The following is a 91,930-nucleotide window of genomic DNA, read 5'->3' as shown; positions in this document are numbered from 1 at the left end:
CTCAAGGCCTTGCGCGCGGCCGTCAGGCTCGCCCCTGGGCGGGCCGCTCACCCAAAAAGGTCGTCGAAGAAGGACTTGTTCCGACGGTGCCCGCGGTGGCGACGGTGACCGTGGTGGCCGTACGCGCCGTGGGACCCGTGGGTCCCGTACCCCGGCGCGTGCGAGCTGTGGGTCGGGTACGCCTGCTGGCCGTACGCGGGCTGGCCGTAGCCGGGCTGCCCGTACGCGGGCTGCCCGTGCGACGACGGGTACCCCGGCGCGGGCGGCGGCGCGCTGGGCGCCCCGTGGGACCCGTGCGACCCGCGGCGGTACTTGTCTTCCGCGTCGACCAGCCGCTCCAGCTCACCGCGGTCGAGGAAGATCCCTCGGCACTCGCTGCACTGGTCGATGGTGACGCCGGCTCGTTCGTACTGTCGCATCGGTGCCTGGCACTTCGGACAGATCATGGTCACCGGGTGACCTCCTCGTCGTGTGGCTGGCGTCGTGCTCGTCCCGTCAACGGTCGGTGACCGTCCACAGGTTCCACTTAGCGATTCTGCCCCGTACGCGCATCCCCGGGGGCCAGCGGCCCGGCCGAGCCGCGATGGATCGCGATCGCTCGCCGCAGCGCGGCCCGGGCCCGACGCCGATCGCCGGCGTCGTCGTAGGCCAGGCTGAGACGGAACCAGCGCCGCCAGTCGTCCGGGTCCTCCTCCAGCTCGACCTGACGGAGCGTGAACCTCTCGTCGGCCGCCTCCCGCACGGGACGTCCGGACGGCCGTCGGGGAAGGTCGTCGAGCGGGAGCCCGCCCTCGTCCGCGAGCTGGTCGGCCAGTCGCTGGGCTGCGCGGCCGAACTTGATCTCTTGCCAGACCAGCCAGGCACCGAGCAGCGGCAGGATCAGCATCCCGATGCTCAGGCCGACCAGGACCAGGTCACCGGTCTGGAACAGGATGAGCGCCCGGTCCACCGCCAAGCCCAGGTAGACGGCGAGGACCGCGACCAGGACGGCCACGATCAGCTTCGGCTTGGCCGCCTGCCACGGCGTCCGGGGCGGCAGTTCGCCCTCGTCGTGCGGTGCCGGAGGCATCTCAGGCGTCCAGCAGCGGATCGAGTCCGACGGTCAACCCCGGCCGGTCGGCCACGCGTCGCACCGCCAGCAGTAGACCCGGCATGAACGACACCCGGTCGAACGAGTCGTGCCGGATCGTGAGCGTCTCCCCCGCCCCGCCGAACAGCACCTCCTGGTGCGCGACCAGGCCCCGGGCCCGGACCGCGTGCACCGGGATGCCGTCGATCGTGGCGCCTCGGGCCCCCTGCACCTCATCGGTCGTGGCGTCGGGAAGGTCACCGAGACCAGCGGAAGCCCGCGCGGCGGCGATCCGCTCGGCGGTCAGCCGGGCGGTGCCGCTCGGCGCGTCCACCTTCTGCGGGTGGTGCAGCTCGACGATCTCGACCGACTCGAACCAGCGAGCCGCCAGCTCCGCGAACCGCATCATCAGCACCGCACCGAGCGCGAAGTTCGGTACCACCGCCACCCCGACCCCGGGTGCCGCCGCCAGCCAGCCCCGGACGACGTCCAGGCGCTCCGGCGTGAACCCCGTCGTACCCGTGACGACGTGCAGCCCGCGCTCCACGCACCACCGCACGTTCTCCAGGACCGCGTCCGGGCGGGTGAACTCGACGACCACCTGGGCACCGGCGTCGGTCAGCACGCTGAGCGGATCAGCGGAGCCGACCTCGGCCGCCAGCTCCAGATCGTCGGCGGCGGTGATCGCCCGGACCGCCTGGACGCCCATCCGCCCGCGCGCCCCGATCACGCCGACCCGCGTCGTTCCCACGTCTACGCCCGTCCTTCCGTGGTGGTGGTGCTCGGCCGTCGGGCCGCGGCCCGGGAACTCCCGGAGCTGCCGCCCAGATCGAACCCGTCGAAGTCGGTCTCCGCGAACGGCCCGACGACGCCCAGCGAGAGCGGCCCGGTGAACAGGTCGGCGGCGAGCGCCCGCACGTCCTCCGGCGTCACCGCGTCGATGCGGGCCAGCACCTCGTCGATCGAGAGGATGTTGCCGTACAGCAGCTCGGCCTTGCCGATCCGGCTCATTCGGGAGCCGGTGTCCTCCAGGCCGAGCACGGTCGCACCGCGCAGCATGCCCTTGCCCCGCCCGACCTCCTCGTCGGTGAGGCCGGACGTCGCGACCCGGTCGAGCTCGGACCGCATCAGGTCCAGCACGTCAGCGGCCCGGCGCGGGGCACAGCCCGCGTAGATGCCGAACAGCCCCGCATCGGCGTACTGGGTGTCGTACGAGTAGACCGAGTAGGCCAGGCCGCGCTGCTCCCGGATCTCCTGGAACAGCCGGCTGCTCATCCCGCCGCCGAACGCCTGGTCGAGGACGCCGAGCGCGAACCGCCGCTCGTCGTGCCGGTCCAGCGCCGGCACGCCAAGCACCAGGTGCGCCTGCTCGGTCTCCTTCGCGCGCACCGCCAGCGTCGGTCGCTCCGGGCGCACCACGGGCCCCCGACGCGGCGCGACCGGTTCGCCCCCGGGCAGCTCCCTGCTCGCCGCGTCGAACGCCGCCGCGACCAGCCGCACGGTCTCGTCGTGGTCGAGGTTGCCCGCGGCGGAGACCACCAGCTGCGGCGGCGTGTACCGGCGCCGGTAGAACCCGGCGACCTGGGCGCGGTTCATCGCGGTGATCGACTCGGTGGTGCCGATCACCGGACGGCCGAGCGGGTGGTCACCGTAGAGCGCGGTGGTGAACAGGTCGTGCACCACGTCGCTGGGCTCGTCGTCGTGCATCGCGATCTCCTCCAGGATCACCTGGCGTTCGACCTCGAGGTCGGACGCGGTGACCAGGGAGGAGGTCAGCATGTCGCAGACGACGTCGACCGCGAGCGGGAGGTCGCTGTCGAGCACCCGCGCGTAGTAGCAGGTGTACTCCTTCGCGGTGAACGCGTTGGTGTCACCGCCGACGGCCTCGATCTGCGCGGAGATGTCCCAGGCGCTGCGCCGACGCGTGCCCTTGAACAGCAGGTGCTCGAGGAAGTGCGACGCACCGGCGAGGCGCGGGGTCTCGTCCCGGGATCCGATGCCGACCCAGATGCCGAACGAGACGCTGCGGACCGTCGGCATCGTCTCGGTCACGATGCGCAGTCCGTTCGGAAGGACCGTGCGGCGCACGGTGCCGCCGTACTGAACGTCGACAGGGCCCACGGGGGCCCCGGCGCTGGCCGGGGCCCCCGTGGGGTTGTTCTGAGCCGCCCTGCGGGCGGACTGCCCGCGAGACGTCACTGGCGGGACGTCACGACGTCGCGGCCGGGGTGGCGTCGGCGTCCGCGGGCGCGTCGGCCGGGGCGGCCGCCGCAGGGGCGTCCTCCCGCACCGGCACCAGGCTGATCTTGCCCCGGGCGTCGATGTCGGTGATCTCGACCTGGATCTTGTCGCCGACCTTGACGACGTCCTCGACCTTGTTGATCCGCTTGCCGTTGCCCAGCTTCGAGATGTGGACCAGGCCGTCCTTGCCGGGGACCAGCGAGACGAACGCACCGAACGCCGCGGTCTTGACGACCGTGCCGAGGTACCGCTCGCCGATCTTCGGCATGGTCGGGTTCGCGATCGCGTTGATCCGGTCGACCGCCGCCTGCGCCGACGGGCCGTCCGAGGCGCCGACGTAGATCGTGCCGTCGTCCTCGATCGTGATGTCGGCGCCGGTGTCGTCCTGGATCGAGTTGATCATCTGGCCCTTGGGGCCGATGACCGCGCCGATCTTGTCGACCGGGATCGTCACGGTGGTGACGCGCGGCGCGAACGGGCTCATCTCGTCCGGGCCGTCGATCGCCTCCATCATCACCTCGAGGATGGTGAGGCGGGCGTCCTTGGCCTGGGTGAGCGCACCCGCGAGCACCTCGGAGGGGATGCCGTCGAGCTTGGTGTCGAGCTGGAGCGCGGTGACGAACTCCTTGGTGCCGGCGACCTTGAAGTCCATGTCGCCGTAGGCGTCCTCGGCACCGAGGATGTCGGTCAGCGCGACGTACTCGGTCTTCCCGTCGACGGTGTCGCTGATCAGGCCCATCGCGATGCCCGCGACCGGCGCCTTCAGCGGCACACCGGCGTTGAGCAGCGACATCGTGGAGGCGCAGACCGACCCCATCGACGTCGAGCCGTTCGAGCCGAGCGCCTCGGAGACCTGCCGGATCGCGTAGGGGAACTCCTCGCGGCTCGGCAGCACCGGCACCAGCGCCCGCTCGGCCAGCGCACCGTGACCGATCTCGCGGCGCTTCGGCGAGCCCACCCGGCCGGTCTCACCGGTCGAGTACGGCGGGAAGTTGTAGTTGTGCATGTACCGCTTGCGCGTCTCGGGCGCGAGCGTGTCCAGCTGCTGCTCCATCCGAAGCATGTTCAGCGTGGTGACGCCGAGGATCTGGGTCTCGCCGCGCTCGAACAGCGCCGACCCGTGCACCCGCGGGAGCACCTCGACCTCGGCCGAGAGGGTCCGGATGTCGGTGAGCCCACGGCCGTCGATGCGGACCTTGTCGCGCAGCACCCGCTGGCGGATGAGCTTCTTGGTCAGCGCCTTGAGCGCGCCGCCGACCTCCTTCTCGCGGCCCTCGAACTGACCGCCGACCCGCTCGACCGCGAGCAGCTTGACCCGATCCAGCTCGGCCTCGCGCTCCTGCTTGCCTGCGATCCGCAGCGCGGCGTCCAGCTCGGTGGTGACGGCCGCGGAGACGGCCTCGAACACGTCGTCCTGGTAGTCCAGGAAGACCGGGAACTCGGCGGTCGGCTTGGCGGCCTTGGCGGCCACCTCGGCCTGCGCCTCGACCAGGCGGCGGATGGCCGGCTTGGCGGCCTCCAGACCGGCGGCGACGACCTCCTCGGTCGGCGCGGGCGCGCCACCGGCGATCAGCGCGACGGTGCCCTCGGTGGCCTCGGCCTCGACCATCATGATCGCGACCTCGCCCGCCTCGGTGACGCGGCCGGCGACGACCATGTCGAACGTGGCGGTCGCGAGCTCGGTGTGGGTCGGGAACGCGATCCAGTCGCCGTTGACGAACGCCATCCGGGTCGCGCCGATCGGGCCGTTGAACGGCAGGCCCGCGAGCTGGGTGGAGAGCGACGCGGCGTTGATCGCGACGACGTCGTAGAGCGTGTCGGGGTCGAGCGACATGACCGTCACGACGACCTGGACCTCGTTGCGCAGGCCCTTGACGAACGTCGGGCGCAGCGGGCGGTCGATCAGCCGGCAGGTGAGGATCGCGTCCTCGCTGGGCCGGCCCTCACGGCGGAAGAACGAGCCGGGGATGCGGCCCGCGGCGTACATCCGCTCCTCGACGTCGACGGTGAGCGGGAAGAAGTCGAAGTGCTCCTTCGGGCTCTTCGACGCGGTGGTCGCGGAGAGCACCATGGTGTCGCCCAGCTGGGCGGTCACCGAGCCGGCGGCCTGGCGGGCGAGCCGACCGGTGGTGAACCGGATCTCCCGGGACGGGTGCGAGCCGTTGTCGATGGTCGCGACGACTTCGGTCACGGGGTGTTCTGACATGTAGCTTGATCCTCCTGGTTCGGTACTGCTTCATCAGCACCGGTGCGATACGGAGGACCCGAGCGGCATTTCATGCCGGTCTTCGATCGAGCCAACTTGTGGCGGGGCGCGGTGCGTCCAGGTTCTGACAGCAACCGTTGAGGCCAAAAACGGGCCGCCAGGCCACAAGTGAGCACTACCGAGGACCGGCCATTCGCGCGCGGGATCCCGCGTCTCGTCCGGTACTCCGGATACTGCTTCACGGTACTGCGTTCGGGGCCGGACGACCCCTCATGCGGAACGGGGAGCGACCCGTAGGTCGCTCCCCGTCGACGTCAGCGGCGCAGGCCGAGTCGCTCGATGAGCGACCGGTAGCGGTTGATGTCGGTCTTGGCGAGGTAGTTGAGCAGCCGACGACGACGGCCGACCAGCAGCAGCAGCCCACGGCGGCTGTGGTGGTCGTGCTTGTGCGCCTTCATGTGCTCGGTGAGGTCACTGATCCGCCGAGTCAGCAGAGCGACCTGCACCTCCGGTGAGCCGGTGTCGTTCTCCACCGTCGAGTACTCGGCGATGATCTGCTGCTTGACGTCCTGAGCGAGCGCCACTAGCTCTCCTGATCTCTTCGGTGTGGCCCCCGGTCGTGGTCACGAGGGCAGCCTGCACACCGCCGGGGTCAACCCGGCGTTGGCCCCACGCTACCAGCCCCGATACCCAACGACGAATCCAGCGCGCGGGCTGACGGGTCACGCAGTGCCCCGGTCGCGCCGACCGACGTCAGCCGCCGAGCAGCAGTTCCCGCACCCGGGCGGCGTCGGCGTTCATCTGGGTGATCAGCGCGTCCACGGACGAGAACGCAATCGTGGGACGGAGCCGGGTGGCGAAGTCCACCGCGACCCGCTCGTCGTAGATGTCGGCGTCGAAGTCGAGGATGTACGCCTCGACCCGGCGGGCCCGCTCCCCGGCGAACGTCGGGTTCGTCCCGATGCTGATCGCGGCCGGCAGCGGCGTCTCCTGCTCGCCGGCCCGCCGGGCCGGGTCGCGGATCAGCCAGCCCGCGTAGACGCCGTCGTCGGGCACGGACGTGTACTGCGGCGACGACAAGTTCGCGGTGGGGAAGCCCAGCTCACGGCCGCGCTGGTCGCCACGGACGACGATGCCCTCCACCCGGTGCGGCCGCCCCAGCGCCGCCGCGGCGCGCTCCACCTCGCCCTCGGTGACGTCGGTCCGAATCCGGGTGCTGGAGACCGTCCCGTCGGCGTCGGCGAGCAACGGCACCGTGCGTACCTCGAAGTCGTGCTCGGCGCCGAGCGTCCGGAGCAGCGCGACGTCGCCCGCCGCGCGGTAGCCGAACCGGAACCCCTCGCCGACGACGCCCGCCGCCGCGTGCAGGTGGTCGACGAGCACTGAACGGACGAACTCCTCCGGGGCGAGCCGGGACAGCTCCTGGGTGAACGGCAGCGTGCACAGGCCGTCCACGGTGAGACCGTCGGCGGCCAGGCCCTCGATCAGCACCGCGCGGTGGTCGAGCGTCGTCAGCCGGTCCGGCACGGCGTCGGGGCGGAGGACCGCGGCCGGGTGCGGGTCGAACGTCACGACGACCACCGGCGGAACCTCCGGCGGTTCAGCCCCGGACGGCCTCGGCACCGGCAGCAGCGCCGCCGCCTCCCGCACGGTCGCGTCGATCAGTGCCCGATGGCCCCGGTGGACGCCGTCGAAGACGCCGATCGTGACCACGGTCCGGTTCCAGTCCGGCGCGCTCTCCGCCAGCCCGCGCCACCGCAGCACGCCCGCCTGCCTCTCGTCGCCAGCCGCTAACGGCTTCAGCCTAGTTCGTCCGCCGCGCGGCCCTTCACGTGCGGTCGCTCATCCGGAGGGCCGGAGCACGACCTCCGGCCTGGCCGCACCGTCCCGCTCCAGCACCAGCGCGATCACCCGGCCATCGGGGCCGAAGACGCCGTACGGGCCGGTCAGACCCGTCGTCGGCAGCCGCCCGCCATGACCGAGAACGGTCGCCGCGGCTCCGTCGACGTCGCGCCGCGGAAACGCTGCGTTCACCGCGTCGTCGAGGCCGAGTGTGACCGGATCCTCTCCGGCGTCCGCGGCGGCGGCCAGCTCGTCGAGCGTCCGGGCGTCCTGATCGGTGAACGGACCCACCCGGGTCCGCCGCAGCGCGGTGAGGTGGCCGCCGGTCCCGAGCGCTCGGCCGAGGTCACGGGCGAGCGCGCGGATGTAGGTGCCGGACGAGCACTCGACGATCACGTCCAGGTCGAGCAGGTCCGGCTCCGGACGGCGGTCGGCCAGCAGGTCGAACCGGGACACGGTCACCCGGCGGGCCGCCAGCTCGACCTCCTCGCCGGACCGCACCCGGTCGTAGGCCCGCCGCCCGGCCACCTTGACCGCGGAGACCGCGGACGGCACCTGGTCGATGGATCCGGTCAGCGCCGCGATCCCGGTACGGACGTCGTCCAGCGGCACGTCGGCGGCGCTGGCGCCGTCCAGCCGCGAGCCCTCCGCGTCGTCGGTGACCGTCGCGTACCCGAGGCGGATCGTCGCGACGTAGGTCTTCGCGGTGAGCGTCAGGTGGCCGAGCAGCTTCGTCGCCCGCTCGACGCCGAGCACCAGCACGCCGGTCGCCATCGGATCCAGCGTTCCGGCGTGCCCGATCTTGCGGGTTCCGGCGATCCGCCGCATGCGGCCGACGACGTCGTGCGAGGTCATACCGGCAGGCTTGTCGACGACGACCAGGCCGCTGGTCGCGGGACGCCGGTCCGTTCGGGCGCTCAGCTCGTCACCGGTACCGCGTCGAGGGCCGCGCGCAGGGCGTCCACCACGTTCTCGAGAGGGCCACGCCCGGTGAACCCGGCCGCGAGCCGGTGGCCACCCCCGCCGAGCCGCACCGACAGCGCTCCGACATCGACCGAGCCGCGTGAACGCAGCGAGATCGACCACTCGCCGGGGCCGGTCTGCTTGGCGACCATCGCAACCGTGCTCTCCTCGGCGCCGCGGATCATGTCCACCACGCCCTCCACCCACTCCATGCCCAACCCGTGCTTGGACAGGTCGTCCTGGGTGACGTAGGACCAGCTCAGACCGGCTCCACCGGCGATTCCCGGCTCCAGCACCACCCGGCCGAGGACGTCGGCGAGCAGGTGCAGCGACCGCACCGGGCGGGCGTCGTAGAGGCGGCGGCTGATCTCGTCCGGCCGGATGCCGGTCGCGAGCAGCCGCGCCGCCAGCTCGTGCGTCGACGGGGAGGTCGCGGCACCGCGGAACGAGGCGGTATCGGTGGAGAGTCCGACGTAGAGGCACTCGGCGATCGCCGCGTCCAGCTCGACGCCCAGCCGGGACAGCAGCTCGTCGACGACGACGGCCGTCGCGGCCGCCTGCGGATCGATCAGGTTGTGGGTGCCGAACCCGCCGTTGGTCACGTGATGGTCGACGACGATGACGTCGCCGGCGGCGGCCACCAGCGGCGCGAGGTCACCGAGCCGGTCGACGCTGCCGGTGTCGAACGTCATCAGGACGTCCGGCTGCGCGACGACCTCCTCCGGGGGGACCAGCAGCTCGCGGCCGGCCAGCTGGGTCAGCGCCTGCGGCAGCCGGAACGGGTTGCTGAACGAGGCCTGCACGGGAATTCCGAGCTGACGCAGGCCGAGCCCGGTGGCGAGCATGCTGCCGAGCGCGTCGCCGTCCGGGTTGAGATGGCAGGCGAGCACGATGCCGCCCGACTGCTCCCCGGCCGCACGCAGCAGCGTGAGCGCACGCAGCCAGGCGTCCTCGGAGATCGCGCCGGTCACCTCTCGGCCGGACCCGCCCGGCGCCACGGCCGGGTCAGAGCCGTTGACCTGCGATCCGTAACCGTTCGCCGCACTCCGGTCGGCTTGCACGTCCGGACCGTACACCGCACGTGTGGTGGCCGTCCGGCGGTGGGCCCGACCCGACCGCAGGACGGTCCCGCCCGTTCCGGACGGATTCACGCGCGGCCCCCGCCCGGAACGTCGATCGGGGCGTCGGCCGGTGCGGCCGGCGTCTCCTCGTCCGCGTCCTCGTCTTCGTGGCGGTAGGGGTCGGGCTCGCCCGCGTAGCTCGCGCTCGCCGCCTTCCGCTGCACCTCGGCGTCCGCGGCGCGGGCCTCGGCCAGCAGGTCGTCGATGTGCTTGGCGGTGTTCGGCACCTCGTCGAGGCTGAACGCCAGCGTCGGCGTGAACCGCACCCCGGTCTGACGCCCGACCGCGCTACGCAGGACGCCCCGCGCGCTCTCCAGCGCCGCAGCGGTCGCGGCGCGCTCCGTCTCGTCGCCGTAGACGGTGTAGTAGACCGTCGCGTCGTGCAGGTCAGCGGTGACCTTCGCGTCGGTCACCGTGATCATGCCGAGGCGCGGGTCCTTGACCTGCGTCCGGAGGGTCTCCGCGACGATCTCCCGGATCCGGACGGCGAGCTTCCTCGCCCGTGCTGCGTCAGCCATCGTGTCTCACTCCTCACCGGGCGGCCGCGCGGGCGGCCCGGCAGTACGCAGGGCTCAGTCGTCGTCGCTGGAGTGCAGCCGACGACGTACCGAGAGCAGTTCCAGTTCCGGACGCCCGGCGACCAGCCGCTCGCACGCGTCGAGTACCTCGCCGACGTGGCTCGCCGTGCTGGAGACCGTGGCTACCCCGATCGCCACCCGTCCGTGCAGGTCCTGGAGACCCACCTCGGCGGCGGACACTTCGAGGCGACGGAGTGCGGCGACCACCGGCCGGACGTACGCCCGCTTGGCCTTGAGGCTGCGGCTGTCCGGCGGCAGCACCACGTCGAATTCCAACGTGCCGGTGAACACTCGAATCCTCCCGAGAGCAGGCGGTCGGCCGGGGTACTACCCGGCCGACCGCCCGCACCCACTTACGCTCGGGGCTTCTCCCGCATCTCGAAGGTCTCGATGACGTCGTCGACCTTGATGTCGTTGAAGGAGCCGAGACCGATACCGGCCTCGTAGCCCTCGCGGACCTCGGTGACGTCGTCCTTGAACCTCTTGAGCGATCCGATCGTGAGGTTGTCGGCCACCACGGCCCCGTCCCGGATGAGGCGGGCCTTGGTGTTCCGGCGGATGTCGCCGCTACGGACGAGTACACCGGCGATGTTGCCGAACTTGCTGGAGCGGAAGACCTCACGGATCTCCGCGGTACCCAGCTGCACCTCTTCGTACTCGGGCTTGAGCATGCCCTTGAGGGCATTCTCGATGTCCTCGATCGCCGCGTAGATGACCGAGTAGTAGCGGATGTCGACGCCTTCGCGGTCGGCCAGCTCGCTCGCCTTGCCCTGGGGCCGGACGTTGAAGCCGATGATGACCGCGTCGGAGGCCGACGCCAGCATGACGTTGGTCTCGGTGATCGCACCGACACCGCGGTCGATGATCCGCAGGCTGACCTCGTCGGCGATCTCGAGCTTCGCCAGCGCGTCCTCGAGGGCCTCGACCGCACCCGAACCGTCGCCCTTGAGGATGAGGTTGAGCTGGGTCTTCTCGCCTTCCTTCATCCGCTCGAGCAGCGTCTCCAGCGTCGGACGCCCACGGGTCGCCGCGAGCTGGGCATTGCGCTCGCGCGCCTGCCGCTGCTCGGCGATCTGCCGGGCCACCCGGTCCTCGGAGACCTCCAGGAACGTGTCGCCGGCACCGGGCACGGCGGTGAAGCCGAGCACCTGCACCGCGCTGGACGGACCCGCCTCGGCGACCTGGGAACCGCTGTCGTCGAGCATCGCCCGGACGCGACCGTGCGCCTCACCGGCGACGATCGAGTCGCCGACGCGGAGCGTGCCGCGCTGGACCAGGACGGTCGCGATCGGACCACGGCCACGGTCGAGGTGACCCTCGATCGCGACACCCTGGGCCGGCACGTCGACCGGAGCCCGGAGGTCCAGCGACGCGTCCGCGGTGAGGCAGACCGCCTCGAGCAGCCCGTCGATGTTGATCCGGGACTTCGCCGAGATGTCGACGAACATCGTGTCGCCGCCGTACTCCTCGGCGACCAGCCCGTACTCGGTGAGCTGCTGCCGCACCTTCGCCGGGTTCGCGCCGTCCTTGTCGATCTTGTTCACCGCGACCACGATCGGCACCTCGGCCGCCTGGGCGTGGTTGAGCGCCTCGATCGTCTGCGGCTTCACACCGTCGTCGGCCGCGACCACGAGGATTGCGATGTCCGTCGACTTCGCCCCACGAGCACGCATGGCGGTGAACGCCTCGTGACCCGGGGTGTCGATGAACGTGATCGAACGGTCTTCGCCGTTGACGTGCGCGTCGACCTGGTAGGCACCGATGTGCTGGGTGATGCCGCCGGCCTCACCCTCGGCCACCTTCGTGTGCCGGATCGCGTCGAGGAGCTTCGTCTTACCGTGGTCGACGTGGCCCATGACGGTGACCACCGGCGGCCGCGTGACCAGCTTCTCGTCGTCGTACTCCTGGTCGAGGTCGATGTCGAACCGCGCAAGCAGCGCACGGTCCTCGTCCTCGGGGCTGACGATCTGCACCTCGTAGCCGAGGTGGACACCGAGCAGCTGCAGCGTCTCGTCGGTGCACGACTGGGTCGCGGTCACCATCTCGCCGAGACCGAACGCCTCCTGGACCAGCGAACCGGGGTTCGCGTTGATCCGGTCGGCGAAGTCGGAGAGCGACGCGCCACGCGGGAGCCGGATGAGCTCGCCGTTACCGCGCGGGGCACCCGAGCCCATCGTCGGCGCGGAGAGGTTGTCGAACTCCTGACGCCTCTGCTTCTTGGACTTCCGTCCACGAACCGGGCCACGACCGCCGGGACGGCCGAACGCACCCGCGGCACCGCCGCGGCCACGACCGCCACCACCGGGACGGCCACCGCCGCCACCGCCACCGGGACGGAAACCGCCACCGGGCGCACCGGTACCGCCGCCGCCACCGCCGCCGGGGCGGAAACCGCCACCGCCACCGGGACGACCGCCGCCGCCACCGCCGCCACCGGGACGGAAGCCACCGCCACCACCGGGACGGCCACCGCCGCCACCGCCACCGGGACGGAAACCGCCACCGGGCGCACCGGTACCGCCGCCGCCACCGCCGCCGGGGCGGAAACCGCCACCGCCACCGGGACGACCGCCGCCGCCACCGCCGCCACCGGGACGGAAGCCACCGCCACCACCGGGACGGCCAGCGCCGCCGCCACCCGGACCGGCCGGACGGCCACCGGGGCCACCACGACCAGGGCCACCGGCCGGACGACCGGGCATCATGCCCGGGTTCGGCCGCGGCGGCATCATGCCGGGGTTCGGACGCGGGCCGCCGGGACCACCGGACGAACCGCCAGGACGCGGACCGCCGGGACCACCGGACTGACCGCCCGGACGCGGGCCACCGGGGCCCGGACGCCGGTCGCCGGGGCCACCCTGACGCGGGCCGCCGGGACGGTCACCACCCTGCTGAGGGCTGGGACGCGGACCCGGACGCGGGCCGGCCTGGCCCGGACGCGGACCGCCGGCGGTCGGGCCGGCCGGAGCCTGCCCACCCTGCGCCGCCGGTGCCGGCCGAGGGCCGGGACGCGGGGGCTGCGTGGGGGTGCCGGGGCCGACACCGAACGGGTTGTTGCCCGGACGCGCCGGACGCTGGCCGGGGCCGGCCGGACGCGGGCCGGGACGGGGACCGCCCTGGACCGGACCGGCGGGCGGAGCCGTCGGCGGGGGCGTCGGAGCCGACACCTCCGGGGTCGGGGCCGGACGCGGGCCCGGACGGGGTCCGGGCGCTGCGGGCCGACGCTCGGCCGGCGCCTCGGCCGCCGCACGTGCGGCGGCCTCCTGGGCCGCCTTCAGCTCGGCAGCCCGAGCCTGCTCGGCCTTGACTTCGATGTCCTGGGCGCTGGCCGTGCCCTGCGGGCGGGCCATCGACGCCGGGGATGGGATGTTTCGGGGCGGCCGGGGACCACTCGGGGGTCCCGGCTTGCGCCCTCCGTTACCGCCGGAGGACGGCGACGTGTACGCCTCCCGCAACCGACGCGCCACCGGCGCTTCGATCGTGGACGACGCGGATTTCACGAACTCCCCGAGCTCTTTCAGCTTGTTCAGCACATCTTTGCTGGGGACGCCGAGTTCCTTGGCGAGTTCGTGTACGCGGGCCTTGCCTGCCACTGCACTCCTCTTCCGAGGCCGGGCGGCATACCCGCTCGACCTTCTAGTTACTCACGAAGCTTGCTCATCGCAGAGACTTCATCGCACGCTCATACCGGGAGACCTACTTTTCGTCCGTGGGTCCGGGCGGGTTGCCCAGTCCTTCGGGTACTTCCGATCGTGCGGGTCCGAGCTGGGTCAAATACTCGCGGACGGCTCCGGCGTCAGGGACACCGGGGACCCGTAGCGCACGCCCGAAGGCGCGACGCCGTTCCGCCAGTACGAAACACGCTGGGTCGGGATGCAGCCAAGCGCCCCGCCCCGGTCGCCGACGCGCCGGATCGGGGACGGTAACGCGGGAATCCCCACGCTCGACCGCGACGACGCGCAGCAGCTCGGTGGCTGCCGCTCGCTGTCGACATCCCACACAAGTCCGCGTTGGAGAGCGGCCATGCGGGGACGGCGCCGGACGGATGCGGCGAACCACAGGCCAGTCTACCCCGCGCTGCCTGGGACCGAAGCGTCCGGTTCCCCCACGGTTGCCGCACTGGCCCCTTCCGGCTCATTTGCCTCCGGTGCAGCGGTCTGCTCGGCGTCGCTGTGGATGTCGATCCGCCAGCCGGTCAGCCGCGCCGCGAGGCGGGCGTTCTGGCCTTCCTTGCCGATCGCCAGCGACAGCTGGAAGTCCGGCACGGTCACCCGCGCCGACCGGGCGTCGGCGTCGACGACCTCGACCGCCCGCACCTGAGCCGGCGAGAGCGCGTTCGCGACGAACCGGGCCGGGTCCTCCGCCCAGTCGACGATGTCGATCTTCTCACCGTGCAGCTCGCTCATGACGGCGCGGACCCGGGCCCCGAGCGGACCGATGCACGCGCCCTTCGGGTTGACGCCCGCCACGGTGGCGCGGACCGCGATCTTCGAACGGTGCCCGGCTTCACGGGCGACGGCCGCGATCTCCACGGTGCCGTCCGCGATCTCCGGGACCTCCAGCGCGAACAGCTTCCGCACCAGGTTCGGGTGGGTCCGCGAGAGCGTCACCTGCGGGCCACGCATGCCCTTCGCCACGTGGACGACGAGCGCCTTGATCCGTGCGCCGTGCTGGTAGGTCTCCCCCGGCACCTGCTCGGCCGGCGGCAGCGTGGCCTCGATCTTGCCCAGGCTGACCGAGACGATGCCGCGCTCGGTCCGGGACTCGTGCGCCTGGATGACACCGGCGACGACCTCGCCCTCGCGGCTGGCGAACTCCCCGAACGTCATCTCGTCCTGGGCGTCCCGGAGCCGCTGCAGGATGACCTGCTTGGCGGTCATCGTGGCGATCCGACCGAAGTCGTCCGGGGTGTCGTCGAACTCCCGGAGGACGGTGCCGTCCTCGTCGCGCTCGGCGGCCCACACGGTGGCGGCGCCGGTCTTCCGGTTCACCTCGACCCGGGCGTCCGGGTGCGCGTGGCCGGTGTGTTTGTACGCGGTCAGCAGCGCGGTCTCGATCGCCTCGATGATCGTGTCGAAGGAGATCTCCCGCTCCCGCTCGACCGCGCGCAGCGCCGCGATGTCGATGTTCACCGGTCTCCTCCTTCTTCTGTTTCGTCGGTGCCGGCCTCCGCCTTGGCGGTCGGCCGAGCGAACTCCACCTGCACCTTGCCCGGACCCAGTTCGGCGAACGTGGCCGTACGGACTCCCCGGTCGTCGGTGAGGTGCACGCCCTGGTCGTCGACCTCGGTGATGCGGGCGGTCACGCTCTTGTCACCAATACGGACGGTGACGAGGCGGCCCACCTTCCGGCGCCAGTGGCGGGGCTCGGTCAGCGGCCGATCGACGCCGGGCGAGGTGACCTCCAGCGTGTACGGGCCGGTCCCGAAGGCCGAACCACCGGCAGCGTCGGTTTCGTCCAGCGCGGCGGACACGTCGCGTGAAACGGCGGCGATGTCGTCCAGCGTGATCCCACCGTCGGTGTCGACCACGACGCGGACCACGGTCCGGCGGCCGGCCGACGAGACTGCAACTTCTTCCAGGTCGTAGCCGGCGGCCTTGACCACGGGTTCGACCAACGCGACGATCCGGGAGCGCATCGCCTGCGGGGCTGGCATCCGACACCTCCGAACGGTGGTCACTGTGCAGTTGTGGGGGCACTCTGCGGGTACGCGCCGACGAGCGCCGGCGACCTGGTCACAGCCTAACGGTTCGTGACGAGCGGCCCTCCATCCGGCACGCGTCCGGCCGACTGGGAAACTATCGGGGTGCCCACCGCTGCGCGCCGCATCCGCCTCGGGCGGCTCCCGTCGTCCCCCGCCGGCCCCTCGCACGATCTTCCCGCACGCAGACGTGGCCTCAGCCGGCGTTCGGTGCTGGGTGGACTGCTGGGCGCCGGCGCGGCCGGTGCGGTGGCCGGCTGCGGGCTGATCGAGCCGGAGCCGGCGGTGCCCGCCGTCGCCACCGACCCATTGGAGACGCTGGTCGCCGAGAAACAGACGCTGCTGGATCTCTACGAGGCGACGATCGCCGCGCACGGCGACCTGGCCGCCCGGCTGACCCCGCTCCGGGACGCCCACCGGGAGCACCGGGACGCCCTGCTGGAGCTGCTGGACGCCCGGCGCCGGGCCGCGCTGGCGCGGGCCACCCCGCCGGTTCCCGGACCCTCACCGGCGACGTCCGCCCCCGCAGTCAGCACCGACGGTGCCGCCGCGCTGGTCGCACTCCGGGCGGCCGAACGCACCGCCTCGGCGCGGTCCCGCTCGGCCTGCCTCGCGGTGACCGCCGGAAGCGGCACCGGCGACGCCGCCAGTGCCTCGGAACGGATCGTCGTGCTCGGCAGCATCAGTGCGGCGGAGGCGTCGCACGAGGTGGCGCTCGCGTGAGCCGCTCCACCGACCGGCTCCATCTCGCGCTCGCCGCCGAGCACGCCGCCGTCTTCGCCTACGGGGTGATCGGCGCTCACCTGACCGGCGACGAGCTGGCCTGGGCCCGCGCCGCGGACCTCGCGCACCGCCAGCAGCGGGACGCGGTCGCCGACCTGATCACGACCGCCGGTGCGACGCCCGCCCCGGCCGCGCCCGCCTACCAGCTGCCCTCACCGGTGACCGACCGGGCGGGTGCGTTGGCGCTCGGCGTCCAGGTCGAGACCCGCGCCGCGGCGGTGTGGCGCTCGGCGCTCGGCGAGCTGTCCGGCACGGCGCGCGAGGTCGCGCTGGACGCCCTGGTCGGCTCCGCGGTGCGCGGTGCGCAGTGGCGCTCGGTGTCGGAGCCGGGTAAGGCCCCGACAGTGGCGTGGCCCGGCTCTTAGTGGGCGGCCCGCCCAGGGGAGCCTGACAGGCGAGCGCGAGGACTTGAGACACCAAGGCCAAGGTCGCGGCGTCCTCGCGCTCGACTGCCAGCCTCGTCCTGGGCGGGCTCCGCGCACACAGGCCAGTCAGAACACGGGTCACGCCCACCACTGCCAGCCGCCAGCCCACCATCGAACGAGCCGACAACACCAGCCTCACAGTCAGAGCACGCGCCTGGCGGCGCTTACTGACACCAGGCGTCGACGACTGGGAGTAGGTCGGTGAGTCGCTGGATCACCGCGTCCGGCGCACCGACGGTGTGCCCGACCTGGCTCGGTGGCACCGCGCTGTGCGGGACGTGCACCGCCCGCATGCCGGCCGCCTGCGCGCCGTAGATGTCGTCGAACAGCCGGTCGCCTACGAACACGCAGGCGGACGGGTCGTCGACCCCCACCGCGTCCATCGCCGCGCGGAACGCCTCCGGATGCGGCTTCGTCCACGGGATCTCGCTGGTGTACACCGCACCGTCGAACAGGTCGAGGACGCCGTCGCGCTGGAGGATCCGCTCGTGGTGCTCCCGGTTCCACACCGTGTTCGAGAGCAGCCCGACCTTGAGGCCCCGCGACCGCAGCTCGGCGAGCACCGCGGCGGCGTCCGGATCGGTGTACGTGTGCGGCTCCCAGTGCCGCTCGTGGGCGGCCAGCAGGTCCGCGGTGAGCGCGATGCCCGCCGCCGCGCAGACGTCGGCCATGGTGGCGGACGTGTGCTCGTCGCGAGAACGGGCCCAGGCCGCGTCCTCGGCGGCCAGCAGCGCGTCGACCAGTTGCTCGACGGTCGCCAGAGGCGCCTCGTCGGCGACCGGACGGTCCGGCGCCGCACTCGTCTCCGTCCCGCCGTTGGCCGGGAGCAGATTGCATTCCGTGGCGATCGTCCGCCAGAGCGCCTTCGCGTCGACCGTGTGCCAAGGGGTGAGCGTGCCGCCCCAGTCGAAGAGAATCGCCTTCACCATGGAGGCCACTTTCCCACGCCGGTACGACACTTTTCCGGGCCGCCGGTCAGGGGCGCGGAGAGCCGGCGATGCCCGTCACGCGCTCCCGATCGCCCGGAGCGATCGTGTGGTCGTGGCCGCCGCGACCAGCACCAGCACCCCGCCGGTCAGGTAGCCGGCGCCGTCCGACCCGACCGCCACCGCGACGAGGCTCAGCAGCAGCACGCCGACGCCCTCGAGGAACACGTTGGACGCGATCATCGTGGCCTCCACCTGTCCCATCCGCCCGGCCGGAGCGAGCCGGGCGAACGTGGCCTGGGCACCGACGGTCCAGCCGGTCGCCGCGCCGATCACGGTGTTCACCAGCGCCAGCAACAACGGGTGTTGCCCGGAGAACAGCACCAGTGCACCGGCTACCAGCGCGGCCCCCAGCACCGCGGCGGTGCGGGCCTGGTTCAGTGGCCGCTCCAAGAATCGACGCCGGCCCATCACTGCGGCGAAGAGCGCGCCACCCAGCGCGGACGACACCATCACCGCCGGTATCCAGCCGGTGGGTGCGTTCGTCGCGACGGTCTCCGGGAGCACGCTGCACACCAGCGTCGCCCAGGTCAGCAGCGCCAGCGCCCGCAGCGTCGGCTGCCGCCAGATCAGCACGAACCCGGCGCCCGGCGGCAGCCGGTGACGTCGTTCCCGTCGCGCACCGACCGGCAACCGCGCCAGCATCACGGCGGCGACCAGGAACGAGAGCAGGTCGACGAGCAACGCCACCCGCGGCCCCAGCGTCACGGCCAGGCCGGAGCCCACCGCGATCCCACCGACCTGAACCAGCGAGTTGATCGTCGCGGCCATGCCGAAGTACGGCAGCTGGATCGCCCGGTCCACCGACTCGGCGACCACCGCCGTCGTCACGGCCACGTACGCCGCGCGCACCGCGCCCAGGATCGCCGACGCCACCAGCGCCGTCGCGGCGGCCGGGAACACGATCGGGAACAGGAGCGCGGCCGCGCCACCGAGCGCGAGCAGGCTCAGCGTGCGACGACGCGGCGTGACGTCCAGCCAGCCGCCGAGGAGCGTCGCCACCAGGATCGCCGGCAGCGCCCGCGCGGTGTAGACGGCGGCCGCGCCCAGCAGTGACCCGGTCAGCTGGTATCCGAGCAGCAGCAACGCGGCGAGACCGATGAAGTCGCCGAGCTCGGAGACCGACCTGACGGCGACGAGCCTCCCGGCGACCGGGTGCCGGAGCACCGCCCGGTAGCCGGGTGGCACCGACCGAACCGCCTCGGCCGCTCCTTCGGTGGTGGACTCCATCGCCTCAGCAGCTCGCTGAAGCGAGGATCGAGACAGCCGGCGCCGCCCCGGAACCGGTCATGGTCGCCTTCGGCTTCCTTCGCACGAGTCGGCCCACCCGCTGCCGAGTGGTCGTTTTCGTCCACATATATTGCGCACATTCAATCGCAATCTCAAGCGGAACGTGAAAGTGCCTCCGATATCACCCGCAACACGGACACCGGGAGAGTAGCGCCCGGCGAGACCCACGTATGCCCATCGGCACGCACGGCAGGATGGCCGGGTGCCCCCTCCCTCGGCGACCGCCGCTGCCCGCGACCACCTCGCAGCCGATCTCGCGCGACGAATTCGCCGGCGCTGGCGGGCCGAGGTCGCCGCGATCGGCGGGACCGGTGCGCTCGCCCACGACGACGACCGGGACGGCACGGCGGTGTCGCTGGTCGTGGTCACGTACCGGCCGGGCGGCGGTCCGCGCTCCACGCGTCGGCGCCTCGGCGGGCAGCTGGTCGACCTCACGGTGGCTGCCCAGCAGGACCTGCTGGCCCGGGCGCGCACCCTCACCACCGACTGGCCCCTGCAAGCCGACCGGTACCTGCACGTCCGCCCGCTCGACGACGACGGCAACTGGCTCGCCGGACTGCGCGACGCCCACCTCGCGCGCCTGGCCGAGGCCACTCCGCGGGAGTTCAGCGCGCTGGCGCGGGAGGCGTGGTGTGCGGCGTGGGAGCTACTGACCGACGCCGTCCACGCCGGACAGTGGCACGACGAGGACGGCGCACTGCTACTCCTCGCCGAAGCCCGGATCGCGACCGCGATCACCGAGGGCCTGCTGGCCCGCACCTACTTCCGCGGCCGCGCCGACGCCGCCCGCCGTACCGGCGTCGCCGGGCTCGACCTCGTCGAGCTGCGGGACCGCCTCGAGCAACAGGCCACCGAGCTCAGCCGACGCGGTTGCCCCACCGACGCCGATCCGCTCTGACGCGGCGTCTCAGGCCACCGTGGCACCGATCAGACGACCGATGAGATATGTCACGCCGGCTGCCGCGGCGCCCAGAACCAGCTGACGAAGTCCGCCCGCCCACCACCGCCCCGCGGTCGCGCGGGTGGCCAGCGCACCGGCGACGAACAGCCCCACCCCGCCGATCGCCAGCGCGAGCCACAACTCGTCCGAGCCCAGCAGGAACGACACCAGCGGCACCAGCGCGCCGACCGCGAAGCAGACGAACGAGGACGCAGCCGCTGTCCACGGCGACGGCTTCTCCTCCGGGACGACGCCCAGCTCGGTGAGCGCGTGCAGCCGGAGCTCCAGGTCGGGCTTGCCGGCCGCCTCGGCGGTGATCCGCTGGGCCAGGTCCCTGGAGAGGCCGGCGCGCTGCAGCAGCAGCACCAACTCCCGCCGCTCGGCGGCACCGTGCAGGCGTAGCTCCCGGCGCTCCTTCGCCACCTCGGCGTCGAGCTGCTCGTTCTGCGTCCGCACCGACGTGTACTCGCCGAGCGCCATCGAGACCGCGCCGGCGACCAGTCCGGCGACGCCGGTGAGCACGATCGCGCCCCGGTCGACGCCGCCACCGCCGACGCCCGCGATCAGCGAGATGTTGGTGACCAGCCCGTCCATCGCGCCGAACACCGCAGCGCGCAGCCACCCGCCGGCGACGTCTCCGTGGTGCGGCGTCAGCAACGCGTCGTCCTCAGGCACCGCACCGCCCGTCACCACCGCACTCCCGGGAGGCGCCGCGTCCTCGGTCGGGGCCGCCGCCGCAGTGGGTGGCGTCTCGTCCATGATCGTTCTCCTTCTCCCCCGGCCGACTCGGTCCCGGGGCCTCCACCGTCCAGCCCTACGCCACCCACCCTCCAGCCCTACGCCCCCCACCCGCCCGCTCTTAGTCGGAAGGAGGTCCGTGTGTAAGTCTCGCCGCATGGCACGCGTCGCCCGGGAGAAGGCTCCCCTCACCCTGCTGCTTCCGCCGTCGGAGACGAAGCGGCCGGGCGGCGACGGGCCGGCGCTGGACCTGAGCGCGCTGGCGTTCCCGGCGCTCCGGCCGGTGCGGGAACGCCTGCTCACGGCGTTGACCGCGCTGGCGGCGGAGGCCGTGGCCGGCGACCCGGCGCCCGCGCTGGCGGCGCTGGGCCTCTCCGCCGGGCAGCGCGACCAACTGGAGCTCGACGCGGTGCTCGCCACGGCGCCGACCAGCCCGGCCCTTTTCCGCTACACCGGCGTGCTCTACGACGCCTTCGACCCGGCCGGGCTGACCCCGGCGCAGCGTAAACGGGCCGCCGACCGGGTGGTCGTCGCGTCCGCGTTGTTCGGTGCGGTGCGGGGCGGCGATCCGATCCCGGCGTACCGGTTCTCCGCCGGGTCGCGGCTGCCGGGCGTCGGAACGCTCGGCGCGCTGTGGAAGCCGGTGCTCGGACCGGTGCTCGCCGACCTTCCCGGGCTCGTCGTCGACCTCCGGTCCGGGGCGTACGCCGCGCTCGCACCGGCGCGCGGTGCGGTGAACGTCCGGGTGCTCTACGTCGCGCCGGACGGCGGCCGGTCGGTGGTGAGCCACTTCAACAAGCACGCGAAGGGCCTGCTCGCCCGGGCGCTGGCGACCACCACCGCCACCGTGGCGTCCGCCGACGACGTGGTGCGGGTGGCCACCAAGGCCGGTCTCGCCGCCGAGCGCCACGGCCCGCACGGCGTCGACGTACTGCTCTACGAGCCTCCCGCAGGCACCCCAGCCGCCAAGCGCGCCGCCGCAGCCGCCGCCGTCCGCGAATGATCACGGATCGGGCGGGTTCCCACCCGCCCGATCCGTGATCGTTCCGGCGGTCGTGCGGGTTGTCCCCAGCCAGGCGGACGCCCGTCGCGCCGAGCGGCGCGGGGCTCCACAGTGGGGCGGTGCACAGCCGAACCGGTTCGGCCGACCTGGTGGAACTGCAGAGTGGACTGGTACTGCGAAGCCAGGCGCTGGCCTGCGGGCTTTCCCGCGACGCGATCGCGTGGCAGCTGCAGCGCGGCTCCTGGCAGCGGGTACTCACCGGCCTGTACGCCACGTTCACCGGAACCTTGTCGGAGCACCAGCGGCTCCAGGCTGCCGCGCTCTACGGCGGACCCGGTGCCCAGATCACGGGCGCAGCAGCGCTGCGCAAACGTCGCCTCCGGTACGCACCCAGCGATCCGCGGGTCCAGATCCTCGTACCGCCGCCCGCACGGCGAACCTCGCGAGGCTTCGTGCTGGTAACGAGCACGAAGCGACCGGATCTGCATCCCCGGCTCCATCCCGCTATGGAGATCTGCTCGGTCGCCCGCGCCGGAGCCGACGCGGCGAGATCGGGCTACGCGCTCCGGGACGTACGCGCTTTCCTGACCGAGATGGTGCAGCGGCGGATGACGACCGTCGCGGCGCTCACCGAGGAAGCGCTGCGAGGCCCCAAGGCACACAGCGGCACGCTCCGACGAGTGGTCGCCGAACTGCGAGCCGGCGTCCGCTCGGCACCGGAGGCCGAGCTCCGCGAGGTGGTACGACGCAGCCGGATGCTTCCGCTGGTGCGGTGGAATCCCACGTTGACCGCTTCGGACGGCACTCGCCTGCCCTCGCCCGATGGGTGGATCCAAGACGCCGGTCTCGCGCTCGAATCGAACTCGTACGAGTTCCACGCGTCGCCGCAGGATTGGCGTCGCACCTACGAACGGCACAACCGGCTGGCCGCGCACGGCGTGCAGACGCTGCACTTCACCCCGCGTGACGTGCGGGAAGACCCCGAGTACGTGCTCGCGACGATCGAGAAGGCGTACCTGGAGCGACAGCGGGGCTTCACCGCCGTCACTGCGGAGTGATCACGGATCGAACGGGTTCCCACCCGCCCGATCCGTGATCGTTCCGGTCAGGGCAGGGTGAGGATCTCGCTGCCGGAGTCGGTGACGACCAGGGTGTGCTCGAACTGGGCGGTCCACTTGCGGTCCTTGGTCAGGACCGTCCAGCGGTCGGGCCACATGTCCCACTGGTACGTGCCGAGCGTGATCATCGGTTCGATCGTGAACGTCATCCCGGGCACCAGCTCGACCTGCAGATCCGGGTCGTCGTAGTGCGGCACGTGCAGGCCGGAGTGGAACGTCTCCCCGATGCCGTGCCCGGTGAAGTCCCGCACCACGCCGTACCCGAACCGCTTCGCGTACGACTCGATGACCCGCCCGACGACGTTGAGCTGACGCCCGGGCTTCACCGCGTTGATCGCCCGCCTGGTCGCCTCCTCGGTGCGCTCGACCAGCAGCCGGACCTCCTCGGACACGTCGCCGGCGAGGAACGTCGCGTTGCAGTCACCGTGCACACCGTCGAGGAACGCGGTGACGTCGATGTTGACGATGTCGCCGTCCTCGATCACGGTGCTGTCCGGGATGCCGTGGCAGATCACCTCGTTGAGCGAGGTGCAGCACGACTTCGGGAAACCCCGGTAGCCGAGCGTCGACGGGTAGGCGTCGTGGTCGATCAGGAACTCGTGAACGACCCGGTCGATCTCGTCGGTGGTGACGCCCGGCGCGACGTGTTTCCCGCCGAGTTGCAGAGCTTGGGCCGCGATGCGCCCGGCGACCCGCATCTTCTCGATCGTCTCCGGGGTCTGCACGTCCGAGCCGGTCCAGCGCTGAGGGGCGGGACGCCCGACGTACTCCGGACGCGGGATATGGGCCGGGACGTCACGCCGAGGTGACTGCCGGCCGGGGACCAGGGGTGCGCGCATGCCTTCCAGGTTAGGTCAGCGCGCGCAGGGTCGGCAGCGGGCGGTGACGCCGGTCTCCGCCCCAGCGTCAGCGCGCCGACACAGGGGCGTCGGGCACCTCGTCGGCGGGGTGGGTGTGCGGCTCCTGGAGCTGGCCCACCTTGTTCTCCCGACCCGGCCACGGCGAGCGGTACTGGCAGGTGTCGCAGTTCATCAGCACGCTGCCGCCGACCGCCTCGGCGTACCGGGCCAGGACCAGCCTGGCCACCGACTCGTGCGCGCCGAGCACCTCTGCGGTTCGCGCACCGGCGGCTCGCGCGTCCCGCTGGACGCCGCCCGGCAGCTTGCCCGGCGCGAGGAAGTACGGCACGACCAGTACGTCGTCGTGACCGAGGCGGTGCAGCCGCTGCACGCTTTCGGTGACCGTCGGCGTGGTCGCGCTCGCGTAGGCGACCTCCACCGGAGCACCGCCGCCGCGGTACTCCCAGAACAGCCGGGCCGCCCGCCAGATCTCGGCGTTCGCGTCCGGATCGGCGGCACCGGCCGAGGCCAGCACGATCGCGGTGTCCGGACCGGCGCCGGCCTCCGCGGCCCGATCGTTCAGCGCCGCCAGCAGCAGCGGATCCGGCCCCAGCGGCCGCCCGTAGGTCACCACCGAGCCGGGCCGCTCGTGGCGCACCAGCCGCACGGTGCCCGCGATGTCACCCTTGCTGTGCGACGCCGCGGTGAGCAGCAGCGGCAGCGTCGCCACCGGTACGTCAGCGGCGGCGAAGGCGGACAGCGCACCACGCACCGACGGCGGCTCGTGGTCGACGAACGCCAACTCGACCCGGAGGCCGGGCGCGAGCTCGCGGACCCGCTCCAGCAACGCGTGCAGCGTCGCGATGCCGGGGGCGTACGACGTGCCGTGCGCCACCGCGAGCAGGACCGGGTCACCCATCGTCACACCGCGGGTGGTTGCTCGACCATGCCGGCGGCGACGGTGGCACCGGTGGCCTCGTCGATCAGCAGGAACGAGCCGGTGCCCCTGGACAGGGCGTACGGGTCGACCGCGACCGGTTCGGCCAGCCGCAGCATCACGTCGCCGATGTCGTTGAGCTCCAGGGCATCGGCGTCCTCGCGCTTGAGCGTGGTGACGTCGAGCCGGTCGGCGATCGAGCCGACGATCGCCTTCACCTCGCGGGTGCCCGCGCGCAGGCGGAACCGGTCGCCGGCCCGCACCTGACGCTCGGCCAGGACACAGACCCGGCCGGTGAGCTGCCGCACCGGCTCCGGAGCGTCCGGTGCCGCGGCGAGCAGGTCACCGCGGGCCACGTCGACGTCGTCTTCCAGCCGCACCGCCACCGAACGGCCCGTCGCCGCCTCGTCCAGCGAACCGTCGTGGGTGTCGATGCCGGCGACCCGGGTCCTCCGGCCCGAGGGCAGCACGACCACCTCGTCGCCGACCCGAAGGGTGCCGGCGGCGACCCGCCCGGCGTACGCCCGGTAGTCGGGGTGCTCGGCCGAGCGGGGCCGGATGACCAGCTGTACCGGGAGCCGCGCACCGACCTCGCCGCCGCGCGACGGCACCGGAACGGTCTCCAGGTGGTCGAGCAGCGTCTGCCCCGCGTACCAGCCGAGCTTCTGACTCGGCTCCACGACGTTGTCGCCGTGCAGCGCCGAGACCGGGATCGCGGTGACCGACCGGATGCCCAGTTCGGCGGCGAGCACGTCGAAGTCGGCGACGATCCGGTCGTAGACCTCTTCGGAGAAGTCGACCAGGTCCATCTTGTTCACGGCGAGCACGATGTGTCCGACGCCGAGCAGCGCGGCCACCGCGGCGTGGCGGTGCGACTGCTCGACCAGTCCGTGCCTGGCGTCGACGAGGACGACGGCCACGTCGGCGGTGGACGCTCCGGTGACCATGTTCCGGGTGTACTGGACGTGACCCGGGGTGTCGGCGAGCACGAACGTGCGGCGCGGCGTCGCGAAGTAGCGGTACGCCACGTCGATCGTGATGCCCTGCTCCCGCTCGGCGCGCAGGCCGTCGGTGAGCAGCGCCAGGTCGGCGGCGTCCAGGCCGCGTCGACGAGACGCTGCCTCCACCGCGTCGAACTGGTCGGCGAAGACGTTCTTCGAGTCGTGGAGCAGGCGTCCGATCAGCGTGCTCTTGCCGTCGTCCACCGAGCCCGCGGTGGCGACGCGTAGGAGATCAGACACGTTTAAAAGTATCCTTCGCGCTTGCGGTCTTCCATCGCGGCTTCGCTCGCGCGGTCGTCGGCACGGGTCGCTCCCCGCTCGGTGAGACGGCTGGTCGCGGTCTCGGCGATCACCTCGTCCACGGTGCGCGCGGTCGACCGCACGGCGCCGGTGCAGGTGGCGTCGCCGACCGTGCGGTACCGGACGGTCTCGACGCGGACCTGCTCGCCGTCGCGGGGCGGGGTGAACGGCGTCACCGCGAGCACCATCCCGTCGCGGTCGAACACCTCGCGCTCGTGGGCGTAGTAGATGCTCGGCACCTCGATGCCGTCCCGGGCGATGTAGCGCCAGATGTCCAGCTCGGTCCAGTTCGACAGCGGGAAGATGCGGACGTGCTCGCCCGGCGCGATCCGACCGTTGTAGAGGTCCCAGAGCTCCGGACGCTGGTTGCGCGGGTCCCACTGACCGAACTCGTCGCGGATGGAGAACACCCGCTCCTTCGCCCGGGCCTTCTCCTCGTCCCGCCGGGCGCCGCCGAGCACCGCGTCGAACCGGTTGTCGGTGATCGCGTCCAGCAGCGGGACGGTCTGCAGCGGGTTGCGGGACTGGCCAGGCCGCTCGGTGATCCGGCCGCGGTCGATCGCGTCCTGCACCGACGCGACGACGAGGTCGAGGCCCAGCTCGGCGGCGCGCCGGTCGCGGAACTCGATGACCTCGGGGAAGTTGTGTCCGGTGTCGACGTGCATGACCGGGAACGGGATGCGGCCCGGGGAGAACGCCTTCTCGGCCAGGCGCAGCATGACGATCGAGTCCTTGCCGCCGGAGAACAGCAGCACCGGACGCTCGAAGCTGCCGACCACCTCGCGCAGGATGTGGATCGACTCGTCCTCGAGGGCGGTGAGCGCCGCATCGCGCGCGTCGGTCAGGTGCTCGAGGTGAAGGTCGGAGATGGTCGTCACAGCAGACCCCTTTCGGACAACGCGGCGAGCACCGCGTCCACGGACGCGTCGAGGGTGGAGTTATCGGTGCGGAGCACGAGCTCAGGGGTTCCCGGCGCTTCGTAGACGTCGTCGACGCCGGTCAGGCCGGCGATCTGGCCGGAGCGCTGCTTGGCGTAGAGGCCCTTGACGTCCCGGACGCTGCAGACCTCGACCGGCGTGGCGACGTGGACTTCGAGGAACGGCGTGCCGCTCGCCACGTGCCGAGCGCGGACGGCGTCCCGGGCGGCGGCGTACGGCGAGATGACGGCGGCGAGCACGAGCACGCCGTTGCGGGCCAGCAGCTCGGCGACGAAGCCGATCCGCGCGACGTTGGTGTCCCGGTCAGCGCGGCTGAAGCCGAGGCCGGCGGAGAGGTGCTCGCGCACCGCGTCCCCGTCGAGGACCTCGACCCGGCGGCCGGTGCCGCGCAGACGCTCGGCGACCGCCGTCGCCACCGTGGTCTTCCCAGCGCTCGGAAGGCCGGTGAGCCAGACCGTCCCGCCGGTCGTGGACGCCGCCGGAAGGGCCGGGGCGACCGTGGCCGTGGTTTCCGCCACTACTGTGGGATCCACCACAGCCAACGTGTTGGCCGGACCACTCTCCGTGCGTCCGGTGGGCGGGGCAGTCGATGCGGTCGGCATCGCGCGATTCTCCTGACCTCAGGGGAGGAATTCCGGCCCGAAGGGCATAAGTCCACGTATCGGACATCGCCATTTCCTCGCCGGATATTCCGCGACGGGGCACGACGGGAGGTCAGGACCCCTACCAGGAGCCCTTCAACACGTCGAACCAAGGGGAAACGATCCGTCTGCGCGAGCCGGACGTGGCCGGACCAGGGGCCGACCGAAGGCCAGGAACGGGGGAAACCGCCGTCAATCGCCTTCGCGGAACGCCAAAAGCCGCGCTCAGCTAGGGCGACACACTGCGCTGGAGACGCGCAGGAAGTCGACGTGCCGACGCGTGGTCAGCAACGCCGAAGCAAGGCGAGTACGGCCGGTCATGGTTGCCGATGATGACACAGCAACACAGCGCCGCCAACCGATAGCAGAATGCCTACCATTCCACTAGGTGAGCACGGTTTCCCGACATCTGGCTACTGTCGGCGCGCTGTGCCATGCTTCTTGACGTGACGACGCGAGGCACCCTCTTGGTCGCCCGCCTGCATGTCGACCTGCAGCGGGTGATCAGCGCGGCGTGTCTGGGCTGACAGCTCAGTCGGCCTGACCGTTCCGCCGCCCCTCGTCCGTCCTCCGACCGCTTTCGGCCCCTCCGCCCCCGATATCGACGGGGTGAGCGCTGCGGGCGCGGTCCGACCCCTGTGAGGTACTCAGTTATGGCCGTGCCGACCAGCACGCCGGACAGTCCCCGGCCCGCGCGCGCCGCCCGTCCCGCCCGTGCCGGCCGCCCCCGCGGACAGGGTCAGTGGGCCCTGGGTTACCGGGAACCGCTGAACAAGAACGAGCAGATGAAGAAGGACGCGGACGGTCTCACCGTGCGCGACCGGATCGTGAACGTCTACGCGCACGGCGGCTTCGACTCGATCGACCCGCAGGACCTGCGCGGCCGGATGCGGTGGTACGGCCTCTACACCCAGCGCGCGCCCGGTATCCCCGGCGGCAAGACCGCGATCCTGGAGCCCGAGGAGCTGGACGACCGCTACTTCATGCTCCGCGTCCGGATCGACGGTGGCCGGGTCACGTCCGAGCAGCTGCGGGTGATCGCCGGCATCTCGACCGAGTTCGGCCGCGACGTCGCGGACGTCACCGACCGGCAGAACGTCCAGCTGCACTGGATCCGGATCGAGGACGTGCCGGAGATCTGGCGACGCCTGGAGGGCGTCGGCCTCTCCACCACCGAAGCCTGCGGCGACACCCCCCGGGTGATCCTCGGCTGCCCGCTCGCCGGCGAGCTGGAGACCGAGGTGCTGGACGCGACCGAGCCGCTGCGCGCTGTCGTCGACCGGTACGTCGGCGACCCGGCGTTCTCGAACCTGCCGCGCAAGTTCAAGAGCTCGATCTCGGGCTGCGCCGAGCACTGCACCAACCACGAGATCAACGACGTCGCGTTCGTCGGCGTCGTCAACGCGGACGGTGAGCGCGGCTACGACCTGTGGGTCGGCGGCGGACTCTCCACCAACCCGCGCTTCGCCGAGCGGCTCGGCGTCTTCGTCCGGCCGGATCAGGTCGGTGAGGTCTGGGCCGGCGTCACCAGTATCTTCCGGGACTACGGCTACCGCCGGTCGCGCAACCACGCCCGGCTGAAGTTCCTGCTCGCCGACTGGGGACCGGAGAAGTTCCGGGAGGTGCTCGAGACCGAGTACCTCACGGAGAAGCTGCCCGACGGCCCGCCGCCGGCCACTCCGATCCAGGACCAGCGCGACCACGTCGGCGTCACGCCGATGCGCGACGGGACGTTCGCGCTCGGCTTCGCGCCCCGGGCCGGTCGGCTCTCCGGCACGACGCTGACCGCGGTCGCCGAACTGGCCGACCGTCTCGGCGACGGCCGGATCGCAGCCACCGCACAGCAGAAGCTGGTGCTGCTCGGCGTCGCGGCCGACGACGTCGACGCGACCATCGACGAGCTGGCCACCCACGACCTGCTGGTCAAGCCGAGCGCGTTCCGACGCGGGACGATGGCCTGCACCGGGCTCGAGTTCTGCAAGCTGGCGATCGTCGAGACCAAGGCCCGCGCCGACACGCTCTACCGCGAGCTGGAGAAGCGACTCCCGGAGTTCGAGGAGCCGCTCACGATCAACATCAACGGCTGCCCGAACTCGTGCGCCCGGTTCCAGACCGCCGACATCGGCTTCAAGGGCTCGATGGTCCGCGACGACGACGGGAATCAGGTCGAGGGCTTCCAGGTTCACCTGGGTGGCCACTTCGGTGCCGACGCCGCGTTCGGCCGAAAGTTCCGCGGTCTGAAGGTCACCGCCGACGGGATGCCCGACTACGTCGAGCGGATCCTCCGGGGCTACCTCGAGCGGCGGGAGCCGAACGAGCGCTTCGCCGGCTACGTCGCTCGCGCCGAGGAAGCCTGGCTCCAGTGACCGAGCGGGCCGCGCCCTTCTTCTGCCCCTACTGCGGCGAGGAGGACATCCGTCCCGAGGGTGAGCACCACGGCCAGTGGCGCTGCGATGCGTGCCTGCGCGTCTGGACGTTGAAGTACGTCGGTCTGAGCCGCAGCGACGCGGCTGTCGACCCGAGCCGCACGACGGCGGCGACCACCGAATTAGACGACGACTCGGCCGGCCCCAGCGGCCCGACCGAAACGGCTGCGCGTGTACGCGCCGCCGCGGACTCCAGGGAGGTGCGCGATGACCGACATGCTCGCTAGGCCGGACGTCGAGACCAAGGATCTGTCGGACCTCCGAGCGCTGGCCGACGAGGCGTCGGCCGCGCTGGAAGGTGCTCACCCGGTGGAGGTGCTCCGCTGGGCAGGCGACACGTTCGGCGATCGGCTCTGCCTCACCTCCTCGATGGGCGACGCCGTCCTCGCGACGCTCGCCGCCGAGGCCGTGCCGGGGATCGACGTCGTGTTCCTGGACACCGGCTACCACTTCCCCGAGACGCTGCAGACGCGCGACCGCGTGGCGGCCGAGCTGGACGTCACGGTCGTCACGATGAAGCCGGAGCTGACCGTCGCCCAGCAGAACATCAAGTTCGGGCAGAGCCTGTACGCCCGGGACTCGGACGCCTGCTGCGCGATCCGCAAGGTCGAACCGCTCGACCGTGGGCTGGCACCGTACGACGCCTGGGCGTCCGGTATCCGGCGCGACGAGTCGTACGCCCGCCGGCACACGCCGGTGATCGGCGTCGACACCCGGCGCAACAAGATCAAGGTGAACCCGCTCGCCTGCTGGACGCAGGGGGACGTCGACCGGTTCGTCGCCGAGCGGAACGTGATCGTCAACCCGCTGGTGGACCGGGGCTTCCTGTCGATCGGATGCGCCCCGTGCACCCGGCCGGTGCAGCTGGGCGAGGACCGGCGCGCCGGTCGGTGGTCCGACTCCGAGAAGACGGAGTGCGGTATCCACGTCTGACGCCGTACCGCGCACCGAAGCCGTCTCTCCGCTCGGGGAGGCGGCTTCGCTGTGTCAGGAGCCATGGCGTCGTACGCTGGAGCGTTGACCTCGGCGAATGCGCTGAGTAATGCACACAGAGCGCTCAGGATAGGCACAGCAAGCACACAGCTTGCGGAGCGACCGTTCTAGTCATGGACGAATCGCACCGCTCCTCCGCAGCCGGCACCGGCGGTGACCAGGTCGGCATCACGCCGACCGATCCCTCTCCCGTGCATTCCTCGGGCCCCACCGGGACCGAGCCCTCGAGCCCGCACGCCCAGAACGCGTCCTCCCCCTGGGCGGTGCCGCAGGCTCCCACTACTCCCCACTCCGACCCCACGCCCCGCGCCGCCGAGTCCGCCGGACGCTACGCGGTGCCGCACCAGGCTGCTCCGCACCCGGCCGGACCGCACCACGCGGTCCCCCACCAGGCGGGGCCGAACCCGACCGGGCCTCAGCAGGCCGGGCCGCAGCAGGCCGGGCCGCACCAGACCGGGCCGCACCAGACCGGGCCGTTCCCGTCGTGGACGGCCGGCGGCGCTACCCACCCGACCACGCCGCTCGGGACCCTCAGCGCACCCGCCCCCGGGCGACGCCGCGGTCCGCTCGCGGCCGCGATCGCCGGCGGCGCGCTCGTCCTCGCACTGGTCGCCGGTGGCACCGGTGCGGCGGTGGGCATCGCGGTCAGCGACTCCGCCAGCGGTACCGGTGTGACGATCAACCAGGAGTCGTCGACGGCCGCGACCAAGACCAGCAGCTCCGGCACGGTCGAGAGCGCCGCCGCCACCGCGCTGAAGAGCGTCGTGACGATCGCAGTCACCGCGGGCTCCGGAGCCGGCACCGGTTCCGGCATCGTGGCTGACCGCAGCGGTCACATCATCACGAACAACCACGTGGTCGAGGCGGCCGCGGACGGCGGCACGATCACCGTGACGCTGGCGAACGGCGAGACCCGCACCGCGACGATCGTCGGCCGCGACCCGTCGTCGGACATCGCGGTGATCAAGGTCGACGACGCCAGCGGGCTCACCCCGGCCACGTTCGCCGCGTCCTCCACCGTCAAGACCGGTCAGACCGTGCTCGCCGTCGGCGCACCGCTCGGCCTGTCGAACACCGTCACCGAGGGCATCGTCAGCGCCCTCAACCGGCCGGTCCGTACCGGCTCGACGGCCGACCAGAACACGGTCCTCGACGCGGTGCAGACCGACGCCGCGATCAACCCCGGCAACTCCGGGGGCGCGCTGGTCGACCTCTCCGGCCGCGTGATCGGGGTCAACTCGGCGATCGCCACGGTCGGCGGCTCCGGCCAGCAGGAGTCCCAGTCCGGCAACATCGGCGTCGGCTTCGCGATCCCGTCGGACACCGCGCTGGACGTCGCGAAGCAGCTGATCGAGGACGGCACCGCCGAACACGCGACGCTCGGCGTCAGCGCGCAGGACACCCAGACCGGCACCGGCGCCCAGCTCGCCCAGGTGACCAGTGGCTCGGCCGCCGACAAGGCCGGGCTGCGGGCCGGGGACGTCGTCACCGCGATCGGCGACCGCCGGGTGACCGATACCGACGGGCTCGTCGCGGCCGTCCGGTCGCACGAGCCGGGGGAGTCGGTGGAGGTGACCTACCAGCGCGGCGGGGACACCACCACGACCACGGCCACGCTCAACAGCAGCTCCGCCTAATCCGGACCCCCGGAGCTGCTGTGCGCCCGGGTCGGCGTCCCCTTCCGCCGGCCCCGCACCGACCGCCGCACCACGCCCCTGCGTGGTGCGGCGGTTCGGTCGACGACTACACCCGGCTCAGTGCGCCCCCCGGCCCGCGGCGCGGACCAAGGCCCAGCCGAGCGCCAGCGCCACCAACCCGCTCCACGCGGTGACCGGCACCCCGACCAGCTGCGTGGTCCGCTCGGCGAGCAACCCGTTCAGCCCGGTGACCGCGACCGCGAGCATCCCGAACGTGGCCAGCGCGATGCCCACCCCGGCCGCCACGCCGTCCAGCGGGCCTCGGCTCCGCTCCCGCCGCTGCCCGAGAGGCCGGGCGACCGGCCGCTCGAACCGCCGCACCGCCAGCACCAGCGGCAGCGCGATCGCGGCGAGCACCGCCACCCAAACCGGCCGGGTGAGCCACCACGCCGCTCCGCCCGGCGTCGGCGTCGGAAGCCCGGCCACCACGCCGGCCGCGAGGACGAACAGCGCCGTGAGATGCCAGAGGAACACCGTCATCACCACGCCGTTCGCCGCCACGACGGGCGTCCACACCCGGGGCCGGGAAAGCCAGCGGGTGACCGGACCCCGTGCCAGCACCACCAGGCCGGTCAGCCAGGCGCCGTGCGCGACCAGCGCGAGCGTCGGCGGGTTCATGTTCGAGACCGGCGCGCCGGGAAGTCCGACCATCGACACCGGATACCAGTCCAGTACGAGCGTGAGCAGCGTCGTCGCGGCCAGCCCACCGCCGACCAGCAGTGCCCCGACCCGCCGGGTCAGCATCCCGTCGGCGTAGAGGTACCCGACCTGGTGCGCCGCGAGCCAGACCAGCGCGACGTTCAGCGCGCCGATCGCCTCGACACCACCGAGCAGCCGGGCCGCGTCCACCCCCGCCGCCGCCACCACCAGCGCGACCGGCACCACCGCACCCCAGCGCCGGTGCGCGGCGTACATCAGCGGGGCCAGCCCCACGACGCCGAGGTAGACCCCCAGGAACCACAGCGGCTGCACGACCGTCCGGGTAGCGGTCCGGGTCAGCTCGGCGACGGTGCCGTCCCCGGCCTGGACGCCGGTCACCTCGGTCGCCACCGCGATCACGGTCCAGATACCCAGGAAGACCGCGGTCGGCGCCAGCAGCCGCCGCAACCGGGCGACGAGGAACTCCGGGTAGGTACCGCCCCGCCGGTGGTGCGAGCGCAGCGCCGCCGCGTGGGCCGCGCCGCCGACCAGGAAGAACAGCGGCATCACCTGGAACGCCCAGGTCAGGAGTTGGGCCGCCGGTAACTCGGCCAGCACGTTGCCGGCGCGCAGACGCCCGTCGTCCACCCGCAGTGTGAGCATCAGCCAGTGACCGAGGACCACCACGCCGATCGAGACGATCCGCAACAGGTCGACGTACCGGTCGCGATCGGCGGGGGTGGCCGCGGCGAGCGCGGCCGCCGAGCGGGGTTCGTCCGCGGACACGGCCGGCGCGGACGGCGTCGGCCAGGTCTTGCGCACCAGGGAGGAAGTCATGCGTCCACGGTGCCGACCGTGGCGTCCGACGCGGAGAGCAGTTCTACTCGGCCGCCCGGTGCAGTTCGACCGGGCGGGTCGGCGACGCGCCGAGCAGAATCGGTCGCGCACCGCTCGGCGCGGTCGGCCAAGATGAGCGCCATGAGCTCCACACCGGCCGCCTCCGATACCCCGCCCGGCTCCGACCCCACGCTGCACCCGAACGTGGCCACGGTGAACGCCATCCTCGAAGCGTTCGGCTCGCAGAACCGCGTCCGGCTGCTCCCCGATGCCGCCCGGACCGCCGCGCAGGCGGCGGAAGCGCTCGGGGTGACCGTCGGACAGATCGCGAACTCGCTGGTGTTCGATGCGGACGGCGAGCCGCTGCTGGTGCTCGCGTCCGGTGCGCACCGGGTCGACACCACGATGGTGGCCGCGCTGGTCGAGGTCTCCTCGGTGCGCCGGGCCACGCCGGAATTCGTCCGGGACGTCACCGGTCAGGCCATCGGCGGCGTCGCGCCGGTCGGGCACCCGGCCCGGCTCCGGACGCTGGTGGACGTCGCCCTCGCCGCGTACGACACGGTGTGGGCCGCGGGCGGCATTCCCCATGCGGTGTTTCCCACCACCTACGACGAATTGCTGCGGATCACCGGCGGTGTGGCGGCCGAGGTGGCGTGAGGGCTCCCGCTGCCGTCTCCGCCTCTCCCCCTTAGGCTGGCTCCATGTCAGCCGCGCCGGAGTCCGGGCACGTAGCCCCGGGGACCCCGGCTACCGCACCGAGCGTGGTCACCGTCCACGTGTGGCGCGTCCCGAACCGCAAGGTGCCCGCGGCGCTGACCCGGATGGCCACCGACCGCGTCCGGCTCCGCTCGACCGCCGGTCTGCAGTTCGCGCGTCTGCTCGGCACCGGCCGGGGCACCACGTTCGCGATCCGCGACGCCGACCTCCAGCGCTGGGCGCTGCTCGCGTCCTGGGACACCGAGGCGGACGCGGCGGCGTTCGAACGCTCGACGATCGTGCGGGGCTGGGGACGGCTGGCCGAAGAGCGGTGGCGGCTGGAGCTGGTCCCGCTGAGCGCGCACGGCCGCTGGGCCGGGCAAGAGCCGTTCGGCACGCCGGTGCCGCGCCGGTGGGACGGACCGGTCGCGGCGGTCACCAGGGCCCGGCTGTCCGCGCGCAAGGCCGTCACGTTCTGGCAGGCGGTGCCGCCGGTGGCGTCCGCACTGCAGCAGCACCGGGCGGAGGGCGGCTTGCTGGCCGCCTTCGGCGTCGGCGAGGCCCCGGCCGGGTGGCAGGGGACGCTGAGCGTCTGGCGGAGCGCGGACGACCTCCGCGCGTTCGCCTACCAGGGAGCCGCGCACGTCGCGGCGATCCGTAGAACGAAGGAGACCGGGTGGTACGCCGAGGAACTCTTCGCCCGTTTCGGCGTGGCGCGGGCGGACGGCTCGCTGGACGGCAGAGATCCGCTGACGTGACGCCACTGACCCCGGCGCGCTGGTCCGCCCGCGACGTCGTCGCCCACCTCGACGAGGTGCTCGGCGTCTACGGCTCCGCGATGAATTACTCACCGGCGCTGGTCGAGGGGCGCCGGGGCATCCTGGTCGCGCACACCCGGCGGCCGGAGTTCCGCGCCGTCGGCACGCTCGACGCGGACGGCCGGGTCGTCGGTTTCGGCTACGGGTACCGCGGCGAGCCCGGCCAGTGGTGGCACGAGCACGTCCGCTCCCGGCTCGACCCGGCCGGGTACCGCGCCTGGCTGTCGGACTGCTTCGAGGTCGTCGAACTGCACGTCGCGCCGGGGGTCCAGGGGAAGGGCATCGGCGAGCAGCAGATCCGGCTGCTCCTGGACGGGGTGAACCGTCGCACCACCGCACTCTCCACGCCGGAGGGTGGCGAGTCGCGGGCCTGGCGGCTCTACCGCCGGCTCGGCTTCCTCGACGTGTTGCGCGACGTCGTGTTCCCCGGTGACGACCGGCCGTTCGCGGTCCTCGGACGGGGTCTCCCGCTCGAGGACCCGACGCCTTGACGAAGCGGTCCTGACGATGCGCCGGGTGCCGATCGTGCTGGTAGCGCTGACCGTGCTGGCGCAGATCAGCTATCCGCTGGTCGGCGGATCCGCGCGGAACGGCCTGACGATCGCCACGGTCGTGCTCGGGTTCGCCGCCGCCGTGGTGCACGCGCTGCTGACGCGGGGGACGCGGACCGCCGCCGTCCTGGTCGTGGTGACCACCGGCGGCGGCCTGGCCGTCGAGGCGGTCGGCACGGCGACCGGTTTTCCGTTCGGTGCGTACGAGTACGCCGAGACGCTCGGCCCGGCCGTGCTCGGCGTGCCCTGGGTGATCCCGCTCGCGTGGACGATGATGGCGTGGCCCGCCTGGCTGGTGGCCGGACGGCTGGTGACGGGGTGGCTCCGGGTACTCGTCGGCGGGTGGGCGCTGGCGTCGTGGGACCTGTTCCTCGATCCGCAGATGGTCGATGCCGGGCACTGGACGTGGGATTCGGACGGCGTCGCCCTGCCGGGCGTCCCGGGGATCCCGGTGACGAACTACGTCGGGTGGGTGCTGGTGGCGGTGGTGATGTGCGGCGTCCTGCACTTCTTTGCGGACGCCGGGCAGCCGACGCCGTCCGACGCCCCCATGCTCGCGTTCTACCTCTGGACCTACGCGTCCTCGGTGCTGGCACACGCCGCGTTCTTCGGCCTGCCCGCGTCGGCCGTCTGGGGCGGGCTCGGTATGGGGCTGGTGGCGGTACCGCTCGCGGTGCGGCTCTACCAGGCCGGGCGGATGGCGCGGCCGGTTCCACTCGCGAGCACCCGGTGAGCCGAGCCGGGCGCCCGGCTGGGGCCCGCGGCCGAGGCCGGGTTCGGAGGCTCGCCGATCCGGTGTTGTGGGGCACCGTCGGGGCGGTCGCACTCACGGCGCACACGATCGGAAACGCGCGACGGCTCCGGCGGCCGCCGACCCACCCTCCGGAGTCACCGGTTCGCGTCTCGGTGCTGCTCCCGCTGCGCGACGAGGAGCACCGGGTGGAGCCGTGCCTCCGCGCTCTGTTGGGCCAGCGTGGCGTCCCGGGCTACGAGATCGTGGTGCTGGACGACGGCAGCACCGACCGCACCGCGGACGTCGTCCGGCGCGTCGCGGGCGGTGACCCCCGCGTCCGGCTGCTCACCGGGGCGCCGCTCCCCCCGGGCTGGCTGGGCAAGCCGCACGCGTGCCAGCAGCTCGCCGACGCCGCTGCCCCGGCGTCCGACGTGTTGATCTTCGTCGACGCGGACGTGGTGCTCGCGCCGGACGCGGTCGCCGCGGCCCTCGCCGTCCTGGACGAGTCCGGATTGGACCTGATCTCGCCGTACCCCCGGCAGATCGCGCTCGGCGCGGCCGAGCGCCTCGTCCAGCCGCTGCTGCAGTGGTCGTGGCTGACGACGCTGCCGCTCGGCGTGGCCGAACGGTCGCCGAAGCCGTCGCTGACCGCGGCCAACGGACAGTTCCTGGTGGTCAAGCGGGCCCGCTACCGGGCCGCCGGCGGGCACTCCGCGGTGCGGACGGACGTGCTGGAGGACATCGGGCTGCTGCGGGCCGTCAAGCGGGCCGGGGGCCGGGGGATCGTCGCCGACGGTTCGACGATCGCCGAGTGCCGGATGTACGAGTCCTGGCCGGAGCTGCGCGACGGCTACTCGAAGTCCCTCTGGGCGGCGTTCGGCTCCCCGGCCGGAGCGGTGGCGACCGTGGGCTTCCTGAGCCTGCTCTACGTGGTTCCCGCGGTCGCGGCGCTGCGCGGTAGCCGCCTCGGCCTGCTCGGGTACGCGGCCGGGGTCGCCGGTCGGGTCGTCACGGCCCGGACCAGCGGAGGCCGGGCCTGGCCGGACGCGCTGGCCCACCCGGCGTCGATCGCAACGCTCGGCTGGCTGACGTTCCGCTCCTGGCGCGAACACCGCCGCGGGGCCCTGCGCTGGAAAGGCCGCCTGGTCACCCTCGACGAGCCCGGTGATTCGCGTCTCGTGCACCCGCACGAACACCCGTGACAAGACCCGGTCGCGGCCGCGAGTTCCGGCGCCGCCGGTTGTACACGCGCACGGCGGAGCGTGCGCAGGCCGGACACACGGCCGGGGACTAGGACCCGACCGGGTTGGTCGGCTCGGTCGACCTGCCTAGTCTTCCGGCCGTGCACGGGACCTTCGAACCAAGCCTGGCCATCGACTTCGGCTCCACCCACACCGTCGCCGCGTTGCGCGGGCGCGACGGCCGGGTTCAGCCGCTGATGTTCGACGGCAGCTTCCTGCTGCCGTCCGCGGTGCTGATCGCACCGGACGGCCGGATGGTCGTCGGCCGCGACGCGGAGCGCGGAGCGCGGCTCGAACCGTCGCGCTTCGAACCGAACCCGAAGCGCCGGGTGGACGACGGTGCCGTGCTCCTCGGCGACCGGAACGTGCCGGTGCCCCACCTGGTGGCGGCCGTACTCCGGCGGGTCGCCGACGAAGCCGCCCGGGTCGCCGGGAGCCTCCCCGCCGACGTGGTGCTGAGCCACCCCGCGGGCTGGGGCGCCCACCGCAGGCAAGTCCTGGTGGACGCCGCCGCCCGCGCCGGGTTGCCCGCCGTGCGGTTCGTGCCCGAGCCGGTCGCCGCGGCGCGCTACTTCACCGGGGTGCTGGGGCGCTCGGTGCCGGACGGATCCGCGCTCCTCGTCTACGACTTCGGCGGCGGCACGTTCGACACGAGCGTCCTGCAGGCAGCCGACGGCGGCTGGCGCGTGCTGGCCACCGACGGGCTGCCGGACGTCGGCGGCCTGGACCTGGATGCGGCGATCGTCGAGCACCTGCGGGTGACGCTCGGGGTCTGGAGTCCCGATCAGTGGGCCCGGCTCGTGCACGCGACCGACGACGCTGCCCGGCGCCGGAACCGGATGCTCTGGGAGGACGTTCGGGCGGCGAAGGAGCAGCTTTCCCGCAGCTCGTCGGCGAGCCTGCTCGTCCCGGTACTCGACGTCGACGTGCACCTGACGCGAGACGAGTTCGAGCGGCTGGCGCGGCCGTACCTCGAGCGCACGGCCGACGTCGCCGCCGGGGCTCTGCAGCGGGCCGGTATCCGCGCCGATCAGCTCGCCGGTGTGTTCCTGGTCGGCGGTTCCAGCCGGATTCCGCTGGTCGGCACGCTCCTGCACCACCGGATCGGCGTCGCGCCCACCGTGATCGAGCAGCCGGAACTCGTCGTCGCGCTGGGCAGTTCGCACCTGCCGGAGCGCGCGCCGGAACCGCGGTCAGCACCGCCGCCGCCCGGTCCGACGTTCCCCGGCCCGCCGCCGTTCGGGTCGCCGGTGGCCGCGCCGTCGCCAACCGGGATACCGCTCGGCACCCCGCCGACCGGGTCTTCGGCCGGGACCCACGTCGGCCGGCGGCGTGGGGTCGCCGCGATCGCGGGCGTGCTCGTCGTCGTGCTGGTGGCGGTTGTCCTCGGCTGGACCACCTGGCCCTGGGGCGGCTCGGACGAGAAAACCGGCGTGGGGCAGGCCGACAGCGCCTCCTCGCCGCCCGTCGCCGCGACCGGATCCGCGCGTCCCGGCGCCCCGCACCAGGAAGTCACGGTGAACAAGACGGCCTGGTACGGGCCGCTGAAGATCACGTTCGGGAAGATGGTGTACGACGCCGGCATGGACGACCAGCTCACGGTCGAGACCACGGTGGAGAACGAGGGCCCGAAGAACTACAGCCCGCGCATCGACATGACGTTCACGCTGGACGGCGTCCAGAGCTCGGTCAGCGTCTCGGACGTCGGCGCGGTCGCCGGGAAGCAGAAGACGCGCCTCGTCTACTCGGTGCGCTCACTGGAGGTGAAGGGCAGCGTCGCCGACGGGTTCTTCACGATCGGCTCCGGCGACGAGGCGCAGGCCGTGGTCCCCGCGGGCAACAAGGGCAAGCTCGTCGCCTACCAGCCGCGCAGCGTGCTGCCGAAACCGGTGACGCTGACGCTGCGGGACCTGGTCGTGACCGTGCAGTCGTGCCACGTGCGCGGCGGGTTCTTCGACTTCAACGGCCAGGCCGACGCCGGTTACGAGGCGCTGAACTGCATCCTCGACGTCCAGTACACGCGTGACACCGCCGGGGGCCACATCTTCGACCGGGACACGATCGTGCTGGTCCAGCCGAACGGCACCGAGGTCGGCTCGACGCCGTTGGTCAGCGAGGCGCTCTACGGCCCGGAGATCCACCGCAACGTCATGCCCGGTTACCTGGTCAAGTCTCCGGCGAAGGGCCAGTACCGGCTCCGACTGGTCGACGTGCACGCAGGCGAGACCCGCTCGGACGCGTCGGTGAAGGACCTCCCGCTGACGCTCTGAAAGCGGTCGCCCTGGACAATCAGCGGGTGGCAGATGTCGTGGTCGTGGGGGCAGGGATCGGCGGACTGACCGCGGCGGTCCGGCTGGCGGTAGGCGGGCACCGGGTCACGGTCTGTGAACGCGCTCCGGAGGTGGGCGGCAAGCTCGGTCTGCTGACCCGCGACGGGTTCCGTTTCGACACCGGACCCAGCCTGGTGACGATGCCGCAGGTGTTCGCCGACTTCTTCCGGGAGACCGGCGACCGGCTGGAGACGGTCCTCGACCTGCAGCCGCTCGACCCGATCGCGCACTACCGGTTCGGCGACGGCACGACGCTGGAGTCGTGTGCGGATCCGTTCGAGTTCCGGCGGCGAGTCGACGACGCGTTCGGCGGCGGCGCCGGTGCGGACTGGGCCGCGTTCTGGAAGCGGGCCGAGCGGATCTGGGCGGCCACCTACGAACCGTTCCTCGCCTCGGCGCTGGACGGGCCGCGGACGTTGGCACGGTACGCGACCCGGCTGCGGGATCTCGCCGCGATCGCGCCCGGACGCTCGCTGCGCGGAATGGCCACGGCGTACCTGCGGGATCCCCGGCTGCGGCAGTTCGTCGAGCGGTACGCGACGTACACCGGCTCGGACCCCCGGCGCGCCCCGGCGGCACTGGCGTCGGTGCCGTACGCGGAACTCGCGTTCGGCGGCTGGTACCTGCGAGGCGGGCTGCGCCGGCTGGCCGACGCGCTGCTGGCCCGGTGCGCGGAGCACGGCGTCGCGGTCCGTACGGGTACCGAGGTCACCCGGATCACCGCGGACGCCCGGGGCGTCACCGGTGTCCTGCTCGCCGACGGTGGCCGGCTCCCCGCCGACGTCGTCGTGGCCAACGCGGACGCGACGCACGTCTACCAGGACCTGATCGCGGTGCCGTCGGCGGCACGTGCGCTGCGCCGCACCACGCCGTCGCTCTCCGGGTTCGTGCTGCTGCTCGGGGTGCGTGGCCGGACGCCCGGCCTGGCCCACCACACGGTGCTGTTCCCTCCCGGCGAGCTGCCGGGCAGCTACGACGCGGAGTTCGACCACGTCTTCGGCGACCCGGGGCGTCCGGTGCCCGATCCCACGCTCTACCTCTCGGTGCCGGACGACCCCGCGGTGCGGCCGGAGGGCCACGAGGCCTGGTTCGTGCTGGTGAACGCCGCCCGGCAGGGAACGGGCCGGGGCGCGGTCGACTGGCGGACGCCCGGACTCGCCGACCGGTACGCCGATCTGCTGCTCCAGCGGCTGGCCGAGCGCGGCTACGACCCGGGCGACCGGCTCCTGTTCCGGGAGGTTCGGACGCCCGCCGACCTGGAGGCACGCACGCACGCGGTGGGCGGGGCGATCTACGGGACGTCGAGCAACGGCGCCCGAGCGGCGTTCCTCCGGCCGGGGAACCGTTCGGTGGTCCCCGGGTTGTTCCTGGTCGGCGGCTCGTCCCACCCCGGCGGCGGGCTGCCGCTGGTCACCCTGTCGGCCCAAACCGTCGCCGGCCTCGTGGGCCCGGCGTAAGGCGGCGCAGCCACCCGTTGTTGTGACCTGGAGCCCGCCCAGCGCGGGGCTGGCGTCCGCGCGCGTCGACGCCGCGACCCTTGCCTTACCGTCTCAAGTCGGCGCGCGCGGCCGTCAGCGTCGTGCTGGGCGGGCCGCCCACCGAGGTGACAGGTTGGCGTGGACTTCGCGGGTCGCGGCGCTGCGGTTCAGCGTGATGAAGTGAATGCCGGGTGCGCCCTCGGCGAGCAGCCGCTCGGACAGCGCCGTCGCGACCTCGACGCCGATCGCCCGCACGGCCAGCGGGTCGTCCGCGACCGCGCGCAGCCGCTCGGCGAGGTCCTCTGGGAACGCGGCCCCGGACAGGACAGCCATCCGCTCGATCTGCGACACGTTGGTCACCGGCATCACGCCGGGCACGATCGGCACGTCGCAGCCGGAGGCCTCGGCCGCGTCCCGCAGCCGGGCCCAGTCCTGCCAGTCGAAGAAGAACTGAGTGATCGCGAAGTCCGCACCGGCCCGGCACTTCTCGACGAAGAACCGCACGTCGGACTCCAGGTCGGGCGAGCGCGGGTGCTTCTCCGGGAACGCGGCGACGCCGACGCAGAACTCGCCGGAGTCCTTCACCAGCTTCACCAGGTCGCTGGCGTAGCTGTAGCCCTCCGGATGGGCGATCCACTCGGCCTGCGGGTCGCCCGGCGGGTCACCGCGCAGCACCAGCACGTCGTGCACGCCGACCGCCGCGTAGTGCCCGATCACGTTCCGCAGCTCGGCCACCGAGTGGTTCACGGCGGTGAGGTGCGCCATCGGCAGCAGCGTGGTCTCCGAGGCGATCCGCTCGGTGATCGACACCGTCCGGTCACGGCTGGACCCGCCCGCGCCGTAGGTGATCGAGACGAACGAGGGCTGCAACGCCTCCAGCTCGCGGATCGCCTGCCAGAGCTGGCGCTCCCCGGCGTCGGTCTTCGGCGGGAAGAATTCGAACGAGAACGTCGGTGCGTCGTCCCGCACCAGGTCGCCGACGGAGGTTCGCCGTTCCCGCGTCGAACCCGCTGCTGAGGACGCGTGTTTCGAGTTAACGAGACCGGTTGCCATGTGGCGACACTGTAGTCGGACACGGTGAGCAGTGGTCAGTGCGTCCCCGAACACACAGACCTCTCCCCGGCCCGCGGTGCCTGGCCGCAGCGCAGGGACTACCGTGCCGGAGAAGACCGCAGCCAGAGAGGAACCCCCGCGTGCCCGCGACGCCGCTCGACCGGGACGACCTGCGGACCCGCGTGAGCGCGGCACTCCGCGCCCAGCTCCACCGCCAGCGCGGCCGGCTCGCGCTCGTCGGCCCCGAACTCGGACCGGTCGCCGACGCTCTCGCCGACTTCCTGGAAGGCGGCAAGCGGCTGCGCCCCGCGTTCGCGTACTGGGGTTACCGCGCGGCCGGTGGCGCGGGCTCGGAGGCGCTGATCCGGGCCATCGGCGCGCTCGAGCTGGTGCAGGCGTGCGCGCTCATCCACGACGACGTGATGGACGGCTCGGACACCCGGCGCGGAAAGCCCGCGGTGCATCGGCGGTTCGCCGCGATGCACGCGGACGAAGGCTGGGGCGGCAGCGCGGACGGGTTCGGAACCGCGGCCGCGATCCTGCTCGGCGACACCTGCCTGATCTGGGCCGACGAGATGCTCGACCGGTCCGGGATGCCGAGCGACGCGCTGGAGCGGGCCCGCCCGGTCTGGGACGAGATGCGCACCGAGATCATGGCCGGCCAGTACCTCGACGTGCTGGCGCAGGCCGAGGGCGGCCACTCGGTGGACCGAGCGCTCCGGGTCGTGCGGTACAAGGCCGCGAAGTACACGGTCGAGCGTCCGCTGCATCTGGGCGCCGCACTGGCCGGTGCCGGCCCCGACCTGGGGGAAACGCTGAGTCGCTACGGGCTCCCGCTGGGCGAGGCGTTCCAGCTGCGGGACGACGTCCTCGGCGTGTTCGGCGACCCGGCGGAGACCGGCAAGCCGGCCGGCGACGACCTGCGGGAAGGCAAGCGGACGCTGCTGCTCGCGTACGCCGCCGAGCGCGCGACCCCGGAGCAGACTGCGCTGCTCGACCGCTACCTCGGCGACCCTTCGCTGGGCGCCGACGGGGTGGAGGCGCTGCGCGAGGTGCTGGTGGAGACCGGCGCGCTGGCGCGCACCGAGGAGCGGATCAGTTCGCTGACCCACCGTGCTCTCGACGCGTTGAGCAACGCCGCGTTGGACGCCGAGGCAGCGGACGCGTTGGCCGAGCTAGCCGGCGCCGCCACCACCCGCCGGGCGTAGTCCCCTGCTGTGCCCTGAGCAGTGTGCATTTCGGCGACCTATAGGTGGCCGGAACGCACAATGCTCGTCCGGCCTCCGTCCGGCGTGGGCCTCGATCCGGCGACGGTCCGGCGTGTCGGCGCAGATTGCAACCGTGACGGTGCGCAATGAGCCCAGGTCGCGGCGGTGAGGTCGCGCTCGAACTCACACGGGGGCAGGACGGTGGCCGGTTACGGCGAGGCAGCAGTGGCATCCCGAGCGATCACGCGGCGGGGGGTGCTCGCCGGCGGCGCGGCGCTCGTGGGCACGCTCGCGGTCGGCGCGTCCGGCCTGGGGACGGCTGCGGCCGCCGCACCGCGGGTCGGCGTCGTCAGCCACCCCGCCGTGCGGGCCGGCTACCGGTTCTTGAACGCGGCGATGGACGTGCACTACCCCGCGTACGGCATGCTCCGGCTCCCCCAGTCCTACGCCGACCAGGTCGGACTGCACGGCACGGCCTACACCTACGACGCTGCCCTCGCCGCGCTCGCCTACCTGGCCGAGGGCTCGGCCGCCTCGGTGGAGCGCGCCCGGGTCATCGGCGAGTCGCTCCGGTTCGCGCAGGACCACGACCCCGGCTATCGGGACGGTCGGCTGCGCCAGTCGTACACGGTCGGCCCGTACGAGCGGAACGGCGTCGTGCAGCCCAACGGTTTCGTCCAGCCGGACGGTCTGGTGAACGCCGGCAACGTCTTCGACCACAGCGCCAGCTACACCGGTGACCAGGCGTGGGCGGGTCTGGCCCTGGTCGCGCTGGCTCGCCGGGGCCTGAATCCGGCGTTCCTCACGGCCGCGACCCGGCTGGGCAACTGGGTGGCCACCACCTGCGGCACCAACCAGGCGCTCGGTGGCTACCGCGCCGGTGTCAGCCGGGCCGGCACGCCGTTGATCCGCACCGATACGGCCCACAACGCGGTGCTCGCCGCGTTCTTCGGCCAACTCGCGACGTTGACCGGCGAGGAGATCTGGCTGGAGCGCCGCACCAAGGCCGCCGCGTTCGTCCATCGGATGTGGCAGGAGGACGGCGGGTTCTACGCGTGTGGCTCGGACGACGGCATCGTCGTCGCGCGCTTCCCGGTGACCACCGCGGCCCAGACCACCACGGTCCTCGCGCTGCACCGCAGCCCGCGCCCGGCCGAGGACGCCGCCCTCGACTACGTCGTCAACGAGCTGACCGTCACCGACACCGCGGAGCGGATCCACAGCTCGCTTCCGGTCGGCGTCACGGTCAGCGGCGTGACGTTCTCCGACCGGAGTCGCCTGGTCGATCCGAACGTGCGGATCGAGCCGGGGCTTCGGTTCCCGGACCCGGACGCGGTCTGGCTGGAGGGCACGGCGCAGCTGGCGTCCGCGCTGCTCACGCGCGGACGCGTCGGCGATCTGGAGGCCGCGCACGCCCGGCTGAACACGCTGGCCGAGGTGCAGAGCCGGCTGGGGAGGCGGGAGACCGCCGGGTCGAAGCCGCTGCCGAACGGCGAGGGGATCATCGCGGCTACCAGCCCGCTGCACAGCGGGGTCGGTGACAGCGGGTACTACCCCTACCGGCACGTGGGGACGACAGCCTGGTACCTGCTCGCGGCGACCGGCACCAACCCGTGCACGCTCGGTGGCGCGGCGGCGTGGCAGCGGGTCTGACCCTGTGGACGACGCTCCCGGCCCCACGCCCGATTTGAGTAGGATGGCCACGGGGGTGGGCCCGCAATGACGGCGCACCCCGACGGCTCGAAATGCCGTGGCGCCCCAACTGCCCTACCGTTCGTGACGTGCGCACGAACTCTGTGAAACAGGTATCGGGCCCCACCGATCACGTCGTCGTCGTCGGAGCCGGTCTCGCCGGTTTGTCGTGCGCGCTGCGCCTGCTCGGAGCGGGCCGCCAGGTCACGATCGTCGAGCGGGAACCCGTCCCGGGCGGGCGGGCCGGACGGCTGAGCGTCGACGGGTACCAGTTCGACACCGGTCCGACCGTGCTCACGATGCCGGACCTCATCGCGGACGCGTTCGGCGCCGTCGGCGAGCGGATGGACGACTGGCTGACGATGGACCCGGTCAGCCCGCTGTACCGAGCGTTCTACCCGGACGGCTCGACGTTGGACGTCCACCCCGACACCGAGCGCATGGCCGCCGAGATCTCCGCGGTCTGCGGGCCCCGCGAGGCGGCCGGGTACCGGATGTTCGTCGACTTCGTCTCCGCGCTCTACCGCGCCGAGATGGACGACTTCATCGACCGGAACCTCGACTCACCGCTCGACCTGGTCGGGCCCGGCGTCGCTCGCCTACTCGCTCTCGGTGGCTTCCGGCGGCTCGCGCCCAAGGTCGGCCAGTACCTCAAGGACCCCCGCACCCAGCGCGTTTTCAGCTTCCAGGCGATGTACGCCGGAGTCTCCCCGTTCCAGGCGCTCGCGATCTACGCGGTGATCGCCTACATGGATTCGGTCGCCGGCGTCTTCTTCCCGCGCGGCGGCATCCACGCGGTGCCGACCGCACTGGCCGGAGCCGCCGAGAAGCACGGCGCGCGGATTCACTACGGCACCACCGTGACGAACGTCGAGATCAAGAACGGCCGCGCGATCGGCGTCCGCACCAGCCACGGCGAGCGCATCCCGGCGGACGCCGTCGTCCTGAACCCCGATCTCCCGGTCGCCTACCGCGACCTGCTGCCGCCGTCGGTCGCCCCGCGCCGGCTCCGCTCGCTGCGCTACTCCCCCTCGTGCTTCCTGATGCACGTCGGCTCGTCCGCCGCGTACACCAAGACCGCGCACCACAACATCCACTTCGGACGCGCCTGGAAGAGGACGTTCACCGAGCTGATCGACCGTCAGGAACTGATGAGCGACCCGTCGCTCCTGGTGTGCAATCCGACGCTCTCCGACCCGTCGCTGGCTCCGTCCGGCCGGCAGACGTACTACGTGCTCGCGCCGACGCCTCATGCCGGTGCCCCGATCGACTGGTCGGTGGTCGGCCCGCGGTACCGGGACGAGATCGTCGCGGTGCTGGAGCAGCGCGGGTACGTCGGGTTCGGCGACGGCATCGAGGTGGAGCGAGTGGTCACGCCCGCCGACTGGCAGGCGTCCGGGCTGGCCATGGGCGCTCCGTTCGCGGCCGCCCACACGTTCGGCCAGACCGGTCCGTTCCGGCCGTCGAACCTGGCCCCGGGGCTGGAGAACGTGGTGTTCACCGGGTCGGGCACGCAGCCAGGCGTCGGGGTGCCGATGGTGCTGATCTCCGGGAAGCTCGCCGCCGAACGGATCACCGGCCGGAACTGACCCGGTGAATACGCGTGCGAGCATGGTGGCCGTGTCTTCGCCGTCCGCCACCACGACCGACGTTTCCCCGGCGCACGACCCGCTCACCCGGGCTCGGTGGCTCGGGTTCGGCGGGTCGGTGCTGATCGCGGTCGGTGGTCTCGGCGCCGGCGTGCTGCCGCGTCCCGATCCGCTGTCCGACGCTCCGGTGCTGCGCATCCTGCGGCACGGCGCCGGTCCCGGCGTCTGCATCGCGCTGGCCATGGTCGGGATCGGATTGCTGGTGTTCGCGTGGTGGCGGACGCGGACCGCGCGCGAGGTGTCCTGGGTCACTCGAACGGCCGCGCTGTGGGCCGTTCCGCTGGCGCTGGCCCCGCCGATGTTCAGCCGGGACCTCTACATCTACGCCACGCAGGGGTTGGTGCTGGGCCAGGGGTTCGACCCGTACGACGTCGGTCCGTCCGCGATCACCGACGGGCCCGGTGTCGACTGGCTGACGTCGATCTCGCCGACGTGGGCGGACACGCCGGCGCCGTACGGACCGCTGTTCCTGTTCTTCAGCAGCCGGATCGCCGAGGCCGCGGACGGAAACCTCATCGTCGCGGTCCTCGCGCTGCGCGCTCTGGCAGTGCTCGGCGTCGTCGCGCTCGCATTGCTCGTCCCCCGGCTGGCCACCGCGTACGGCGTCCCGGCCGCCGGCGCGCAGTGGCTGGTGATTGCCAACCCGTTGCTGCTCACCCAGCTGGTCTCCGCCGGCCACAACGAGGCCCTGATGCTGCCGCTGCTCGCCGCCACCCTGCTCGTCGCGGTCCGAGCCGTCGGCCCGACCTCCCGCGTGCTGGCCGTCGGGGCAGGTGCCGGCGCGCTCGCCGGGCTGGCCGCCGCTGTCAAGCTCTCCGCGGTCGTCGCGCTGCCGTTCGTCGTCGTCCTGGTCGCCGCGGGTCTGCCTGCCGCGACCGAGTGGCGCCGCTGGCTGCGGCTGGTGCAGGTCGGGGCCGTCGCGGTCGGGGCGGCGCTGCTGACGTTGGCCGCTTCGTGCCTGGTCGCGGGCGTCGGCCCGGGATTCGTCCACGCGCTGTCGGTGACCGGCGGGATCAGCGTCCAGTGGACGTCGATCCCGACGGCGTGGGGCCTGGCGGCCGGGTGGTTCACCGACCGCGACGACGCGATGCTGGAGGCCGCGCGCCTGGTCGGGACCGCGGTCGCCGTGGTAATTCTCGTCGTGCTCTGGTGGCGCGTCCGGAAACCCGCACCGACGCCGGACGCGCGGCCGTACGGACAGCGGGTGCTGGCGGCCTGCGCGGCGGCTCTGGTGCTGGTCGGCGTGCTCGGTGAGGCGTTCCACCCGTGGTACCTGCTCTGGGCGGCGGTGCCGCTGGCCGCCGTCGGCAACCGATGGACGACCGCGTACGCCGTGGCCTCCGGCGCGCTGTGCTTCCTGATCCTGCCGGACGGTTACAACCTGGCCCGCGCCACGGTGGTGCCGGGCACGATCCTTGTCCTCGTCGCGACCGCATCGGCGATCGTCTACGGCGTCCGCCGGTCCCGGAAGGAACTCCTGACATGAGCGCTCGCGAACTGGACGCCGCCGGCATCACCGACCCGGCCCTGCGCGCTTCCTACACGGCCTGCCGCGCGCTCCTGGCCGAGCACGGAAAGACGTACCACCTCGCGACGCTCCTGCTACCGCCGGCGAAGCGACCGCACGTCCAGGCGCTCTACGGCTTCGCCCGCTACGCCGACGAGATCGTCGACGACCTCGCGTCCACCCAATCCGACGAGGAGAAGGCGGCGGAGCTCGACGACTTCGCTGCCCAGGTCCTGGCCGATCTGAAGGCCGGCGATTCCGACCACCCGATCACCCGCGCGCTGGTCGACACGGTTCGGCGGTGGGACATCGACGTCCGCTACGTCGAGGCGTTCCTGGCGTCGATGCGGATGGACCTGACCGTTACCGAGTACGCCACCTACGACGACCTGATGACGTACGTCTACGGCTCGGCGGCGGTGATCGGCCTGCAGATGGTGCCGATCCTGGAGCACCCCGGCGTGCCGCGGGCGGTGGTCGAGCCGTACGCGCACGACCTGGGGGTGGCGTTCCAGCTGGCGAACTTCATCCGGGACGTCGGCGAGGACCTCCGGCGCGGCCGGATCTACCTGCCGATCGAGGACTTGGCTCTGTTCGGCGTCGACCGGGAGCACCTCGCGCGCGGCGTGGTGGACGGACCGATCCGCCGACTGCTGGCGTTCGAGGTGGCCCGCTGCCGGGAGATCTACCGGGCCGCGTGGCCGGGATTCCGGCTGCTCCACCCGGCGAGCCAAGAATGCATGAAAACCGCGTTCCGGCTCTACGGCGGCATCCTCGACGCCGTCGAGCGGGCCGACTACCGGGTGCTCGACCGCCGGGTCGCAGTCAGCGACGTCCGCCGGGCCGCGGTCGCGGTTCCCGCACTCGTCCGCGCGGTCCGGGCCCGCCGCTGATCCGGCTGCGGCCGAGCCGGACCCAGGTGGACACCGCGAACAGCACCAGCGCGAACCCGAACAGCAGGTCCTCGACCGGCGCGTAGACGATCCGGCCGTCGCCGAAGAACTGCGGGCCGCCGTCGCCGAGGATCGCGTCCGGGTCGTACCGCACGATCCGACGCCCGGTCAGGAACCCGTTCGTCAGCAGCTGGAAGAACACGACGATCGCGTAGGCCACCCACCACACCCGCCGGGTGACCAGCCGGGTCCGCCACCCGAACAGGTCGACGACGAGCGCGACGACGACCCCGAGGACCGCGGCTTGGGTGTAGGTCACTGTTCGTCCTCGTCGCCGGCCGACCAGCCGGTCACCGTCCGTACCGCCTCGAACGCGAGGATCGCCGCGATCGGCACGACGACGAAGAACAGCAGCTCCTCCAGCGGTAGCGACCCGAACCGGATGCCGGTCATCTGCTCGGGGTCGAACGTCCAGTGCCCGGCGGCGATCGCCGCCAGGTCCCAGAGGACGAAGATCACCACGGTCGGTGCGAGCACCAGCAGCAGCCGCTGCCACCGGCGGTACACGCGGACCCGCAACACCACCTCGAGCCAGCCGGAGCCGACGACGCAGAACGCGAGTACCGCCAGGTAGCTCAGGTGCCGCACGGAGTCAGAAACCCAGCGCCTGCGCGCGGCGCTTGACCTCGGTCGGCCGCTCCCGCAGCGCGGCGGCCGCCGTCCCCTCGGGCAACGTCGGGTCGGCGGTGTAGAGCCAGCGCAGGGCAGCCTCCGCCGAGTAGCCGGCGTCGTGCAGCACGGTGAGCACCCCGCCCAGGTGCCGAGCCAGGTTGGACTTCTGACCGGCTGCTGACCGCAGGTCCGGCACCAGGTCGGCCGGGAGCTTCCAGACGCCGTCCCGGCGCACCGCCAGCAGCGCGTTGCTCTTCACCATCTGGTGCACCCTGGTCACCCGGACGTCGAGGCGCTCGGCGGCCTCGGGGACGGTGAGCCAGGTCTCCGGCCCGACGATCTCCGGCTCGGCAGCATCCGCCGGGTGCTGCGCTGTTGAGTAATTACGCGATTCCACGGACCTACGATCCCACGACATCTCAGTTCGGTGACGGTTGCGGCCTGCCCGCGAACCTTTTGTCGCCCAAATGCGTGTGCCCGGCATGAAGCTCCACGGCCATATCATGACCAAAAGCCGTGTTCCGGCAGGGGAACCGGGGATCTGGTCACCGGCATGGCAGGTCGGCTGTCTCGTTGTCAGTCTCTCCGTACACTGATGCCCGTGGACAGGACGCTGGCCGACCCCCTCGTGGGTACCGTGCTCGAAGGCCGCTACCGAATTCGGGGGCGGATCGCGCGCGGCGGCATGGCGACCGTGTACGACGCCGTCGACGAGCGCCTGGAACGAACCGTCGCCGTCAAGATCATGCATCCGGGCTATGCGGCCGACCCGTCGTTCGTGCACCGTTTCATCCAGGAGGCGCGATCCGCGGCGGCGCTGAGCCACCCGCACGTCGTCGCCGTCTACGACCAGGGTGTGCACGAAGGCCTGGCGTTCCTGGTGATGGAGCAGGTGCAGGGCCGGACGCTGCGCGAGGTGCTGGTCGCGCGGGGACGCCTTCCCGCCGCCGATGCGCTCGCGATCATCGACCCGGTGCTCGACGCGCTCGCCGCGGCGCACCGGCACGGCATGGTCCACCGCGACGTGAAGCCGGAGAACGTCCTGATCGGCGCGGACGGCCGCGCGGTCAAGGTCGCTGACTTCGGGCTGGCTCGCGCGGTGGCGTCGGTGGGCCCGACGTCCACCCGCGGTGTGGTGATGGGCACGGTCGCCTACGTCTCACCCGAGCAGATCACCTACGGCCAGGCCAGCACGCGCAGTGACGTGTACTCGGCCGGCATCATGCTCTTCGAGATGCTCACCGGGTCGGTGCCGTACGGCGGCGACTCGTCGGTGAACATCGCGTTCCAGCACGTCCACGCGGACGTGCCGCCGCCGTCGTCCCGGGCGACGCTGGTCCCGCCCGCGCTGGACGAGCTCACGATGCGCGCGACCCGCCGGGATCCGAACGCCCGCCCGGCCGACGCCGGGGCGTTCCTCGACGAGTTGCGCGCGGTGCGCGACGAGATCGAGGGCCGCGGCACCCGCAGCGTGTCGGGGACGGGGATCCTCTCCGGTCTCAACCCGCAGAGCGGTCCGCCGACCAACACCGTCACCGCGTCCGCAGCGGTGCCGGTCCCGTCGACGCCCGGCCAGCACACCCAGGTCGTTCCCCGGGCCGGTGAGCACCGCGGGACGGCGACGATCCCCGGTGGCGCCATGCCGCCGAGCGGTAGTCACCGGGCGGGCGGATACGCGCCCGCGCTGCCCGGTCCGCTGGGACGCCTGAACCGGCAGCAACGCAAGCTCGCGATGATCGCCGTCGCGGTCGTGCTCGCGCTCGTCGCGGCCAGCACTGGCTGGTACCTCGGCGTCGGCCGGTACACCGAGACGCCCGATTTCAGCCAGCTGAACCAAGAGGACGCGAAGACACGGGCCCGGACCGCCGGGCTGGACATCCGGTTCGTCTCGGACTTCCACAAGACGGAGCTGATCGGCCGGGTCTTCGACCAGTCGCCGCCGCCCCAGGGCCGGATCCGCAAGGGCGGCACCGTCACGGTGACGATCTCCAAGGGTCCCGACGTCGTCCTGATCCCGACGACGCTCAAGGGGAAGAGCAAGGGTGAGGTCACCGCGGCGCTGAGGAAGGCCGGATTCCAGGTCGAAGAGGACTTCGACTTCAGCGACAAGATCGGATCGAACAAGCTGATCACGACCTCGCCGCCGCTCGGCAGCAAGGTCGAGCGCGGCTCGAAGGTGAAGATCATCCTCAGCCGCGGCAAGGGTGTCACGCTGCCGAACCTCGAGGGCAAGTCCCGCGAGGAGGCCGAACAGACGCTGAACGACCTCAATCTGCAGATCGACATCCAGATCGACGAGTCGAACACCGACCCGGACCAGGCCGGAAAGGTACTCGAGCAGAGTCCCAAGGCCGGCCAGGTCAGTTCCGACACCAAGGTCACGCTGAAGGTCGCCCAGGGCCAGTCGCAGGTGGAGATCCCGGACGTGACCGGTCAGGAGTTCGACGACGCCAGAGACCAGCTCCGCGAGGCCGGGCTGAAAGTGTCTCGCCGTGGCGGCCGGGACGACGACGACGCGACGGTGATCTTCCAGTTCCCGCCGGCCGGCAGCGTCGTGGCGGCGGGCACCGAGGTCAACGTCATCACCGGCTGACCGCGTCGCCGACCGGGTAAGCTGGCCGATCGTGTCGTCGCAGTCGGGAAACCCGGTCGTGCCCCTCATCGGGGCGCACGTCTTCGCATCCGGAGGGCTCGCCAAGCGCGGGATTCCCTACGCGGAGCGGATCGGCGCGACCGCTGTGCAGGTGTTCGTCTCGAACCCGCGCGGGTGGGCGCTGTCGGCGGGCGTCCCGGCGCAGGACGAACTGTTCGCGGCCTGGTCGGCCGAGCGCGAGGTCCCGGTGTACGTGCACGCCACGCTTCTGGTGAACCTGGGCTCGAACGCCGAGACAACGGTCGAGAAGTCCGTCGCGTCACTGCGCCACACGGTGGCCAGGGGCCGGGCGATCGGCGCCCGCGGTGTGGTGTTCCACGCCGGGTCGTCGCTGGGGATCGAGCGCCGCAGCGAGGCGTACGGGCAGCTCCGTGAGCACCTGCTGCCGCTGCTCGACGAGCTGACCCCGGACGACCCGGACCTGCTGGTCGAGCCGACCGCCGGTGGCGGGTTCGCGCTCGCGTCCCGGGTCGAGGATCTGGCCGAGTACTACGCGGCGGTGGACGACCACCCGCGGCTGCGAGTCTGCCTGGACACCTGTCACGCCCATGCGGCCGGACACGACCTGTCCGAGCCCGGCGGGCTGACGAAGACGCTGGACGCACTCGTCGACACGGTGGGGCACGGCCGGCTCGCGCTGGTGCACGCCAACGACTCCCGCGACCCGGTCGGCTCGCTGCGCGACCGGCACACGGCGCTGGGCGCGGGCACGATCGGCGCCGACGCGTTCGCCGCGCTGTTCACGCACCCCGCCGCGGTGGGCGTCCCGATCATCGTCGAGACGCCGTCCGAGGACGACGGCGCCGGTCACGTGGCCGACATCGCGCTCCTGCACCGCCTCGCCGCGAACGCGGCGCGCTGACGCACACCCGACAGCGCGCCGCGCTGCGCATCGGTTAGGCTTCGCGTCATGCAGCAGCGCTTCTTTTGGTATGGCTACCGCCCGGGCTTCCCCCGGCGGCTAGTCGCGCTGCACTAGAGCGCACGCCGCAGGATCCTTCCGACAGCCCCGGGCCCCAGGCCCGGGGCTCGTCGTTTTAGAGGAGAAACTCGCATGGTCATCGTGATGAGCCCGGACGCCCCGGACACCGCCGTCCGCACCGTCGTGACGACGGTCGAGGAGGCAGGCGGCAGCGCTTTCGTCTCGCGCGGCGTCACCCGCACGATCGTCGGCGTGGTCGCCGGTGAACCGGTCCTGGCCGCCCTGGAGGTGGAGGGACTGCCCGGCGTCGCCGAGGTGGTCCGGATCACCTCGCCGTACAAACTCGTGAGCCACGAGAACCACCTACGAACGTCCACCGTCCACGTCCGCGGCGTCCCGATCGGGCCGGACAGCGTCACGCTGATCGCCGGCCCCTGCGCGGTCGAGACCCCCGAGCAGACGCTCGCGGCGGCGGAGATGGCACGTAAGGCCGGCGCAGCACTCCTCCGCGGCGGTGCCTACAAGCCCCGGACGTCGCCGTACGCGTTCCAGGGTCTGGGGGTCGACGGTCTGAAGATCCTGGCCGACGTGCGGACCGAAACCGGTCTGCCGGTGGTGACCGAGGTCGTCGATCCGGCAGACGTCGAGGTGGTCGCCGAGTACGCCGACATGCTCCAGATCGGTACCCGCAACATGCAGAACTTCGCGTTGCTGCAGGCGGTGGGCGCGGTGGGGAAGCCCGTGCTGCTCAAGCGGGGACTCACCGCCACGTACGAGGAGTGGCTGATGGCCGCCGAGTACATCGCCCAGCGCGGCAACCTCGACATCGTGCTCTGCGAGCGCGGGGTGCGGTCGTTCGAGTCAGCGATCCGCAACATGCTGGACGTCTCGGCCGTGCCGATGGTGCACCAGCTCTCCCACCTGCCGATCCTGATCGACCCGTCGCACGCGGCCGGCCGCCGTGAACTCGTGGTCCCGCTGTCCCGGGCCGCGATCGGCGTCGGCGCCGACGGGCTGCTGATCGACGTCCACCCGCATCCGGAGACCGCCAAGTGCGACGGGCCGCAGGCCCTGCACGGCGCGGACCTGGACGAGCTGGAGACCGCCGTCCGCACGCTCCCGCCCGCGCTCGGCAAGACGCTGACCGCCGCTCCCGCGCGCTGACCAGACCCGGGCCGGCGGGGGATTCGATTCGGGGCTCCGCCGACCGGGCGGAGCCCCGACGTTTGCGCAGGCCAATCCGGGCATTAAGGCCCGAACGCACCACACCTCCGGAGCGAATTCCGACAACCACTTGCATCCCGAGCAAGGATAGGTAAGCCTTACTGAGCCAAGGCTAACCAGGCCGTGAATTCGACCCTCGGGGGTGAGCTCGTGTACGTCTGCATCTGCGCGCGAGTTCGCGAGGCCGAGATCAGGTCGGTCATCCACGCGGGCGCTCAGGACGAGTTCGACGTCGGCGAGGCGTGCGGGGCGGGCACTGGTTGCGGATCCTGCGTCGAGCGGATTTGTGGACTACTTCGGGACAGTGAGGCGCCTCTGGCTCGAGCGTCCTGACCTGCGGTTCAGTACCTACCGGTTGCAGACAGGAAGTCGTCTGCGACCGGCGAGTCGTGTTCTACAACAGGAAAACCCACTGCAGCGGCGTTAGGCTGAGTCCTCCACATCCGAACGGAGGATCTCCGGCATGCAAGGCGACGCGAGGACCATCGAGTTCCTCAATGAGCAGCTCACCGCCGAGCTGACCGCGATCAACCAGTACTTCCTGCACGCGAAGATGCAGGAGAACTGGGGCTACACCACACTCGCGGCGCACACCCGGCACGAGTCCATCGACGAGATGCGCCACGCCGAGGTGCTCACCGACCGGATCCTGTTCCTCGAGGGACTGCCGAACTACCAGAAGCTGTTGGCGCTGCGCATCGGCGAGACCGTGCCGGAGATGTTCCGGTGCGACATGCTGATCGAGCAGGAAGCGGTCACCCGGCTCCGTGAGGGCATCACCCACATGCGGTCGGTCGGCGACGTCACCTCGGCCAAGATCTTCGAGGACATCCTCAAGGACGAGGAGCACCACATCGACTACCTCGAGACCCAGCTCGACCTGATCGAGAAGCTCGGGGAGCCGCTGTACCTGTCCCGGCTGGCCAAGCACCCCGAGGCCTGACCGACGACGCTCACCCGTTCGAGGCCCGTGCCGACACCACCGTCGGCGCGGGCCTCAGCGCATTAACTGCGCGTATCGACCCAATCACTGTGAGACCATGTTTTCACTCGTTGGTCGGACTCGGGGGTGGGCGATGGCTCGGGCGCGTGCCTTCGCGCGAGGTGGCGTCGCGCTGGTCGTCCTGCTCGGAGCGCTGCTCGTGGGGGCACCCGCCGCGGCGACACGTCCTCCGGCGATCGTGGGGATGGGCGACAGCTTCGTCTCCGGGGAAGGCGCCGGCGACTACCTGCCCGCCACGAACCGTCGCGGTAACTTCTGCCACCGCTCCCGGGCGGCGGCGGTCCAGCGCGTCACGCTGCCGGGCGTCCGGAACCCGGCCCGGGTGAACCTGGCCTGCGCCGGCGCCACCACCGACCACGTCCGGCTCGGCGGCCACCACCGGTACGGCGAGGCACCGCAGGCCGAGCAGTTGCGGACGGTGGCGCGCCGGTACGACGTCCGGCTGATCGTGCTGACGATCGGCGTGAACGACGTCGGCTACGCCAACCTGGCCTACGACTGCATCCTGGCCTACCTGCGGCTCGCGCCGCGCTGCCAGGACGCGTGGACGCCGCGGATTCGCCAGCGGCTGGACGCGGCGGTCCCGCGGATCGCTCGAGACGTCCGCGACGTGCAGGCCGTGATGCGGGACGCCGGCTACCGGTCCGGCGACTACACGCTGGTGCTGCAGTCGTACGCGTCCCCGGTGACCGGCGACGTCCGGTACGGCACCGCGAGCCGCGGGTTGTTCGGCTGCCCGGTCCGGGACGACGACGGCAACTGGGCGAAGAACTGGGTCGCGAGCCAGTTCTCCGCCGCGTTCGCCCGGGTGGCCGCCGCCGAGGACGTCCGGTTCCTCGACCTGGCGCCGGCGCTCCGCGGGCGCGAGGCCTGCGCGCGCGGGATCGGCCGCTTGCAGGAGTGGTCCCGGGGCATCTCGGTCGACCTGGCCGCAGTCCGGCACGGGCTGGGCATGAACGTGATCCAGCAGTCGGCGCACCCGAACGCCCGCGGGCAGTCCCAGTTCGCCCACTGCCTCAGCGCGTTCGTCGCCCGGGACGTCGACGCCGCCAAGTGCGCTCGCCAGGCCGACGGAAACCTGGCCCCGGTCACCACTCCCCTGGTTGCCTGAGACGCGTTCCTGAGCGGTCAGGCGCGATGTGACACCCGGTGGCGCCGGCGTCCTCCGGCTGCTTCGCGTCCGCGCCGTTGCTCCAGCACCGAGCGCGCGTCCGCCCGGAGGCCCTCGACGCCGTGCCACCGCGTCATCCCGGCGGTCCCCGCACCGTGGAACCGCTCCGCGACGAACCGGACGTCCGGCCCGGCGGCGGGCCCGCCGCGGTCGGCGGTCATCCCGTCCAGGGCGCGGACGACGGTGTCCGCGAGCAGGGCGGCGACCGGATCCCCGTCGGTCCACACCACGTACGCGTGCCGGAACGCCGGTTCGGCGGTTCGCGCACCGGCGATGAGGCCCACGTACCGGGCGACCCGCACCGGCTCCCCGTCCGCGACCAGCGACCCGATCTCGGCGACGGTGGCCGGGCCGAGCCGGTCGTCGTCACCGTCGCGGACGATCGCCGGAAGACCGTCGACCAGGTCTTGCCACCGGTCGTGATCCGCGGCGAGCCGGGCGACCAGCCGGGCCAGGTCCTCGCCGGTCGGCGAGCTCCAGAACGCGACCTCCCGCCGGGAGCGCGAATCGGTGAACCGTTCCTCCATCGCCGCGACGAACTCGTCCCGCGGCGGGCGGCCGGACTCCGTCTCCGGGGGCCAGGGCGGCGCCTCCATCCGCGTTCGCCGGACGAAGAGCATCGGGCGATTCCGCGCCGCCGGGCAGCGCGGGAGCCAGAACACGTCGGCGTAGACCGCCAGCCGGTCGGGCCCGGAGGCGAGCTGCGTCCGCCACCGCGCGACCCGTTTCCGCGCCTGCTCCTGGGCGGCACGCCGACGCTGGAAACCCGCTACCCCGTCGCGCACCGCGTGGCGTCCGTCCGCGGACCCGGAGGTCGGGCGCAGGAACAGGCTGCTCGTCACCGGATCCGCGATCGGATCGCGGGGCCATCGGGTCAGCAGGGCCAGCACGCTCTCCAGGCGACCCACCCGGTCCCCGAGCTCGTCCCGCTCGCGCTGCGCCTCCTCGACGGCCCGCAGACGGGTGCGGAGGTCGCGGAGATCGGCGGCGGCCCGGTCGTGCCGCTCGATCGAGCCCGCCAGGCCGTCGGTGGACGACTCCTCCACCTCGACGAGGTCCCGGATCGTCCACAGCAGCGCGAGGACGAGGAGGCCGAGAGCGATCGCCACGACGACCGGGAAGAAGCCTCCCAGGAGCCAGCCGGCGAACAGCAGGGTCAGCGTCGCGCCACCGGCCCAGACAACGATCAGCGAATGGTCACTTACCACCCGGCGTAAGGTTCGCATGACACATCGTTGCTTCGCACCACCGCACGAGGAAAGGGACCGTTCGGCGGGTGTGCCCTCAGCCGCGCAGTACGGACGACAGCACCACGATCGCCCGGTCGAGGTCCTCGTCGTCCAGGTCGAGGTGGGTCATCGCGCGCACCGTCTGCGGCCCGAAGACTCCCACCCGCACGCCCTGCTCGGCGGCCGCCCGCACGACCGCGCCCGGGTCCGACACGGTGAGCAGCACGAGGTTCGTCTGCACGGTCGACGGGTCGACCACGTCGAACTCGGCCAGCGCGGCGGCCAGACGGGACGCCCGGGCGTGGTCGTCCGCCAACCGCTCGACGTGGTGCGCGAGCGCGTACCGGCCGGCCGCGGCGAGCACACCCGCCTGCCGCATGCCACCGCCGAGCTGCTGACGCCGCAGCCGGGCCCGCTCGATCCGCTCGGCGGTCGAGATCATCAGGGATCCCACCGGCGCCCCGAGCCCCTTCGACAAGCACACCGAGAGCGTGTCGAAGAGCGCGCCGTACTCGCGGTACGTCACCCCGGACGCCACCGACGCGTTCCAGATCCGCGCTCCGTCGCAGTGCAGCGCGGGCACGCCCGCACGCAGACGCACCAGGTCGTCGTAGGGCAGCACGGACCCGCCGCCGCGGTTGTGGGTGTTCTCGACCGCGGCCGCGGTGGTCGGCAGCGCGTGGTACCCCGGACGCCGCACCTGGGCGAGCCAGGCGTCGACGTCCAGGGCACCGGCCGGCGATCCGACGACGGTCCGGGTGCTGATCCCGCCGACCGCCGCCGCCGCTCCGGCCTCGTACGTGACGATGTGCGCGTCCGCGTCGCAGAGCAGCTCGTTCCCGGGCTGCAGCAGCGTGGTGAGCGCGAGCTGGTTGGCCATCGTCCCGGACGGCACGAACAGCGCCGCCTCGTGCCCGAACAGCTCCGCGACCTCGGCCTCCAGCGCGGCGACCGTCGGGTCCTCGCCGTAGACGTCGTCGCCCACCTCGGCCTCGGCGATCGCCTTCCGCATCCCGTCCGTGGGGCGGGTCACGGTGTCCGAACGCAGGTCGACCGGCTTCACCGGCGCCGTACTCCCACCACGAGTCACCCGCGCAGCATCTCCGCGATGAGGAAGGCCAGCTCCAGCGACTGCTGGCTGTTCAGCCGGGGGTCGCACGCGGTCTCGTACCGATCGGCCAGGTCGGCGTCGAGGATGTCCTGGGCCCCGCCGAGGCACTCGGTGACGTCCTCGCCGGTCAGCTCCACGTGGACGCCGCCCGGGTGGGTACCGAGCGCGCGGTGCACCTCGAAGAAGCCCAGCACCTCGTCGACGATGCGGTCGAAGTGCCGCGTCTTGTAGCCGGTGGACGCCTCGTGCGTGTTGCCGTGCATCGGGTCGCACTCCCACACGACCAGGTGCCCGGTCGCGCGGAGCTTCTCCACGACCGGCGGCAGCGCGTCCCGCACCTTGTGGTTGCCCATCCGGGAGATCAGCGTCAGCCGGCCCGGGACGCGGTCCGGGTCGAGCCGCTCGGCCAGCTCGACGACGAATTCCGGCGTCGTCGTCGGGCCGAGCTTGACCCCGATCGGGTTGGCGATCCGGGAAACGAAGTCCAGGTGGGCGCCGTCGAGCTGCCGGGTGCGCTCACCGATCCAGATCATGTGCGCGGACAGGTCGTAGGCGAGGCCGCGCTCGTCCCGGCGGGTCAGCGGGCGCTCGTAGTCCAGGATCAGCGCCTCGTGCGAGGCGTAGAGGTCGGTGGCGCGCAGCGCGACGTCGTCGACGCCGCAGGCACGCATGAACTTCAGCGCACGGTCGATCTCGGCCGCGATCGCCTCGTAGCGCTCCCCTGCCGGGGAGTTCTTGACGAACTCCTTGTTCCAGTCGTGCACCGCGTTCAGGTCGGCCATGCCGCCCCGGCGGCTGAACGCCCGCATCATGTTCATCGCGGCGGCAGCGTTCGCGTACGCGCGGATCATCCGCTCCGGATCCGGGATCCGCAGCTGGGGGTCGGGCGTGAACGCGTTGACCATGTCGCCGCGGTACGACGGCAGGCCGAGCGCGTCGATGTCCGACGAGCGCGGCTTCGCGTACTGCCCGGCGACCCGGCCGATCTTGACGACCGGCATCGACGCGCCGTAGGTCAGCACGACCGCCATCTGCAGCAGCACCCGGGTGAGCGCCCGCAGGTGAGGCTCGGTGTTGTCGTCGAACGTCTCGGCGCAGTCGCCGCCGCGGAGCACGAACGCCCGGCCGTGCGCGACCTCGGCAAGCCGGTCACGCAGAGCGTCGACCTCATAGGGCGCGACGATCGGCGGAACGGTCGAGAGAGTGCGGCCGACCTCGGCAAGCTTGTCGGGATTCGGCCAGGTCGGTTGCTGTGCGGCGGGCAGAGAGCGCCAGATATCCAGGTCGTCGACGACGGTATCCATCACGCCCCCAGCGTAGTTGGCCGCAGACGCTGGTCGCGGTCCGCACCCGCTCCGTGGGACCGGGGTGATCGGTACCACGTCGCAGAGGTTGTTTCGAGAGGTATGCACAGATGCTTGACGCACTGCCCGAGTCGGTCGATCTCGGTACGTCCGCACTACCGACCGGCCGCCGGGACACCGACCTGCGCGTCGCGATCACCGCCCGCCGGCCGATCCGCCGGATGGTGCGCGTCGCCCGCGTCGTCCTCGCGCTGGTCTCGGCCGCCGGGTTCGCCGGCTGGGCAGCGACGAACGAGCAGTGGACCATCTACGTCGCGTTCGGCGCGCTGGCCCTGATCGCGCTCGGCGGGCTGACGTCGTGGCCGCTGGCGTCGTACGGCGGGTGGCGCACGCGGTCGGAGGTCGCCCGGGTGGTCGGCGACTGGTTACAGGCGGTGACGCTGGCGGCCGGGTGCCTCGGGCTCCTGCTCGGGTTCGTGCGCACCGACGTCGACACGCTCGTGGTGGTCGGCGGTATCGGTGGCGTGGCGTGCCTCACGCTCGGCTGGCTGATGCCGGCCACGGCCTGGCTGCTCATCGCCGCGCGGGCGGAGAAGCGCGAGCGTCCGCTGCTGGAGCGCTACCAGCGCCTGGCCCAACGCGACGAGATCCGCGCGCAGGTGGCGCGGACTCCGGAGCGGTTCCCGGCGCTGCCCGCCCCGGTGGTGCTCCGTCCCGAGGTCGGCGAGCCGGTGACGCTGGTTCAGCTCGACGACTCGATGGACCCGGAGGACTTCGACTCGCCCCAGGAATACGCGGACTGGACCGCCGAGCCGGAGCTGACCGTGTACGCGGACAGCCGTCAGATCACGCTGACCGACGATCTCGACCGGGTGCGGCGGTTGCCGGTGGGCGGCCGGGCGCTCTCGACGCCGGATCCGGACGGTCCGGGCGGCCCGGTGGCCTCGGTGGTGGTGATCGTCGCCGCCGGCCTCGAGGCCGGGCCGACGGAGCCCTCGTTCGACGCGGATACCGAAGCGGCGCTGCGGCGGCTGCGGGGCGACGTGGACCGGGTCGCGCTGCTGGACGCCACCGGGCGGCGGGTCGCCGACCTGCCGGAGCTGCCGTGGTCGCTGCGGGAGCTGGCGCGGTTCGCGGGGGCGGCCGGGGTGCCGTGCCTGGCGTACCGGGTCGACGAGGACGTCCTCGACCGCGCGGACGGCCGGACGCCGACCGGCGTCAACCACGACCTGCTGTCCGCGCACCACCCCGCGGCACCCGACGTAGTAGACCTCCGGCCCTGACCCCGAATCCCGCCGCACCCCGCTGTCCCGCGCCGGGGCGGACGGCGCGGACCGAATTCCCGAAAGACCATCTCTCCAGCGCCCGCGTGAGGTGGCCTTCCCGAAAATCGGCCGGGCGCGCGAAACGCGTGGGGCTCGTGTGGTGGAGTCCGCGGGGCAACTCGACCCGGTCTGCCAGGATCGTGGCGTGAAGATCATCCTCACGCTGCTGGTCACCGCAGTGGCGCTGCTGGCGTCGACGTACGTCGTCGACGGCATCGACGTCACCGAGACCTCCTGGACAGCCAAGGTCGGCACGCTGCTCGTCGTCGCGATGCTCTTCGGGGTGGTCAACGCGATCGTGAAGCCGCTGGTGAAAGCGATCGGCTGCGGCATCTACGTGCTGACGCTCGGGTTGTTCGGCCTGGTGGTGAACGCGCTGCTGTTCCTGCTCGTCGGCTGGTTCGCCGAGCAGTTCGACCTCGGGTTCGAGGTGGACGGGTTCTGGGCCGGCTTCTGGGGCGCGATCGTGGTCTGGGTCGTGAGCTTCGTCCTCAACCTGGCCCTGGACCTCGCCAAGGACGACAAGTAACGCTGCGCGTCAGCGTCGTCCTGGGCGGGCCGCTCAGCCGAAGAAGACTTCTGCCTCGGCGTAGCGGCTCAGGGGCACCGTCTTGAGCTCCCGAGTCGCGTCCTCGATCGGGACGCGGACGATGTCGGTGCCGCGCAGCGCCACCATCTTTCCCCAGTCCCGCTCGTGCGCCGCCTCGATCGCGTGCAGACCGAACCGGGTGGCCAGCACCCGGTCGAACGGCGTCGGCGACCCACCGCGCTGCACGTGCCCGAGCACCACGGCCCGCGACTCCTTACCGGTCCGCTCCTCGATCCGGTTGGCCAGCCATTGGCCGATCCCGCCGAGCCGCACGTGCCCGAACGCGTCGAGCTCCCCGCTCTGCAGTACCTCGGCGCCCTCCTGCGGCAGCGCGCCCTCGGCCACCACCAGGATCGGCGCGTACTGCGTGGAGAATCGGCTCTCCACGTGCTTGATCACATCGTCCAGGTCGAACGGCAGCTCCGGCACGAGGATGACGTTCGCCCCGCCGGCGAGCCCCGCGTGCAGCGCGATCCACCCCGCGTGCCGCCCCATGACCTCGACCACCAGCGCGCGGTGGTGGGACTCCGCGGTGGTGTGCAGCCGGTCGATCGCGTCGACCGCGACGGTGACCGCGGTGTCGAAGCCGAACGTGTAGTCGGTCGCTCCGAGGTCGTTGTCGATCGTCTTCGGCACCCCGACGACCGGAATGCCTTCATCGGTCAGCTTCTTGGCCACCCCGAGCGTGTCCTCGCCACCGATCGCGATCAGCGCCTCGACTCCCCGCCGCGCCAGCGTCTGCCGGATCCGCTCGACGCCGTCCTCGACCTTGTACGGGTTGGTCCGCGACGACCCGAGGATCGTTCCGCCGCGAGGCAGGATCCCGCGGACCTGATCGATGCCCAGCGGCCGAGCGTCACCCTCCACCGGGCCACGCCAGCCGTCCCGGAACCCGGAGAACTCGTGACCGTAGGCCCCGACACCCTTCCGGACGATCGCCCGGATGACGGCGTTGAGACCCGGGCAGTCACCACCGCCGGTGAGCACGCCGATGTGCATGGTGCGGTCCTTTCGTAGCGCGGGGACGGCGAAGGGACCGCGTCCACTATGCCTTCGACGCGGTAGCCGCCTCGATGCACACCGTAGTCGTCAGGCGGATCCGATGCGGACACCTTCCGCGCCCGACAGCCGCGCCTTCTCCATCGCTTGCCAGCGCGCCAGGTTGTGCCGGGCGTCAGCCAGCGCGTCGTGCTGGTCCGCGCCGGCCGGGGGGAGTTCGGGTCGCCCCAGGTCGTCCCAGCGCTGCCGGAGGTCCTTGGAGAACCGCGGGATCGGTCGCGGCAGCGCGGGCATCGCTCCCCACAGCTGGCAGAGCGCCACGTGGTCGTAGGCCGCGTACCAGGCCCAGAGCTCGATCGAACCCCGGTTGGTCACCCCGGCGGTGAGGAAGTCCAGCAGCTCGACGCGGATCTGGTCGCGGGATTTCCACGCCTTGTCGGCGGGGCCAGGCAACTTGTCGAGAACGTTCTTGCGGACCCAGGGAATCGCGCGGCTGTCGTCGAACTCGGTCGAGATCGCGTAGAACTCGTTGCCGTCTTCGTCGACCGCCCCGATGGAGACGAGGTCGATGGTGCGCCCATCTTCGATGAACTCGGTGTCGTAGAAGATGCGACGGAGCGGTGCCATTCCCCCATTCTGCCGCTACCCCTCCTCGGGCGGGGAATCGAGGAGCCGGTATACGGCGCAAACGGGCCTCAAAAGCCTCATCCTTCCCCCGAAACTGCAACCGTCGCGCACGGTAGATCTCGCTCCGGTCGGGTATGCGGGCATCACACGCAGGTGGTGCCGGTTTCCGGCTGGAGGACGGGGGTGCTCATGCCGCCGCGCTGTACCGACAACGACCGGGTCGTCACCGCCGCGGACGTCGGGACGTCGACCCCAGCCGTCGATACCAGCTTCGACGATTGGCAGCACGTGCTCGACGTCGACCTCACCGCACCGTTTCTCTGCGCGCAGCGGGCCGCCCGCCGGATGCGCGCGCCCGGCCGGGGCGGGCGCATCGTCAACATCACCAGCGTGCACGAGCACGCTCCGCGGGTGGGCTCGGCCGCCTACTGCGCGGCGAAGGGGGCCTCGGCTTGCTGGCGCGTCCGGAGACGGAGTTCGTCACCTGCGCGTCCTGGGTGATCGACGGCGGGATGCTGCTGATGGGCCCGCAGGGCGGTTCGGCACTGTCGGACGACGGCTGGCGGCACGCCGCGGACTAGGCGCGGTGCAGTGTCCCAAAAATCAGTTTATGCATTGTCTCGCTCACTTAAACGGTGCTTCACCGGCACACCATGGCGCACTATGGATAACCGTGAGGCCCGCTTCAACGTCACTCAGCCGCATGAAAACAGCAGCGAAGGGGTAGAGACGGCCTGCTGTCCGGGGCCGGATCTTCTGCCCCTTCCAAACCGGTCACCGCAGGTCACTTGAGTGACCACAGGACGAAACTCACAAGAAACCATTGTCCGACAGCGTGGTTGTTCTCACCCGTCACACTGAGCTGGCCATCCACAACAGCTCGGTCCTGACCGGAAGGGGTCGCCGATGAGAGCCGACACCCGTGCCTGGTTCTCCCGCCGGACCTCCACCGCTGGTGATTGGCCCGTCGAGGCTCTTGCCGACCGCAAGGGCTCGACGACCGTCGCCGTGGTGCTGCCGGCGCTCAACGAGGAAGAAACCGTCGGCACGATCGTCCAACGCATCGTGAACCTGGCCGACCAGAGCCGCCTCATCGACGACATCGTGGTCGTCGACTCGGGATCGACTGATCGAACCGCCGAGCGGGCGGCCGCCGCGGGGGCGCGCGTCGTCCACCGCGACGAGATCGTCCCCGAGTTCCCCAGCCGTCCCGGCAAGGGTGAGGTGCTCTGGCGTTCGCTCGCCGCGACGACCGCGGACATCGTGGTCTACGTCGACGCGGATCTCACTGATTTCCGTCCGCACTACGTCACCGGCCTGCTCGGCCCGATCCTCAGTGATCCGAGCGTCCAGCTGGTGAAGGCGTTCTACGACCGGCCGCTGGCCGGCGTCTCACCGGTCGGCGGCGGCCGGGTCACCGAGCTGACCGCCCGTCCGCTGCTCAATGCGTTCCTGCCGGAGCTGGCCGGTGTCGTCCAGCCGCTGGCCGGGGAGTACGCCGGACGGCGTTCCCTGCTCGAGCGCCTGTCGTTCGCCCCCGGGTACGGGGTGGAGACCGGCATCCTCATCGACACGGTGCTCGCCCACGGCATCGACGCCGTGGCCCAGGTCGATCTGGGCGAGCGTGGGCACGGCCACCAGGACACCGCCGCACTCGGGCGGATGGCGGCCACGATCATCCAGACGCTGACCGCGCGCATCGGCCCCAGCCGGCCGGAGGGTCACGACCTGGTCCAGTTCAGCCGGGTGGAGGGCGAAGTCGTGCCGGTGACCTGGGACATTCCATGGGAGGAGCGACCGCCGATGATCTCGCTCCCCTCGTACCAGGCCGCGCGCAATGCGTCCTCGACGATGAGCTGACGCGCTCGCCGCTCCCGCAACGTCCGATGGCCGCCCCGTAGCGGGGCGGCCATCGCCACGTGGTTGGGTTGCGCGGGATCAGCCGACCGCGGCGGCCTTACGGGCTCGCTTCGGACGCTGGGCGACCGTCCGCTCGGCCTTCGCGCGCAGCGCCGCCGCACCCGCGCCCTCGCCACGCAGCAGTGGTTCGAGGAACCGACCCGTGTGGCTCGCCTCGACCTCCACGACCTGCTCGGGCGTGCCCTCGGCGACCACCGTTCCGCCCTTGTTGCCGCCCTCCGGCCCCATGTCGATGATCCAGTCGGCGGTCTTGATCACGTCGAGGTTGTGCTCGATGACGATCACCGTATTGCCCTGCTCGACCAGGCGGTCGAGCACACCGAGCAGCTTGCGGATGTCCTCGAAGTGCAGACCGGTGGTCGGCTCGTCGAGCACGTACACCGTCTTTCCGGTGGACCGCTTCTGCAGCTCGGTGGCGAGCTTCACCCGCTGCGCCTCGCCGCCGGAGAGCGTCGGCGCGGGCTGCCCCAGACGCACGTACCCGAGCCCGACGTCGACCAGCGTCGCCAGGTACCGCCGGATCGCCGGGATCGCGGCGAAGAACTCCGCGGCCTCCTCGATCGGCATCTCCAGCACTTCGGCGATCGTCTTGCCCTTGTAGTGGACCTCCAAGGTCTCCCGGTTGTACCGGGCGCCCTTGCAGACCTCGCACGGCACGTAGACGTCCGGCAGGAAGTTCATCTCGATCTTGATCGTGCCGTCACCGGTGCACGCCTCGCAGCGTCCGCCCTTGACGTTGAACGAGAAGCGCCCCGGCCCGTAACCCCGGACCTTCGCCTCGGTCGTCTCCGCGAACAGCTTCCGAATCCGGTCGAAGACGCCGGTGTACGTCGCCGGGTTCGAGCGCGGCGTCCGGCCGATCGGCGACTGGTCGACACCGACGACCTTGTCGACCAGGTCCAGCCCGGTGATCCGCTGGTGGCGCCCCGGCACCATGCGCGCGCCGTTGAGCGTGTTCGCCAGCACCGTGTAGAGGATGTCGTTGACCAGCGTCGACTTACCCGATCCGGAGACCCCGGTCACCGCGGTGAGCGTGCCCAGCGGGAACGCCACGTCCAGACCGCGCAGGTTGTGCTCGCGGGCCCCCTTCACCACCAGGCGACGCTTCGGGTCGGCCGGACGGCGCACGGGCGGTACCGGGATGCTCTGCCGCCCGGACAGGTAGGCACCGGTGAGGGACTTCTCGCTGGCGAGCAGCTCGGACACGGTGCCGGAGACGACGACGTTGCCGCCGTGCTCACCGGCGCCCGGACCGATGTCCACCACCCAGTCGGCGGCCGCGATCGTGTCCTCGTCGTGCTCGACGACGATCAGCGTGTTCCCCAGCTCGCGCAGCCGGATCAGCGTCTCGATCAACCGGCGGTTGTCCCGCTGGTGCAGCCCGATCGACGGCTCGTCCAGCACGTACAAGACGCCGACCAGGCCCGATCCGATCTGGGTGGCCAGCCGGATCCGCTGCGCCTCGCCGCCGGAGAGCGTCCCGGCCGGCCGCTCCAGCGAGAGGTAGTCGAGCCCGACGTCGAGCAGGAAGCGCAGCCGCTCGTTGATCTCCTTGAGCACCTGACCGGCGATCATCCGCTGCCGGGCGTCGAGCTGCAGGTCGGCGAGGAACGCCGCGCACTCGTCGATCGCCAGCGCGGAGACCTCGGCGATGTTCCGGCCGGACAGCCGGACCGCCAGCACCTCGGGCTTGAGCCGGGTACCGCGGCAGACCGGGCACGGCACGTCGCGCATGTAGCCCTCGTACCGCTCCCGGCTCCAGTCGGAGTCGGTCTCGGCGTGCCGCCGCTCGAGGAACGGCATCACGCCCTCGAAGCTCGCGTAGTAGGACCGCTTGCGGCCGTACCGGTTCGTGTACTGCACGTGCACCTGGGTGTCGTGCCCGTACAGGATCGCCTTCTTCGCCTTCGTGGAAAGCTTCTCCCAGGGGGTGTCCAGGTCGAAGCCGAGCGCGTCACCGAGGCCGGAGAGCAGGCGGAGGAAGTACTCCAGGTTGTGGCCGGTCGACCACGGCTGGATCGCGCCATCGCCGAGCGTCCGCTCGGGGTCGGGGATGATCAGCTCCGGGTCGACCTCCTTGCGGGTGCCGATGCCGGTGCACTCCGGGCAGGCTCCGTACGGCGCGTTGAACGAGAACGTCCGCGGCTCGAGGTCTTCGATCGCCAGCGGGTGGTCGTTCGGGCAGGCGAAGTTCTCGGAGAACTTCCGCTCCCGCCCCGGGTCGTCCTCGGGCAGGTCGACGAAGTCGAGCACCACGATGCCGCCGGCCAGACCGAGGGCGGTCTCCACCGAGTCGGTCAGCCGCCGCTGCGCGCTCTCCTTCACCGCCAGCCGGTCGACCACGACCTCGATCGTGTGCTTCTCCTGCTTCTTCAGCTTGGTGTTGCCCTCGGTGAACTCGGTCAGCGGCTGGACCACGCCGTCGACCCGGACCCGGGCGTAGCCCTTGGCCTGGAGCTCCGCGAAGAGGTCGAGGTACTCCCCCTTGCGGCCGCGGATCACCGGCGCGAGGACCTGGAACCGCGAGCCCTCGGGCATCGCGAGCACCCGATCGACGATCTGCTGCGGCGTCTGCTTGCTGATCTGCTCGTCGCAGACCGGGCAGTGCGGCACCCCGGCGCGCGCGAACAGCAGCCGCAGGTAGTCGTAGACCTCGGTGATCGTGCCGACGGTCGACCGCGGGTTCCGGTTGGTGGACTTCTGGTCGATCGAGACCGCGGGCGACAGCCCTTCGATGAAGTCGACGTCGGGCTTGTCCATCTGCCCCAGGAACTGCCGTGCGTAGGCCGACAGCGACTCCACGTAACGACGCTGGCCCTCGGCGAAGATCGTGTCGAACGCGAGGCTCGACTTGCCCGACCCCGACAGCCCGGTGAAGACGATCAGCGCGTCCCGGGGAAGGTCGAGGTTGACGTCCCGCAGGTTGTGCTCGCGTGCTCCACGCACGAGGAGCCGGTCGGCCACGGTGGTTCTCTTCCATTCGTCGGCGATAGTGCCTGAGCTGGGCGGACGCTCGTCCACGAGCGCCAGCCCCGGGCGTCGTCACGGCATTCCGTGGACCGGCACTCACCGGCCCGGGACACCCCAGACGAAGCCGGCACCCAATCTAACTGCGGGGTCCGACAGTTTCTGCCCGGGCTCGACCGCATGTTCGAGAGACCGCACGCTCACCGTGACCGGTATCACGTGCCCGCCCGAGGCGAGACTACCGGCGCGGCGACCAACCCGACTCCGCAATGTCACGGAGGCCCGGACGCGTAGCGCCCCGCAACACGGATGCACCAGGATGAAAGAACCAGGAGTAAAGGAGGCAGGCCCGCATGAGCCCTGACACCGACTACACCGGGCACGTCGACCCGCAGGGCGCCCCGGCCACCCGCGCCGCGGGCCCGCTGACGATCACCAAGGTGTCGGTCGGCCCGATGGACAACAACGCGTACCTGCTCCGCAGCACGGCCACCGGGGAGACCCTGCTGATCGACGCCGCCAACGACGCCGGGACGCTGCTCCGGTTGCTGGGCGACGCCGAGCTGAGCACGATCGTCACCACGCACCGCCACGCCGACCACTGGCAGGCGCTGGCCGAGGTCGCCAAGGAGACCGGTGCCCGGCTGGTCGCCCACCCGGCCGACGCGGAAGCGCTGCCGGTCGTCGCCACCGACCTGGTCGACGACGGTGACACGGTCGCCGTCGGGGACGTCCGGCTCGACGTCATCCACCTGGTCGGGCACACACCCGGCGCGATCGCGCTGCTCTACCGGGAGCCGGGTGGCCGTCCCCACCTGTTCACCGGCGACTCGCTGTTCCCCGGCGGCCCCGGCAAGACGACGACACCCGAGGACTTCCGCTCACTGATGAACCACCTGGAGCGCAAGGTGTTCGGCCGGCTACCGGACGACACCTGGGTCTACCCCGGTCACGGCGACGACACGACGCTGGGCGCGGAGCGGCCCCACCTCGGGGAGTGGCGGGAACGGGGCTGGTAGTAGGGGTCGGCCGGACTCGGGGCCGCCGGACGCTGGTGCGATCTGCCTCCCCGGACACAGCGCGACCCAGCGACCGTCGGCCCCACCCCTCCATGCCGGCCGACCGTGCCGCTCAGCTTGCCGGGAGCGGCCGGAGCCGGCGCCAGTGCGGTCCCCCGAATCCGTTCGGGTGACGCCCCGGTGGCCGAGTTGGGGGTACACCCTCTGTACTCGCCGATGCGGACCGGTTAAGCACAGTGCATGTACGCGGAGCGCGTCACGCTGACCCGGCCGGCCCGGCCGTCGCTGCCCGAGCGGGTGCGGTTGGCGACCACCGTGATCGGGGTCGTCGTGGCCGCGGTCGCGGTCACCACCGTGCTCCAGTGGCCGCTCTGGCACGTCAACCCGTTGCTCGCGAGCGTCAACACGCTGTTGACCATCGCGCACGCCGCGGTCGCCCCGCTGCTGCGCGGCGCCGGTGCCGGGACCCGGGGCCGATCGGTGCCGTGGGCGTTCGGGATCGCCGGGGTCTGCCGCTCCGGCACTTGGATCGGGCTGTGGGATCCGGCGATCCCGGCGATCGTCGGGTCGCTCTTCAACTCGGCGTTCTGGCTGCTGCTGACCGCCGCGCTCCTCTACTGGTCACACCGCGTGAACCGCTGGGAGCGCCGCTACCTGATCGTGGCCACGGTCACCATGGTCACCGGTGACGTCCTGCTGGCGATCACCGACGGCGCTCAGGTCGTTCGCACGGTGTCCAACATCGCTGATCTCGCGCTGATCGCCGCGTTCCTCACGCTGGTCGGCCGGCGGCTGGGCCGGGTCCGCGGGCTGGAGCGGCGGACGCTGCGCACCGCCCAGCTGCCCGCCGTCGTCGCGGCGGTCGCGGTGCTGGTGGCCTGGGCGCTGGCCGGGTCACCGTCCGGGACGGGCGAACTCTGGGTGCCCACCGTGATCGGCATCGCGCTGCTGGCCCTGCCGCTCACGGTCGTCGCCGCCACCGCGCGATTGGCCGCCGAGCGGGCGGAGGTCGCCGACGCGGTCACCGGGCTGTCCTGGCCGGCGAGCCCGCACCGCCTGCAGTCCGCGCTCCGCCGCGCGCTCCGCGACCCGTCGATCGAGGTCGGGTACTGGGTTGGCGGGCTACGCCGGTACGTGGACGCCGACGGCCACGAGGTCGAGGTGCCGGCCAGCGATCGGTTCGCGGTGATCTGCCAGGACGGTCGGACGCTGGAGTCCGAGAACGGTCGCGGACCCACCGACCGTGCCCACCCGGCCGACCGGCCGCTGAACGGAACGTCGCCCGATCTCCCGTCCCCCGACCTCAAGCTCGACGCGGGCCAGCCGGTGGCGATCCTCGTCGGCAGCGCGCACCACCGGCACCGGACCGACCTGGTGACCACCGCCGTACGGGCGGCCGGCCCAGCGCTCGCGCTGGCCGGCTTGCAGGCCGGGCTGCGCGCCGAACGACAGGACCTGACCGCCGCGCACCGCGAGGTGGAAGAGTCCCGCTGGGCCGAGCGAAGACGCCTGGAGCAGAACCTGCACGACGGTGCCCAGCACCGGCTGGCGGCCCTGACCATGCGGATCGGGGCCGCCAGCGCGACGGTTCCGCTCGATTCGCGGGCCAGAGATCTGGTCGGCGAGATCCAGGACGAGATCCGCGAGGTGCTCCGCGAGCTGCGCGAATTGGCCGACGGCATTCATCCGACCACACTGACCGAGGCGGGGCTCGGTCCGGCGCTGGAGGCCGTCGCCGACCGGTTCCCGGTACCGGTCACGATCACCGCCCCCGCCCGGCGCTTCCCGCCAGTGGTAGAAGCGGTGGCCTACTACTCGACGACCGAGGTGCTGACGATCGTGACAAGACAGCTGAACGCCGCCGAGATCAGGGTCGAGGTCACGACCCGCGGCAGCGATCTGTGGGTACGAACGACCGCCGTGGGCGTCGGCGACGCCCACGGCGACCAGAGCGCCAAGTACTTCGCTCCGCTCGGGAGCGGAATCCGCGCGATCGGCGGCGAGCTGCTCGCGCCGAGCACCGAGGTCACCGACGGCGCGAGCGTCGACTTCACGGTGGCGGCGAGGATCCCATGCGCGTAGCCGTGGCCGACGACGCGGCCCTCTTCCGGGACGGTCTGTGCCTCCTGCTCTCGGCCGCCGGCGTCGAGGTCGCCGCCCAGGCCGCCGACGGCGACGAACTGTTCGAGAAGATCACCAACGATCTGCCGGACGTCGTCATCCTCGACATCCGCATGCCCCCGAAGCCGGACGGTGGCCTGGCCACCGCGGAGCGGCTCCGGGAGACCTGGCCCGAGCTGGGCATCCTGATGCTCTCCCACTACACCGAGACGCCGTACCTGATGCGCCTGCTGGAGATCGGCTCCCGCGGCGTCGGGTACCGCCTCAAAGAGCAGGTCGCCGACGTCGCGACGCTGCAGGACACGCTGACCAGAATCGCCGCGGGCGACACCGTGATCGAGCCCGAGGTCGTCGAGCGACTCCTCGAACAGCGCCGCAAGCGCTCCACCAGCCCCGGCGTCTCGCAGCTGACCGATCGCGAGAAAGACGTCCTCCGGCACATGGCGGAGGGCCGGTCGAACAGTGGCATCGCCACGATCCTCGTCCTCAACCAGAAGACGGTCGAGAAGCACATCGCGAGCATCTTCGCCAAGCTCGGGCTTCCCGCGACCGAGACCGGTCACCACCGGCGAGTCTCCGCGGTCCTCGCCTATCTGCGGGCCCGGCGGCAGGATGGCGCCGCCGACTTATGAGCCCGCCCAATCCGGATACGGAGCGGGCACAAGCGAACACAGCACACTGATTCTGCCCCTAGGGTGACCTCGTGGTTACAGAGGTCGGCTCGCGGAGCGGACGACGCCTGCGCGCCACTCTGGAGCGTCACCCCCGGCAGGGCGCGATCCTCGTCGGGCTCGCGGCCGCGTTGGCGGCGGTCTTGAGTGGATGGCCGCACTGGCAGGTCCACACCCCCGCCGCGGCGATCACGCTGCTCGAATGCGGGACGACCGCGGCCGCCGGCGTGCTGCTCGCCACCGGCCGGGGCACGCGCCCGACCGGCCTGCTGCTGGTGGGAGCCGCCTTCTGCTGGGCGCTGACGTGGCTGGCCGCCTGGAACGCCGGGCCGGGCCCGCTGGTCTCGGCGTTCGCGCAGTCGTTCTTCTTCCTGTTCGGCAGCATCGGGATCCTCTACTACCCGGACGGTCGCCTGCACGGCCGGCCGGAGCGGTGGTTCGCGGCGGCAGCGGTGTTCGTCCTGGTCGGCGGCCAGGTCGCGCTCTGCCTGGCGACGCCGGCGTCGACGTACGGCTTCGCCGACGACGTCTGGTGGCCCCGCGTCGCGCACTCGGACACGGTCGAGAACTGGGCGTTCGCCGCCGTCACCGCGTTGACGCTCTCGATCGCGGCCGCGTTCGCGGCGGTGATCTGGTGGCGGCAGCGGCGCCTGCACGGCGTCGAGCGGGCGTTGACGCTTCCGGTGCTGGCGGCCGTCGCGGTCGTCGGCCTGCTCTCCGCGTTCGTCCAGACCGGAGCGATCACCGGGCTCGACAAGCAGCTGGACACGTATCTGATCCAGGGCACGCTCGCGCTCTCGGTGCCGCTCGCCCTGCTCGCCGTCGGGCTCCGGCGTCGGTGGGCCGAGGTCGCGGTCGCCGACCAGCTGTTGCAGCTCACCCGCCCGCCCTCGGCCGCACAGGTGCGGAACGCGTTCCGCGCGGTGCTCCGCGACCCGTCGCTCGACGTCTGGTTCTGGGTACCGCGGCAGGCCCAGTACGTCGACTACACCGGCCGGGTCGTGCCGTCACCGTCGTCCCGGGAGGATGCCGGGCGGTGGCGGCTCCCGGTGGTCACGGAAGGCGGCGAGCCGCTCGCGATCGTCGACACCGACCCGGCGCTGCGGCGGCACGAAGGGCTGGTCACCTCCGCGCTGCTGGCCGGTCGGCGGGCGCTGGAGAACGCCCAGCTGCAGACCGAGGTGCAGGCCCGCATCGAACAGGTCCGGGTGGCGCAGATGCGGGTACTGCAGGCCGAGGCCACCGAGCGGCAGCGCATGGAGCGCGACCTGCACGACGGCGCCCAGCAGCGGCTGGTGGCGCTCGCGATGCGGCTGGCCGCGGTCGAAGCGTCGGTCGCCGAGCCGGAAGCGCGCGCCGCGCTGCGGGAGGCGCGGGAGGCGGCGACCCAGGCGCTCGGTGAGTTACGCGCGTTCGCCCGCGGCATCCATCCCGGGCAGCTCACCGAGGGCGGGTTGCCCGCCGCGCTGGAGAGCCTCGCCGAGCGGCTCGACCTCGCCGTCGAGCTGCAGATCACCGACGTGCGGCCGTCCTCGGGTCTGGAGCGGGCGCTGTACCTGGCGCTGGCCGAGGCGCTGACCAATGCGGCCCGCCACGGTGAGGTGGACGAGGTCGTCGTGCGCGTCTACGCCGAGGACCGCCAGCTGGTCGGCGAGGTCGTCGACGCCGGAGTCGGCGGTGCACGTCCGGTCGCGGAGGGCGGTCTGGCCGGGATCCGGGACCAGGCCAGGGCTCTGGGCGGCGAGGTGGAGATCCTGAGCGCTCCGGATGTCGGCACCACGGTCCGCGTCCGCCTGCCGTTCGACTGACGCACACCACTCGCGCGGGTGCACACCGTTCCGGGGATGTGGGTGTCCCCCACTCTTCAGTGACTTCGCAGATACTGAGGGCCACCAGGCGACATTTGGGTCACCCGTTAACGATGGTGGAGGAATGGTGGCAGCCCCCGCACAAAAGACCGAGCCTGACACGACGGCCCGCGTCCGACACGCCGACCGTCTCATCGAGCAGGCCATGGAGGAGCACGACCCGCACCTCCTCGACGAGGCCGTCGTGCTGCTCCGCGGGGTCGCCGCCGAGCTCCCGGCCGACGACCCGACCCGGCTGGCTCCGCTGTGGAGCCTCAAGTCGGCCCTGCAGGTCCGCTTCGGCGTCTACGCCCACCCGGCCGATCTCGACGACGCCGTCGCCCTGCTCCGCGAACTGCTCGCCGGGACGCCCGCGCAGCACCCCGCGGTGGTGGACGCCCGCGCCGACCTGGCGGACACGCTGGTCGGGCGCTACCGCGAGACCGGCCAGGAGTCCGATCTGGGCGAGGCACTGACCCTCTACGAGGAGGGCCTGCCCACCCTGCCGGCGAACCACCCGGCCCGCTCCGGGTTCCTCGCCGGGTACGCCGACGCGCTGCTGGCGCGCGCCGAGGAGGCGCAGGACGCGGACCTGCTGGACGACGCGATCCGCACCGCCGGCACGGCCGTGGACGCGATGCGCAAGGGTGACCACCGGACGTCCGGCGCGCTCTGCACCCTCGGGCTGGCGCTGCGGCTGCGGTACCGGGTCCGGAACCGGCCAGCCGACATCGACGCCGCGGTGACCACGCTCCGGCAGTCGGCCGAGCTCGCGGTGGACGGCGACCCGAACCGCCCCGGCTACTACGCCAACCTCGGGCTGGCGCTGGCCGACCGGCACGCGAACTCGGGTAAGGACGAGGACCTCGACCAGGCCATCGACGCGCTGCGGCGCGCGGCCGAGGGTCTCCCGCCGGAGAGCCCGGAGCAGCACGAGGCGTCCTGGTGCCTGGCGGCGGTCCTCAAGGAGCGGTGGGACCGCGACGGCGAATCGGCGGACCTGGACGACGCGATCACCCACGCGCGGACGTCGATCATGAGCGGACCCAGCGGGCACCCGGGTCTGGCGGTCCGGCGCTGGCAGCTCGGCGACGCGCTGTTCGAACGGTTCGAGCTGCACGAGCGGCGCGACGACCTGGAAGAAGCGGTCGCGACGCTGCGGCAGGCGCTCGTCTCCGCGCAGCGCAGCGGCACGCCGGAGCCCGCCGCGGTGAGCATGCGGCTGGCGACCGTGCTGGCCGAGCGGTTCGAGCGCTACGGCGCGGAGGCGGACATCGGCGAGGCGCTGGAGCTGGGTCAGGCCGCCGTCGCCGCGACCGAGGACGACCACCCCGATCTGCCCGGACGGGTGGCGTCGCTGGGGTACCTGCTGCAGACGAGTAGCCATCGGCCCGGCCGCGACGCCGACCTCGACGAGGCGGTCGGCCTCCTCCGCGAGGCGCTGCGCGCCCCGCTCCGGACACCCCCGGTCGGTGATGCGACGCCGTCGACCGCGGGTACTCAGGGCAACGCCGACGCTCGGCTGCAGGCGGTTGCGGCGGCTGTCCGCTCCGGCGAGACGCTACCCGGCGACGCACCGTCCGGTGAGATGCCGTCGGGTGCGGCGCCGTCCGGTGCGGGGCCGTCCGGTGAGCAGGCGCCCGCTCCGGTCGACGCACCGGAGCCGGGGCAGACCGAGCAGGACGGCCGGAACGCGGTGACGTTCCGGCTCGGCCTGGCGCTGAGCGAGCGGTTCGGACGGCGCGGCGCGCTCACCGACCTGGACGCCGCGATCGCCGCGTACCGGACGCTGCGCGAAGCGACCGCGCCGGACCACCCGCTCCACGACCTGGCGGGTGAGACGCTCGCCGCGCTCGAACGGGCGCGCGCCGAGGAGTCCTGACCCGCCACCTCGGTTCGTTCATGGGCCCGGCCGCCGATGCGGGCGGCCGGGCCGCGGCCTCCGCGCCAGAACGCACTCTGCGGGATGACAACGAATTCTCGCTGTCCGAATTCGGCGTGCGATGTTTTGTCATTCGGCAGCGATCTTCGCTCGCACGGGCCCCTTTCCATTTCGCGCCGCCGCATACTTCCGTCATCCGCATCCTCGTGACGGCGCGCGCGGGAAATCGTCACCCGTAGCGTTTCCTCGGCCTGCCCGAGTGAGGATTATTCAGCCGGCCCATGGCGAACGTCAGCGGTTGAATGCTCCTCGCCGGTCCCGCGCCGTCGCCACACCCTCGAACCGGAAGGTGTACGACGACGTGCTGTCCTTTCTCCGAAGTCCCGGCCGTTCCCGGCGCGGGCGGATCCCGTTACCGGGTTTCCTGCTGATCATCGCCGCGCTGGTCGCCGGCGGACTCACCGCCGCCCCCACCGCCCAGGCGGCGGACAACCCCTACCAACGCGGACCGGACCCGACCAACGCGAGCATCGAGGCGACGACCGGGCCGTTCGCGGTCGACTCGCAACCGATCGTCGGCGCCACCGGCTTCGGCGGCGGTCAGATCTACTACCCCAGGGACACCAGCCAGACGTACGGCGCCGTGGTGATCGTGCCCGGCTTCCTCTCGGTCTGGGCCCAGCTCAACTGGCTCGGCCCGCGCCTGGCGTCCCAGGGCTTCGTGGTCGTCGGCATCGAGACCAGCGGCACCACCGACCTGCCCGACGCCCGCGGTAACCAGGCGCTCGCCGCGCTGGACTGGGCGACCAACCGCAGTTCGGTCGCGAGCCGGATCGACCGCACCCGGCTCGCGGCGGCCGGCTGGTCCATGGGCGGCGGCGGTCTGCGGCGGGCCGCGCTGCAGCGCCCGTCACTCAAGGCGATCGTCGGGATGGCGCCCTGGAACGGCGAGCGGAACTGGTCGAGCGTCACCGTGCCGACGATGTTCTTCGGCGGCTCGTCGGACGTCGTCGCCTCACCGAACGACCACGCGAAGCCGTTCTACAACAGCATCACCCGAGCCGAGAAGGACTACATCGAACTCCGGAACGCCGACCATTTCTTCCCGACGTCGGCGAACACCACGATGGCGAAATACTTCATTTCGTGGCTCAAGCGATGGGTGGACAACGACACCCGCTACACGCAGTTCCTCTGTCCCGGACCGTCCACCGGACTATTCGCTCCGGTCAGTGCGTCGATGAATACCTGCCCGTTCTGATTCGCCGATCCGACAAGAATGCCCGCCGCGGGTGCGGCGGGCATTCTTGCGGCGGACGCGGTTCAGTCGGGCAGGACGCTGGCCGCCGGGCCGACGATCCGCGGGTCGGGTTCGCCGACGACCTCCTCGTCCTTGTCGGCGTAGTCGAACCGGGAGAGCACGTACCGCATCGCCTCCACCCGGGCGCGCTTCTTGTCGTTGCTCTTCACGACCGTCCACGGCGCTTCGGCGAGGTCGGTGTGGAGGAACATCGCCTCCTTCGCGTCGGTGTACGCGTCCCACTTGTCGAGCGAGGCGACGTCGGTCGGCGAGAGCTTCCACTGCCGGACCGGGTCGATCTGCCGGATGATGAACCGGGTCCGCTGCTCCGACCGGGTCACCGAGAACCACAGCTTGATCAGGTTGATGCCGTTCTCCACCAGCATGTCCTCGAACCGCGGCGCGTCCTTGAGAAACTGCTCGTACTCCTCGTCGGTGCAGAAGCCCATCACCCGCTCGACGCCGGCCCGGTTGTACCAGGAGCGGTCGAACAGCACGATCTCACCGGCCGCGGGCAGGTGCGCGACGTACCGCTGGAAGAACCACTGGCTCTGTTCGCGCTCGCTCGGCTTCTCCAGCGCCACCACGCTCGCACCCCGCGGGTTGAGGTGCTCCAGGAACCGCTTGATGGTCCCGCCCTTGCCCGCGGCGTCCCGGCCCTCGAACAGGATGACCAGCCGCTCGCCGGTGTCTTTCATCCAGTACTGGAGCTTGAGCAGCTCGATCTGGAGCAGGCGCTTCACGCGGTCGTACTCGTCCCGGGACATGCGCTGGTCGTAGGGGTAACCCTCGCGCCAGGTGTCGACCGGTTCGCCGTCCAGCTTGCGCAGCACCGGATCGTCGTCGTCGTAGTTCTCGATCAGGTAGTCGCGCGCGCGCTCGAGCAGGAAACCGCCGGTCTCGTCGAACAGCAAGTCCAGATCGCTGCCGCTCAACGACGCCTCGGCCGGCCTGGCGTCCACCGTCTCGCCCGTCATCGCAGACCCCCTTCTGTGGTGCATCCACTCCCGGCTACCCGTCGTGGCCGCTGCCTGAACCGTCGCCGAGCGGCGTGAACGGGAAATGAACGGGGATCGGACGCCGTCTACGCGGGTCGGGAGTCGGTGACCGTGGTGAGCGCGGCGTTCACCGCCGCTCTCAGCTGCGACCGCCGGACCGGGCTGTACAGCACCGCGGCGACGCCGTCGTACGTCTGGCGCCGCACCGACAACGGGGCGAGCACGACGACCGGCACGGCCGGTCCGAGCCCGAGGAGCGGCTCGGAGCCGGCTCCGACCACCGCGAGAACCGGGTCGACCGGTCCGGGTTCGGTCCGCACGACCGCTCCCCAGCCCGTCAGGTGAACGCGGAGCGCCCGCTCGGCCACCGGATCGTCGTGGACGAGCAGCACGGTGCGCCCGCTCAGCGGCTGGTCGTCCGGGTCGGCCAGCGTCTCCGCGCTCACGTCGAGGCACACGGTGCTGGTGAACGTCGAGCCGACGCCGAACTCGGACGCGACGGTCAGCTCGCCGTCCATCCGCTCGCTGAGCTCGCGGGCGATCGAGAGCCCCAGGCCGGTTCCTCCGTACCGCCGGGTCGTGGATGCGTCCGCCTGCGCGAACGGGACGAAGATCCGCTCCAGCGCGTCGGGCGAGATCCCGATCCCGGTGTCGTGGACGGCGAACGAGAGGGACGCCCGGTCCGGCCCGGTCCGCACGACCGCCAGCTCGACCCAGACCTGCCCCTCCGCGGTGAACTTCACCGCGTTGACCAACAGGTTGACCAGGATCTGCCGGAGCCGGGTCGGATCGCCACTGGCCGTGGTCGGGGTGTCCGGCGTGAACACCGCAGCGAGGCTCAGCTGCTTGGCCGCCGCCTGCGGCGCGACGATCGCCAGCGCGTCCTCGACGCAGCCGACCACGTCGAACGGGATCGCTTCGAACGTGAAGTGCCCCGCTTCGAGCTTGGAGAAGTCGAGCAGGTCGTCCATCAGGCTGCGCAGATGGTCGCCGGCGGCCCGGATCGGCTTGAGGTAGTCGGCCTGCTCGGGGGTCAGCTCGGTCTCGTCGAGCAGCTCGGCGAAGCCGATCACCGAGTTCAACGGGTTGCGGATCTCGTGCCCCATGTCCGCGAGGAACGCGGCTTTGGCGCGGGTGGCCTCCTCGGCGGCGAGCCGGGCACGCTCCAGTTCCTCGGTCTGCGTGGAGAGCTCCGCGTAGAGCGCCATCAGCCCGCGGCTGGTCTCGTCCAGCTCCGCGCGCAGCGCCTCGACCTCCGCGGTGAGCGCGGCGATGTCCGTGGCTTCGCCGCTCCCGGTGGTGCTCACCGGGGGCCGTTCCCGGTCGCCACGGGCCGGCGGGCGACGACCACGGTGGCGTCGTCCGTTCCCCGGCCGTAGTCCCGGTGCAGCACGGCCGCCACCACCGCCGGATCGTGGGCGAACAACCCGGGATAGCCGGCCAGGTCCAGCCGGCTGCGCAGGCCGTCGGTCCAGAGCACCAGCGTGGCCTCGGCCGGCCAGTCGTGGGTTTGGATCTTCGCGGACGGCGGCTGGGCCGCGAGCCCGAGGCTGCCGCTGAACGTGATCAGACCCTTCTCGGTGGTGCCCGCGAGCACCCGGCCGTTGACGTTGCCGACCGCCACGCAGGACAAGCTGTCTGTGTCGGGGTCCAGCACGCAGACGGTGGCGACGGCGCCCCGCGTTCCCCGGGCGACCTCGTTGGCGCGCTTGGTGAACGTCGTCAGCTCGGTGGGCGCCTGACCGAACGCGTCCAGCACGACGTCGGTGGCGGCCGACGCCGGCGTGCCGTGTCCGATCCCGTCCACCACCGCGACCGCGAGCCGGCTGTCCACCTCGATCGCGGCCCACCCGTCGCCGCAGGCCTCGGAGAGCCCGATCGAGACACCGGCGCACTGCCGGGGCTCCGCCGACGCGTCGGCGTCGGTGACGTCGACCAACCCCAGGACCACCGTTCCGGAGCCGACCCGGGTGTACAGGTCCAGCAGGCACGAGGCTCGGCGGGCCGACGCCAGCCCGCAGCCGAGGCCTTTCGGCGCCGGTGCGCGGCCCGCCAGGGCCGCCGCCGGGTCCCGGATACCGGGCCCCCGGTCGACCGCGAGGATCTCCACCCGGCTCGGCGGCACGGTCCGCAGCAGCATCCATCCGCCGGCGTCCGCGTGGCGCAGGAGGTTCGTGGCGAGTTCGGTGGCGACCAACTCCGCGCGGGTGCCGCCGAGTTCGTCGGCACCCACGTCGGTGGCGAGCTTGCGGGCGATCCGCCGCGCCTCACCGACCGCGGTGTCGTCGCCCACCGCCACCTGCCGATGGTGCGGGTTTCGGACCATCGACTCGTCGGCTACCGCGCCCATTGGGTGATCACCACCGTGGTGCCCCGGTTCGGGCCGCTGTCGATGGAGAACTCGTCGACCAGCCGTCGGCTGCCGGGCAGCCCGAGCCCCAGGCCGCCCCCGGTCGTGAAGTTGTCGGTCATCGCCGCGTCCAGGTCGGTAATGCCGGGGCCGGCGTCGACGAACGTCGCCCGGACCCCGCGCCGGCCGCCCTGCTGCTGCAGCGGCTCGATCAGGACCTCGCCCTGACCGTGCACGGCGTACCGAATGATGTTCCGGGCCAGCTCACTGCCTGCGGTCACGAACTTGGTGGCCGCCGTCAGGCCGAGCCCGGCCGCCTGTGACTCCGACCGAAGTGTCGTGCGCACTCGCAACAGGTCCGACTCGGCGCCGATCGTGACCGTGAGCACGCTGCCGTCAGTCGAGACGCTCATCCTGCAGTCCCCGGAGACGCGCCATCCCCTGCTCGGCGTTGAGTGCGGTGTGCACGTGTTTCATCGACACCCCCAGCTCTACGAGGGTGATCGCGACCGCAGGCTGCATGCCCACGACCGTGGTCTCCGCGCCGAGGAGCCGGACCATGCCCACCAGCCGGGCGATCACCCGGGCGACGAACGAGTCGACCAGCGTCAGGCCGCTGATGTCGATCAGCATCCCGGTCGCCTGCGTGCGCGCCACCTCGTTGGTGACGACCCGCTCGATCTGCTCGACCATGGCGTCCTCGAGGTCGCCCTGGAGCGTCACCAGTAGGTTGCGGCCGATCCGCATGATCGGCACCTCGTCAGGCATCAACGCCTGCCTTGTCGGAAGCGAACGATGCGCCGACCAGCCGGAGCGCGAGTTGCAGCGCGTCCTTGAGGTTGCTTCGGCAGCGGAGCGCGCCGAGCTCGATCCCCAGGTGGACGATGGCCTGCGCGGTCTCCGGCCGGACCCCGGACAGCACGCTGATGCTACCCATCAGGCGGGCGGCCTCGACGGTTTTCAGCAGGTGCTGGGCGACCTCCGTGTCGACGGCCGGCACGCCGCTCACGTCGAGGATGACGACTTCGGCCTGGTCACGGGCGATCCGCTCCAGGAGATTCTCGGTGAGCCTGGCGGCGCGGGCGCTGTCCAGCGTGCCGATGACCGGCAGCACGAGGACGTCGTCCCAGACCTGGATCACCGGCGTGGACAGCTCGAGGATCTCGTCCCGCTGCCGGGAGACCAGCTGCTCGGCCTCCCGCCGCTCGCTCTGGTCGCGGGAGACCTTCACGAACCCCACCACGTCGCCCTCGGGGTTGCGGATCGGGCTGAGCACGTCGTTGGCCCAGAACCGGCTGCCGTCGCGGCGCAGGCGCCAGCCCTCGGACTCGAACCGGCCCTCGCGCACGGCCGCGGCCATCTCCCGCTCCGGGACACCGCGCCGGACCTCCTCCTCCGAGTAGAACATCGAGACCGGTTGGCCGGCGACCTCGGCCGCGGTGTACTGCCGGAGGCGCTCGGCGCCCGGGTTCCACGACTGGACGATGCCCTCCGCGTCCAGTCGGACGATCTCGTACTCGGTGATGCTGTTGATCGTCTCCTCGACGCTGCGCAACGCGAGTTCCTGCGCGCGGCGCTCGGTGAGGTCGCGGACCACCTTGAGGTAGCCGTCGCCGAGCGGAGTGAGCGTGACGGCGGCCCAGAACCGATCTCCGTCCTTCCGCACGCGCCACCCTTCGGTGACGTACCGACCGGCGGACCGGGCCTCGGCGAGCTCGGCACCGATACCCTCAGCGCCCTCGGCGTGCAGCAATCCCGCAGAGCGACCAGTGACCTCCTCCGGACCGTAGCCGGTGATGTCGCTCATCGCGCCGTACCAACCCTGGATCAGGCCGTCCCCGTCCAGCCGGATCAGGCCGAAGTCGGTGATGGCGTCGACCATCTCCCGGAAGTCGATGTCCGCACGCGCTGCGTCGTGCACCGTGTCACCCACGCCAGCCCCCCGCCAAGCTCGCAGTCCGTGACAGCATATGTACCAAAAGTTATCGGTGTCCCGATTTGCGGGGGTATCTCGCCGAGCCGGACACCGCGAGGGCCCCTCCCGCGGAAGGGGCCCTCGGACGGACAACGCGAACGTCAGGCGGAGACCGGCGTACGGCGGAGTGCGGCGACCCGGATCGCGTAGTAGACGATCGCCGCGAGCACCAGCCCGACGATCGGCGTCACGTCGCCGAGTGCCGGGTTCGACTCCGCCACCGGCCCGGTGTACTTGGCCTGGTTGGCGAAGAGCCCGATCGACACCACGAGCCCGACCACCATCGCGATCGGCCCGGCCCAGTTCGTGTACCGCTTGTCGTAGAGCACCGGCGCGATCGCCGATCCGTCGGTGTCACCGCGGCGCAGCCACAGGTCGACCAGCGCGACGCCCAGCCACGGCGCGATCCAGTACCCGATCACCAGCAGGAAGTCCTCGTACTTGTGTCCGGCGTCCTCCAGCCCGAAGTACGCCACGACGAATCCGACGATGCCGAACGTCGCCGCGACCAACGCCCGACGTAGGTGCGCGGGCAGCCGCACGCCCATGGTCAGGAACGACATCGACCCCGAGTAGATGTTCAGCACGTTCGCGCAGATGCCCCCGACGACGATCGCGAGCAGTGTCAGGTTGGCGAGCACGGTCGGCATCGTGTCGACGAACGCTGTCGTCGGGTTGTCCGAGCTCGGCGGCCCGATCGTGACCGACGCCGCGCCGACGATCTGCAAGCTCGTGCAGGCGACGAAGAGCCCAGCACCGGCCCAGATCCCCACCGCACGCCGGTTGGTGTCCGGCGGCAGGTACCGGGTGTAGTCCGCGGCGTACGGGTTCCAGCCGGACGCGTAGCCGAACACCGCGGCGAGCGTCAGCAGGAAGCCGCCGACCGCTCCCACCCCCGGGCTGCCCTCTCCGGCCGGCGCGCCGGGGTTCGATTTGCTCAGCACGACGACGGCGCCGATCACGAAGATCACCGCCAGCGCCGGAAAGGCCCAGCGCTCGAACGAGTGCACGAAGTTGTGGCCGAGGAACGCGATGACGACCTGCGCGCTCACGACGATCACCAGGCAGAGCCACTTCGGTAGGTCGGTCAGCGAGTTGAGCGCGAACGTCGCGCTCACGCTGTTGACCGCGAACCACCCGACACCGGCCGTCACCGAGAGGAACCCGGCCGGCAGCAGGTTGCCCCAGAAGCCGAACGCTCCGCGGGACAACACCATCTCCGGCACGCCGTGGAGAGGGCCACGCGCCGAGAGCACGCCGTGCGCGATCGAAGAGAGCGCGTTGCCCAGCACGATCGCCAGTACGGCCTGCCAGAACGTCAGGCCGAACACCAGCGTGGACAGCACCCCGAGGTAGATCGTCGCGAACTCCAGGTTCGGCGACGCCCAGGTCCAGAACAGGTTGAGCGGCCGGCCGTGCCGGTCGGCGAGTGGGATCTTCTCGATCCCGCCGGGTTCGACGGCGACCAATTTGGTGCCGTAACTGCCCTCCCGCAGCGGCTCGACGCCCGCTTCTTCGGCCACAGCCATCTGTCGTCCTCTCACAGCCGGTAGGCGCCAGGGGTTGACGGCGGGTGCGGCCGCCGTGCTGCGTCAAATCACTCGGGCTCAGCCGATAGAGCGCTCGGGGTCAGCCGATCGAGATCGCGTCTAGGCGCTCGCGGATGAAGTCGCCGCACACCACCGGCGGGTGCGCGGCACGGCCGATCGGGGGCTCCAGGGTCTCCACGACCGCGTCGTGGTTGGCCTCGTAGAAGTACACGAGCGAGACGAGGTCCTCGTCCGGCGCGTCGGCCTGCGGCGGCAACACCCGGTGCCGCGCCGACAGCCACCGATCTCCGGTCCAGCGAGCGAGCAGGTCGCCGACGTTGATCGTGAACGCGTCCGGGTCGTAGGGGGCGTCCACCCACTCGTCGTCCGCGGTGAACACCTGCAGCCCACCGCTGCCGTACTCGCGGTCCAGCAGCGTCAGCGTGCCGAAGTCGGTGTGCGGGCCGATCCGGTACTGGCCCTCCTCCGGCTCGCCGACGACACCCATCGGCGGGTACCAGTTGATGTTCAGCGTCCAGGTCGGGTGGTCGGTGGTGGGCACGAAGAACGTCGTCGGCAAGCCGAGGGCGGCGGCGCAGAGTTCGAGCAGCTGGTCGGCGAGCGTCCGCATGGCGGCCCGGTACTCGGTCAGGGTGTCCTGCAGCGCGGGAACCTCGGGCGGCCAGACGTTCGGCAGGAACCAGACGTCGTCCGCCGCCGGATCGCCGACCGGCTCGTCGGCGCCGATCGCGAACGTCTCCTTGAGGTCGGGCGGCGTCTCGGTGCCCTCGGCGTACCCGTTCGCCTCGACGCCGGTCGGGAGCCAACCCCGGCCGCCGACCGTCGCGGCGTACTGCTGCTTCACCTCGGTCGGGAGCGCGAAGAACGCGCGGGCCGCCGCCCGGGTCGCCGCCCGCAGCTCCGGCGCGACCCCGTGGCCGGTGACCAGCATGAACCCCGACCGCTGGAGGGCGGCGTCCACCTGTGCGGCGACGGCGGCGCGCGCGGCGTCGTCGTCGTCGGCGAACCAGGGACGGAGATCGATGGAAGGAACCGGAACCGTTGTCATCCCCGACCTCCGGTGACGTCGTCGGGATCCACGCCGATGTCCTCGGCCCACAGCTCCGGGCGGTCCCGGATGAAGTCGGTCATCAGGGTGATGCACTCGGCGTCGGAGAGCAGGGTGACGCCGACGCCGTTCTCGGCCAGCCAGTCGTGCCCGCCCGAGAACGTGGTCGCCTCGCCGATCACCACGTGGCCGATCCCGAACTGGCGGACCAGCCCGGAGCAGTACCAGCACGGCGAGAGCGTGGTGACCATGATCGTGTCGCGGTAGCCGGGTCGCCGTCCGGCGTTCCGGAACGCGGCGGTCTCCGCGTGCAGCGACGGATCGCCGTCCTGCACGCGGCGGTTGTGCCCCCGGCCGAGCAGCGTGCCGTCGGTGGCGAACAGCGCCGCGCCGATCGGGACGCCGCCCTCCGCCAACCCGGCCCTGGCCTCCTCGACCGCGACCGCGAGCAGCGCGGCCGGGTCGAGCACGGTCTGGATCGTCATGCCCCACACTTTGCGCCCGGCCGCCGCCGTGGACAACTGACAGCGCGTCCATACTGGGCGGGCTCCAGGTGGACGAATTGACGGGGAGGCGGCCGCGATGGCGCTGACCCTCGCCGAACTGCTCGCGTTCGACGTGGTCCGCGACGCCCGACCGGAGGTGCTGGCCGGGAAACGCGCGCTCGACCGCCCGGTGCGGTGGGTGCACTCGAGCGAGATTTACGAGATCGGCCCGCTGCTGTCCGGCGGCGAACTGCTGCTCACCACCGGCCTCGGCCTGGCCGGCAGCGACGCGGGCGCCCGCCGTCACTACGTCCGCGAGCTGGCCGACCGGGGCGTGAGCGGGCTCGCCGTCGAGCTCGGGCGCAGCTTTCCGGACGTCCCGGCCGAGCTCGTCGACGAGGCCGAGCGATGCGGGCTACCGCTCGTGGTGCTGCGCGCCGTCGTGCCGTTCATCAGGATGTGTGAGGCCGCGAACACCGCAATCGTCGACGAGGGGGCGCGGCGACTCCGTCTCGGCGACCGGGTGACCCGGGCGCTGAACGAAGCGCTGATCGCCGGGGCAGGCGTCGCCGGCCTGCTGCGGACCGCCGCGGACGTCACCGGAGCCCCGGTCGTCCTGACCACGGCGAGCGGGGCGCTCGTGGCGTCCTACGGCGTACCGGACGATCACGCGGCGTGGACCACGGTGGACGACGCCGTGGCGGACGCGGAGGTCATCGTCCACGGCCGGGTCTGGGGACGGCTGGTGGCCGGAGTCGGCTCCCCGCTGGCCCCGGAGGACCTGGCGTCGACCGTCGAGCGGACGGCGACCGCTCTCGCGGTGGAGATCCTCCGCACCGGCGACCCACCGACGGATCGGGAGCGGCACGCCGCCGCGCTCCTGGCCGACCTGGTCGCCGGTGGCGGTCCGGCACCGGCGGAGGCCGCGGTCCGTACCGGGCTCGCCGGCTTCCGCCCGCCGCCGGGACGGCGTCTCGTCGGCGTCGCGGTCGACGCACCGGAGACCCGGCCTGCGGTGACGCTGATCGACCAGGCGGCGCGGCTGCTCGGGACGTCCGCTCTCCGGGCGCGAGTCCGGGAATCGGTGCTGGCACTGGTGGTCACCCCGGACTCCGGCGACCCGGTCGGCGCGGCGGAAGCGGCGTTCGACGAGACCGGACGCCGGTCCGGAGCGCCGCAGATCACGGTGGCGCTCGGCTACGCGGTGGACGCCGCGGGCACAGCGGGTTGGGCGTCCTCCCTCGAGCAAGCGCGGGCCGCGCTGGCCCTCGCCCTGGCCCGCACCGGTCGCGGCGCCACCCGGCCCGGCAGCCGGCCGGTGGTGGTGTCGGCACGGACGCTCGCACTCGAACTGGAACTCAGCCGCCACGCCGACCCGGGCCGGCTCGACGCGTTCGTCGACCGGACGATCGGCCCGCTCGTCGCCTGGGACGCCCGGCACCGCACCGAGTTGGTGCGCACGCTGGAGCTGTACCTCCGGCACGGTGCCAGCGTCACCCGGACCGCGGCGGCGCTCCATCTCCGGCGGCAGTCGCTGTACCAGCGCCTGGAGCGGATCGAGACGCTGCTCGGCCACTCCCCCGCCGACCCGCAGTTCTACCCCGCCCTCCTGGCCGCGACGTTGCTCGCAGCCAGGTGAGCGGCGCTGTCGTCAGGACTTCGTCGAGGTGAGCTCGCGCTCGGGGGCGGTGCGGCTGGACTTCCAGAGGCTGGCGATCGTCGTGACCACGAGCGTGCCGATGATGACTACGAGCGACAGCCAGATCGGCACTGCCGGCACCCATTCGACGTGGTGGCCGCCGTTGATGAACGGCAGCGAGTTCTCGTGCAGTGCCTCCATGATCAGCTTCACGCCGATGAAGCCGAGGATGAACGCCAGCCCGATCGAGAGGTAAACCAGCCGGTCGAGCAGCCCGCCGAGCAGGAAGTACAGCTGCCGGAGCCCCATCAGCGCGAAGACGTTCGCGGTGAAGATGAGGAACGGCTCCCGGGTGAGGCCGAAGATGGCCGGGATCGAGTCGAACGCGAACAGCAGGTCGGTCGTCCCGATCGCGATCAGGACGACGACCATCGGCGTCCAGATGCGCTTGCCGTCGACGACGGTCCGCAGCTTGCCGTCCCCGAAGTCCTTGGAGATCGGCAGCACCCGCCGCGACCAGCGGATGAGCACGTTCTCCTTGAACTCCTCCTCCTCTTCGTGATGGAACGCGAGGTTCCACGCGGTGTAGAGGAGGAACGCGCCGAACAGGAAGAACACCCAGATGAAGCGCTCGATCGCGGCGGCGCCGGCGGCGATGAAGATGCCGCGCAGCACCAGCGCGAGCACGATGCCGATCAGCAGCACCTTCTGCTGGTAGACCCGTGGCACCTTGAATCTGCTCATGATCACGAGGAACACGAACAGGTTGTCTACGGACAGGCTGTACTCGGTCAGCCAGCCGGCGTAGAACTCGCCGGCGTACCGGCCACCGGCCAGGAAGTACACGCCGACGCCGAACGCCAGCGCGAGTCCGATGAAGAAGAGAACACCTCTGGTGCTCTCCCGGATCGACGGCTCGTGCGGTCGACGGCCGATCACCCAGACGTCGAACGCCAACAGGACGATGAGCGCGCCGAGCACGCTCCACTGCACCCAGGCAGGAACATCCACCGGTCAGGCCTCTCTACGACTGGTGTGCCCCGCTCCGTCGCCGGCGCAGGAGCGTGTGTGTTGCTCATACCCGAACCGCGGACCAGGTCTTACATGGTGCGACAAGTTCGTCGCTAAGTGTGGGGAAAACCGTCGACTATCCATGATCGGCGGCTCCGGCTTTGCGGCCTCCCGCGGCCGCCCCGGACTCGACTCCCTCGACCGCGTGCGTGGCCTTACGAGTGGACCGGAGGCTGGTGAACGTGGTGATGGCCAGCACGACGACGACAACCGCCAGGGAGACCGACGTCGGGATGTCAGGCACCGACGGCCACACCGAGTGGGCGTAGTGGAGGATCAGCTTCACGCCGATGAAGGCCAGCACGACCGCGAGGCCGTAGTGCAGGTGCACCAGACGGTCGAGGAGCCCGATCAGGAGGAAGTAGAGGGCCCGAAGGCCCAGCAGCGCGAACGCGTTCGCGGTGAAGACGATGTAGGCGCTCTCGGTGACGCCGAACACGGCGGGGATCGAGTCGAGCGCGAACACCAGGTCGACCGAGAGGATCGTGGCGACCACGATCAGCAGCGGGGTCGCCAGGCGCTTGCCGTTCTCCTTCACGGTCAGCGCGCTGTTCTCCGGGAACTCGGTGGTGACCGGAACGAACCGTCGCAGCATCCGGACCGCACGGCTGTTCCCGACGTCCGGCTGCGCACCGTGCGAGCGGACGAGCTTGACCGCGGTGTAGATCAGGAACGCACCGAACACGACGAACGTGAACGCGAAGCGGTGGATGGCCGCGGCACCGACGGCGATGAAGATCGCCCGCATGACCAGCGCACCCAAGATGCCGATGAGCAGCACCTTTTGCTGGTGCTTGTCGGGCACCCCGAACGTCGAGAGGATCACTGCGAAGACGAAGAGGTTGTCGACGGACAAGCTCTTCTCGATCAGCCAGCCGGCGAAGAACTCGGTTCCGGGCTCGGCACCGGCGAAGATCATCACTCCGATGCCGAAGAGGATCGACGCGACGATGTAGATGACCGACCAGGTGGTCGCCTCGCGGAATCCGACGTGGTGGGGACGCCGCGCATGCCAGATGTCGATGGCGACGAGTATGGCCAACCCACCGATGGTAGCGGCCCAAACCCACAACGAAACGGACATAGTGCCCCCGGATCACGCGCAGCGGAACGTGTCCGAGGTCTCGCTACCCGCCGAAGCGAGCCGGTGCCCGGGGTCTGCGCGGTACTGCTGCGCTCGCCGTATTGACCGGGTGGACCGTGGGGCTACTCCCCTCGTCGGAACCTAATAGTAAGGGGCACCCGCGCGCACGGCCAGCCAGGGCCGGTGAGTGTCAGCGATCCCTCACCTGGTGAAGCGGTATTCATCCCGACTTCGTCCCGATTCGATCAAGACGGTCGGACCCCGTGCCTTCCCGTGGCTCTTGCAGCGTGCGACTTGCTTGCATCGTACGTGCGGTTCGCCGGATGCGCACTGAAAGATTTGCGGATCGGGGCGATCCGGTGCCGACCCCCCGCGCCCCGCGACCTCCGCTCGGCTGGCAAGCTCCGCAGCATGGTTCTGGAAGTCGCGCTCATCGATGTCACGCCCGGCCAGGAGGCCGAGTTCGCCGCCGCGTACCGCACCGCGGTCACCGAGCTGATCGGGGTGGAAGGATGCCGCTCGATTCGGATGACGCAGGGCATCGAGACCCCTAGCCGCTTCGTCCTCCTGGTGGAGTGGGACTCGGTCGAAGCCCACGAGCAGAACTTCCGGGCGACGGACCGGTTCGGCCGGTGGCGCGCGGCGATCGGCCCGTTCTTCTCCGGCCCGCCCCACGTCGAGCACTTCACGGACGTTCCCGCTTCCGAGTAAAGCGGATCGCCGCACGCGCTGGACGCAGCGACGGCCGGTCACCGGATCCGGTGGCCGGCCGTCGCCGGGAAGGTCAGAGCGTCTGCAGCGACCCGAACGCCTGGCGGATGCTGGCGAGCGCGGCGAGCTGCGGCTTCGCGGTGCCGTCCGCCTCCATGATCCGGTAGCCGTACTGGTGCCCGATGCTGTCCGACGGCGTCTTGTAGCCGCAGTAGGTGACCGCCAGCTTGACCTGCGGCCACTGGTTCCACGCCAGGTAGTAGGACCGGGAGAGGTAGGACGCCGAGGTCTGGTCGTCCGGCACGCCGTAGAGCCAGACCTGACCGGCCGGAACCGCCTCGTTGGAGTGGACGCTGTACCCG

The 91,930-nt window shown here is 71.8% G+C and carries 87 protein-coding genes and 1 pseudogene; 40 read left to right on the top strand and 48 right to left on the bottom strand.

Going from position 1 to position 91,930, the window contains the following annotated elements; genetic code table 11:
• Positions 1–47: 47 nt before the first annotated feature.
• The 15 genes from ABEB28_RS06925 to rimP all read right to left on the bottom strand — a co-directional run bounded on the left by ABEB28_RS06925 (position 48) and on the right by rimP (position 15,676).
• Positions 48–446 (bottom strand): TFIIB-type zinc ribbon-containing protein, encoded by a 399-nt coding sequence (locus tag ABEB28_RS06925; RefSeq protein WP_345727186.1) that lies wholly within the window; start codon positions 444–446, stop codon positions 48–50.
• Positions 447–526: 80 nt separating this feature from the next.
• Positions 527–1,069, bottom strand: coding sequence for a hypothetical protein (locus ABEB28_RS06920; protein ID WP_345727134.1), 543 nt, complete (start codon positions 1,067–1,069; stop codon positions 527–529).
• A gap of 1 nt (position 1,070) precedes the next feature.
• Positions 1,071–1,820, bottom strand: coding sequence for a 4-hydroxy-tetrahydrodipicolinate reductase (gene dapB, locus ABEB28_RS06915; RefSeq protein WP_345727133.1), 750 nt, complete (start codon positions 1,818–1,820; stop codon positions 1,071–1,073).
• A gap of 2 nt (positions 1,821–1,822) precedes the next feature.
• Complete coding sequence (locus tag ABEB28_RS06910) at positions 1,823–3,268, bottom strand: M16 family metallopeptidase (RefSeq protein ID WP_376980709.1); 1,446 nt, start codon at positions 3,266–3,268, stop codon at positions 1,823–1,825.
• Positions 3,269–3,278: 10 nt separating this feature from the next.
• Entirely contained in the window at positions 3,279–5,516 is a 2,238-nt protein-coding gene (locus ABEB28_RS06905; protein WP_345727131.1) for a polyribonucleotide nucleotidyltransferase, read from the bottom strand.
• Between the two features lie 314 nt (positions 5,517–5,830).
• A complete protein-coding gene (gene rpsO / locus ABEB28_RS06900) occupies positions 5,831–6,100 on the bottom strand; it encodes a 30S ribosomal protein S15 (RefSeq protein ID WP_345727130.1) in 270 nt (89 codons plus the stop codon).
• A gap of 169 nt (positions 6,101–6,269) precedes the next feature.
• Complete coding sequence (locus tag ABEB28_RS06895) at positions 6,270–7,280, bottom strand: bifunctional riboflavin kinase/FAD synthetase (protein ID WP_345727129.1); 1,011 nt, start codon at positions 7,278–7,280, stop codon at positions 6,270–6,272.
• Between the two features lie 78 nt (positions 7,281–7,358).
• Positions 7,359–8,279: a tRNA pseudouridine(55) synthase TruB gene (gene truB, locus ABEB28_RS06890; RefSeq protein ID WP_345727185.1), complete on the bottom strand. Its 921-nt coding sequence runs from the start codon at positions 8,277–8,279 to the stop codon at positions 7,359–7,361.
• Complete coding sequence (locus ABEB28_RS06885) at positions 8,276–9,292, bottom strand: DHH family phosphoesterase (RefSeq protein ID WP_376980713.1); 1,017 nt, start codon at positions 9,290–9,292, stop codon at positions 8,276–8,278. Before ABEB28_RS06885 ends, truB begins: the two co-directional genes overlap by 4 nt.
• A 176-nt stretch (positions 9,293–9,468) precedes the next feature.
• The gene (gene rbfA / locus ABEB28_RS06880) at positions 9,469–9,960 is read right to left on the bottom strand and encodes a 30S ribosome-binding factor RbfA (RefSeq protein ID WP_345727127.1); all 492 of its coding nucleotides are present in this window, start codon (positions 9,958–9,960) and stop codon (positions 9,469–9,471) included.
• A 54-nt stretch (positions 9,961–10,014) separates the two neighbouring features.
• Positions 10,015–10,311, bottom strand: coding sequence for a DUF503 domain-containing protein (locus ABEB28_RS06875; protein WP_345727126.1), 297 nt, complete (start codon positions 10,309–10,311; stop codon positions 10,015–10,017).
• Positions 10,312–10,373: 62 nt separating this feature from the next.
• Complete coding sequence (gene infB / locus ABEB28_RS06870) at positions 10,374–13,613, bottom strand: translation initiation factor IF-2 (protein ID WP_345727125.1); 3,240 nt, start codon at positions 13,611–13,613, stop codon at positions 10,374–10,376.
• 103 nt (positions 13,614–13,716) lie between these two features.
• Entirely contained in the window at positions 13,717–14,079 is a 363-nt protein-coding gene (locus ABEB28_RS06865; RefSeq protein WP_376981266.1) for a YlxR family protein, read from the bottom strand.
• An 8-nt stretch (positions 14,080–14,087) separates the two neighbouring features.
• Positions 14,088–15,152 (bottom strand): transcription termination factor NusA, encoded by a 1,065-nt coding sequence (nusA, locus tag ABEB28_RS06860; protein ID WP_345727124.1) that lies wholly within the window; start codon positions 15,150–15,152, stop codon positions 14,088–14,090.
• Positions 15,149–15,676 carry a ribosome maturation factor RimP gene (rimP, locus tag ABEB28_RS06855; protein WP_345727123.1) on the bottom strand — a complete coding sequence of 176 codons (528 nt, stop codon included), beginning with the start codon at positions 15,674–15,676 and terminating at the stop codon, positions 15,149–15,151. The genes nusA and rimP overlap by 4 nt, the downstream gene beginning before the upstream one ends.
• Positions 15,677–15,826: 150 nt before the next feature.
• Between rimP and ABEB28_RS06850 the strand changes: the two genes are divergently transcribed.
• Together ABEB28_RS06850 and ABEB28_RS06845 are read left to right on the top strand one after the other, a co-directional pair.
• On the top strand, positions 15,827–16,444 hold the full coding sequence (locus ABEB28_RS06850) for a twin-arginine translocation signal domain-containing protein (RefSeq protein WP_345727122.1): 618 nt from the start codon (positions 15,827–15,829) through the stop codon (positions 16,442–16,444).
• Entirely contained in the window at positions 16,441–16,869 is a 429-nt protein-coding gene (locus ABEB28_RS06845) for a ferritin-like domain-containing protein (RefSeq protein ID WP_345727121.1), read from the top strand. Before ABEB28_RS06850 ends, ABEB28_RS06845 begins: the two co-directional genes overlap by 4 nt.
• 224 nt (positions 16,870–17,093) lie before the next feature.
• On the opposite strand, the gene ABEB28_RS06840 is transcribed toward ABEB28_RS06845, so the two are convergent.
• Both ABEB28_RS06840 and ABEB28_RS06835 read right to left on the bottom strand, forming a co-directional pair.
• Positions 17,094–17,858 (bottom strand): HAD family hydrolase, encoded by a 765-nt coding sequence (locus tag ABEB28_RS06840; protein ID WP_345727120.1) that lies wholly within the window; start codon positions 17,856–17,858, stop codon positions 17,094–17,096.
• 75 nt (positions 17,859–17,933) lie between these two features.
• On the bottom strand, positions 17,934–19,145 hold the full coding sequence (locus ABEB28_RS06835) for an MFS transporter (protein ID WP_345727119.1): 1,212 nt from the start codon (positions 19,143–19,145) through the stop codon (positions 17,934–17,936).
• A gap of 262 nt (positions 19,146–19,407) precedes the next feature.
• Between ABEB28_RS06835 and ABEB28_RS06830 the strand changes: the two genes are divergently transcribed.
• Positions 19,408–20,103 carry a nucleotidyltransferase domain-containing protein gene (locus ABEB28_RS06830; protein WP_345727118.1) on the top strand — a complete coding sequence of 232 codons (696 nt, stop codon included), beginning with the start codon at positions 19,408–19,410 and terminating at the stop codon, positions 20,101–20,103.
• Between the two features lie 9 nt (positions 20,104–20,112).
• On the opposite strand, the gene ABEB28_RS06825 is transcribed toward ABEB28_RS06830, so the two are convergent.
• Entirely contained in the window at positions 20,113–20,904 is a 792-nt protein-coding gene (locus tag ABEB28_RS06825) for a VIT1/CCC1 transporter family protein (RefSeq protein WP_345727117.1), read from the bottom strand.
• Positions 20,905–21,040: 136 nt separating this feature from the next.
• On the opposite strand from ABEB28_RS06825, the gene ABEB28_RS06820 reads away from it, so the two are divergent.
• Both ABEB28_RS06820 and ABEB28_RS06815 read left to right on the top strand, forming a co-directional pair.
• The gene (locus tag ABEB28_RS06820; RefSeq protein ID WP_345727116.1) at positions 21,041–21,886 is read left to right on the top strand and encodes a YaaA family protein; all 846 of its coding nucleotides are present in this window, start codon (positions 21,041–21,043) and stop codon (positions 21,884–21,886) included.
• A gap of 119 nt (positions 21,887–22,005) precedes the next feature.
• Complete coding sequence (locus tag ABEB28_RS06815; RefSeq protein ID WP_345727115.1) at positions 22,006–22,944, top strand: hypothetical protein; 939 nt, start codon at positions 22,006–22,008, stop codon at positions 22,942–22,944.
• 47 nt (positions 22,945–22,991) lie between these two features.
• Here ABEB28_RS06815 and map read toward each other — a convergent pair whose 3' ends face one another.
• From map to ABEB28_RS43055, 6 genes are all read right to left on the bottom strand, one after another.
• Positions 22,992–23,843, bottom strand: coding sequence for a type I methionyl aminopeptidase (map, locus tag ABEB28_RS06810; RefSeq protein WP_345727114.1), 852 nt, complete (start codon positions 23,841–23,843; stop codon positions 22,992–22,994).
• 67 nt (positions 23,844–23,910) lie between these two features.
• Entirely contained in the window at positions 23,911–24,762 is an 852-nt protein-coding gene (locus tag ABEB28_RS06805; protein WP_345727113.1) for a sirohydrochlorin chelatase, read from the bottom strand.
• A 2-nt stretch (positions 24,763–24,764) separates the two neighbouring features.
• Positions 24,765–26,021 (bottom strand): sulfate adenylyltransferase subunit 1, encoded by a 1,257-nt coding sequence (locus tag ABEB28_RS06800; RefSeq protein ID WP_345727112.1) that lies wholly within the window; start codon positions 26,019–26,021, stop codon positions 24,765–24,767.
• 2 nt (positions 26,022–26,023) lie between these two features.
• Complete coding sequence (cysD, locus tag ABEB28_RS06795; protein WP_376981268.1) at positions 26,024–26,959, bottom strand: sulfate adenylyltransferase subunit CysD; 936 nt, start codon at positions 26,957–26,959, stop codon at positions 26,024–26,026.
• Positions 26,956–27,552, bottom strand: a complete 597-nt coding sequence (cysC, locus tag ABEB28_RS06790; protein WP_345727111.1) for an adenylyl-sulfate kinase — start codon at positions 27,550–27,552, stop codon at positions 26,956–26,958. The genes cysD and cysC overlap by 4 nt, the downstream gene beginning before the upstream one ends.
• 333 nt (positions 27,553–27,885) lie before the next feature.
• On the bottom strand, positions 27,886–27,981 hold the full coding sequence (locus tag ABEB28_RS43055; RefSeq protein WP_376981270.1) for a putative leader peptide: 96 nt from the start codon (positions 27,979–27,981) through the stop codon (positions 27,886–27,888).
• A 113-nt stretch (positions 27,982–28,094) separates the two neighbouring features.
• On the opposite strand from ABEB28_RS43055, the gene ABEB28_RS43050 reads away from it, so the two are divergent.
• From ABEB28_RS43050 to ABEB28_RS06770, 5 genes are all read left to right on the top strand, one after another.
• Positions 28,095–28,187 carry a putative leader peptide gene (locus tag ABEB28_RS43050; RefSeq protein WP_376981272.1) on the top strand — a complete coding sequence of 31 codons (93 nt, stop codon included), beginning with the start codon at positions 28,095–28,097 and terminating at the stop codon, positions 28,185–28,187.
• 126 nt (positions 28,188–28,313) lie between these two features.
• On the top strand, positions 28,314–30,026 hold the full coding sequence (locus ABEB28_RS06785) for a nitrite/sulfite reductase (protein ID WP_345727110.1): 1,713 nt from the start codon (positions 28,314–28,316) through the stop codon (positions 30,024–30,026).
• The gene (locus ABEB28_RS06780; RefSeq protein WP_345727191.1) at positions 30,023–30,313 is read left to right on the top strand and encodes a hypothetical protein; all 291 of its coding nucleotides are present in this window, start codon (positions 30,023–30,025) and stop codon (positions 30,311–30,313) included. The genes ABEB28_RS06785 and ABEB28_RS06780 overlap by 4 nt, the downstream gene beginning before the upstream one ends.
• The gene (locus ABEB28_RS06775; protein WP_345727109.1) at positions 30,294–31,019 is read left to right on the top strand and encodes a phosphoadenylyl-sulfate reductase; all 726 of its coding nucleotides are present in this window, start codon (positions 30,294–30,296) and stop codon (positions 31,017–31,019) included. Before ABEB28_RS06780 ends, ABEB28_RS06775 begins: the two co-directional genes overlap by 20 nt.
• Before the next feature lie 173 nt (positions 31,020–31,192).
• Positions 31,193–32,716: a S1C family serine protease gene (locus ABEB28_RS06770; RefSeq protein WP_345727108.1), complete on the top strand. Its 1,524-nt coding sequence runs from the start codon at positions 31,193–31,195 to the stop codon at positions 32,714–32,716.
• A gap of 117 nt (positions 32,717–32,833) precedes the next feature.
• Here the strand turns inward: ABEB28_RS06770 and ABEB28_RS06765 are convergent, their stop codons facing one another.
• Positions 32,834–34,252 carry an acyltransferase family protein gene (locus ABEB28_RS06765; protein ID WP_345727107.1) on the bottom strand — a complete coding sequence of 473 codons (1,419 nt, stop codon included), beginning with the start codon at positions 34,250–34,252 and terminating at the stop codon, positions 32,834–32,836.
• Positions 34,249–34,395, bottom strand: coding sequence for a hypothetical protein (locus ABEB28_RS06760; RefSeq protein WP_345727106.1), 147 nt, complete (start codon positions 34,393–34,395; stop codon positions 34,249–34,251). Before ABEB28_RS06760 ends, ABEB28_RS06765 begins: the two co-directional genes overlap by 4 nt.
• On the opposite strand from ABEB28_RS06760, the gene ABEB28_RS06755 reads away from it, so the two are divergent.
• The 7 genes from ABEB28_RS06755 to ABEB28_RS06725 all read left to right on the top strand — a co-directional run bounded on the left by ABEB28_RS06755 (position 34,394) and on the right by ABEB28_RS06725 (position 42,078).
• Positions 34,394–34,909 carry a YbaK/EbsC family protein gene (locus ABEB28_RS06755; RefSeq protein ID WP_345727105.1) on the top strand — a complete coding sequence of 172 codons (516 nt, stop codon included), beginning with the start codon at positions 34,394–34,396 and terminating at the stop codon, positions 34,907–34,909. The genes ABEB28_RS06760 and ABEB28_RS06755 overlap by 2 nt on opposite strands.
• Positions 34,910–34,953: 44 nt before the next feature.
• Positions 34,954–35,706 (top strand): monooxygenase, encoded by a 753-nt coding sequence (locus ABEB28_RS06750; RefSeq protein ID WP_345727104.1) that lies wholly within the window; start codon positions 34,954–34,956, stop codon positions 35,704–35,706.
• A gap of 5 nt (positions 35,707–35,711) precedes the next feature.
• Positions 35,712–36,257: a GNAT family N-acetyltransferase gene (locus tag ABEB28_RS06745; RefSeq protein ID WP_345727182.1), complete on the top strand. Its 546-nt coding sequence runs from the start codon at positions 35,712–35,714 to the stop codon at positions 36,255–36,257.
• A 16-nt stretch (positions 36,258–36,273) separates the two neighbouring features.
• A complete protein-coding gene (locus ABEB28_RS06740; protein ID WP_345727103.1) occupies positions 36,274–37,050 on the top strand; it encodes a carotenoid biosynthesis protein in 777 nt (258 codons plus the stop codon).
• A gap of 62 nt (positions 37,051–37,112) precedes the next feature.
• Complete coding sequence (locus tag ABEB28_RS06735; RefSeq protein WP_376981274.1) at positions 37,113–38,252, top strand: glycosyltransferase family 2 protein; 1,140 nt, start codon at positions 37,113–37,115, stop codon at positions 38,250–38,252.
• A gap of 140 nt (positions 38,253–38,392) precedes the next feature.
• A complete protein-coding gene (locus tag ABEB28_RS06730; protein WP_345727102.1) occupies positions 38,393–40,561 on the top strand; it encodes an Hsp70 family protein in 2,169 nt (722 codons plus the stop codon).
• Between the two features lie 26 nt (positions 40,562–40,587).
• Entirely contained in the window at positions 40,588–42,078 is a 1,491-nt protein-coding gene (locus tag ABEB28_RS06725) for a phytoene desaturase family protein (protein ID WP_345727101.1), read from the top strand.
• 114 nt (positions 42,079–42,192) lie between these two features.
• Here ABEB28_RS06725 and metF read toward each other — a convergent pair whose 3' ends face one another.
• Positions 42,193–43,152 (bottom strand): methylenetetrahydrofolate reductase [NAD(P)H], encoded by a 960-nt coding sequence (gene metF / locus ABEB28_RS06720; RefSeq protein WP_345727100.1) that lies wholly within the window; start codon positions 43,150–43,152, stop codon positions 42,193–42,195.
• A gap of 140 nt (positions 43,153–43,292) precedes the next feature.
• On the opposite strand from metF, the gene ABEB28_RS06715 reads away from it, so the two are divergent.
• The 5 genes from ABEB28_RS06715 (at position 43,293) to ABEB28_RS06695 (ending at position 50,101) form a co-directional block, all read left to right on the top strand.
• Positions 43,293–44,360, top strand: coding sequence for a polyprenyl synthetase family protein (locus ABEB28_RS06715; protein ID WP_345727099.1), 1,068 nt, complete (start codon positions 43,293–43,295; stop codon positions 44,358–44,360).
• Positions 44,361–44,585: 225 nt separating this feature from the next.
• Positions 44,586–46,013: a Tat pathway signal sequence domain protein gene (locus ABEB28_RS06710; RefSeq protein ID WP_345727098.1), complete on the top strand. Its 1,428-nt coding sequence runs from the start codon at positions 44,586–44,588 to the stop codon at positions 46,011–46,013.
• A gap of 92 nt (positions 46,014–46,105) precedes the next feature.
• Positions 46,106–47,641 carry a phytoene desaturase family protein gene (crtI, locus tag ABEB28_RS06705; protein ID WP_376981276.1) on the top strand — a complete coding sequence of 512 codons (1,536 nt, stop codon included), beginning with the start codon at positions 46,106–46,108 and terminating at the stop codon, positions 47,639–47,641.
• A gap of 31 nt (positions 47,642–47,672) precedes the next feature.
• Complete coding sequence (mptB, locus tag ABEB28_RS06700; RefSeq protein WP_345727097.1) at positions 47,673–49,187, top strand: polyprenol phosphomannose-dependent alpha 1,6 mannosyltransferase MptB; 1,515 nt, start codon at positions 47,673–47,675, stop codon at positions 49,185–49,187.
• Positions 49,184–50,101, top strand: a complete 918-nt coding sequence (locus ABEB28_RS06695) for a phytoene/squalene synthase family protein (RefSeq protein ID WP_345727096.1) — start codon at positions 49,184–49,186, stop codon at positions 50,099–50,101. The genes mptB and ABEB28_RS06695 overlap by 4 nt, the downstream gene beginning before the upstream one ends.
• Here ABEB28_RS06695 and ABEB28_RS06690 read toward each other — a convergent pair.
• Genes ABEB28_RS06690 through ABEB28_RS06680 form a run of 3 tightly spaced genes read right to left on the bottom strand, consistent with a single transcriptional unit; the run spans position 50,034 to position 51,170 of the window.
• On the bottom strand, positions 50,034–50,420 hold the full coding sequence (locus tag ABEB28_RS06690) for a lycopene cyclase domain-containing protein (protein ID WP_345727095.1): 387 nt from the start codon (positions 50,418–50,420) through the stop codon (positions 50,034–50,036). The genes ABEB28_RS06695 and ABEB28_RS06690 overlap by 68 nt on opposite strands.
• Positions 50,417–50,749, bottom strand: coding sequence for a lycopene cyclase domain-containing protein (locus ABEB28_RS06685; protein WP_345727094.1), 333 nt, complete (start codon positions 50,747–50,749; stop codon positions 50,417–50,419). The genes ABEB28_RS06690 and ABEB28_RS06685 overlap by 4 nt, the downstream gene beginning before the upstream one ends.
• Positions 50,750–50,753: 4 nt before the next feature.
• Positions 50,754–51,170 (bottom strand): Rv2175c family DNA-binding protein, encoded by a 417-nt coding sequence (locus tag ABEB28_RS06680; RefSeq protein ID WP_376981278.1) that lies wholly within the window; start codon positions 51,168–51,170, stop codon positions 50,754–50,756.
• Between the two features lie 204 nt (positions 51,171–51,374).
• On the opposite strand from ABEB28_RS06680, the gene pknB reads away from it, so the two are divergent.
• From pknB to ABEB28_RS06650, 6 genes are all read left to right on the top strand, one after another.
• The gene (gene pknB / locus ABEB28_RS06675; protein WP_345727093.1) at positions 51,375–53,366 is read left to right on the top strand and encodes a Stk1 family PASTA domain-containing Ser/Thr kinase; all 1,992 of its coding nucleotides are present in this window, start codon (positions 51,375–51,377) and stop codon (positions 53,364–53,366) included.
• Positions 53,367–53,394: 28 nt separating this feature from the next.
• Complete coding sequence (locus ABEB28_RS06670) at positions 53,395–54,288, top strand: deoxyribonuclease IV (RefSeq protein WP_345727178.1); 894 nt, start codon at positions 53,395–53,397, stop codon at positions 54,286–54,288.
• A gap of 192 nt (positions 54,289–54,480) precedes the next feature.
• Complete coding sequence (gene aroF / locus ABEB28_RS06665; RefSeq protein ID WP_345727092.1) at positions 54,481–55,512, top strand: 3-deoxy-7-phosphoheptulonate synthase; 1,032 nt, start codon at positions 54,481–54,483, stop codon at positions 55,510–55,512.
• 183 nt (positions 55,513–55,695) lie between these two features.
• The gene (locus ABEB28_RS06660; protein WP_345727091.1) at positions 55,696–55,905 is read left to right on the top strand and encodes a (2Fe-2S)-binding protein; all 210 of its coding nucleotides are present in this window, start codon (positions 55,696–55,698) and stop codon (positions 55,903–55,905) included.
• Between the two features lie 130 nt (positions 55,906–56,035).
• Complete coding sequence (gene bfr / locus ABEB28_RS06655) at positions 56,036–56,515, top strand: bacterioferritin (RefSeq protein ID WP_345727090.1); 480 nt, start codon at positions 56,036–56,038, stop codon at positions 56,513–56,515.
• A 133-nt stretch (positions 56,516–56,648) separates the two neighbouring features.
• Positions 56,649–57,686 (top strand): GDSL-type esterase/lipase family protein, encoded by a 1,038-nt coding sequence (locus ABEB28_RS06650; protein ID WP_345727089.1) that lies wholly within the window; start codon positions 56,649–56,651, stop codon positions 57,684–57,686.
• A 17-nt stretch (positions 57,687–57,703) separates the two neighbouring features.
• Here the strand turns inward: ABEB28_RS06650 and ABEB28_RS06645 are convergent, their stop codons facing one another.
• From ABEB28_RS06645 to ABEB28_RS06635, 3 genes are all read right to left on the bottom strand, one after another.
• Positions 57,704–58,972 (bottom strand): hypothetical protein, encoded by a 1,269-nt coding sequence (locus tag ABEB28_RS06645; RefSeq protein ID WP_345727088.1) that lies wholly within the window; start codon positions 58,970–58,972, stop codon positions 57,704–57,706.
• Positions 58,973–59,030: 58 nt separating this feature from the next.
• On the bottom strand, positions 59,031–59,987 hold the full coding sequence (locus ABEB28_RS06640) for a threonine aldolase family protein (protein ID WP_345727177.1): 957 nt from the start codon (positions 59,985–59,987) through the stop codon (positions 59,031–59,033).
• 74 nt (positions 59,988–60,061) lie between these two features.
• Positions 60,062–61,390, bottom strand: coding sequence for a class II 3-deoxy-7-phosphoheptulonate synthase (locus ABEB28_RS06635; RefSeq protein WP_345727176.1), 1,329 nt, complete (start codon positions 61,388–61,390; stop codon positions 60,062–60,064).
• A 110-nt stretch (positions 61,391–61,500) separates the two neighbouring features.
• On the opposite strand from ABEB28_RS06635, the gene ABEB28_RS06630 reads away from it, so the two are divergent.
• Positions 61,501–62,673, top strand: a complete 1,173-nt coding sequence (locus tag ABEB28_RS06630) for a hypothetical protein (RefSeq protein ID WP_345727087.1) — start codon at positions 61,501–61,503, stop codon at positions 62,671–62,673.
• A 187-nt stretch (positions 62,674–62,860) separates the two neighbouring features.
• Entirely contained in the window at positions 62,861–63,244 is a 384-nt protein-coding gene (locus ABEB28_RS06625) for a phage holin family protein (protein ID WP_345727086.1), read from the top strand.
• A gap of 33 nt (positions 63,245–63,277) precedes the next feature.
• On the opposite strand, the gene ABEB28_RS06620 is transcribed toward ABEB28_RS06625, so the two are convergent.
• Together ABEB28_RS06620 and ABEB28_RS06615 are read right to left on the bottom strand one after the other, a co-directional pair.
• Positions 63,278–64,303, bottom strand: coding sequence for a 6-phosphofructokinase (locus ABEB28_RS06620; RefSeq protein WP_345727085.1), 1,026 nt, complete (start codon positions 64,301–64,303; stop codon positions 63,278–63,280).
• Positions 64,304–64,393: 90 nt separating this feature from the next.
• Positions 64,394–64,930 (bottom strand): polyadenylate-specific 3'-exoribonuclease AS, encoded by a 537-nt coding sequence (locus ABEB28_RS06615; RefSeq protein WP_345727084.1) that lies wholly within the window; start codon positions 64,928–64,930, stop codon positions 64,394–64,396.
• 213 nt (positions 64,931–65,143) lie between these two features.
• Between ABEB28_RS06615 and ABEB28_RS06610 the strand changes: the two are divergent.
• Together ABEB28_RS06610 and ABEB28_RS06605 are read left to right on the top strand one after the other, a co-directional pair.
• Positions 65,144–65,511 (top strand): annotated as a pseudogene (locus tag ABEB28_RS06610) (SDR family NAD(P)-dependent oxidoreductase); the annotation flags it as partial.
• 325 nt (positions 65,512–65,836) lie between these two features.
• A complete protein-coding gene (locus ABEB28_RS06605) occupies positions 65,837–66,790 on the top strand; it encodes a glucosyl-3-phosphoglycerate synthase (RefSeq protein ID WP_345727083.1) in 954 nt (317 codons plus the stop codon).
• Between the two features lie 78 nt (positions 66,791–66,868).
• Here the strand turns inward: ABEB28_RS06605 and uvrA are convergent, their stop codons facing one another.
• Complete coding sequence (gene uvrA / locus ABEB28_RS06600; protein WP_345727082.1) at positions 66,869–69,814, bottom strand: excinuclease ABC subunit UvrA; 2,946 nt, start codon at positions 69,812–69,814, stop codon at positions 66,869–66,871.
• 356 nt (positions 69,815–70,170) lie between these two features.
• On the opposite strand from uvrA, the gene ABEB28_RS06595 reads away from it, so the two are divergent.
• The 6 genes from ABEB28_RS06595 to ABEB28_RS06570 all read left to right on the top strand — a co-directional run bounded on the left by ABEB28_RS06595 (position 70,171) and on the right by ABEB28_RS06570 (position 78,618).
• Positions 70,171–70,836, top strand: coding sequence for an MBL fold metallo-hydrolase (locus ABEB28_RS06595; RefSeq protein ID WP_345727081.1), 666 nt, complete (start codon positions 70,171–70,173; stop codon positions 70,834–70,836).
• A 240-nt stretch (positions 70,837–71,076) separates the two neighbouring features.
• Entirely contained in the window at positions 71,077–72,918 is a 1,842-nt protein-coding gene (locus ABEB28_RS06590) for a sensor histidine kinase (RefSeq protein ID WP_345727080.1), read from the top strand.
• Complete coding sequence (locus ABEB28_RS06585) at positions 72,909–73,589, top strand: response regulator transcription factor (protein ID WP_345727079.1); 681 nt, start codon at positions 72,909–72,911, stop codon at positions 73,587–73,589. The genes ABEB28_RS06590 and ABEB28_RS06585 overlap by 10 nt, the downstream gene beginning before the upstream one ends.
• 71 nt (positions 73,590–73,660) lie before the next feature.
• Positions 73,661–75,436, top strand: coding sequence for a sensor histidine kinase (locus ABEB28_RS06580; RefSeq protein WP_345727078.1), 1,776 nt, complete (start codon positions 73,661–73,663; stop codon positions 75,434–75,436).
• 127 nt (positions 75,437–75,563) lie between these two features.
• Positions 75,564–77,357 carry a tetratricopeptide repeat protein gene (locus ABEB28_RS06575; RefSeq protein WP_345727077.1) on the top strand — a complete coding sequence of 598 codons (1,794 nt, stop codon included), beginning with the start codon at positions 75,564–75,566 and terminating at the stop codon, positions 77,355–77,357.
• Positions 77,358–77,721: 364 nt separating this feature from the next.
• Positions 77,722–78,618, top strand: coding sequence for an alpha/beta hydrolase family protein (locus ABEB28_RS06570; RefSeq protein WP_376981284.1), 897 nt, complete (start codon positions 77,722–77,724; stop codon positions 78,616–78,618).
• A 62-nt stretch (positions 78,619–78,680) separates the two neighbouring features.
• Here the strand turns inward: ABEB28_RS06570 and ppk2 are convergent, their stop codons facing one another.
• The 9 genes from ppk2 to ABEB28_RS06525 all read right to left on the bottom strand — a co-directional run bounded on the left by ppk2 (position 78,681) and on the right by ABEB28_RS06525 (position 87,063).
• Positions 78,681–79,634: a polyphosphate kinase 2 gene (gene ppk2, locus ABEB28_RS06565; RefSeq protein WP_345727076.1), complete on the bottom strand. Its 954-nt coding sequence runs from the start codon at positions 79,632–79,634 to the stop codon at positions 78,681–78,683.
• Positions 79,635–79,741: 107 nt separating this feature from the next.
• Positions 79,742–80,962 (bottom strand): ATP-binding protein, encoded by a 1,221-nt coding sequence (locus tag ABEB28_RS06560; protein ID WP_345727075.1) that lies wholly within the window; start codon positions 80,960–80,962, stop codon positions 79,742–79,744.
• Complete coding sequence (locus ABEB28_RS06555; protein WP_345727074.1) at positions 80,959–82,005, bottom strand: SpoIIE family protein phosphatase; 1,047 nt, start codon at positions 82,003–82,005, stop codon at positions 80,959–80,961. The genes ABEB28_RS06560 and ABEB28_RS06555 overlap by 4 nt, the downstream gene beginning before the upstream one ends.
• Positions 81,993–82,418: an ATP-binding protein gene (locus ABEB28_RS06550; protein ID WP_345727073.1), complete on the bottom strand. Its 426-nt coding sequence runs from the start codon at positions 82,416–82,418 to the stop codon at positions 81,993–81,995. Before ABEB28_RS06550 ends, ABEB28_RS06555 begins: the two co-directional genes overlap by 13 nt.
• Positions 82,402–82,773, bottom strand: a complete 372-nt coding sequence (locus ABEB28_RS06545; protein WP_345727072.1) for an STAS domain-containing protein — start codon at positions 82,771–82,773, stop codon at positions 82,402–82,404. The genes ABEB28_RS06550 and ABEB28_RS06545 overlap by 17 nt, the downstream gene beginning before the upstream one ends.
• Positions 82,766–83,938 (bottom strand): PAS domain S-box protein, encoded by a 1,173-nt coding sequence (locus tag ABEB28_RS06540; RefSeq protein WP_345727071.1) that lies wholly within the window; start codon positions 83,936–83,938, stop codon positions 82,766–82,768. The genes ABEB28_RS06545 and ABEB28_RS06540 overlap by 8 nt, the downstream gene beginning before the upstream one ends.
• A gap of 143 nt (positions 83,939–84,081) precedes the next feature.
• Positions 84,082–85,509: a purine-cytosine permease family protein gene (locus ABEB28_RS06535; protein ID WP_345727070.1), complete on the bottom strand. Its 1,428-nt coding sequence runs from the start codon at positions 85,507–85,509 to the stop codon at positions 84,082–84,084.
• Positions 85,510–85,609: 100 nt separating this feature from the next.
• Positions 85,610–86,578, bottom strand: coding sequence for an isopenicillin N synthase family dioxygenase (locus tag ABEB28_RS06530; RefSeq protein ID WP_345727069.1), 969 nt, complete (start codon positions 86,576–86,578; stop codon positions 85,610–85,612).
• A complete protein-coding gene (locus tag ABEB28_RS06525) occupies positions 86,575–87,063 on the bottom strand; it encodes a nucleoside deaminase (RefSeq protein WP_345727068.1) in 489 nt (162 codons plus the stop codon). Before ABEB28_RS06525 ends, ABEB28_RS06530 begins: the two co-directional genes overlap by 4 nt.
• 97 nt (positions 87,064–87,160) lie before the next feature.
• On the opposite strand from ABEB28_RS06525, the gene ABEB28_RS06520 reads away from it, so the two are divergent.
• Positions 87,161–88,702, top strand: coding sequence for a PucR family transcriptional regulator (locus ABEB28_RS06520; RefSeq protein ID WP_345727067.1), 1,542 nt, complete (start codon positions 87,161–87,163; stop codon positions 88,700–88,702).
• Between the two features lie 12 nt (positions 88,703–88,714).
• On the opposite strand, the gene ABEB28_RS06515 is transcribed toward ABEB28_RS06520, so the two are convergent.
• The gene (locus ABEB28_RS06515) at positions 88,715–89,713 is read right to left on the bottom strand and encodes a TerC/Alx family metal homeostasis membrane protein (protein ID WP_345727066.1); all 999 of its coding nucleotides are present in this window, start codon (positions 89,711–89,713) and stop codon (positions 88,715–88,717) included.
• 136 nt (positions 89,714–89,849) lie between these two features.
• Entirely contained in the window at positions 89,850–90,857 is a 1,008-nt protein-coding gene (locus ABEB28_RS06510; RefSeq protein ID WP_345727065.1) for a TerC/Alx family metal homeostasis membrane protein, read from the bottom strand.
• 411 nt (positions 90,858–91,268) lie between these two features.
• On the opposite strand from ABEB28_RS06510, the gene ABEB28_RS06505 reads away from it, so the two are divergent.
• Positions 91,269–91,568, top strand: a complete 300-nt coding sequence (locus ABEB28_RS06505; protein WP_345727064.1) for an antibiotic biosynthesis monooxygenase family protein — start codon at positions 91,269–91,271, stop codon at positions 91,566–91,568.
• Between the two features lie 73 nt (positions 91,569–91,641).
• Here ABEB28_RS06505 and ABEB28_RS06500 read toward each other — a convergent pair.
• A partial coding sequence (locus ABEB28_RS06500) for a hypothetical protein (RefSeq protein WP_345727063.1) occupies positions 91,642–91,930 on the bottom strand: 289 nt, incomplete at its 5' end.

The organism is Cryptosporangium minutisporangium, assembly GCF_039536245.1.
GTDB lineage: Bacteria > Actinomycetota > Actinomycetes > Mycobacteriales > Cryptosporangiaceae > Cryptosporangium > Cryptosporangium minutisporangium.
This window is presented reverse-complemented; position numbering and strand designations above follow the sequence as displayed.

Bases quoted from the DNA above. Each gene is read 5' to 3' on its own strand.
- ABEB28_RS06925 (WP_345727186.1), bottom strand. From the start codon at position 446: ATGATCTGTCCGAAGTGCCAGGCACCGATGCGACAGTACGAACGAGCC.
- ABEB28_RS06920 (WP_345727134.1), bottom strand. From the start codon at position 1,069: ATGCCTCCGGCACCGCACGACGAGGGCGAACTGCCGCCCCGGACGCCG.
- ABEB28_RS06905 (WP_345727131.1), bottom strand. From the start codon at position 5,516: ATGTCAGAACACCCCGTGACCGAAGTCGTCGCGACCATCGACAACGGC.
- rbfA (WP_345727127.1), bottom strand. From the start codon at position 9,960: ATGGCTGACGCAGCACGGGCGAGGAAGCTCGCCGTCCGGATCCGGGAG.
- rimP (WP_345727123.1), bottom strand. From the start codon at position 15,676: ATGCCAGCCCCGCAGGCGATGCGCTCCCGGATCGTCGCGTTGGTCGAA.
- ABEB28_RS06840 (WP_345727120.1), bottom strand. From the start codon at position 17,858: ATGGTGAAGGCGATTCTCTTCGACTGGGGCGGCACGCTCACCCCTTGG.
- ABEB28_RS06835 (WP_345727119.1), bottom strand. From the start codon at position 19,145: ATGGAGTCCACCACCGAAGGAGCGGCCGAGGCGGTTCGGTCGGTGCCA.
- ABEB28_RS06825 (WP_345727117.1), bottom strand. From the start codon at position 20,904: ATGGACGAGACGCCACCCACTGCGGCGGCGGCCCCGACCGAGGACGCG.
- ABEB28_RS06820 (WP_345727116.1), top strand. From the start codon at position 21,041: ATGGCACGCGTCGCCCGGGAGAAGGCTCCCCTCACCCTGCTGCTTCCG.
- map (WP_345727114.1), bottom strand. From the start codon at position 23,843: ATGCGCGCACCCCTGGTCCCCGGCCGGCAGTCACCTCGGCGTGACGTC.
- ABEB28_RS06805 (WP_345727113.1), bottom strand. From the start codon at position 24,762: ATGGGTGACCCGGTCCTGCTCGCGGTGGCGCACGGCACGTCGTACGCC.
- ABEB28_RS43055 (WP_376981270.1), bottom strand. From the start codon at position 27,981: ATGACCGGCCGTACTCGCCTTGCTTCGGCGTTGCTGACCACGCGTCGG.
- ABEB28_RS43050 (WP_376981272.1), top strand. From the start codon at position 28,095: ATGCTTCTTGACGTGACGACGCGAGGCACCCTCTTGGTCGCCCGCCTG.
- ABEB28_RS06785 (WP_345727110.1), top strand. From the start codon at position 28,314: ATGGCCGTGCCGACCAGCACGCCGGACAGTCCCCGGCCCGCGCGCGCC.
- ABEB28_RS06775 (WP_345727109.1), top strand. From the start codon at position 30,294: ATGACCGACATGCTCGCTAGGCCGGACGTCGAGACCAAGGATCTGTCG.
- ABEB28_RS06770 (WP_345727108.1), top strand. From the start codon at position 31,193: ATGGACGAATCGCACCGCTCCTCCGCAGCCGGCACCGGCGGTGACCAG.
- ABEB28_RS06765 (WP_345727107.1), bottom strand. From the start codon at position 34,252: ATGACTTCCTCCCTGGTGCGCAAGACCTGGCCGACGCCGTCCGCGCCG.
- ABEB28_RS06755 (WP_345727105.1), top strand. From the start codon at position 34,394: ATGAGCTCCACACCGGCCGCCTCCGATACCCCGCCCGGCTCCGACCCC.
- ABEB28_RS06760 (WP_345727106.1), bottom strand. From the start codon at position 34,395: ATGGCGCTCATCTTGGCCGACCGCGCCGAGCGGTGCGCGACCGATTCT.
- ABEB28_RS06750 (WP_345727104.1), top strand. From the start codon at position 34,954: ATGTCAGCCGCGCCGGAGTCCGGGCACGTAGCCCCGGGGACCCCGGCT.
- ABEB28_RS06740 (WP_345727103.1), top strand. From the start codon at position 36,274: ATGCGCCGGGTGCCGATCGTGCTGGTAGCGCTGACCGTGCTGGCGCAG.
- metF (WP_345727100.1), bottom strand. From the start codon at position 43,152: ATGGCAACCGGTCTCGTTAACTCGAAACACGCGTCCTCAGCAGCGGGT.
- crtI (WP_376981276.1), top strand. From the start codon at position 46,106: ATGCCGTGGCGCCCCAACTGCCCTACCGTTCGTGACGTGCGCACGAAC.
- ABEB28_RS06695 (WP_345727096.1), top strand. From the start codon at position 49,184: ATGAGCGCTCGCGAACTGGACGCCGCCGGCATCACCGACCCGGCCCTG.
- aroF (WP_345727092.1), top strand. From the start codon at position 54,481: ATGGTCATCGTGATGAGCCCGGACGCCCCGGACACCGCCGTCCGCACC.
- bfr (WP_345727090.1), top strand. From the start codon at position 56,036: ATGCAAGGCGACGCGAGGACCATCGAGTTCCTCAATGAGCAGCTCACC.
- ABEB28_RS06650 (WP_345727089.1), top strand. From the start codon at position 56,649: ATGGCTCGGGCGCGTGCCTTCGCGCGAGGTGGCGTCGCGCTGGTCGTC.
- ABEB28_RS06645 (WP_345727088.1), bottom strand. From the start codon at position 58,972: ATGCGAACCTTACGCCGGGTGGTAAGTGACCATTCGCTGATCGTTGTC.
- ABEB28_RS06640 (WP_345727177.1), bottom strand. From the start codon at position 59,987: ATGCGGAAGGCGATCGCCGAGGCCGAGGTGGGCGACGACGTCTACGGC.
- ABEB28_RS06635 (WP_345727176.1), bottom strand. From the start codon at position 61,390: ATGGATACCGTCGTCGACGACCTGGATATCTGGCGCTCTCTGCCCGCC.
- ABEB28_RS06630 (WP_345727087.1), top strand. From the start codon at position 61,501: ATGCTTGACGCACTGCCCGAGTCGGTCGATCTCGGTACGTCCGCACTA.
- ABEB28_RS06620 (WP_345727085.1), bottom strand. From the start codon at position 64,303: ATGCACATCGGCGTGCTCACCGGCGGTGGTGACTGCCCGGGTCTCAAC.
- ABEB28_RS06615 (WP_345727084.1), bottom strand. From the start codon at position 64,930: ATGGCACCGCTCCGTCGCATCTTCTACGACACCGAGTTCATCGAAGAT.
- ABEB28_RS06605 (WP_345727083.1), top strand. From the start codon at position 65,837: ATGAGAGCCGACACCCGTGCCTGGTTCTCCCGCCGGACCTCCACCGCT.
- ABEB28_RS06595 (WP_345727081.1), top strand. From the start codon at position 70,171: ATGAGCCCTGACACCGACTACACCGGGCACGTCGACCCGCAGGGCGCC.
- ABEB28_RS06590 (WP_345727080.1), top strand. From the start codon at position 71,077: ATGTACGCGGAGCGCGTCACGCTGACCCGGCCGGCCCGGCCGTCGCTG.
- ABEB28_RS06585 (WP_345727079.1), top strand. From the start codon at position 72,909: ATGCGCGTAGCCGTGGCCGACGACGCGGCCCTCTTCCGGGACGGTCTG.
- ppk2 (WP_345727076.1), bottom strand. From the start codon at position 79,634: ATGACGGGCGAGACGGTGGACGCCAGGCCGGCCGAGGCGTCGTTGAGC.
- ABEB28_RS06555 (WP_345727074.1), bottom strand. From the start codon at position 82,005: ATGGGCGCGGTAGCCGACGAGTCGATGGTCCGAAACCCGCACCATCGG.
- ABEB28_RS06550 (WP_345727073.1), bottom strand. From the start codon at position 82,418: ATGAGCGTCTCGACTGACGGCAGCGTGCTCACGGTCACGATCGGCGCC.
- ABEB28_RS06545 (WP_345727072.1), bottom strand. From the start codon at position 82,773: ATGCCTGACGAGGTGCCGATCATGCGGATCGGCCGCAACCTACTGGTG.
- ABEB28_RS06535 (WP_345727070.1), bottom strand. From the start codon at position 85,509: ATGGCTGTGGCCGAAGAAGCGGGCGTCGAGCCGCTGCGGGAGGGCAGT.
- ABEB28_RS06530 (WP_345727069.1), bottom strand. From the start codon at position 86,578: ATGACAACGGTTCCGGTTCCTTCCATCGATCTCCGTCCCTGGTTCGCC.
- ABEB28_RS06525 (WP_345727068.1), bottom strand. From the start codon at position 87,063: ATGACGATCCAGACCGTGCTCGACCCGGCCGCGCTGCTCGCGGTCGCG.
- ABEB28_RS06520 (WP_345727067.1), top strand. From the start codon at position 87,161: ATGGCGCTGACCCTCGCCGAACTGCTCGCGTTCGACGTGGTCCGCGAC.
- ABEB28_RS06510 (WP_345727065.1), bottom strand. From the start codon at position 90,857: ATGTCCGTTTCGTTGTGGGTTTGGGCCGCTACCATCGGTGGGTTGGCC.
- ABEB28_RS06505 (WP_345727064.1), top strand. From the start codon at position 91,269: ATGGTTCTGGAAGTCGCGCTCATCGATGTCACGCCCGGCCAGGAGGCC.